The sequence below is a fragment of the Coprococcus sp. AF99-45 genome (assembly GCF_027663865.1).
Lineage (GTDB): Bacteria > Bacillota > Clostridia > Lachnospirales > Lachnospiraceae > Allocoprococcus > Allocoprococcus comes.
The window spans coordinates 173,014-258,596 of sequence record NZ_JAQDGZ010000003.1 but is presented as its reverse complement, the minus strand read 5'-3'; the positions used below and the strand labels follow the sequence as shown (position 1 = coordinate 258,596).

Annotated in this window: 85 protein-coding genes (1 of these 85 running past the window's edge); all 85 read right to left on the bottom strand. The window is 42.9% G+C overall.

Annotated elements, in window-relative coordinates:
• Nucleotides 1–21 precede the first annotated feature (21 nt).
• Nucleotides 22–708 (bottom strand): IS3 family transposase, encoded by a 687-nt coding sequence (locus PGR14_RS04275; RefSeq protein ID WP_256171432.1) that lies wholly within the window; start codon nucleotides 706–708, stop codon nucleotides 22–24.
• A complete protein-coding gene (locus tag PGR14_RS04270) occupies nucleotides 705–1,178 on the bottom strand; it encodes a helix-turn-helix domain-containing protein (RefSeq protein WP_173690133.1) in 474 nt (157 codons plus the stop codon). Before PGR14_RS04270 ends, PGR14_RS04275 begins: the two co-directional genes overlap by 4 nt.
• 67 nt (nucleotides 1,179–1,245) lie before the next feature.
• Nucleotides 1,246–1,788, bottom strand: coding sequence for a prepilin peptidase (locus PGR14_RS04265; RefSeq protein ID WP_243014535.1), 543 nt, complete (start codon nucleotides 1,786–1,788; stop codon nucleotides 1,246–1,248).
• 378 nt (nucleotides 1,789–2,166) lie between these two features.
• Nucleotides 2,167–3,360: a nitrogenase component 1 gene (locus tag PGR14_RS04260; RefSeq protein ID WP_270223025.1), complete on the bottom strand. Its 1,194-nt coding sequence runs from the start codon at nucleotides 3,358–3,360 to the stop codon at nucleotides 2,167–2,169.
• Nucleotides 3,357–4,697, bottom strand: coding sequence for a nitrogenase component 1 (locus PGR14_RS04255; RefSeq protein WP_270223024.1), 1,341 nt, complete (start codon nucleotides 4,695–4,697; stop codon nucleotides 3,357–3,359). The genes PGR14_RS04260 and PGR14_RS04255 overlap by 4 nt, the downstream gene beginning before the upstream one ends.
• Nucleotides 4,691–5,458, bottom strand: a complete 768-nt coding sequence (locus PGR14_RS04250; protein ID WP_008372336.1) for a nucleotide-binding protein — start codon at nucleotides 5,456–5,458, stop codon at nucleotides 4,691–4,693. The genes PGR14_RS04255 and PGR14_RS04250 overlap by 7 nt, the downstream gene beginning before the upstream one ends.
• Entirely contained in the window at nucleotides 5,455–5,727 is a 273-nt protein-coding gene (locus PGR14_RS04245) for a TM1266 family iron-only hydrogenase system putative regulator (RefSeq protein WP_008372338.1), read from the bottom strand. The genes PGR14_RS04250 and PGR14_RS04245 overlap by 4 nt, the downstream gene beginning before the upstream one ends.
• Nucleotides 5,728–5,778: 51 nt before the next feature.
• Nucleotides 5,779–6,798, bottom strand: coding sequence for a hydrogenase expression/formation protein HypE (gene hypE, locus PGR14_RS04240; RefSeq protein WP_270223023.1), 1,020 nt, complete (start codon nucleotides 6,796–6,798; stop codon nucleotides 5,779–5,781).
• 100 nt (nucleotides 6,799–6,898) lie between these two features.
• Nucleotides 6,899–7,951, bottom strand: coding sequence for a hydrogenase formation protein HypD (gene hypD / locus PGR14_RS04235; RefSeq protein WP_008372347.1), 1,053 nt, complete (start codon nucleotides 7,949–7,951; stop codon nucleotides 6,899–6,901).
• Nucleotides 7,951–8,160 carry a HypC/HybG/HupF family hydrogenase formation chaperone gene (locus tag PGR14_RS04230; RefSeq protein ID WP_022220582.1) on the bottom strand — a complete coding sequence of 70 codons (210 nt, stop codon included), beginning with the start codon at nucleotides 8,158–8,160 and terminating at the stop codon, nucleotides 7,951–7,953. The genes hypD and PGR14_RS04230 overlap by 1 nt, the downstream gene beginning before the upstream one ends.
• 403 nt (nucleotides 8,161–8,563) lie before the next feature.
• Nucleotides 8,564–10,894 (bottom strand): carbamoyltransferase HypF, encoded by a 2,331-nt coding sequence (hypF, locus tag PGR14_RS04225; RefSeq protein WP_270223022.1) that lies wholly within the window; start codon nucleotides 10,892–10,894, stop codon nucleotides 8,564–8,566.
• Nucleotides 10,895–11,935 (bottom strand): nitrogenase component 1, encoded by a 1,041-nt coding sequence (locus tag PGR14_RS04220; protein ID WP_022220580.1) that lies wholly within the window; start codon nucleotides 11,933–11,935, stop codon nucleotides 10,895–10,897.
• A gap of 1 nt (nucleotide 11,936) precedes the next feature.
• Complete coding sequence (locus PGR14_RS04215) at nucleotides 11,937–13,217, bottom strand: nitrogenase component 1 (protein ID WP_270223020.1); 1,281 nt, start codon at nucleotides 13,215–13,217, stop codon at nucleotides 11,937–11,939.
• Nucleotides 13,218–13,222: 5 nt separating this feature from the next.
• Entirely contained in the window at nucleotides 13,223–13,978 is a 756-nt protein-coding gene (locus PGR14_RS04210; RefSeq protein ID WP_022220578.1) for a nucleotide-binding protein, read from the bottom strand.
• 1,167 nt (nucleotides 13,979–15,145) lie between these two features.
• Nucleotides 15,146–15,649 (bottom strand): transcription elongation factor GreA, encoded by a 504-nt coding sequence (greA, locus tag PGR14_RS04205; protein WP_008372359.1) that lies wholly within the window; start codon nucleotides 15,647–15,649, stop codon nucleotides 15,146–15,148.
• Between the two features lie 118 nt (nucleotides 15,650–15,767).
• Complete coding sequence (gene rseP / locus PGR14_RS04200; protein WP_055248262.1) at nucleotides 15,768–16,796, bottom strand: RIP metalloprotease RseP; 1,029 nt, start codon at nucleotides 16,794–16,796, stop codon at nucleotides 15,768–15,770.
• Nucleotides 16,797–16,799: 3 nt separating this feature from the next.
• Nucleotides 16,800–17,945: a 1-deoxy-D-xylulose-5-phosphate reductoisomerase gene (gene dxr, locus PGR14_RS04195; RefSeq protein ID WP_022220576.1), complete on the bottom strand. Its 1,146-nt coding sequence runs from the start codon at nucleotides 17,943–17,945 to the stop codon at nucleotides 16,800–16,802.
• An 18-nt stretch (nucleotides 17,946–17,963) separates the two neighbouring features.
• On the bottom strand, nucleotides 17,964–18,761 hold the full coding sequence (locus PGR14_RS04190; RefSeq protein ID WP_270223019.1) for a phosphatidate cytidylyltransferase: 798 nt from the start codon (nucleotides 18,759–18,761) through the stop codon (nucleotides 17,964–17,966).
• Nucleotides 18,754–19,473, bottom strand: coding sequence for an isoprenyl transferase (locus PGR14_RS04185; RefSeq protein WP_022220575.1), 720 nt, complete (start codon nucleotides 19,471–19,473; stop codon nucleotides 18,754–18,756). Before PGR14_RS04185 ends, PGR14_RS04190 begins: the two co-directional genes overlap by 8 nt.
• A 90-nt stretch (nucleotides 19,474–19,563) precedes the next feature.
• Nucleotides 19,564–20,115, bottom strand: a complete 552-nt coding sequence (gene frr / locus PGR14_RS04180) for a ribosome recycling factor (RefSeq protein ID WP_270223018.1) — start codon at nucleotides 20,113–20,115, stop codon at nucleotides 19,564–19,566.
• Nucleotides 20,116–20,142: 27 nt separating this feature from the next.
• Nucleotides 20,143–20,838 carry a UMP kinase gene (gene pyrH, locus PGR14_RS04175; protein ID WP_022220574.1) on the bottom strand — a complete coding sequence of 232 codons (696 nt, stop codon included), beginning with the start codon at nucleotides 20,836–20,838 and terminating at the stop codon, nucleotides 20,143–20,145.
• A 419-nt stretch (nucleotides 20,839–21,257) separates the two neighbouring features.
• The gene (locus tag PGR14_RS04170; protein ID WP_270223017.1) at nucleotides 21,258–22,178 is read right to left on the bottom strand and encodes a DMT family transporter; all 921 of its coding nucleotides are present in this window, start codon (nucleotides 22,176–22,178) and stop codon (nucleotides 21,258–21,260) included.
• An 11-nt stretch (nucleotides 22,179–22,189) separates the two neighbouring features.
• Nucleotides 22,190–22,918 carry an amino acid kinase family protein gene (locus PGR14_RS04165; RefSeq protein WP_008372369.1) on the bottom strand — a complete coding sequence of 243 codons (729 nt, stop codon included), beginning with the start codon at nucleotides 22,916–22,918 and terminating at the stop codon, nucleotides 22,190–22,192.
• 2 nt (nucleotides 22,919–22,920) lie between these two features.
• Nucleotides 22,921–23,052 carry a hypothetical protein gene (locus PGR14_RS04160; protein WP_256170983.1) on the bottom strand — a complete coding sequence of 44 codons (132 nt, stop codon included), beginning with the start codon at nucleotides 23,050–23,052 and terminating at the stop codon, nucleotides 22,921–22,923.
• 42 nt (nucleotides 23,053–23,094) lie between these two features.
• Nucleotides 23,095–23,616 carry a CarD family transcriptional regulator gene (locus tag PGR14_RS04155; RefSeq protein WP_008372373.1) on the bottom strand — a complete coding sequence of 174 codons (522 nt, stop codon included), beginning with the start codon at nucleotides 23,614–23,616 and terminating at the stop codon, nucleotides 23,095–23,097.
• 183 nt (nucleotides 23,617–23,799) lie between these two features.
• Nucleotides 23,800–25,392, bottom strand: a complete 1,593-nt coding sequence (locus tag PGR14_RS04150) for an AAA family ATPase (protein WP_055260489.1) — start codon at nucleotides 25,390–25,392, stop codon at nucleotides 23,800–23,802.
• A 114-nt stretch (nucleotides 25,393–25,506) separates the two neighbouring features.
• Nucleotides 25,507–26,442 carry a tRNA dihydrouridine synthase gene (locus tag PGR14_RS04145; RefSeq protein WP_270223016.1) on the bottom strand — a complete coding sequence of 312 codons (936 nt, stop codon included), beginning with the start codon at nucleotides 26,440–26,442 and terminating at the stop codon, nucleotides 25,507–25,509.
• Nucleotides 26,439–27,113, bottom strand: a complete 675-nt coding sequence (gene tsaA / locus PGR14_RS04140) for a tRNA (N6-threonylcarbamoyladenosine(37)-N6)-methyltransferase TrmO (protein WP_270223015.1) — start codon at nucleotides 27,111–27,113, stop codon at nucleotides 26,439–26,441. Before tsaA ends, PGR14_RS04145 begins: the two co-directional genes overlap by 4 nt.
• Complete coding sequence (locus PGR14_RS04135) at nucleotides 27,104–27,778, bottom strand: YoaK family protein (RefSeq protein ID WP_330663430.1); 675 nt, start codon at nucleotides 27,776–27,778, stop codon at nucleotides 27,104–27,106. The genes tsaA and PGR14_RS04135 overlap by 10 nt, the downstream gene beginning before the upstream one ends.
• A gap of 1 nt (nucleotide 27,779) precedes the next feature.
• Nucleotides 27,780–29,210, bottom strand: coding sequence for a DUF512 domain-containing protein (locus PGR14_RS04130; RefSeq protein ID WP_055296706.1), 1,431 nt, complete (start codon nucleotides 29,208–29,210; stop codon nucleotides 27,780–27,782).
• A 666-nt stretch (nucleotides 29,211–29,876) separates the two neighbouring features.
• Nucleotides 29,877–30,914, bottom strand: a complete 1,038-nt coding sequence (gene hydE, locus PGR14_RS04125; RefSeq protein ID WP_227120238.1) for a [FeFe] hydrogenase H-cluster radical SAM maturase HydE — start codon at nucleotides 30,912–30,914, stop codon at nucleotides 29,877–29,879.
• An 82-nt stretch (nucleotides 30,915–30,996) separates the two neighbouring features.
• Nucleotides 30,997–31,416 carry a hypothetical protein gene (locus tag PGR14_RS04120; protein ID WP_173690146.1) on the bottom strand — a complete coding sequence of 140 codons (420 nt, stop codon included), beginning with the start codon at nucleotides 31,414–31,416 and terminating at the stop codon, nucleotides 30,997–30,999.
• Nucleotides 31,413–32,930 (bottom strand): Y-family DNA polymerase, encoded by a 1,518-nt coding sequence (locus PGR14_RS04115; RefSeq protein ID WP_270223013.1) that lies wholly within the window; start codon nucleotides 32,928–32,930, stop codon nucleotides 31,413–31,415. The genes PGR14_RS04120 and PGR14_RS04115 overlap by 4 nt, the downstream gene beginning before the upstream one ends.
• A gap of 96 nt (nucleotides 32,931–33,026) precedes the next feature.
• Nucleotides 33,027–33,947, bottom strand: coding sequence for a glycoside hydrolase family 25 protein (locus tag PGR14_RS04110; protein WP_270223012.1), 921 nt, complete (start codon nucleotides 33,945–33,947; stop codon nucleotides 33,027–33,029).
• Nucleotides 33,948–33,976: 29 nt separating this feature from the next.
• Nucleotides 33,977–34,639, bottom strand: a complete 663-nt coding sequence (locus tag PGR14_RS04105) for a hypothetical protein (RefSeq protein WP_270223011.1) — start codon at nucleotides 34,637–34,639, stop codon at nucleotides 33,977–33,979.
• A 401-nt stretch (nucleotides 34,640–35,040) separates the two neighbouring features.
• The gene (locus PGR14_RS16225; protein WP_227120242.1) at nucleotides 35,041–35,373 is read right to left on the bottom strand and encodes a DUF234 domain-containing protein; all 333 of its coding nucleotides are present in this window, start codon (nucleotides 35,371–35,373) and stop codon (nucleotides 35,041–35,043) included.
• 51 nt (nucleotides 35,374–35,424) lie between these two features.
• A complete protein-coding gene (locus tag PGR14_RS04095; protein WP_270223010.1) occupies nucleotides 35,425–36,213 on the bottom strand; it encodes a hypothetical protein in 789 nt (262 codons plus the stop codon).
• Between the two features lie 2 nt (nucleotides 36,214–36,215).
• Entirely contained in the window at nucleotides 36,216–36,599 is a 384-nt protein-coding gene (gene gloA2, locus PGR14_RS04090; RefSeq protein WP_117497672.1) for an SMU1112c/YaeR family gloxylase I-like metalloprotein, read from the bottom strand.
• A gap of 141 nt (nucleotides 36,600–36,740) precedes the next feature.
• Nucleotides 36,741–37,070, bottom strand: coding sequence for a hypothetical protein (locus PGR14_RS04085; RefSeq protein ID WP_270223009.1), 330 nt, complete (start codon nucleotides 37,068–37,070; stop codon nucleotides 36,741–36,743).
• 32 nt (nucleotides 37,071–37,102) lie between these two features.
• Nucleotides 37,103–37,564: a retropepsin-like aspartic protease gene (locus PGR14_RS04080; protein WP_270223008.1), complete on the bottom strand. Its 462-nt coding sequence runs from the start codon at nucleotides 37,562–37,564 to the stop codon at nucleotides 37,103–37,105.
• A 9-nt stretch (nucleotides 37,565–37,573) separates the two neighbouring features.
• Nucleotides 37,574–37,831 carry a hypothetical protein gene (locus PGR14_RS04075; protein ID WP_270223007.1) on the bottom strand — a complete coding sequence of 86 codons (258 nt, stop codon included), beginning with the start codon at nucleotides 37,829–37,831 and terminating at the stop codon, nucleotides 37,574–37,576.
• Between the two features lie 213 nt (nucleotides 37,832–38,044).
• A complete protein-coding gene (locus PGR14_RS04070; protein ID WP_215633679.1) occupies nucleotides 38,045–38,656 on the bottom strand; it encodes a VanZ family protein in 612 nt (203 codons plus the stop codon).
• 6 nt (nucleotides 38,657–38,662) lie between these two features.
• Nucleotides 38,663–39,565 (bottom strand): sugar phosphate nucleotidyltransferase, encoded by a 903-nt coding sequence (locus PGR14_RS04065; RefSeq protein WP_270223006.1) that lies wholly within the window; start codon nucleotides 39,563–39,565, stop codon nucleotides 38,663–38,665.
• A 10-nt stretch (nucleotides 39,566–39,575) separates the two neighbouring features.
• Nucleotides 39,576–39,779: a 4Fe-4S binding protein gene (locus PGR14_RS04060; protein ID WP_195434435.1), complete on the bottom strand. Its 204-nt coding sequence runs from the start codon at nucleotides 39,777–39,779 to the stop codon at nucleotides 39,576–39,578.
• Nucleotides 39,751–40,743, bottom strand: a complete 993-nt coding sequence (locus PGR14_RS04055) for a Coenzyme F420 hydrogenase/dehydrogenase, beta subunit C-terminal domain (protein WP_270223005.1) — start codon at nucleotides 40,741–40,743, stop codon at nucleotides 39,751–39,753. The genes PGR14_RS04060 and PGR14_RS04055 overlap by 29 nt, the downstream gene beginning before the upstream one ends.
• 39 nt (nucleotides 40,744–40,782) lie before the next feature.
• Nucleotides 40,783–41,751, bottom strand: coding sequence for a Coenzyme F420 hydrogenase/dehydrogenase, beta subunit C-terminal domain (locus PGR14_RS04050; RefSeq protein WP_270223004.1), 969 nt, complete (start codon nucleotides 41,749–41,751; stop codon nucleotides 40,783–40,785).
• 218 nt (nucleotides 41,752–41,969) lie between these two features.
• Nucleotides 41,970–43,376: a lipopolysaccharide biosynthesis protein gene (locus tag PGR14_RS04045; protein WP_270223003.1), complete on the bottom strand. Its 1,407-nt coding sequence runs from the start codon at nucleotides 43,374–43,376 to the stop codon at nucleotides 41,970–41,972.
• A gap of 353 nt (nucleotides 43,377–43,729) precedes the next feature.
• Nucleotides 43,730–44,770 carry a polysaccharide pyruvyl transferase family protein gene (locus PGR14_RS04040; protein ID WP_270223002.1) on the bottom strand — a complete coding sequence of 347 codons (1,041 nt, stop codon included), beginning with the start codon at nucleotides 44,768–44,770 and terminating at the stop codon, nucleotides 43,730–43,732.
• Between the two features lie 3 nt (nucleotides 44,771–44,773).
• The gene (locus tag PGR14_RS04035; RefSeq protein ID WP_270223001.1) at nucleotides 44,774–46,030 is read right to left on the bottom strand and encodes an O-antigen ligase family protein; all 1,257 of its coding nucleotides are present in this window, start codon (nucleotides 46,028–46,030) and stop codon (nucleotides 44,774–44,776) included.
• Nucleotides 46,031–46,104: 74 nt separating this feature from the next.
• Nucleotides 46,105–47,058, bottom strand: coding sequence for a glycosyltransferase family 2 protein (locus tag PGR14_RS04030; RefSeq protein ID WP_270223000.1), 954 nt, complete (start codon nucleotides 47,056–47,058; stop codon nucleotides 46,105–46,107).
• An 86-nt stretch (nucleotides 47,059–47,144) separates the two neighbouring features.
• The gene (locus PGR14_RS04025; protein WP_270222999.1) at nucleotides 47,145–48,356 is read right to left on the bottom strand and encodes a Coenzyme F420 hydrogenase/dehydrogenase, beta subunit C-terminal domain; all 1,212 of its coding nucleotides are present in this window, start codon (nucleotides 48,354–48,356) and stop codon (nucleotides 47,145–47,147) included.
• A 15-nt stretch (nucleotides 48,357–48,371) separates the two neighbouring features.
• Complete coding sequence (locus PGR14_RS04020; protein WP_270222998.1) at nucleotides 48,372–49,508, bottom strand: glycosyltransferase; 1,137 nt, start codon at nucleotides 49,506–49,508, stop codon at nucleotides 48,372–48,374.
• A gap of 63 nt (nucleotides 49,509–49,571) precedes the next feature.
• Nucleotides 49,572–50,741 (bottom strand): polysaccharide pyruvyl transferase family protein, encoded by a 1,170-nt coding sequence (locus tag PGR14_RS04015; protein WP_270222997.1) that lies wholly within the window; start codon nucleotides 50,739–50,741, stop codon nucleotides 49,572–49,574.
• A 27-nt stretch (nucleotides 50,742–50,768) separates the two neighbouring features.
• Nucleotides 50,769–51,416 (bottom strand): glycosyltransferase family 4 protein, encoded by a 648-nt coding sequence (locus PGR14_RS04010; RefSeq protein ID WP_270222996.1) that lies wholly within the window; start codon nucleotides 51,414–51,416, stop codon nucleotides 50,769–50,771.
• On the bottom strand, nucleotides 51,417–52,082 hold the full coding sequence (locus PGR14_RS04005; RefSeq protein WP_270222994.1) for a hypothetical protein: 666 nt from the start codon (nucleotides 52,080–52,082) through the stop codon (nucleotides 51,417–51,419). It abuts the gene before it with no gap.
• Nucleotides 52,082–53,263: a radical SAM protein gene (locus PGR14_RS16220; protein WP_270222993.1), complete on the bottom strand. Its 1,182-nt coding sequence runs from the start codon at nucleotides 53,261–53,263 to the stop codon at nucleotides 52,082–52,084. Before PGR14_RS16220 ends, PGR14_RS04005 begins: the two co-directional genes overlap by 1 nt.
• Nucleotides 53,256–54,272: an acyltransferase family protein gene (locus PGR14_RS03995; RefSeq protein WP_270222992.1), complete on the bottom strand. Its 1,017-nt coding sequence runs from the start codon at nucleotides 54,270–54,272 to the stop codon at nucleotides 53,256–53,258. The genes PGR14_RS16220 and PGR14_RS03995 overlap by 8 nt, the downstream gene beginning before the upstream one ends.
• A gap of 88 nt (nucleotides 54,273–54,360) precedes the next feature.
• Nucleotides 54,361–55,254: a glycosyltransferase gene (locus PGR14_RS03990; protein ID WP_270223028.1), complete on the bottom strand. Its 894-nt coding sequence runs from the start codon at nucleotides 55,252–55,254 to the stop codon at nucleotides 54,361–54,363.
• A 71-nt stretch (nucleotides 55,255–55,325) separates the two neighbouring features.
• Complete coding sequence (locus tag PGR14_RS16370; protein ID WP_442872479.1) at nucleotides 55,326–55,469, bottom strand: glycosyltransferase family 2 protein; 144 nt, start codon at nucleotides 55,467–55,469, stop codon at nucleotides 55,326–55,328.
• Nucleotides 55,470–55,582: 113 nt separating this feature from the next.
• Complete coding sequence (locus PGR14_RS03985; protein WP_270222991.1) at nucleotides 55,583–56,782, bottom strand: glycosyltransferase; 1,200 nt, start codon at nucleotides 56,780–56,782, stop codon at nucleotides 55,583–55,585.
• Nucleotides 56,779–57,909 (bottom strand): glycosyltransferase family 4 protein, encoded by a 1,131-nt coding sequence (locus PGR14_RS03980; protein WP_270222990.1) that lies wholly within the window; start codon nucleotides 57,907–57,909, stop codon nucleotides 56,779–56,781. Before PGR14_RS03980 ends, PGR14_RS03985 begins: the two co-directional genes overlap by 4 nt.
• Nucleotides 57,910–58,051: 142 nt before the next feature.
• On the bottom strand, nucleotides 58,052–59,473 hold the full coding sequence (locus PGR14_RS03975) for a sugar transferase (RefSeq protein ID WP_055296749.1): 1,422 nt from the start codon (nucleotides 59,471–59,473) through the stop codon (nucleotides 58,052–58,054).
• Between the two features lie 282 nt (nucleotides 59,474–59,755).
• Nucleotides 59,756–60,412: a (d)CMP kinase gene (gene cmk, locus PGR14_RS03970; protein WP_055247106.1), complete on the bottom strand. Its 657-nt coding sequence runs from the start codon at nucleotides 60,410–60,412 to the stop codon at nucleotides 59,756–59,758.
• Between the two features lie 79 nt (nucleotides 60,413–60,491).
• Nucleotides 60,492–61,724, bottom strand: a complete 1,233-nt coding sequence (locus tag PGR14_RS03965; RefSeq protein WP_195255093.1) for an NAD(P)/FAD-dependent oxidoreductase — start codon at nucleotides 61,722–61,724, stop codon at nucleotides 60,492–60,494.
• Complete coding sequence (locus tag PGR14_RS03960) at nucleotides 61,721–62,620, bottom strand: MurR/RpiR family transcriptional regulator (protein WP_022219915.1); 900 nt, start codon at nucleotides 62,618–62,620, stop codon at nucleotides 61,721–61,723. Before PGR14_RS03960 ends, PGR14_RS03965 begins: the two co-directional genes overlap by 4 nt.
• A 183-nt stretch (nucleotides 62,621–62,803) precedes the next feature.
• On the bottom strand, nucleotides 62,804–64,213 hold the full coding sequence (locus tag PGR14_RS03955; protein WP_173686279.1) for an oxaloacetate decarboxylase subunit alpha: 1,410 nt from the start codon (nucleotides 64,211–64,213) through the stop codon (nucleotides 62,804–62,806).
• A 182-nt stretch (nucleotides 64,214–64,395) separates the two neighbouring features.
• The gene (locus PGR14_RS03950; protein WP_008369207.1) at nucleotides 64,396–65,547 is read right to left on the bottom strand and encodes a sodium ion-translocating decarboxylase subunit beta; all 1,152 of its coding nucleotides are present in this window, start codon (nucleotides 65,545–65,547) and stop codon (nucleotides 64,396–64,398) included.
• Between the two features lie 36 nt (nucleotides 65,548–65,583).
• Complete coding sequence (locus PGR14_RS03945; protein ID WP_008369209.1) at nucleotides 65,584–65,949, bottom strand: biotin/lipoyl-containing protein; 366 nt, start codon at nucleotides 65,947–65,949, stop codon at nucleotides 65,584–65,586.
• Between the two features lie 27 nt (nucleotides 65,950–65,976).
• Entirely contained in the window at nucleotides 65,977–66,756 is a 780-nt protein-coding gene (locus PGR14_RS03940; protein WP_270222989.1) for an OadG family transporter subunit, read from the bottom strand.
• Nucleotides 66,757–66,770: 14 nt separating this feature from the next.
• Complete coding sequence (locus PGR14_RS03935) at nucleotides 66,771–68,207, bottom strand: acyl-CoA carboxylase subunit beta (RefSeq protein WP_270222988.1); 1,437 nt, start codon at nucleotides 68,205–68,207, stop codon at nucleotides 66,771–66,773.
• A gap of 177 nt (nucleotides 68,208–68,384) precedes the next feature.
• Nucleotides 68,385–69,623: an amidohydrolase family protein gene (locus PGR14_RS03930; RefSeq protein WP_270222987.1), complete on the bottom strand. Its 1,239-nt coding sequence runs from the start codon at nucleotides 69,621–69,623 to the stop codon at nucleotides 68,385–68,387.
• Between the two features lie 576 nt (nucleotides 69,624–70,199).
• Complete coding sequence (locus PGR14_RS03925) at nucleotides 70,200–71,279, bottom strand: M24 family metallopeptidase (protein WP_055247096.1); 1,080 nt, start codon at nucleotides 71,277–71,279, stop codon at nucleotides 70,200–70,202.
• An 11-nt stretch (nucleotides 71,280–71,290) separates the two neighbouring features.
• Nucleotides 71,291–72,394 carry a hypothetical protein gene (locus tag PGR14_RS03920; protein ID WP_173686276.1) on the bottom strand — a complete coding sequence of 368 codons (1,104 nt, stop codon included), beginning with the start codon at nucleotides 72,392–72,394 and terminating at the stop codon, nucleotides 71,291–71,293.
• 43 nt (nucleotides 72,395–72,437) lie between these two features.
• On the bottom strand, nucleotides 72,438–73,925 hold the full coding sequence (locus PGR14_RS03915) for a peptide MFS transporter (RefSeq protein WP_270222985.1): 1,488 nt from the start codon (nucleotides 73,923–73,925) through the stop codon (nucleotides 72,438–72,440).
• A 280-nt stretch (nucleotides 73,926–74,205) separates the two neighbouring features.
• On the bottom strand, nucleotides 74,206–76,194 hold the full coding sequence (locus PGR14_RS03910) for a 2-isopropylmalate synthase (RefSeq protein ID WP_008369222.1): 1,989 nt from the start codon (nucleotides 76,192–76,194) through the stop codon (nucleotides 74,206–74,208).
• A 239-nt stretch (nucleotides 76,195–76,433) separates the two neighbouring features.
• Nucleotides 76,434–77,834: a D-alanyl-D-alanine carboxypeptidase family protein gene (locus PGR14_RS03905; protein ID WP_270222984.1), complete on the bottom strand. Its 1,401-nt coding sequence runs from the start codon at nucleotides 77,832–77,834 to the stop codon at nucleotides 76,434–76,436.
• 76 nt (nucleotides 77,835–77,910) lie between these two features.
• Nucleotides 77,911–78,480 (bottom strand): SMC-Scp complex subunit ScpB, encoded by a 570-nt coding sequence (scpB, locus tag PGR14_RS03900; protein ID WP_055155895.1) that lies wholly within the window; start codon nucleotides 78,478–78,480, stop codon nucleotides 77,911–77,913.
• A gap of 6 nt (nucleotides 78,481–78,486) precedes the next feature.
• On the bottom strand, nucleotides 78,487–79,254 hold the full coding sequence (locus PGR14_RS03895) for a segregation and condensation protein A (RefSeq protein WP_173692037.1): 768 nt from the start codon (nucleotides 79,252–79,254) through the stop codon (nucleotides 78,487–78,489).
• 32 nt (nucleotides 79,255–79,286) lie between these two features.
• Nucleotides 79,287–80,180, bottom strand: coding sequence for a metallophosphoesterase (locus tag PGR14_RS03890; RefSeq protein ID WP_055247092.1), 894 nt, complete (start codon nucleotides 80,178–80,180; stop codon nucleotides 79,287–79,289).
• A 15-nt stretch (nucleotides 80,181–80,195) separates the two neighbouring features.
• Nucleotides 80,196–81,452, bottom strand: a complete 1,257-nt coding sequence (locus PGR14_RS03885; RefSeq protein ID WP_173699081.1) for a D-alanyl-D-alanine carboxypeptidase family protein — start codon at nucleotides 81,450–81,452, stop codon at nucleotides 80,196–80,198.
• 71 nt (nucleotides 81,453–81,523) lie between these two features.
• Nucleotides 81,524–81,808 (bottom strand): hypothetical protein, encoded by a 285-nt coding sequence (locus tag PGR14_RS03880; RefSeq protein WP_022219906.1) that lies wholly within the window; start codon nucleotides 81,806–81,808, stop codon nucleotides 81,524–81,526.
• A gap of 98 nt (nucleotides 81,809–81,906) precedes the next feature.
• Nucleotides 81,907–83,148, bottom strand: coding sequence for an aspartate aminotransferase family protein (locus tag PGR14_RS03875; RefSeq protein WP_173699044.1), 1,242 nt, complete (start codon nucleotides 83,146–83,148; stop codon nucleotides 81,907–81,909).
• Between the two features lie 220 nt (nucleotides 83,149–83,368).
• Nucleotides 83,369–83,983 (bottom strand): putative ABC transporter permease, encoded by a 615-nt coding sequence (locus PGR14_RS03870; RefSeq protein WP_055247085.1) that lies wholly within the window; start codon nucleotides 83,981–83,983, stop codon nucleotides 83,369–83,371.
• A 64-nt stretch (nucleotides 83,984–84,047) separates the two neighbouring features.
• Nucleotides 84,048–84,224 carry a 30S ribosomal protein S21 gene (gene rpsU / locus PGR14_RS03865; protein WP_004054229.1) on the bottom strand — a complete coding sequence of 59 codons (177 nt, stop codon included), beginning with the start codon at nucleotides 84,222–84,224 and terminating at the stop codon, nucleotides 84,048–84,050.
• Between the two features lie 158 nt (nucleotides 84,225–84,382).
• On the bottom strand, nucleotides 84,383–85,583 hold the 3' portion of the coding sequence (gene alaS, locus PGR14_RS03860; RefSeq protein WP_270222983.1) for an alanine--tRNA ligase. The gene runs 1,439 nt beyond the window's last position; only the last 1,201 of its 2,640 coding nucleotides appear in the window; its start codon lies off the right edge, out of view — the gene reads right to left on this strand; it ends in the stop codon at nucleotides 84,383–84,385.

The window sequence follows — 85,583 nt, the reverse complement described above, 5'->3', positions numbered from 1 at the left end:
GACTTATTTCACAGCCCCATTTTATGCTGCTTTTGTAGATTGCTCATGATATTTCATTGGTCCATTGTCAATACAGTGGGCAACTCTAGACATACTCTGCTTCATATGATGTTTTTTTAACCTAGTATAAAACTGTGCGCTTGTATATTGAAAGCCTCGATTAGAATGAACTAATGGGTGTGCATCTGCCTCCTGACGAACAGCCTCATCAAACGTGTCCATAACTAATGGATTATCATTATGATCGCTGATTTTAAAGGAAACAATCCTTCTATCATATAAATCTAAAATAGCACTCAGATAAACTTTATGAACTTCTATTCCGTTGTAGTATTTAAATTCAGAAACATCTGTAAGCCACTTTTCATTCGGTTTTTCGGCGTGAAATTCACGGTGTAAATAGTTTTTTGCTATGTGATCAGGATTTCTGTCTCCTCTGGTACAACTCTTAGGTTTCCATTTAATATTTGATTTTATATCGTATTTCCTACAAATACGAAGTACTCGTTTATCATTCACATGAATTCCTTTATGTCCATCTAATTCATCACGAATCCTTCGATATCCCATATCTGGATGCTGGTTATGAATCCTTTGGATTTCAGTGGATAGTCTTTCGTTTCGAAGTTCATTATTACTTTTCGGATATTTTACCCAGCGGTAATACGCAGAACGTGTAACATTAAGATATTTACAAAGTCTATCTATGGGATAATGCTTAGATATTTGAGTGCCATTGCACCATAATTCTTATCATTTGCAAGACAATCTGTTACTATTTTTAATCTCTCATCAAGTGTAGTGTTCTTTGCTTTTTTCATGTAAGCACCTCCAGTGAATGTTTTTAATATTCCACCAGAATTATACACCTTAATCCAATCGGAAAGCTGTCTGTGTGAACGAATTCCGTATTTTGTGCAAATATCCTGAAGAGATCCTTCTCCGTTAAGATAATCATTTATAGCAGATATTTTTAAATCTTTTGAATAAGATCTGTTTTTCGGTTGATTGAGTAATCCAGTTGGTCCATCATACTGATAAATAGAAATCCAATTTCGAATACTATGATGATCAACTCCCAATTCTTTTCCTGCTTTCCGTATGCCAATTTCTCCTGCAAGGTAGCGTTCGACTATTTTTACTTTTTCTACTGGTTCTATCTTACTCTTTCTGAACATGAAAATACCCCCATATAGGACTTTTATATTTCATTGTCCTATATGAGGGTAGCATATCATTTTCTGCCTATACCGCCCCAAACTGCAGATACCACACTGCCATCTTATCTCCCAGAAAAATTGCAGTTGCAAGTCCAAACGCAAGAAATGGTCCAAACGCAAACTGATCTGTTTTATTCAGCCTCTTTCGTACCAGCATCAGTGTCACATAAGCACCTCCTGTTATAATCCCAATACACATTGCACATATCATTGACGCGCCACCAATAAGCAATCCGCTTACCGACATCAGCTTGATATCTCCGCCTCCAAAAGCCCCTGGAATTGCAAGTGCCAGCACCAGCATCGGCACTGATATGATTCCCATACCGGTCAGTCTTGTAACAATTCCCATCTCCGGATAAAGCATAAAGTCCAAAACCGCAAGTATCAAGATCATAATATGAAATCGATCATAAATCATCTGTATATGCCAGTCAACCAAGGCAATCACAAACAGTATTCCCAAATATATAAAAAAAACTGCGCCTCTTAGTGAAATCACACCCATTTTCCCGCAACCATATACAATCGCACAACCGGTCATGGATACTCCACCTGTTAATTCCACTAAGAAATATCTTGCAATCCTCTTGCTCTTTGCACATATTGCGCTTTTCCCGTATGTTAATTTATCGATGACAATATGTAAGAAGCTGAAGATGCCAGCTCCGAAAAAGAACCTTATTATCCATAATATGATTTCTAAAACCACAAACATCCTCTCATAATTAAATGATTTGTTATAAATTATATCAGTTCTTTTGCAAAAAAGATACTGTTTTTAATGCTTTATTTAATTTTTCTGTCACAAAATTGATCATGACAATATTTTGAAACCTGCCGGAGACCTTTTAATAACAGGAAATGCAATTTCCTGTTATAGAAAAAACGGAAACAAAAAATGGATCAATCTCTTTTGTGAGAATTTGATCCATTTTTACCGCATCTAAATCAGTTGTCCCAGCACCAGAAGCCTTTTCAGATAAATTCTTCCGGAAAATGCAATATGCGGCAGTTCATAAAACATACAATGCTTCGGACAGATTGGCTGATACAATGGATCCGCTACAATGATTTCTGCATCTCTCAATGCTTCTTCCATCTCTTCTTCCCCACAGATCCATCTGTCCTGTCTGCAAAGCAGACCTTCTGTTTTTTCCAGCGGGCAGAGAACTTCCACCGGACAGCCATATTTCTGTTCGATCCCTGCTGCCAGAGATTCCATGGTCACCGGTTCTCCGATCAGAGTCACTTTCTTTTGTCTGCCTGCCGCTTCAGGCTTCTTTATTTCTTCTCCCGATGCCGGATTTCTGTTTCCCTTCTGCTCCATGATTTCTTCAATTTCACCCTGCATCCGATTCTTCAGATATGGCATCTGCTCTTTTTCTTCCAGTGCTTTCGCAATCCGCTCTGTATAAGAACCAATCGGCGTTCCAACCACATACGGGGTTCCGAACTTTTCTTCCAGCACTTTCGCCGCACGAAGCCCGACCGAAGATACCACCAGATTCACCTCTGCTTCTCCTGCCTGCAAAAATGCATCCAGTTCATCTCCCATTGCCCAGGTAGACAGCACCTTCCATCCACAGGCTTTCAGGTTCTCTTTCAGCACCTTTACATGAGATACCGGTCCAAAGTCCAGTGGTGTCACACCAAGCAGATTGACGGTGCGTGCCTGAATCCGTCCTGTCTTTTCCCCGGTAAATCTTTTCGCGATCTCCTCTAATGCAATTCCTGCCCCATACACATAATCATGCATTCCGTTCGTCGGTACTGCAAATGCAGGAATCCCGGTTTCTTCTTCCAGTACCTGTGCCAGTGCCGGAAAATCGGTTCCATTCATATACGGAATTGGGGATCCTGCAAGGGCAATAAATTTCGGATGCAGCTCCCTTGCTGCCTCTTTGATATCATCCAGAAATTTTTCATCATTTCCCATAATCGCATCAATTTCTGTCAGACCGGAAATATAGATCAGACTGTCCTGATCGTACCAGCGGATCTCATCGTGAGTGTTGTAGGTCGAATTGCATCCGGACGGGTCGTGCATGACTGTCATGCCGCCAAGCTCATAAAGTGCAGAACACACACCGGATACATCCGCTGTATAAATTGGTATGATTCGATAAGATTGTCTCATATACAGCTTTCACACCCCCATCCTTTTCGCACAACCAGATCTTCCGTGTCTTTTTCTTCGGTAAATGCTTCGACCATAAACTCTGCCGTCCTACGGATCCCGTCAAATCCGTAAAGACCGCCGCCCTGTACCATGTTGACAAAATACGGACTTCCTGTAAACCACGCCGCCTTCTGTCCGATCGCCAGTATTTTTTCATCCGATGTTCTCGGAAGCACACGCATTTTCACCTGGATCGTTGCAAACAACTGCAGATCCGGTGCATGCTCCTTCAGCCACTCAAATTCTACTTTTTCTTCCGGACTGATGGAATCCAGATAGATCCGTATTACCCGGAAGCCATGAGTAAGCAGAAGCTTTGCAAGTCCCAGTGGACGTGGATGGTACAGATAATCAATGGCAACCGCAGTGTCTCCGATCACCTCATGCGCCTTTTCCAGTGCCTTTTCACAGGCAGCAATTTCCTCTTCTACTGAAATCGTTTCCTCGAGCTTTCCATAGCCCATTGCCTGGCAGAAATTTTCCAGCTGTGCTGTGATCTCTTCATAATCAAAGCTGCCCGGCAGATACAGGTATGGCCGTTTCAGACGCTCTGAAAGCGCTTCCGCACCATACTTAGATGGTGGGTAAGAAGATATAAAAAGTTTCCCTTCGGAAAGTGCCAGATAGTCTTCCCAGCTTTTACATCCCGGCAGTTCCCGGAAGATTCCCTGATGTGCCCGGACGATTCGTTTCAGATCTGCATTTTTTTCCAGTACGAAATCACTGCCGAGAAAACTCACGGCTTTTTCATCTGCTTTTCGCTTTGGAAGTGGTTCATAAATCGCTTTTCTCAGCTTCTGATCCGGTGTCGGTCCATGCTTCTGCATGATCGGATCCATATAACAGCGGATAAATGTAATCTTTGGGAACCTCTCTTCCAGTTCCTGATACACCCGTTCCAGATCGCATCCCAAAAAATGATGCAGACAGACGGTAAATAAAAGAACTGCTTTCGGTTTTTCTTCCAACTTATTCAGCACATCCGTCACGCCTTCGATGGTGATGTCCTCCAGATTTCCATTTAACAGATTCTCTTCTTTTACGATCACAAAGGAAAACCGGTCAGCCGCATTCATTTCCGCCGCTGTCAGCACCACACCTCGCATGCAGTTATCTGCACAGACATAGATCTGTCTTGCCTCCGGCATCAGCATTCCGGTATGTACGATGTTCCAGTTGCCGTGAACCGGCGAGTTAAATTCAAGCCCCGGTGCAAATGGAACCGGAAATGTGGCATCCTTAATGGCTACTGCCGCGCCTTTTTCATCCACCGGATGTCCTACCCGTTTTAACATGGTCTCTCCTCTCCGCACACTGCAAGGATCTGATCTGCCAGCTTCCGGTATTCCTCTGCCATCTGAGAATCCGGTGCGTATTCCAGCAGAACCTTGCCGGCTTCTTCTGCTTCCATCACAAGTTCGCTCCGATCAAGCTGTCCAATGATCTGCGTGTGAAAATCCCCTGCAAGCTCCCGCACCTTTTCTTCCTCTCTCGGAACCTCTCTTTTATTTAAAATAATACCGCCAAGGGAAGCATATCCCCGGTTCCTGAAATTCTCTACTGCCATTGCAATATTGGCCCCGGCATGGATCGCCATATTTTCACCGGATGTGATGATGAATACCTGATCCGCATAGCCTTTTCGCATTGGCATGGAAAAGCCACCACAGACTACATCACCAAGTACATCATATAACACGATATCCGGCTGGTAGGTCTCATAAGCACCGGTTTCTTCCAGCTTCTCAAGGGCGGTGATAATCCCGCGTCCTGCACATCCAAGTCCCGGTGTCGGTCCACCTGCTTCTACACAGACCACACCTGCATAGCCAACCGTAACCATATCTTCCAGTTTTAGATTCTGTTTCTTCTGTTGGAACATTTCCAGTACGGTTGGAATCTCCTTTCCGTGTCGGAGCTGGATGGTCGAATCCGCCTTCGGATCACAGCCGATCTGCATGACCTTGTATCCTTTTTCGGCAAGTGCCACCGCAAGATTGGATACAGTTGTGGATTTTCCGATCCCGCCTTTTCCGTACACTGCTATCTTTTTCATTCCGCTTTTTCCTCCGCTTTCGTAATGACGTTCGAGTACGCCGTTTTTGTGGATACCCCATTCAGACGCCCGATCTTCCCTGACAAAGCACTGATCATATCTTGCGGTGCATCAATGGCGATGCTGATGATATTAATTCCCTTCTCCCGGTACGGAATTCCCATTCTTCCAATGATATACTCTCCTGCTTCATGCAGGTAATGGTTCAGTTCCTCAATCGCGGCAGGATTCTCCACAATAATTGAAATGACTGCTACTCTGGTGTCCATGAAAAGTCTCCTTTCTTTTTGAAATGTCACCGATTCCGCATTTCAGATTGTTTAGCAGATACGTGGCAGCAATTCTCCGCCCGGCTGTGGAAGAAGTGCCTGCGTTCCGATTTCTGTAGTCAAGACTACTTTCCCCGGCTGCTCTGCAGTTACTTCTCCGATAATTGCCGCATTCTGTGAATATGGACATTTGTGCAGTACTTCTACAATCTTTTCTGCCTCTGCTTTTGGTGCCATAATGACCATTCTTCCTTCGCATGCAAGGTAAAGTGGCTCCAGTCCAAGCATTCCGCAGACTCCCTTCACTTCCGGTGCAACCGGAACTTTTTCAGCATTCAGACGGATTCCAACATTACTTTGTCCCGCAATCTCATAAAGTACTGTTCCAACTCCACCTCTTGTCGCATCACGGATGACATGCAGATCATGTGTTGCATTTATCACTTCTTCCACAGTATGCCATAGTGGTGCACAGTCACTGGTCACATCCGCTTCGATTCCGAAGTCTTCTCTTGCAAGAAGGATCGTACAACCATGACGTCCCACATCTCCGGTCACAATGATCGCGTCTCCCGGCTGTGCCAGTTCTCCTCCGACTTTTACGCCGTTCTCGATCTGTCCCATTCCGGTTGTTGTGATAAATACACCGTCTACCTGTCCCTTTCCTGCTACCTTGGTATCTCCGGATACAATACGGACACCGGCTTCTTTTGCCGTTTTCTCCATTGCTGCTGCGATCTCTTCCAGTTTTTCCATCGGAAATCCTTCTTCAATTACAAATGCACAAGTCAGATAAAGTGGTTTTGCTCCCATACATGCAAGGTCATTAACTGTTCCGCAGATGGAAAGCTTTCCGATATTTCCTCCTGGGAAGAATGCCGGAGATACAATAAATCCATCCGTAGATACTGCCATCTTTCCGACTGGTGGTGTAAGAACTGCCGCATCATCCGCAGTCAGATCCGGATTGGCAAAATGTGCTGCAAATACTTTATCGATCAGCTCTGAAGTCTGCTTTCCGCCGGCTCCGTGTGCCATAGTTACTGTCTGGTTGTCCATTTTATTTTCCATTTTTAACTTCCTTCTCTCCTAATCGTTTCCGTATATATGATACCGGATTGTTCCGGTGTTCCATTCCTTTGTTTCCCTGATACCGGATTGTTCCGCACTTTTATCCCCTGGTATCATACATATAGTAAGCCGAGCATGCGCCTTCGCCGGATACCATGCAGGCTCCTACCGGGTGCTGCGGTGTACATACCTTGCCAAACACCTTGCAGTCGGACGGTTTGCATTTTCCCTGCAGTACATCTCCGCAGCGGCATGCCGGATTTGCTTTTCCTTCGATCTTTGGCATATTGTATTTCTTTCTGGCATCGTATGCTTCCCATTCTTCTCTCAGCTGCATACCGGATCCCGGAATGATTCCAAGACCTCTCCACTCGCTGTCGCATCCTTCCATCAGTTCATTCACCAGCCTCTGTGCCTCACGGCTTCCTTCTCTGGTGACAACTCTCGGATAGCAGTTTACGAAGAACGGCTTTCCTTCCTGGAAGCGTACCAGTGCGACCGCAAGTGCTGTGAGCAGTTCTTTTGCCGTAAATCCTGCTACCACACCGCTGACTCCTTCTTTTACCAGTTCCTCACAAAGTTCGGTCCCCGTGATTGCATTAACGTGTCCCGGATATAAAAATACATCCGCACTGCCTTTGAGTGCCTCGTAAGCTCCCGGCATCGTCTTATTGGCAACCAGAAGAGAATAATTGGAAATTTCATCTTCCTTTGCCTGTTTAACCGAAAGGCATCCTGCAGGTGTCGTTGTCTCAAACCCAACGGATAAAAATGTCACCTGTTCTTCCGGATGATCTTTCGCATATTTTTCCGCATCTGCCGGTGAATAAACGATATGGATCTTTGCTCCTTTTTCTCTTGCTCCGGCAAGGCTCATCTGACTTCCCGGTACGCGGACCAGATCACCAAATGTACAGATCGTCACCTGCTTCTCCAACGCCAGATAAATTGCTTCATCAATGAAGCTGACCGGTGTTACGCAGACCGGGCATCCCGGTCCTGAGATCAGTTCTACCTGCTTTGGCAAAAGTTTTCGGATCCCCAGACGGAAAATTTCATGGGTATGGGTTCCGCATACTTCCATGATCCGCACTGCCGGTCCGTCATAATTTTCTATGATCTCTCTGGCTGTTCGTTTCTTTTGTTCTTCCATTACAGCAGTTCCTCCATAAGCTGATCGGTCTCGCTTTCATCTTCATCGGTGATCTTTGCGATCGCAACTCCGGCGTGGACCATGACGTAATCACCTGGTTCCAGATTCTCCAGGAGCTTGGATGAAACCTCTCTTTTTGCACCGCCTGCGTCAACGACGGCGGTTCCGTTACTGATTTTTACAACTTTTGCTGATAATCCAACACACATGTGGGTAATTCCTCCTTTTTTTTGGAAGGGACGCAGGGAGAGAAAACAATTGGGACCGGCTGCGGTTTCGGAGTCCGGTGTTCTCTAGGAAGGCTTCGTGTTGCTAAGAGCATTTACAGAAATCCATAACTCGCTTCGCTCAAACAGATGGATTTCTGTAAATAACGCAACACTGCAGTTTCCAAGAGAACGCTCGGGCTCCTGCAAATGCAGCCGGTCCCAATTGTTTTCTCTCCCTGCTGGCGCTTCCTAAAATTTAACGTGTTGACAAAGGGGGAATTGACAAGGCAGTGCCTTGTTGTCAATTCCTGATTTGTTTGTTCCTGGTGGTCCTTTTCCTCTTTTATTGTAATTTGTAATAGTTTTTAGATTAACTCTGTTTAAAATATTTTTATGTCTGGTTTTATTTTATCTCATGCTTCTGTAAATATGCCATTGCGTAGGCTGCCTGACCAAGTGACAATCCTCCGTCATTTGGTGGAATGAGGTGATGGTGCAGGGTGATGAGACCTTGCTTAATCAGACCTTCTTCTACCAGCCGTAGTAGTAAGCGGTTCTGGAAAACTCCACCGCTTAGGGCAGCTTTCCGGATTCCGGTCTGATGACTTGCTGTGAGGGCTGCGGATATGATCTGTCTTGCAAGTTCCTGGTGGAACTCGTATGCAAGTTTTCCGGCATCTTCCCCGGCGAGACGTTTTTTTGCGAGGTTTTTGACTAATTCGCCGGTATTTAGAATCAGGCGGTCTTCTGCCGTTTCTGTAAATGGCTTAAGCATGAGGGGTTCGTATGGATGCTGCATTGTTTTTTCGTAAGCTTCTGCTGCGAACTCTAATGCCGTAGATGCTTCTCCCTCGAAAGTGGATTTTTTCCGGATTCCGAGGATAGCACTGACTCCATCAAAGAGACGGCCGGCACTGGTAGATCGAACAGCATTCAAGTGTCGTCCGGTCATTGTCACCAGTACTTTTGCCTCCGGTTCGGTGCAAAGCTCCAGTTTCTTCATCCATTCGACCGTTTTTTCTTTATCCTGCAATTCTTCATAGAGAAGAGAACCGGCAATTCGCCAGCCTTCTTTTGCAGAAAGATCTCCACCTACCTGCCAGAATGACTTAATGCTGCCAAGTCTTTCAAATCCATTGTAATCACAACGAAGAATTTCTCCACCCCAGATGGTCCCATCCGTTCCATATCCGGTTCCGTCAAAGGAAACGCCGATCACCGGATCTTCGCAGTCATTTTCTGCCATACAGGACAGAATATGTGCAAAATGGTGCTGTATCTTCAGAACCGGAAGTCCAAGTTCTTCCGCAACAACTGTCGCATTGTATTTCGGATGCAGATCGCATGCCACAACCTTTGGTTCTACCTCCAGAAGTGTTTCCATTCTGCCGATCGTTTCTTTTAAAGCTTCCACGGTGCGCAGATCTTCCAGATCTCCCACATAAGGGGACGGGTAAAATCTGCCGTCCACACCGATACAGAATGTATTTTTCAGTTCTCCTCCAGTGGCAAGTACCTGCCCTTTCCACGACATCTGAACCATGGTCGGAAGTGGCGCATAGCCTCTGGATCTGCGGATCATATATGGCTCATTTTTATAAGAATCCATCACTGAATCATCGGCACGGATCCGGATTTTCCGGTTGTGGGAAAGCATACAGTCGCACAGACGGGAAAGCTCCTGAATCGCTTCTTTGTCCTCCCTGCAGATCGGTGCACCGGATGTATTTCCACTGGTCATAACCAAAAAAGACGGCATCCGGATTCCATCATCATAGGTAAAGAGCAGAAGCTGTACCGGTGCATACGGCAACATTACTCCAACCTTTGGATTACCAGGTGCAATACTTTCGCAAAGTGTTTCTTCACCATCTTCTTTTTTGTCCAGAAGCAGGATTGGTTTTTGATGTCCGGTCAGAATTTTTTCCTGTTCTTCACTGATCAGGCATTCTCTTTTCACAGATTCCAGATCTTTTGCCATAACTGCAAATGGTTTCGCCGGACGTTTTTTCAGTTCTCTGAGGCGCTTCACCGCCTCTTCATTAGTCGCATCGCAGCACAGGTGGAAACCTCCAATCCCCTTAATCGCCACAATTCCGCCTTCTGCAATGGTCCGTCTGGTGTAAATGATTGCATCTCTTCCGCGTTCTTCTCTGCCGATCAGGTAGACCTCCGGACCACACTCGTTACAACAGACTGGCTGTGCATCGTATCTCCGGGTTGCCGGATCATGATATTCTTTTGCGCAATCCGGACACATCGGAAATTCTTTCATGCTGGTGCGCTCCCGGTCATACGGAAGGGCATCCAGGATCGTAAGTCTTGGTCCACAGCAGGTACAGTTGATAAATGGATGCAGATATCTACGGTTCTTCGGATCAAACATTTCTTCCTTGCATTCATCACAAATTGCAATATCCGGTGAGACAAAAATCTCACCTTTCGTCTTTTCACTTTCAATGATTGCAAACTCCGTAAAGTCTTCTGCTTCTTCTACCGGCTCAATATTCATTTTCAAAATTGCTGCCCGCTTCGGCGGCTTATTCTCAATATCCGAGATAAATCCATCCACTGCCTCTTCCGGTCCCTGCGCAAAGATTTCCACATACGGACCTTTATTGGACACGCTGCCCCGGATCTGATGCGTAGCCGCATGCCTGCTCACAGTCGGACGAAATCCTACGCCTTGCACGATCCCATAGACGCGGATCTGTTTTGTCACTTCATTTTTCATTTATTCACACAGTCTCCCTGACACTGCAAAATGTCTTGTATTTACGAAGATTCCCTGAAAATCCGGAACCATTTTTTCCATACATGCATCTGCGAAAATGATATCAAATCCACCATTTTTCACAAGATCGATATAATCATCTTCCTCACGCAACGACACATCCTGCGGACAGGCAAGCTCTTTTTTCCTCATAAACCAGGTTGCTGTCTGCACCTCTGCCGAATTCTCTCTTTTAAGAATTTCCTGCCGGATTGCTTCCGCCATCACCTGCTGGTGTACCACAAGGATCTTCTTTCCCTGATAGTCCAGATTCGGAACCAACTCACCTGCTGCCGGATAACCGATCTCATACGGCGTACCAAAGGTCTTTTCCAAATATTTGGCTGCTTCCAGTGCTGCCGCAGATACAACAATATTTTTGCCAACTTCCGATGCCCTTTCTACTGCCTCAAGCCCATCGCCCATTCCATAGCAAATGGCTTCTTTTCCTTCTTTTTTCAATTCCTCTCTTACTTTATCTGCTGCTTTCAGATCGCTTACATCCTGTGGCGTCATTCCAAGGATACCGACTTTTTCTTTGCATACCTCATATTTTTCCTTTGCAAATGCAGTAAATAATGCAAGATACGCTTTTTCTTCCCCTTTATCGTAAAGCTCCATTCCGTCTGTATCAATGGCAAGAATCGGAAGGTCGGTCTTTTTTTCACACATTCTTTTCAGTGCCTGGTAATCCGTTCCGATCACAGCCGGAACCGGAGTGCCGACAATCGCCGCAAAATTCGCATCAATCTTATCAGCTGCATCGACCAGCTTTGCGACCAGACGGTCATCTCTTCCAAGGATTGCATCCATATCACGAAGCCCTGCACTGAATACTGCACTTTTCCGTTCAAACCATCTCGGCTCATCAAAACCGCAGACATTTCCTGTGCATCCTCCCGCGTCGCAGATGACGATGATTCCGCCAAGTTCATATAACACAGACACTGCACCCGACTGATCCGGTGCAAATGGTGTCAGATATTTTCTAAGTCCTCTCATGCTACACCTCCAAAAGGGTTTCAAACAACCGTGTCACACCTGCATAACCATAAGGCTGTCTGTCCTGATTCCAGATCACATTCGGCTGATCCGGATGATAGTATCCCGCATCTTTTCCAATGGTCATATTCACGCCGCTCTTTTCCGGATCGTAGTACAGCATGGTCGGTTCCATATTGGAAAATACCTTCGTCTCCGGGCTGAGCTGGGATAACTGGTTCAGGTAAATAAAGTTCTCTGCTGTCAGTGTTCCATAGATTTCCGGCACCTTAAATCCATATTTGATCATCGCAAGTGCCATTTCAAATGGATCTCCGTTCATGCATTCCCCGATCGCAAAGCTTGCATCCGGCCGTTTCTCTTTGAATTTCGCCACGGTTTCTTCCGCTTTTTCACGATAAACTTCATCAGAAAATGTCACCCCAAGCACTTTCCCAAATGCCTGATACTGGTTGGCGATCTTGTCTGTCTGGTAGAGTCTCCTGAGTTCAATAAACGGAATCTGCAGACGGTTATGAAAATCCTCTGCCGCAAATCTGGCTTCCGGGTGAAGTACCAGATTAAAATTTGCCTCAGACATGGTCTGATATTCCTCATAGTCCTTGCATCTGGAGATTTCATGGATGGTCTTAACTCCTGCGCTGTGCAAAAGATCATACAGCTCACACTCATCGATCAGCGGCGAGAAAAATCCAAGCAGGTTCACCACATTTCCTTTTTTCTTCTTTGGCTCCAGAAGGGAGTATAAAGACTGACGTACATGCACCATCGGCGGCTTTCTTCCTTCTCTTGTCAGCGCGTACATGTAGCATGGTCGAACCGGAAGTCCGGCTCTTTCTTCCGCTTTTCTGCACACACGCTCCATGTCCGTCCCAAGAAGAGCATCTACACAGGTAATACAGATCATCACAACGGACGGTCTCTTTTCACAGCAATTGCAGATTTCTTCTACTGCCTTCGGAATCTTTTTCAAATGACGTCCCGTTACGATATCGGTCTCGTCCATCATCAGATAGAAAAAACGGTTATCATATTCCCTCATAGAACTGATAAGCGAAGTATTTCGTCCACAGCAGCCCGGTGCCACGATCAGCATGATCGAATCCGGCACAGCAAGTCCCGCTCTTTTTACTCCGAATCCTTCTGCTCCCGGTGAGTTAAATGCAAGCGTTGCCGGTGAGCTGTAAATCAGGTGTGTATTCGACCGGAGCTGTGCCGGAATCGCATCTCTTCCCAGTTTATTTAATTCTTTTACGGTACAATAATATGCTTCTTTTGCCATACCTTCTATTCCTCACTCTTCAGTAATAACTCTGCCAGATCAAAAAATCTCTTACTGATCGCGGAATCTTTGTCCCCTTCGATCACCGTCATTCCCTGATCCTCATAGCGGATGATCTCATCACTTCTCGGGATTTCCCCGACGATCGGGATCCCGCTTTTTTCGGAAAATGCCTGTACTTTTTCCGTCTCATTTTCCACATTCCTGTGGTTCAGTACAATACCGAAAACTCTGGCATAGCTTCTGTCCTCAAAATTCCTCACCGCACTTGAAATATTATTTGCTGCATAAAGTGCCATCTTTTCTCCGGAAGTTACGATCAGAACCTTTTCGGCGTACCCTTCCCGGATCGGTGCTGCAAAGCCACCGCATACCACGTCACCAAGAACGTCATAAAGTACAACATCCGGCTTATATGTTTCAAATAACTGCAAATCTTCTAACAGCTGGAATGTGGCAATAATCCCGCGCCCCGCGCATCCAAGTCCCGGTGTCGGTCCACCTGTTTCAATGCAGAGCACACCACCATAGCCTTCTTTTGCAATATCTGAAAGCTCCTCCGGTTCTTCATCCTCTTCTCTCATATAATTCATCACCGGTCTGAGCGGCTCGCCGCCAAGCAGATTGATCGTAGAATCTGCCTTCGGATCACATCCAATCTGGATTACTTTCTTTCCCATCGCCGCAAATGCTGCCGCCAGGTTGGACGTAATCGTAGACTTTCCAATACCGCCCTTTCCATAAATTGCAACCTTTAACATAATCCTTTTTCCTTTCTATAACCAAGCAGGCAATTTATCGTATACACAAAAAACCCGCCTCCCAAAACGGTAGACGAGTCCCACTATACATCTTCGTATATCACCAACTGTTTCCCGCTCGGATCTACCTTGCCGTCAAAGTCTCTTGTATAAAATTATCTCCATTCAGCATTCAGATAGGAATCTTCCACTCCGTCTGCATCATTATTTTTAATTATATCTCCACGCCTATAGGTCAGTCAATTCTAACTATGTTTTATCATGGTATTTTTCTATATTTTTTCAGAACTTTTCTATGAATAACTGGTCAAATTCCCCATAAAATCTTGTAACAAACTTTATTGCAGCGTATACTACACCTATAAAACAAAATTTTGAGGAGCCCATATGATAAAAAAATTTTCACTACACTGTATAGAAAAAGTTTTATTCTTCATTGGCATTTTTCTGCTTACCAGTGAAATCATAAAACAATTACTCCTGACCTTCGTCATGAATAATGGGCACTACAACCTGTGGTACTTCCCATTCCAGCTCTGCAGCCTCCCGATGTATCTGCTGGTTCTCTACCCATTTTTTCACACAGAACCTGCCAGAAATACCATCCTCGGCTTCCTTTCCACCTATAATCTTCTCGGTGGAATTGCCGTTTTTTTCGATACCAGTGGAATGCATTATCCGCTTCTGATCCTGACAGTTCACTCCTATCTCTGGCATATTTTACTAATTGTCACAGGAAGCCTGTCCGGTATATTTCTGGTACAGAAATTATCGTCAGAAAATTGTATCTCATACACCAAACGCAATAAAAGACAGCCGACTCGCACATCTTCACGCCGTCTGCTGCCTTCTTTTCCCCGTATCACTTTGCTTTATATTCTGTTTGCTCTCATCGCAGAATATCTGAACCATATTCTGGATCCCTTTGGTGAAATTAATCTTTTCTACATTAATCCAGATTACCGGATGGAACAGATTTTCTTTGTGAAAATTGGTAAACTCTATGGAAATAATTCTGCAATTCTGGTCTATATCCTTGCGACTATATCAGGGGCTGGGATTTTGTATGGAGCCTGGAATCTCATGATCCGTTTTTATTCTTCTCATTGACATTGCTTTTGGGAAATTTCTGCTCCCTTGCTCACATACTCTGCTCCCACCTTCAAACTAAAACGCCCGGATCTTATCCTCCTCATCATCCGTCGTATCTTCAATCTTCCGTATCACAAGCTCATACGAATAATCATCGCTAACCTTCACCTTCACAGTCTCTCCTGCTTTATGCCCGAAGATTGCCTTTCCGATCGGAGATTCGGTACTGATATAATTATGAATTGAATTCCCACGAATCGAAGTAACCAGCTTATAGGTTTCTTCCTCGTCATCCTCCGGAAAATATACGGTCACACGGTTATTGATTCCGGCAACACCTTCTTCGGAAGTATCGGATACAATCTCCGCATTTTTCAGCATTCTTTCCAGATACCGGATCCGGCTTTCATTCTGGTTCTTATATTTTTTTGCTGCATGGTATTCAAAGTTCTCACTTAAATCTCCCTGCGCACGCGCTTCCTTGACCGCTTCAATGGCTTCCTTACGGATCACATGCTTGCGATGCTGGATTTCCTCTTCAATTTTCTTTACATCACTTTCTGTAAGCTGCTCACGCATCTTTCCACCCTTCTTTCTGTAAAATAATTTCCATCAAAATATGCATCCACTGATGCACCTAACACAAAGCACCTCAATTGCAGCCAATCGAAGTGCTTCGTAAAATTTTCCAATATCCCTAAAAGAAGATTCTCCGGATATCATTATACATCACAAATACCATCAGGCAAAGAAGAAGTGCCATTCCTGCCAGATGTACATACCCTTCTTTTTCCGGAGGCACCCGCTTTCCGCGGATCACTTCCACGATCAGAAATACCAGACGGCCTCCATCCAGTGCCGGAAGCGGAAGTAAATTCATCACTCCAAGGTTCGCTGAAAGCAGGATCGTCATCTGCAGAAGATTCAGGAAAATCAACAGTGCTCCACCAGATTTGCTTTCCTTATACGTGGTATCCACCGCGCTCACAACGCCCACCGGTCCAGATAACTGATCCACTCCGATCCGTCCTGTCACAAGCTGTTTCAAACTATCAATCGTCAGATTGATCCAGTATTTAACATTATATGCACTGTATGCGGCAGTCTCAAATACATTGGTTTTAACATAATTGCTGCTCGTAATTCCAATCAGATAATATCCACTGTCATTCTTCTCCGGGGTAACGGAAACCGTATTTTTTTCGCCATTTCTTTTGTATACAATCTTCATCGTCTGTCCCTGATGAAACTGATTGTAAGTAGAAATATCCTTGAAAATATGGATGTTCTTATCATTGATCTTTACAATCTCATCCCCTGCCTGAAGCCCTGCCTCAGCTGCAGGCGTTCCTGCATTTACCGTTCCTATGACCGGTTTGTCTACACCGACAAAGCAGATAATAATGAATGCACCAATAAAGGCAAGAATAAAGTTAAATACCGGACCTGCGGCAATGACCGAGATCCTGCGCCACGGCGATTTGCTGTTGAAGCTTCCCTCTGACAGATCCTCTTTCTCATCTTCCCCCATCACACACGCACCGCCGATCGGCAGTATTTTCAGACAGTAGTCTGTATTTCCGATCTTTTTGTGTGCCAGTGTCGGCCCCATTCCGATCCAGAATTCATACACATTGATTCCATTAATCCTCGCCAGAAGAAAATGTCCCAGTTCATGGAAAAATACGATGAATCCAAAAAGTAAAATCGCCAGTACGATTCCCATTTGCTACCTCCTGCTTCTGATTCTGTCATACGTTTCCTGCTCTGTGTCCAGAATCTGTTCCACAGTCGGATTCGCAATTGTCTTATGTGCTTTCATGCAGTCTTCGATAATCTCTGTAATTTCCAGATATTTAATCTCCCGGTTCAGGAACTGGCTGACTGCAAGTTCATTTGCTGCGTTAAATACCGTTGGAAGTGTTCCACCGCATCGCCCTGCCTCGTAAGCAAGTGCAAGCCCGTAGAAGGTATCCATATCCGGCTTTTCAAAATCAAGGTGTCCGATACTCCAGAAATCCACACGTTCTCCCGGAAGAAATCTTCTTTCCGGATAATAAAGTGCATACTGGATCGGCAGCTTCATATCCGGAGTACCAAGCTGTGCGATCACGGCTCCGTCCACATACTCTACCATAGAATGGATCACACTCTGCGGCTGTACAACCACCTGCACATCATCAATATCCACATTAAAAAGCCATCTGGCTTCCATCACTTCCAGTCCTTTATTGACCATGGTCGAAGAATCGATCGTAATCTTACGTCCCATCGCCCAGTTCGGATGCTTTAAAGCATCTTCCACACGGATATTCAGAAGATCCTCCTGCTTCTTTCCACGGAACGGGCCACCGGATGCCGTAAGCAAGATCTTCTTCAATTCATTCTTTCCATGGCTTCCCTGCAGAGACTGGAAAATGGCACTGTGTTCACTGTCCACCGGAAGGATCTTCACACCACATTCCTTTGCAAGCGGCATAATGATATGCCCTGCCGTAACCAGTGTCTCTTTATTTGCAAGGGCAATATCCTTTCCGGCTTTGATCGCTGCAATTGTCGGACGGATACCGATCATACCCACGATCGCCGTCACAAGGATCTCACTTTCCTCCATCGTGGCAATCTCCAGAAGTCCATCCATTCCGGAAACAACCTTTACATCCAGATCCCGGATCCGGCTTTTCAGTTCCTTTGCCTTCTCTTCTGTCCACATTGCCACAAGTTTTGGCTGGAATTCCCGGATCTGTTTTTCCAGAAGATCCACATTTGTCCCTGCCGCAAGCCCTGTCACTTCGATATCTTTGTTCTCACGGATCACCTCAAGTGTCTGGGTTCCGATCGAACCTGTTGAACCTAATATTGCTATTTTTTTCATTTGAAACCTCCTGTCAGATTACATCAGTGCAACTGCCAGATAATAAATCACCGGAGCTGTGAAGATCACGCTGTCGAAACGGTCCAGGATTCCACCGTGTCCCGGAATCAGTTTTCCGTAATCCTTGATCTCATGATTTCTCTTGATCGCAGATGCTGCAAGATCCCCGATCATGGAAATGATTCCACCAACAAAACAGATCAGCGCATATTCGCCGACTCCTGCCGAAGCACCACCCCATTTATTGATTGCAAGAGCGTAAAGCGCGCCGAGAAGTGCTGCGCCTGCAAGTCCACCGATTCCGCCCTCTATGGATTTCTTCGGGCTGAGCTTCGGTGCCATCTTATGCTTTCCGATCAGTACACCCACACAGTACGCACAGGTATCACATCCCCAGGAACATAAAAATACAAGTCCCACGAGGAAAAGTCCGTCTTTCAACAGACGTGTCTGATAAATATAGGATAACATAATCGCCACATAAAATACGCCAAAGTACGCAGTCATTACCTGTTCAGACACATATTTCGGAAAGGCAAATACATAAACTGCCATTACAAAGATCAGCAAAATGATTGCAAACATCATCAGATCTTCTTTTTTCTGTGCACGGATCAGAAAATAATATACAACTACACCTATATAGCCTACGATTCCGAGTGGTGCTTTCTCAATCTTTACAACCTTGTAAAGCTCGGAAACTCCGATCAGACTGATGATCAGAAGTGTTGCAAACAATACATCCCCACCAAGGAAGATCGTTGCAAATGCAATGATAACCAGTACAATTCCGCTGAGTAATCTTGTCTTAAACATTTTCTTCGTCCTCCTTGATTCCGCCGTATCTTCTGTCTCTGCTATTATATTGCTCAATTGCTTTTTCTAATTCTTCTTTTGAAAAATCCGGCCACGGAACATCTGTAAAATAAAATTCTGTATAAGCAAGCTGCCATAACAAATAATTGGAAAGTCTGAGTTCTCCGCTGGTACGGATCAGAAGATCCGGATCCGGAATCCCATGTGTATCCAGATATCCTTCAAACAGTTCTTCTGTAATCTCTTCCGGTGCAAATCTGCCATCTGCACAGTCTTTTGTCATTTTTCGCATGGCACGGATCATCTCATCTCTGCTTCCATAATTGATCGCAATCTGGAAATTCAGTCCGTCATTATTTTTTGATGCCTCTTCCAGTTCCTTAATTCTGGTACGGATATCTTCATCCAGACCTGTCTTATCTCCAATCACACGGACACGCATCCGGTTCTTTTCCGCCGTCTTCAGACAGGTTTTCATATAGTTGCGAAGAAGCTTCATCAGTGCATCCACTTCACTCTTCGGTCGACTCCAGTTCTCTGTGGAAAACGCATAGACCGTCAGATATTTGACACCCATCTTATAAGCAGCCTCACAGATCTTTTCCACATTCTTGCTGCCTTGCACATGCCCGTAGTTTCTCGGCATTCCCTTTGCTTTCGCCCATCGTCCGTTACCGTCAAGGATAATGGCTATATGCTGCGGTACATTCATCTTTTAACCCTCTCTTGATTGATACTAAATTTGCTGATATAAAAAAGGAAAAGAGGCGCCAAACATCTCGCCGCCCCTTATCTTTCCTTCTTATACTGTCATAACTTCTTTTGACTTTGCATCGACTGCTGCATCAACTTCCTTGATGTATTTGTCAGTCAGCTTCTGGATCTGATCTTCAAGATCCTGAATTTCATCCTCTGAAACGTCTGTGCCTTTCAGCTTCTTGAATGCATCATTTCCATCACGGCGGATGTTACGGACTGCAACCTTGGATGCTTCTCCTTTTTTCTTAACATCTTTCACCAGTTCTTTTCTTCGTTCCTCTGTCAGTTCCGGGAATACCAGACGGATAACAGTACCATCGTTTGTTGGATTGATTCCGATATCAGACATCAGGATTGCTTTCTCAATATCTTTGATGATCTTCTTTTCCCATGGCTGAATCTGGATCATACGTGCTTCCGGAACAGAAATGTTCGCTACCTGCTGGATCGGTGTCGGTGTTCCATAATATTCTACCGTTAATTTGTTCAGAATATTCGGGTTTGCACGTCCTGCACGGATAGAAGCAAGCTCTGTATCCAGTGCATGGATGGTTTTCTTCATCTTTTCATCGTATATTTTTAATTTTTCGTTCATATGTTATCCTCCCTTAATGGGTGCTGCTTATACAGTCACCTTTGTTCCGTTAAAATTACCGCTCATTGTCTCTACGATACTGTTCTCTTCGTTCAGTCCGAATACCAGCATCGGCATCTTATTCTCAAGGCACATGATCGATGCGGTCAGATCTACTGCCATAAGCTTCTTATCGATGATTTCCTGAATAGAAATCTCATCATACTTCTTCGCTTCCGGATTCACCTTCGGATCGCTGTCATAGATTCCGTCAATTGCTTTTGCAAGAAGCATTGCATCTGCTTCAATCTCAATTGCACGGAGAACAGCTCCTGTATCTGTTGAAAAATACGGATGTCCTGTGCCACCTGCGAAAAAGATTACTTTTCCTTCGTTCAGTGCTTCCACTGCTGCATCTTTTGAAAACAGGGAAGTGAATGCTCCACAGACAAATGGAGTGAAAACCTCTGTCTTCATGCCTACATGTCTGAAAATATCGGATACATAGATGCAGTTCATCACCGTTGCAAGCATTCCAATCTGGTCAGCTTTGGTACGGTCGATCGTCTCACTGGTTCTTCCTCTCCAGAAATTACCGCCTCCGGTTACGATTGCAACCTGGATTCCCTGATCTACGATCTGCTTTACCTGCTTTGCAACGCCAATGCATGTTGCCTCATCAAAACCTGTCTTTTTGTCTCCTGCAAGTGCTTCTCCGCTTAATTTTAAAAGAACTCTTTTCATCTGTCTTTGCTCCTGTCTCTTGGTTTTTAAGATACTTTCGCATACCTGGGTTTAGTATAGCATACCTGAGTTTAAAATGGAAGTTCTAAGTTTATTACATTGAGGGTGGGTAGCGCAAAAATTTTATGGATTGAGGGATTGACGCAGAATGTACAAATGATTTTATTTCAATTCCAAGTGTTGTGCAATGGAGAGAAGACTCAAAAATCATTGGAGCCATTGCTGAAAATGAGTTTCGCTTTCAGAGGCTTCTCGGAATGGTTTGCACAACGGAAGTGAAATAAAATCATTTGTACATTCTGCTGGTTTTCCCTGATTTGAATGTTTTGGCGTGTGCTCAATGTAATGAACGGAAAGCGGTAGCTTTGGCTCACTGATCGGTTTTGCTTTGACACTACAATTTCTACAATTGATTAGAGCTAAGCTTCTTTATTTTCCGGCTTTCCTGGCAACTGGGCGAGGATGATGGCGCTGAACATCAGAATGCATCCTGCTATTTCTCGGATACTTAGTTTCTGACCTAATATCACCCAGCCTCCGAGGACAGAGAATACGGACTCCAGACTGAGGATCAGGGATGCCACGGTTGGATCGGCATCTTTTTGTGCCACGATCTGGAGGGTATAGGCTACACCACTTGAGAGAACTCCGGCATAAAGTACCGGTACTGCTGCTGCGAAAATATCTGACAGCCGTGGTGTTTCAAATAAAAACATTGGAATTGCCGACAAAACTCCGGTTATAAAGAACTGGGTGCAGGCGATCCGCACACTGTCTGCTTTTGGTGAAAAATAATCGATCACCAGAATGTGGATGGTAAATACAACTGCACATAGCAATACCAGAATGTCTCCTTTTGCAAGTACCAGCTTATCGGTAATACACAGCAAATACAAGCCTGCGACAGAAATTGCCACGCTTATCCAGATTCTCACTCCGGCTTTCTTTTTCAGAAAAATTCCAAAGATCGGCACAAGCACGATATAAAGTGCTGTAATAAATCCGGCTTTTCCTACCGTTGTGTACTGTATTCCGATCTGCTGCAGGTTACTTGCCACACAAAGTGCCAGTCCACAACAGATTCCACCCAGGATGACATTCTTTTTTTCTTCTTTCCTATCTGCTTTTTTCTGTCTTTCTACTCCGTCATTTTTCGCACGCCATTTGTCCAGAAAACAGATACATGGAATCAGAAAAATCCCACCGATCAAAGAGCGTACACAGGTAAATGTAAAGGGCCCGATATAATCCATCCCCACGCTCTGTGCTACAAAAGCTGTTCCCCAGATAAATGCGGTCAAAAAGAGCATCAGTGTATTCTTTCCTGTCATTCTCTTCATCGAACCGTCTCCTATTTGCCAAGTTCGTGAAGATATAATTTTGCTTCTGTTTCAATGAAGATCGTTCCGGCTCCGTTTACACTGAAGAATTCGATCAGAAGAACGTGACGGATTCTTCCGTCCAGAATATGTACACGGTTGACACCATTTTTTGATGCCTGAAGACCATAGCCGATGATCTCGTCAAATTCTTTCGGGAAATTACGTTCTTTGCGCAGTTTTTCTACTTCCGGGACGGTAATCTTATAATAAATATCTTTTCTCTCTTCGTCTTTGTAGATTCCAGGATATTTTGACAGATAAACCAGCTTGTCCGCCTGCATCTTCTCTGCAATCTCAAGTGCAGTCTCTCTTGGATCAATATATTCGCTTTCGTTGTCGATATCATTTGGCACGATGACCGGAATATAATCATTGTCCAGCATCAGACCAATCGTCTCTGTATCCACGCCGCAGATACCGATTGCCTTGACTCCACAGAGTTCAAGGAGCTTGGCAATCCGCTTATTTTCACGGAATTTGTCCAGTCCCATACGGGTAGCATGTACCACGATCGGACGCATACCAACGCTCTTTAAAAGAACGATATCCTGCATCAGTCTCTGCTCTTCCACTCCGCTGAGCCACTCGGCACATCCGTACTCGATAACTACTGTCTTCTGATTAAAGTCTCTGATATATGGTAATGCATCTATCAGGATTGAAGCTTTATGCTCCACAAGTTCTAATTCTTTATCCATGATTACACCTCATTTTTTGTTTTATCTAAAACAGTATAGCATAGAATGATCTCTATTTGAAGAACCCATTTTTCACAAAAAACAGGAAGTGGCAAATGTTCTGTAAAATCACCCTTTTTCGCTGCTACCACCATTTTTTTCACATCCATTATACCCGGAAGAACCGGTTCCTTGCATCAGCAAAGCACCGGTTCCTCTGTCTCATTTATTTGATTCATGATATAGTCTTCCATTCCGCTCTCCGGAATTCCAAGTGCTATGGAAAGCTCCGAATACAGGTTGCCTTCTGCCATCCTCAGATAACGCTCGTCAGTCGCCGTGATCTTCTTTCCCTGCTTCAGGCGGGACATCTTCCGCTGATAAAGGGTCTTGATGATCCGCACCCATTCTGCACATTTGCAGCTTTTCATGCATTCCTTGTACTTTTCCTCTCTCTGCTTCTCGCTTCCGATCCAGAGTCCTTCGATCTGTGGAATCTCACGGATCAATTCTTCTGCTTCTTCTTTGGAAATGACTCTTCGCATGACAATTTTTTCATTGTCTACCGGTGTAAATACTTTTCCACGCTTTTCACGTACCGGTCTCAGAATATAATACAGTTTGTCCTTCGGCACTCCATCCATTTTCAGCGTCGTAATTTCAGTCACTTCACAAATTCCTGTCCGGCCATAAACAATCAAATCTCCTACTTCGTACATTTTCTTCCTTCTTTCTTAAACTTGCCGAATCTCTACTTCTTTATTTTATCAGAAAATTAGTTTAAATTCTAATGTTTTTCAGATTTTTGTGAATCTTAGTCAAAGCTAACGCCTGGATTTTTATGCATATTTACCAAAAAAATAAGCTGATGCAAATTTCACGACATCAACTTATTTATCATTTTATTTTTCCATAACCTCTATCGCGCATTCATGCTTCTTCGTTTTCCTATTATAATTAATACCAACCAATAAAAGCTTTCCTTGATATTCTTTTAAGGCACTTCCATAATTCTTTTCTTTGATTTGCTCCAAAGCACCAACTGTACTCTTGTCCCATTTCAATTCAATTACTACTGCCGGCTTATCCAAATGCTCTTTTCTCGGAATCATACAAATGTCCGCATATCCTTTTCCCGCTGGCATCTCTCGTACTATCGTATAATATTCACGTGCAAAGTAAAATGCGAGATTAATCGTACAACTAAGTGAATTTTCATCATTATATTGAAGAATAGAAATTTCTTCGTGCGCCTTTTCAATTCCAGCTGCAACGGCATCTTCATCCATTGCCCACAATTCTTCCAACAATTTACGGGAAGCTTCCAGTGACTCCATCACGCCATACCAGTTCATCGTACTGATTGCGTTGACATATTCCTGTGCTACCTCTTTATTCGGAATTCTCACAGTTCTATCTATAACGCTATAAGTCAAATAACCCAGATGCACCAGTAATGTCAATACATCATCTTTTGTTGCAAATGTAGTCATATCATTGCTGAATGTTCCAATATTGATTGAAACAGACTCACTCGCAAGCATTCGAACCACAGAATCTTTTAATCCATCCATATCCATCTGGATATAAATTTTTAATGCTTCATATGTTTCCGTCTGATTCCAATAAGTTCCAAATTTGTGACGCAACATAGCTTCTACAACAGACTTCGGGCTGTACATAGAATAGCACTCATCTTTTTCTTTCCGATGAACAACCAACTGATACCCGTCATACCAGATCTTAGCTTCCTCAAAACTCATTTCATACTTTTCACAAAGTTCAAGCACTTCCTGTTCTGTAAACCCAAAATATTCTGCAAAATCACCTGGATCAGTCATAGAATATTCAGTAAACATATTCAAGGCAGAATGTGAACCATATTTTTTAATTGGAAGAATACCAGTCATATAAGCCATCGCAACATAATCTTTATCTTTCAGCCATACGCGTAAAAAATCCAAATACTTTTTTTGTGCTTCTTTATCTTGCTTGTATTCCCGAAACAGGCAATCCCACTCATCAATCAGAATTACAAAAGGACATCTGGTATAGGAAAACACATCTTTCATCACCTGAATCAGATTCTTTTCATCTCGAAAACGTACCTCTGGATATGTTTCCGCAAAATCTGAAATCAGATAATTTTTAAGCATTCCGAGCATGTCTTCCATCGTTCCTGCCATACTCAAAAATTCCTGCATATTAATTTTGATCACATCATATTGATTCAAATTTTCTTTGTATGAGACGTCTTTACTAATTACAAGATTCTGAAATAATTCTTCTGTATTTTCACTTCGGGCATAATATGCTGCGAGCATATTTGCCGCCATGGATTTACCAAATCTTCTTGGTCGGCTCACGCAGATATACTTCTGTTCTGTACAAAGAACTTCGTTTGTTTTTGCAATCAATTTGCTTTTATCTACATATATTTTAGAGCGAAGACTTCCTTTAAACGAAAAATTTCCCGGATTCAGATAACTGCCCATGCAAATTCCTCCCATCAAAGTTTTATAGAATATATTATACTTGATTCTCTTAATAATCACAAGCAATTCGCGCATCGAACACAAGAGTCAACATTCAATCCCGCAAATTATACATTAGTCATACTCACACTCTTTCAATAAACATTCAACCGCCATCCGGTATTCCCGGATGGTCTGGCTTTTGCGGATTTGCGTCAGATATTCTTCGCTGTTTTTAAAGTTTTTGCCAAGATACCACCAGAGTTCTTTCATTTTGACTACTGCGTTTTTTTCTTCTGGAGATTTTTCGATATAGGCATCAAGAAGATGATCGCAGAATGTAGCAATCTTCTTGGTGTCAAATGTAGATTTCCCTTTTATAACTGCCGGAAGAAATGGGTTCATCAGAATTCCTCTTCCGAGCATGATGCATTCTGCTTCGGGAAATTTTTGATGGAAGATTTGGTAATTTTCCGCACAAAAAATGTCTCCATTATAGACTAGAGGATTTTTGCTGTTCCGACAGGCGTAGGCAAAAGTGATCCAGTCGGGTTTGTTTTTGTAGTAATCCTGCTGGACTCTTGGGTGAAGGATCAGTTCTTCCAGAGGATATTGGTTATAGATATCCAGAAGCTCTTCGAACTCTTCCTGATCATATTTACCGCTTCTTGTTTTGATAGAGATTTTCATATCGAGTTGATCGAAAACTTCGGCAAGGAAATGATTCAGTTCATCGGGATAAAACAAAAAACCGGATCCCCTTTTCCGGTTGACGACTGTTTTGGAGGGGCAGCCGAGATTCAGATTGACTTCTTCATATCCGAATTCTTTCAACTGCCGGGCCAGGCGGATGAAATCCTCGGCGCGGTTGGTCAGGATCTGCGGAACGGTATACATGCCCTCATTATTTTCCGGAAGGATCTCATTCCATTCCTGTCTGCTGAATTTGCCTTTCGGGTTTGGATTTAAAAATGGTGTAAAATATTTATCCATTGGTTCAAAAAAGGTGTGATACGCCCTGCGGTATACCTCACCTGTAATGCCCTCCATTGGCGCCAGATAGATTTTCATGACCTTTCTACCTCCGTCACATAAAGTGTTTCTTTGTCTACTCGGAAATGAATTTCCATTCCCGCGTAAGACATGCCGTAAATCCGGACTGGATCCTTTTGATAAGAAGGTCTCGGATCCTGCTCCAGGATCTGAATCAGTGTTGCTCTTTTTTCAGCCGGAATCTGTTCCAAATACATTTCCGGGAAATTCACATCCAATTTATAATCTTTCTTTTCTTCCGCGAAACCGCCTTTTGCCTCCGGGTGGCTATCCACGTATGGAAGGTAGGGCTTGATATCGTAGATCGGCGTCATATCCAGAAGATCCGCACCTTCCACGATCAGCACCGGACCTTCTTTTTCCCGGAATTCCACCCCAATAAGCTTTACGGAAGAAAGTCCGATCGGATTCGGGCGAAATGGAGAACGGGTGGCAAAAACTCCCACCCGTCTGTTACCACCAAGCCGCGGTGGACGTACTGTCGGGCTCCAGGTATCCCGGATAGATTCCGAAAATTCCCAGATCAGCCACAGATAATCATACGCCTCGATTTCCCGCAGTGCATCCGCATTCTGATATTCCGGCAGAAAATGGATTTCTGCCCGGGTATCCGCAAGATTACTCTGTCGCGGAATCCCGAATTTCTCCACAAAATCAGATCTTATATACGCGATCTGCTTTATTTGCATCGTTCTTTTTCTCCATCAACAAACATCATCACAAAAGCAACTGCCAGAATTGCAGAAGCGATCAGAAGTGCCTTTTCAGCAAACATTTCCACACAGGCATTTCCGATAACTGCACCGATCACAAAGAAGAAGATGATTCCATAGTACAAAAGTCCTTTCTTGATATACTCTTTATCCTTCGTGTTCGCATAACTGCACATATGCTGGGTCGCACTTCGTAAGTTTCCGATGCACATGGTGGTTGCAATTCCGTTTCCATGGATTTTGCGGAAGCTTTCCACCTGAATCCCACACGCAAGGGACGTGAGTGCATTCGCCACCAGATTAAAATCCTGTGGAATAAAGCTGACACTCAGTAGGATCACTGCCTCACAGAATACCGAAATCTGTCTCCAGTGCAGAAGTGTCAGATCTTTCGTCCGTATTTTCACCAGATCCGCAAGGGCGATTCCAATGGCAAATGCCAGCACCGGAACCAGATAGTGGAGTGCCATATGCCAGTTTCTCTCTGAAATATTGATTCCAAGAAGCAGAATATTTCCGGTTTGTGCATTGGCAAATACTTTTCCTCTGCACATATAGGAATAGGCATCCATAAATCCACCGGCAATCGCAAGGATCACACCAAGTTTAATTGATTCTGACATCTGTTTTGAAAATTTCAAGTTACTCATCCTCCCTATCGTATGCTTTGATGTATACAAAATTCTCATTGTTTCGTTCTGTATGATAATCCAAATTCAGTGCCGCGTCAAGAAAATCCTTACCACCGGACTCCACTGCCTTCACCGTCATGCCAAGTGCCGCTTCCACGTCCTGCACCGTCAGATCATCCAGAAAGACCTCTTCTCCGCTTCGCAGCATATTGATCGGAATCTGCAGAGTATCTCCCAGATCCTCTCCTGCTTCTTTTCTCTCTTTTAACTGTGCCACCAGATCCTGTCCGGTAATCAGACCGGATACGGTGATCGTCTCACCAAAGAAATCATTACGGATGCAGGCAACCGTGATCTTTACTTTTGGAAATGCTTCCGTGATCCTGTCTGCAAATTCCTGAATTGTCGGATACGCAAGCTTTGCAGTCGCAATGGTAAATGTCCGTGCGATCCCTTCTTTTAACTTTGGATATTCTTCACTTTCCTGAAGTTCTTCAAAGGCATGGTAAAATTCATCCCGTAGAAGCCGCATCATGCCAACACCATTTTCCAGCTGGATATATCCGTCATAACGTCCTTCCTCTGGGAAATCCCGCTCTGCAAGGATATACCACTCGTCACTTGCATGGATAAAATGAAGTCCAAACTCGTCATACGCCTTCTTCTGATAGCTCTCGATCAGATCAATGACCTCTTCCGCTTCTTCTTTATCAAAAAGCTCCAGTGGATAAAGTCCCTCCCTGTATTTGGAAAGTCCTGCCGGAACCACTGACACACTCCGCATAAACGGCAGATACTTCATCAGATCTTCGATAGAACGCTTCAGCTCATCCTTATCATTAACTCCCTTGCACAGTACGATCTGCCCATTCATCTCCACATGTCCGGCATACAGATCATCCAGGAATTTCAGCTTTTCTCCGGCGAAACGATTGTGGAGCATCTTGCAGCGCAGCTCCGGGTTCGTTGTCTGCACAGAAATATTGATCGGCGCAAGCTGCATCTCGATAATACGGTCCACATCTTTCTGCTTCATATTCGTCAAGGTAATATAATTGCCCTGCAGGAAAGACAGACGGGAATCATCATCTTTAAAATACAAGGTCTCACGCATTCCCGGCGGCATCTGGTCGATAAAACAGAAAATACACTTGTTGCTGCAGGAACGGTAGTCGCTCATCAGACCATTTTCAAATTCTACGCCAAGGTCATCATCATACTCTTTCTCGATCTCCAGAAGCCATTCTTCCCCGTCCGGCTTGCGGATCAGCACTTCTACATACTCATCCTTGATCATGTAACGATAATCAAAAACGTCCTCTATTTTCTGGTTGTTTATTCGTAGAAGGACATCTCCCGGCTCGATCTCCATCGCCTCGGCAATTGAATCCGGGTAAACCTCACGGATCAGATGTCCCTGATACTCATTTTTCTTACTCAAATTATATTCCTCCCAAAATTCGGAATCGGAAACAAGACCTTTTCCAGGCTAGCTTCCTCTTTCATGTAATCCTCATATTTTTATCATAAACGACTTTTTCTGCAATGATTACATACTTTTTCATCATACCATAAAACTGTAAATTTCGGTAGGGATAAAATTCAGAAGCCTGAAACAGAAGCCTGAAACAAAAATTCACCCATAAATTCAAACGATACCTTTCATTCTCCAACCAAACACCGGGGAACGAAACCTTTTACGGTTCCATTCCCCGGTGTCCGGTTTGTATATATGGTTATCTATATACAATTTCCATATGCTTCAAAATAAAATATTCTATTTCTGATACCGCATGTTACAAGAAAGGCTTGCGGTCTTTCATTAGAAACGGCTAAATCAAGTTCCTCCTGTTCTTACGCGTATAAGTATTGTCGACTTCTATATAGTAGCATATCTGCGGTGTACTTTCCTAGTGGTAAAAAGGGAGATTCTTTTGCTACTGAAAATACCGGTTTGACAGCTTGCGAAATCCACCGAAATGTATCGAAAAATGTTTTCTTTCTCCGAATTCCTTTTAATTTTTCAAAATAAATTTTCTTCTTTGTAATATCTGTTTAAAATCAGAAACATGATTTTAGTGATTTTTTACAGAAAATCCGTTCGATTCTACACTGCATCCCCACGCTCTGTCACCAGCTCATATCCAACACTTGCTACTCGTCTCCCCATACATCCGCGACATTCTGCTGCCTCTTCACCGGTACAGATCTTGTTGTCATAAAGCTCATACTGCTTCCGGTTCTTCACCGGAGAAAGGTTCGGCATCACGACATTGGCTCCTGCCTGCAGCCCTTTCTCTCTTCCAAGCGGATCCATCGTCCCAAGTGCTGTCGTTGCCGGAAGAAGTACCTTCGGCAGCAGGATTCGGATCACAGCGAGCAGAAACAGTGTCATCTCCACACTTCCTGCCGGTTCTTTTGAAAACTGCGTATCGTGGTGTGGGATAAACGGTCCGATCCCCACCATCTCCGGCTGCAATTCCTTCAGAAATACCAGATCCTCTGCAAGATCCTCTGTCGTCTGATAAGGTGAACCAACCATCATGCCAGCCCCCACCTGATAACCAAGCTTCTTCAGATCATACAGACAATTCTTACGAACGGTAAGGCTCATCTTTTCCGGATGTAGCTTCCGGTAATGCTCCTCATTCGCCGTTTCATGGCGAAGCAGATACCGGTCTGCTCCAGCTTCCCGAAATCTCTTGTAACTCTCATAAGACTTCTCTCCGATAGACAAAGTCAGTGCACATTCCGGATATGCCTCCTTGATTTTTTTAATAATCGCCACCATCCGGTCATCCGTATAATAAGCATCTTCTCCGCCCTGTAGCACAAATGTCCGGAATCCAAGCTCATACCCATTTTCACAGCATGCCATGATCTCATCCTCTGTCAGACGGTAGCGCTTTGCATTCGTATTACTCTTACGGATTCCGCAGTAATAGCAGTCATTCTTACAATAATTGGTATATTCGATCAGCCCTCTGGTAAATACCTTTTTCCCGTAATAAATCTCCCGAATACGGACTGCTTCCTCTTTCAGTCTCCGGACTGCCTCCGGATCTTCTGCACATTTTATCAATTCGACAAAATCTGATTTTGTAAAATCCGGATTCTCGATAAATCTTTCGTAAACTGGTTTCATTTTCTATATTCTCCCTGCCTGGTTTTCTGTATCTTTTCTGAATTTATGGGCATTTGTCCATGAAATTATAAAATTTATTCTATCACACTTCGTCAGCCGCGGCAATCACTCCATCAATGTCTACGATTTCGTCAAGCGGAATCCGGTCTCCACTCTGCAGTACGATTTCATTCAGATAGGTGTCAATCCTCCGGATACATCCGGACTTTTTCTGGTAGGAGCCACCTTCCTTTTTCTGATCCGGTACAAAATATTCAAAATCTACTTCCCGTGGTTCCTGCCTCTGGCATACTTCCCGTAAATACAGATCCAGTATCTGTCTGCAATCCTCACTGAGTCTGCGTTTCCGCTCGGTCAGTCTTTCGGTCTCCCTGATTGCATCTTTATGTCCGGTCAGCGCTGCAAACGGGGCAAACTGCGCCGCTCTGTCCTGCCTTGACATCTGCGGATGTCTGACCGATACATGATGCGGTAAATGAATGATATCCTCGTATCCTGTCATGCCTTATGCCCTCCGATCTGCTCATTCCGCGCTTTGGTAGTGGCTCCTTCCTGAAAATTAAGTCCCTTCAGAATTGCATTCTTCCCATACTTCTTCTTAATCGAAAGCACTGCCTCCTGCATCTTCTTCTCCCGTTCAACCTTCTCATCCTGCTGCTTCTTTTCATTACCTCCGGTAAAATCAGTAAACAGATTCAGTTGCCGGAATTCTGTCTTATCTGCCGCTTTCTTTTCATCCAATACGTGATTCGCCGCCATCGAAATCCGCCGCACCATTAAATGAGGATTCACAATCCGGTCATACAGTTCCATCACTGCATCGGTTATCATTCTCGCAGAAGCTGTATACTCTCGTAGATTCGCTGTTCCATGTGCATGCTTTGGAATCTTTCTTCCATACCGGTCCACTGTCACCTCCCCTGTATAACCTTTTCCACTTCTCAGATTCTCGATATCATATCCGACAGTCAACACGATCTGATCCGTAACCAGATGCTTTTCTACAAGATCAAGTGTCAAAAGGTCCAGCATCTCTTTAACCACAATTTTCGCCTTTTGGGCATCATACGGGCAATGTAGTACTTGTCCTGCACCAACACTGTTATGCTCCGGCTGATACGCTTTTACATCTGCAATCGTACACGGTTCCCACCCCCAGGCATGATCGATCAGAAGTTCTGCATTCACACCGAACATTTTATACAAAAGCTCTTCGTTATAAAATTCATTCTCTTTTCCAACCGAGCATCTGGCAATATCTCCCATGGTATACAATCCACATTGTTCCAGCTTTTTCGCATAGCCTCTTCCCACACGCCAAAAATCCGTAAGCGGTCTGTGATTCCACAAAGATCTGCGATAACTCATCTCATCCAGACTTGCAAACCGGAAACCATTCTCATCCGGTTCGCTATGCTTTGCCATGATATCCATCGCAATCTTTGCCAGATACAGATTCGTACCAATTCCAGCTGTCGCCGTAATCCCGGTCTGCTCATAGATTTCCCGCATTATCTTTCCTGCAAGTTCTTCCGGTGTCAGCCGGTAAGTATGCAGATAATCGGTAACATCCATAAAAACCTCATCGATTGAATAGACATGTATGTCTTCCGGTGCAACATACTTCAGGTAAATGTCGTAAATCCGGATGCTGTACTTCATATAGAGTGCCATCCTCGGAACCGCCGTGATATAATCCAGTGCAAAGCTTCGGTCTGCCTTTAATTCCTCGGTGTCACAGGATTGCCCGGTAAATTCATGTCCTCCATTTTTCCGCTTTCGCTCGTCGTTAATCTCCTTCACCTTCCGGACAACCTCAAAAAGTCTTGCCCTTCCCGGAATCCCATATGCTTTCAGCGCAGGAGAAACAGCAAGACAGATCGTCTTCGTTGTCCTCTCCGGATCGGCTACAACCAGATTCGTCGTAAGCGGATCCAAATTCCGTTCCTTGCACTCCACCGAAGCATAGAAAGATTTCAGATCAATTGCTACATAACTGCGTGTCTGCTCCGGCATTCGCTGCACCTCCTAACACTTTTTTGGAGAACATATGTTCTTTTCCCGATTATACTATATTTTTTCGCCGACCACAAGATTACAACTATAAATTTTTTATTTTTTAAGCAGTTGGATATTCAGATCCACATTTCCTTCAATCCCCGGCACGCTTCCTGTACTGGAATACTGCCACATAGTGAACCTATACGGCGTCTGCGGAAGTTCTTCATAATCTGCATACCAGACCGGATAATCCAACAGCTTTTCCAGATCCAGTTCATACGCTTCCCACAGCATATTGCTGTAAATCATGGCATCATATCCCGCTTCTTCTATTTCTTTACAAAATACCTTCGCATTTTGGGTAAATTGTTCTCCCGTTACATCATCCGTCCGTGCTTCGTCTTCCAGAATATGCTCTGGATCGTACACAACCGGCATCTGAAGCTCCTGCCCTTTCAAATGTTCCAGAACAAAATCAGCCTCTTCCTTTGCCTCTTCTTCATTTACCGCCTGCGAGAAAAAATAAACGCCCACATCTATTCCAGCTTTTCGGGCATTTTCCATATTCTGTTCAAACTTCTCGTCTGCATTTAACGTACCTTCTTCACCATAGCCACGATATCCGATCCGCAAAATTGCGAACTCATAGCCTGCTGCTTTCACCTGCTCCCAGTCAATATCTCCCTGAAAAACAGATACATCTACGCCCAGCCTTGAAGTATATTTCTTATCCTCATAGCTGATCTTATTTTCATTTTTTACAAAAAGTGCTTTATCATACGGATTCTTCGCAACTGCTTCATTGATTTCTACCGTATAATGCTCTCCGTGTGCATCTACAAAATCAAGCGTATTTTTCTCATCTGTACTTTCCGCATTTTTTGCATCCGCAGAAGTTTCTGCTGTTTTCTTTCCAGAACATCCTGCAAGCAAAGCTACTAACATTCCGAAAATAATCCATTTTCCTCTTCTCATCTGATCTCCATTTTCTTCACTGTATTTTCCGGCACTTTTATCACACCAAACCGCCACAAAAGGCTTTTTCTTTTTTCTTATACTCCTTATAGTTGTTCTTCAAACTTTTCACAACGCATAATCTCCTTCACCGCATCCGTCAGTGCATAAAACAAATACGCATCTTTCACTCTTGCTTCCGGATGCGAAAATGAGATGACAACAGATTTGCCATCTCTGAAATACCAGATTCCCCTTGAAGTCATTTTCCAGTCAATCTCTCTGTCCTTATAACATGCATCCATAAAAGCATACTCCGTGCCACAGCAAATAATAAAGTCTGCTTTATACAAATCAATCTGCTCCTTGATAATGTCATGATGATCAACTGCTGCCCTGTAAATTTCACCATTATTTGAAGTATGTCCACCAGAAGTTTTCTTCAAATTGACCGCTGCTATTTTCTTCAACTCCCTCAAGCGTCTCTGTTCATTGTCCATCTCCATCTCAGACCACGGAAATTCTTTTTCCCAGGACAGAATTCCTTCCGTCCAGCGTGCAATATTATCCCATGTCTGTGGTCTTCCACCCTCATAAACAAAATCCCGCAGGTCCCAGCTTTTTCCGCCATTTACTTCTTTTAAGATATATACGATCTTATATCTGGCATTTAAAAATACCTGCTCGCAGATCACTCCATCGGCTACAATGTCGGGATCTTTTTCTCTTAATTTTTGAAATAAAAACTCTTCTCGTTCTTTAATCGACATAGCTGTTTATTATTCTCCATAATCTTTAATTATACTGTAATTTATAATCCAAATTACTGTTTTGATAGTTCCAAGATAACTGTGTTTCCTATATTGTAAGGCTTTCTGATGTGTTTGTCACTCTTTTGTTTCTATCAGGTTACTAATGTAAAAGTTCGTTTACCTTTGCTTGAACAGCAGAATAATTTGGCTGCTGTACTTGGGAAGTACACACCTGTCGTGATGAGCAGTTTTCTTATTTTGATTGGATTTAAGTCCAGAGAATGCCCTGGATTCTGGATGCTATTTGCGTAACCACCTCCTCGCAGGCATAAGAAAAGCCCATCTGCACCGAGCAGACAGACTAAAAATGGATATAAAAATACCCTGCCAGCTTTCATCAGCAGGGTTGATTAGAATTTTTACTTGTAAAGGTCTTCCAACGTTATCAGCCGAACTTCACCTCGCTCTTGTGCCTGAAGAAGTCCATCTGTGAATCCGCCTTTCGAGAAGATATAGTAGTGATAGTTGTTGCCCTTTCCAAAAACTGAGGCATAATCCCGAATCAAATCGAGTTCATCCACACCGATTTTCTCATTCCGGTATTTGCATGAACCGATGATATAGTCTTTGCCCTCAACAGGAGTTCCGACAATATCAATCTGTATCTGCTTTTTCTTCTTCGGGTCTGTCCCCCACCACTGGCCGATTTCACTCAGCTCAATAGGAAGGCTGCCATCCTTCCAAACTAAGATTCACATCCTCAGTTACGGCACATATTACCGCACACTTCTGTACATAGTAACCTATTTTTTGCGGTTTTTCGGATGACCCATCTTCTCCTTCACTTCGTCCGGCACATCGATTAGCCCGAACCGATAGAACATCCCGTAGATGTAGGTCACGCCTCGAATATCGCCCAGAGCTTTGGGTCTCTCTACTACTTCACCTTTAATATTCTTCAGCGCCAGCAGCACTGAACTCCATGCCAGGCTTTTACTGTTCTCCCGGCGGTCGATCCACAGCTCTTTCGTGTACTCGCCGTTCCTGCCTTTTTTAATTTGGTAAGAGAATGGCAAGCCGGAGTAGGTCTTAAATTTTACTCCAGTATAGGCCAGAACCACACCCCAGAAGTTTTCTTCTGTTGGCTCATCCCTCCACCGCTTCATTGCTCTATATCTCCGCTGCCGCTCTGCTCCGACACTGATCTTCCCTTTTTCTGCTGTGCTTGTGAAGTACACACCTTTCCGATATGGCAGGTACGAGGTGACGGAGGCTTTGGAAAATTTCAGAGTGTTTGCAGTTGAGAGTATGGAGGTTTTGTAGTCTTGTGTTTCACGGTATTCTTGAAAGGTAGCTTGCACCTTCTCCGCCACTTCAGATTCATACACACCGGCCGTGATGAGCAGCTTTCTTACTTTGATTGGATTTAATCCCAGTTCTTCGCCGATGGCCTGCAAGGACATCTCAGAATCATAAAGTGCCACAGCACTTTCCATCTGCTCTTTCAGATTTTTCCCGGCATCGTACTCTGGCTTCAGCTTCTTTCGGCCTCCACCGGGCTTCCGAGATTTATACGCTCTTTTCTTTCCCATGCTTATTCGTGTAGCTCCAGCGGCAGACCATCCGGATCATGGAAGAAAGTCATCTTCTTTCCGGTATAATCGTCAACACGAATCGGCTCACATTCAATGCCTACCTCCGTCAGTTCATTCACTGTCTGCTCCACGCTCTCAACGCAGAACGCAAGGTGACGTAACCCACAGGCCTCCGGTCGGTTCACACGCTTTGGCGGGTTTTCCTCAGCGAAAATCTCCAGCTCTGTGTGCTCATTGACACGAAGATCCAGCTTCCAGTCCTTACGCTCTGGACGGTAGTTCTCTCTGATAACAGAGAATCCCAGCTTGTTCACATAGAAATCCTTAGCTGCTTCATAGTCAGATACAATGATTGCAATATGATGTATTTTTGATAAATTCATTTTCTCACGCTCCATTTCTTTAAATTTTGTCCTTCTTTTATTTTCGTTATAAACTATACGGAAGCCTTCAAAAAATACCATGTGAACTCCTGGAGTTCAGTTTGTCCACACGGCATTTATTTTTGTTATTGGTTTTCTTGTTTATTTCAGCTTTTCCAGAATCTCGTCCGCGCTCATACTGCTGGCTAATAATCTCTTAACCACTCTCTCGGCTTCAGCCTTCTTTGCTTCTTCAGCTGCTTTAGCATCTGCCTTTGCCTTCTTCGCTTCCAGCGTTGCCACTTCTTTTTCAGCTTTCTTCAAAGCAGTCTTCTTTTCTTTCAGTGTGTTCTTCTGCTCTTCAATTGCCTTCTGGATGGAAGCGATCTCAGCAGTCAGAGAGGCAATAGCTTCCTGCTTCTCTGCGATTTGAAATGCGTAGTCGGTATGGGTAGTTTTGGGACGGTTTTTGCTGCCTTTCGTTCTGGGCATAGGTGATAACCTCTTTCTTTTTTAAACGAATACTAACTATTCGACTCTTGGACATAATCAATTTCTGCAACTGACGGTATTCTAAAGCTGAATGTCGTAGCACTATTAGTATTTGTTATTGAAAAATCTCCATGTCGAATAATATCCATTCCTATTAACACATCAATATCCGTGCCCAAATCTGCGCCCGTAACAAGAACATCATTAACCGTCACATGATTTGGTAATGTTAAATTAACAAAATATGTATTGACTGCAACTACACCATTAGCAGTGCTTATCGTTCCCTTTCCAACAGGAATAAGTCCTAATTCGTCAGCGACTCTCTTATCAATAGATGATTTGGAAGCCCCTGTATCCCATAAGCCACGCCATTTTTTACTTGCATCAATATTTTTGCTCTTATCTCTTATATTAGAATTAATTAATGTATCTGTCTTAAGCATATCTAATATGCCATTTGACTTCAAAGTGAATGCCAAAAATGTATCCATATAATTTGTTTATCCTTTTATCATCAATCTCATGATGCTTGTTCTATATGCAGTTTCATCACCAGTACATTCCTGAATGATATATTCCCCTGGTTCATATTTGTCAGAAAGATTGCCTATAGCTTCAGACACAGAATTATATGCTCCTAGCACTTTTTCATCCCTTATGGCTAAAAACTTATGACCGTAACGCTTAAATAACTCCTGATAGTTTTTCATAAAGAAATCAAAATCTCTGGTTCTATCTTCTTCTCTGTACTCAACCATAATGATACCTCCTTCCGATATGTTCCATAATTATAATACCACACTACCGTTTCAATTACCATAGTATTAACTTATAGTCTCAAAATACACCTTGTATTTCACATCTTCGCCGATCATAAGATCGTTGCCTGCTGCTCACCACAAAGAGGTGTGTGATTCATTCGAGCAGCACAGGGAGCTTCCGCTCCCTGTATATCACAATTTCATTCAGTTTTACAGACGCTTTCTTACCTTCATGATTCCACAGTAACATACGCCGCCTAGTACTCCGCCGACTGTGTTATAGAAGATGTCTGATAGCTGGAATGTACCCAAGCGAAGCAATAATTGTAGCATCTCAATGCTTATCGAAAAGATAAATGCTATCTTCCCGCTATACCACAGTATCTTCTTCCAGCCTTTCTCCATCTTTTCTTCGAATGTCCACATCACTACTACTGAAAACGGCACCATCATAATTACGTTCTCGATGCACTCGGTTGTCAGCTTCTGTTCGCCATTCACTGTCTCCCAGATACCCCAGCCACCCATGACATCGGATAAAGGATTCATCCACAAATTGCGGTTTAACAGGGTTCGGAATAGAATAAGTGATGTCACGAACGCCAATAGAAACAGCTTCCGAAAGAATACACTCTCTTTGAATTTCTGATACCATGTCACTATGGCACTCTTCCATCCTTTACCTGCTGCGGAAGGTTCATACGCATACAGGTAGAAAAACATGGCAAGGAAGGAAAGCAGGAGTGAAAATCCAAATGGCTCATAGAGAGCAGTCAGGATGTTTGTGATGATCTTTCCGAGTAAATCAATCGTTTCTTTCATCGCTGTTTACAGATCACTGAACAGGTCAGCCTTGTACACGCCGTTCTCCAGCATCTCCTTGAAACTGCCCTTTACTGCTACGACATCTTCATGGTAGGTCATACCATACCATGTATCATTGGTTTTCAGAACCTTCACTGACATCTTTCCCTGCTCCAGCAGTTCGCCGATGAAGATAGGGATCAGATACTCTGCTTTCAGAGGATTGCCCGGGACTTCTTTCTCAAAGAACTCTTTGAAGCCTTCTTCCAGTACATCCAGAAAATCAGGAGTTAATCCCCACATATTCATGGATACCAGAGAATTTACATCGACAGCCACACCATCTGCCTCTGCTCCATTTGCAGTCTTTACAATGTTCTTGGTCTCCACAACTTCAGTCAAGTTGTTATCCTCATCCATCTTGCAGATACCACGGGTTACGCCACCGTTATCAGACAGCGTGTTCTTCAGAACGAAACCAGCCATGCAGGACTTGCCGCCATTCACAAGATACTCATGAACAGCCTTGAATCCTTCCTTGCCATAGTAATCATCTGCATTGATTACAATAAAAGGAGTCTTGATGACCTTCTTCGCTGCAAGGACGGCCTGACCGGTTCCCCACGGTTTTGTCCGGCCTTCTGGCAGAGTTCCCGGGATATCGTTGATATCCTGGAAAGCGTAGTCTACAGTTACATTGTGAGAGGAGCAAATGGAGGCAATGCGATCACCGATGACCTCTTTAAACTCCTTCTCGATATCCTTGCGGATGATAAATACCACATGATTGAAACCAGCTTCAATCGCATCATGGATTGAGTAATCCATAATGATATGTCCAGCATCATCCACTGGCTCCAACTGCTTGATTCCTGTTCCAAAACGGCTACCGATACCGGCAGCCATGATAAGTAATGTTGTTTTCATAACTCTCTCCTTACTGTGCTCGTGCTGCTTTTATCGGACATACTTTAATACATTGGTAGCACCGCACGCATTTACTTTCATCAATTTGTGGATATTCAAAGCCTTCTTCGTCCTCGACCATAGAAATAGCCTCTTTCGGACAGATGGCATAACAAGCCGTACATCCACAGCATTCTTCTTTTCTTTTATATAATATTGGAATCTCTCTTTCCACCTTTTACCACCAACTTTTTGATTTTTCTCTTAATCTTTCTCAAAAGCAACTTAGCATCATTTTTTAGTCCGATGCCACCGTATTTCTTGGCAACATACTCAAACGATTTATTTTCAAAGTCACTCCAGAACTGCTCTCTATTATCTGGTTTTGGAAATGGAGCTTTAAGAGGCGGCTGCATACTGTCCTCTAGCTTTGTCTGCTTCCAAATCAGTCTCTTTTTTACTTTTTCAAATATATTTTCTCCAGCCTCATTATTTACTAGCACCAATGAAACGCCCTTGTTATCATCAAACTCTGGTGCGGCTTTCTCGATCCCCCAGTAATCTGCAATTGTAATATCTCCTGGATGTATTACAGACTTATAGGAACATTCATAGCAACTCGGCCGCAGCACGGTATGCCCATAGAAAAGTTCCTTGAATACCCGACTACTCGTAGACTTTCCATTTTCAAAACAAAGCGTTTCTACATGATCATGCCATCCAAAGTCTTTCTTATTTCGGAAGTCCACACTTGCAACTTTTGAATGCATTTTCTGCTCTTGCCAACGCAGATATGCCTCCCATATTTTTTTGCTTGGTACTCCGTGACAGACAATATCCACGCTGAACAAGTTATCATACTCTTTTCCAATGTATTTTTTCAATCCTGCTACCTGACAGGAAGTTCCAGAAAAAAGTACACTTTTCTTAGCATCGAGATCTGTTTTGACACTTTTAAATGTATCACCTAGTTTACTCTGGATATATTTTGAGCCTCGCATTCGATTACGATCTTCCTCATTATCAGTGCGAATATGTACGGCATCAAATTCATCCGTCAAAACACACCCATAGACCACACCACTGTTGGATAAAACCTGATCCGAAAGAGCTGTAAAAATACCACCTGATCTGGAAGCTGCTCTTGTCGTTTCATCCTTATGTTTTACTGCATATACTTTAGGCTGCTTCCAGTTCATTATGCCGTCCTCCTTTCAGAGTAATCAACATAATCGAGGTTACTTAGTTCGTACCCCCCCCCTCAAAATTTTGAGGAGTTTATTCTTTACTTTTGTTTTCATTGGAACTGTTCCATATTTCTTTATCACGAAATCAATTCCTTTCTTTTGGTAATCGTTCCAGAATACATCTCTTTGTTCAGACTTTTGGGTCGGCGCTTCAAGATTCGCCTGCCAACATTGTGCTGTATTGCTTAATCTATAATCCAAATTATCTCGAACCTTTTCAAAAAGTTCTTCACCCCGGTCAGTATGAATCAAGAACAGAGAATTACCATTAGGGTCATAAAAATCTGGAATAGTCTCTTCAATATGCCAGAAATCCCCAATGGTCATATCTGTTTTTCGTTCTGTCGTAGCATAAGGGCATTCATAACAAGACGGCCGTAACGCACACTGATTATAAAACACCCTAACATAATCTTTAAGAGGTCTCTCTGACCCGTTGACTTTCACGTAAGCTGTAGGCGATTTCCAGCCATCGCGCTTGTCTTTGAAGGTAAGATAAGTTATCTTTCCATCCTTCTTCTGTATTGATTCTGCATATTCTCTCCACAGTTTTGGACTTGGAGAGCCATGGCAGATAATGTCTACGATATGCACCCGATCACGGATTCCTTTAATTTCACTGAACTTCCGAAATCCATCTGATTGACATCCCATGCCAACAAAGAGCAATTCTTTCTTTGGATTATCCATTAACCAACGATACGCTTCCTGGTAAATATCGCCGGGCTTGCTCTGCATATATTTTGAGCCTTTTGCTCTTTCACGCTGCTTCTCATCCAGAATCATCTGGAATTCCACAGTATGATTCTCATAATTATAGACTGCAGCCACCACAGCATCTCCGCTTTTCAAAAAAGCATCCGAAAGTGCAGTAAATGCGCCACCAGAAGAACTGCTCATCAAGGCAGATTTGTCTTTTAACCTTCCTGCATATACTATTGTATCTATCAAATCCACCATAGGCTGTTCCTCCTGCGTATTATTTGTTTTTAATTACAGTTTTGACCTTGTGTAAACCAACAAGAAATATAATCGTTGCACAAAAAGCACATTTGTCGCAATATATCTATAAATCGATTAACCTCCGAGCTTATCTACTACTCTCTAAAAAGCAGTAATAAGAATCGAATGAAAAATATAAAATCATGTGAAATACTTTCTTAAATCACAGCCAAAACCTATTTCCCAAAGCGACTTTTTACTAATTTCATGCCAGATTTCAACATATCAACATTCGTCAGCACTGCATAGATTGCTGTGATACAAAGTGCGATGAACTGAATCATCTTATTTTCACAATAGTATGTTCCTATCAGCATAGTACCAATTAGAATGCTTCCAATAATAATTGGCTTCCGAATTCGCATATGCACAGTCTTATTAACATCAATATAGCGAATGATAAACATTGAAAAGAATGCAACCAGTGTAGATATTGATGCTGCAAAAATCTTAATTTTATTTATTAAAATCAAATTCACTGTAATATTGATTATAGCTGCAGAAATAGAAGTATAAGCAATCTTTTTTGCATTTTTCTGAGCTACATATATGCAACTATATAATCCGACGAGCACTCTAAAAAGCATTGCATACATCAAAATCAAGATTTGGTCATATCCAGCAACATACTTCTCATTAATCAAAATCGGGAATACAAACGGCATACACGCAACAATGCCAAAGCATGCAGCTGCAAACAGTTTAAAAAGAGACGTCATTGTTTCCGTTAGGAATTCGTCGCGATCCTCATCGTCAAAATGTAATGATACTGTCTCAGTCCAGGACAAATTCAAGATATTATAAAAGTTGATAAACACATTAGGAAACTTGTTTGCTATAGAATAAACGCCATTAGCAGCAGTTCCTAAAAAATGTGCAATTATAGTTCTATCCGACGCATTTACAACCCACCAAGCCAGATTATTGGGAATTAAAGGAATAGAATAAGCACCAACCCGTTTGAATACCGTCGGCCGAATACTCTTAACAGAAAAATACTCCCACGCTTTGGATGTAAACACCAAATACAACAACGTCAAAAACTGAGCTATCAGAGTAGACAAGAACAATCCTTGCAGCCCCATTTTCAAAATAGCTAACGCAATGACATTTAAAACTGTTGTTGCTGAAGCGGATATAAACGATGCAATTGTATATTTAATGCTATATCCCAATCCTCTAACAAATTGAAGAAACAATGCCGTGTAGACATGCAGCACCACATACAGCAACAAAAAATACGCATTTTGAATTTTCAAAAAAGGTTCTATACAAACAAAAAGAATAATGTAAATAATACTTTGTATCGTACTAGATAGTAACAGCGTAGAAAAGAGTTTTCCTTGTTCTTCTTTGTTTCCACGATAATCGAGCATAAATCGGAACAGTCCCTGATCCAACTGCCAGTTTACGAGTGGAAGTAATAATGTTGAATATGTGACCAATAAATCAAACGTGCCATACTCTTCCGTTGACAGAATTGCCGTATATAAAGGAAGAAGGAAAAAACTAATACATTGCGTGCATAGTTTTCCCACTGTAAGTATAGCCGTATTTTTTGCTAATTCTGTTTTACGACTCATTAATATTATTCCTCATATAATTAATTATTTTTTGACTGTGTAGGATTTTTCAGTTCTCAATATCTCAATGAATGAGCCAGAGCTATAGGCACTTCACTGTGTCAGATACTAAAATGACAACAGAAGGCTACTCGAAATAAACCTTCATTGATGTTCGTTTAACCAGTCCTAGCGTGTCTCCATCTCTCTATTGAAATATCTCTTCCATATCCATCAAGAATATCATTGTCTCCAGAAATCCTAACTACCTTTTCCTATAACTATAGTAGTTATCAAGCAGGTGTCCTCCCCCCATGGATACTATTCCTATCGACTCATTCCTTGGATTGTTGATTACTGACTCGCTTTCCGTTTCAGACTACACATGATTTAAGAGCATCTATATATATCTTTTGTGATTCCTTCCTTTTTTTTTCGATTATAGTCTCGAATAATTCATAGCTATGTTGTTTGGTAATCAGACTCTCAAATTCATCATATGTAGCTGTCAATGACAACATTGCCTCTTCTTTATGTGTCCACTCAAGTAAATCTTTCAATTTTTTTGAGCAACTATAGATAGCGCAATTCTTATGATTCAACAATGTGAAAATCGTCCCATGGAATGTCGTTGTATAAACACACTCAGAAAACTGAATATATGAACTAAACTCCAACGGGTGACAGTTAATATTCAAATCACACCAGGACTGATACAAACATATCGATACAAGTTTTAAATTATTCTTTCTTGCATATCTTTTTAAATATGCCTGATGTTCTTTAGGAACACTATATGAATAAACAATCATATATCTATCTTTAATCTTACGTTCGTGCGGAAAATCCAATTCATTAATAGGCAGTAACATCGTAGGATCACAAACAATTTCTACTTGCTTTGCAACAAGTTTTCCAACAATATTCTTAGTGTTTTCATCTCTAACACCCGCATACGTCATTTTTTCCAAGCACTCCCTAACCCATGGAAAATCATTATAATCCTTGAGTGCTGCCTGTCCTGCACTAGGTGCATATGCTATACAGCTTTTTTGCTCCACACCACCATAAAAAATCGGATTTTGAAATTGTGAAACCTTTATGTTCCAAATTTCATCACTACCTACTACTGTACAATCTAAATCACCAGTATTTTTCTGAATATCAAATTCCTTTAATGCCTGAGTCATGCGCTTATAACGTACACATAAAAAGGGATATCGTTGAATACATCTAATCAATTCCTTTATGGTCTTGGGTTTAGAAAAATATTCCTTTTTTCGCTGCTTTTCATTTCTCCACTGTATAAAACACACATTATAGTTATTCTTTTCTAAAAAACATTTATTAGCATATGCTTGCAAATAAGCACCGCAGTTCGCCGAATCATACGGAGTTACTATTCCTATTTTCATAATTTACTCTAATTCACTCCCATCATCATTATTAGCATAATTAACACTTATTGCGCATGCAATAAAATACGGCACAAACATTTCACGATCATACAAAGGATTTCCTGTGAAGCCATATAATATAAAAAATATTTGCATTGCCAACGAAAAATTCATCAAGCAATAATCTATGTTCGTATAATCTTCTGGATTTACACGCATCTTTGAATACATCGACCATGTCCTTACTAGATGAAACAGAAACCATCCACAATAGATTATAAATCCTATTATACCGGTTTCAACAAGTAACTGAATATATATGTTATGAATATTCCAAAACCAGCCGCCTTGGTTAACATACTGTCCCCAACCTATGCCAACAAGACTATGTTTGCCGAACATAGAAAACGCCTTTAACCATACATCAACTCTACCTACTGACATGTCCCCAGTCTCTGCAGTATCAATAAAGCGAAAAACAACAGTTGCAAGTGCCGGCACGCAATAACTTGCTACAGCAAATACGGTTAATGCCCCCAATAAAACACCTATGCCTTTTACGAGTCGACTTTTTTTAGCATTTGAATTGTATGCAAAATAACAGAGGTACAAAGCAGTAAGTCCAAAAACAGTATGTGCTCTTTTTCCCGATAAAAGCAATGCAGCAACTGATATCAAAAACAATAAATAGTCAGAACGTCTTTTTTCAGTCAATGCATAGCTTCCAAATATCATCGTCCCAACTGCAAGAAGCATTCCATTTGTTGAATAGTGCTTTGTTAATCCTGGGATCCCCGCATTATGATACTGATTAAGAATTGTACTCGCAGCATCCGGGAACAAATTACATACAAAATTTATCGCTGAACTATCTAAAAACATATAAATGGTAAATGCAATATAAATAAAGTAAAGATATCGCCAAGAGCTTACCATTTTTATCATCCAACACCGATTATTGAAACCTCCCAATGCTGAAAATAATATACAGCAGACAAAAAGCAATAAAACCTGGGTATACGTTAGACTATAGAATTTAATATTGGGATTATTTCGTACATAAAAGAATATCATTAATGGTATCCACAATAATCCAATATTTTTTTTAATACCTTTAGTGCCAAATATAAAAACAACTTGTCCCGCCAAAATAACTGCAGCACTGAACTGAACTACGCTTGGCAAAAGCGAACCAAGAGACGCTAGCGTAGCAAAAGTCAAAATTGGTATACATTGGAGTAAAAGTCGTAGTTCATGTTTCTTAACTTTTAATTGCATCTATATCCCTCCATCTAGCAAATAGATTTTTCATACAAAATACATTCTCTCTGCAGCACGTTTTTCCAAGATAATCATTTTGAAACACACCTCATAAATTTATACAAAAGAATGCAATATTTTATAGATAAAACACCAAACACTTGTTTTTTGTCCATATATGAAAGCACTGATTTAAAACTAGTAGATTTAATTTTATCAATAACTAGCTGATACTCCTTTTTGTATTGATTTCTGAAAGGATACATCCTACGTAGAACAGTGTAGTATGCAATCAATAATTGATATCTTGCAAAGACTTCCAAATTATTACGGCCTTTAAGTTCTTCATATATTCTATCCGCAAAGTACAGTGAATCGAACCATCTTTCAGAGAAGGATTGATTAGTCACCGAATTTTCCCTGCAATAATAATAATACAATTTTTCAGCACAATAGACTATTTTTTTACTTTTCAGCAGAGATCTAAATACAAAATATTTATCTTCATTTATCTTCTTACCTTCTTCAAAATGAACATCCTCGATCGTAGAAGCTTTAAACAACTTATTCCATGCGCCCGACTCAATTTTTTGGCCCAACAACAGCCATTCTATCGCCTGATCAACAGCAATTTCCTCATAATTGCAATGATACTGTTTCTTCTCCTCTTGCTTTTTTTCAAAAATCTTATCAACTCCACACACAGATATATCTGAATCAGTTTTCCTTGCTTGAGTATATAAAATCTCAAGCATTCTGCAATCAAGTTCATCGTCAGCATCTATAAAAATAATATAGTCACCTGTTGCATTTTGCTTTCCTACATTACGAGCTTTTGATACGCCTTGATTATCTTGATTTATTATGATAATGCGCTTATCAATCTCTTGTAATCTATAGCATTCAGCAAGAGATTGATCATTAGATCCGTCATTTACGACAATAACTTCTATATCTTTCAATGTTTGTTGCAAAACTGAATTTAAAGTATCAACTATATAATTTCCTGCGTTATAGACAGGGATAATAACACTAATATGTGGCATTGGTGTCCTCCCATAGAATCATTCTATTCAAAAATCTTACACTCTCCATCTTCAAATATGTGTGTGAATAAATCGAAGCAATCCGATTACTTATTCTCAACAACCTCAACTTTTTTTCCTTTTTTTAAATGGCGTGCAACAGTTATTAGACCTGTTTTGAATAGAAATCTTTTAGATTTTTCAATTATTTTATCCTTTAATGTAATTGGATCAATTTTATTCAAGGCCTTATCAATTGGATAATGTTCAGCCAGCTGGTAAAATTCAACCCGTCTAGGATGTGGTTTTGCACTATTGCAAACCATAACGCCATTTTCCGTCACAAGCCTATTTACATCTTCTTTTTGAATTTCAATATGTGATTTTATAACTTCTAAAATCTGTCGACCTTTTTCAGTATGTACAAATATGGATGAATACCCTCTATTATCATCTTTTTTGCCGGTTATTTTTGAATATTCATAACAATCAAAGACTGTAATATCGCTTGGTCTTTCAATTCCTTTAAAAGCACATGCTGAACAAGATGGTCTCGATGAAATTTCTCTTACAAATGCCTTCATATATGGATCGACTCTACCAGACCCATAATAGGTTTTCCCATTTGCAAAATCTATTTTCATCGTGCTTGTGTGATAGCCATATGTTTTGTGTTTAAAACGAGCCCCAACTATTTTCGAGCTATATTTGTTTTCCATATACTTCACATAGTTATCCCACAAGCCAGGGGATGGTACACCTCGGCAAACAAAATCCACACATAAAAGGTTGTCTGGTTTTTTCCTTAAAAAACTAAGCAGCCCTGCCACTTGACAGGGTGTCCCAGAAAACAAAATAGTCGTGCCTTCTTTTAATTCTTTTTTAATATCTTGAAAAACATTCCTAAGATCACTTTGAACAAATTTGGAGCCTCGCATATCCTGCAACTGTTGCTTAGTAGCAGCCCTTTTGCATACTACTCTCATGTCTTTGTCGTATCCAGTTCCGTAAACTACACCATTCTGCTCAAGAATATAATCTGCCAAAGCCGTGAATGCACCACCAGATGTACTCTCATAGAGAATTTTAGTATCCTTAATTCTAATAATGTATCCTTCTGTTTTTTCAGATATTGCCGTTTTTTTATTAAGAATCGGGCATGCTCTTTCGCATGCTCCACATTCAACACAACGTCTCATATCAATTTTAGGATACAGAAAACCTTCTTCGTCAGGAACCATCGCAATTGCGCTTTTAGGACAAGAATTTGTACAGGCAGTGCAGCCACAACAATCCAATTTGCTTTTTATTTGAATCATATATCCTTCCATCCTTTATAGTTTTTCAGCAACATTCAAATACAGTTGTGCAAGTGTATCTGCTGTCTGCTGAATATCATAACCTGCCTGTTCCAATATTTTTCTTTCACTTTTCCTTTGCACATTCATATACTTCAAAACATGTTCCGCCCACACATCTGGTTTTTCTTGAAGAGAAAGGAATTCTGTATTTGAAGTTAATCCTACTTCTTTTGTTATTGCATCGGAGAAAACACATGGCAATCCGCTCGCCTGTGCCTCAACCCCCGTGACCGGAAGACCTTCATGTAAAGATGGCATTACAAATACATCCATTGCCTGCCACATTTTATTCATTTCATTTGAAGCCCCATAAAAAATTACAGCGTCTTCAATTCCTAATGTCCTAGCCTTATTTTTCATCGCTTCTTGTAATTCACCAACGCCAAACAAAAGTAACACAGTATTTGGATTTTTTCGATGTACTGCTTGAAAGATATCCAGCAAAAAGCTGTGATTTTTTTGATCAGAAAACCTTCCAGCGTGTCCTACAACATACTTACCTTCCAGATTCAGCTTTTTTCGTATTTCTCGACGAGCAGCTTCATCATAATCATATTTCTCCAAATCAATTCCATTCGGAAGTACTGAATACCTACCAGATTCAATAATCGACCTCGGAAATAGAAATTTTGCAGCTAGTTCTGAACAGCCATAAAAGTTATTGCAAAAGAGTGGAATTAATGGCTTTAAGATTTTGCTCATAAATCGAATTCCATTACCTGCTGCTCCAAAGCCAGCATTGTGACTATGTATTGTAATATATTGAACCCCACCCAATTTTGCGCCAATAATATTTGTCATATCTGCTGCACAATCCGCATTATAATGTAGGATTTTAATATGATTTCTCTTGCAGACTTTCCGAATTTCATTAATTCTCCAAATTCTTCTAAAAGGTCTAAATTTCACATTATCCGCTGAAGCAACATACTTTTTACTTCCCAATGAAAGGACTTTGTCTTCCATAGGTTCGTGCCTATCATGAAACACAAGATAGTCAAAATTAATTTTAGATTTATCCAGGTGTTCCTGGATATGAATCATCATATTAGTTACACCTCCAACACCAAGCGGAGATGTCACCAATACTCTAACTACTTCATTATTCATATAATATTTATCCTTTCGCGGCGACAATCTCATGCATTATTTCATATTCTTATTTCGGCACGATTACACACGCTTTCTAATTTCTTTCAATACAGTATTTAAATATTGATCTGTTACCATCTTAAGGTTTTTATATTTTTCCCCTACAGCTTTATAATCAATATCGTCTTTTACAACGTCAAATAAGTCCATTCCATTTTTATAACGCCGACTTTCTAGACCAAAATTCACACACAGGGTATCAATACGAGAATTTTTTGAAAAGCTGGAATTTTCAGCATATCTGTTAAATACCACAAACTGCTTTTCATTAAGAATAGAAAATGCTGTTCCATGGAAGGAATCCGTGCAGACATACTCTGCATTTCGCAGTAGATTCAGAAATCTCTCTGGACTCACGTCATATGGAGCAAAATCTCCAAAGTTTTCATCTTCTTCTACATACTGATCCATGTGTCTCAATGCAACGACTTTTAGACCCTTGTCGTGAGCTAAGCTCTTTACTGCATTGCGATATTCCTGTGTGGTGCCAAGGAAGTATGCAAAAATATATGGCTCATTGATTTCTCTCTTATTAGGAATTCTCTCCAGCCATTCATTTTTATTCAATAAGAAAACAGGATCTAAAATCGTAGGAACATCTCGACCAGTCAATTCCTTGACAATCTCACTTCCTCGATTCTCACGCATACTAATGTATTCGATGCGGTTCAAATACTGTATCGTTCTTTTCTTTTGATACCACGGAATTTCCTTTACTCCAAAACTAGAAGCAATTGAAATTTTTAGCGTGTCATCCGGAACAAACATCAAATTGTAATAATTCGTCGGCAATCCTGCCGGACTCCAAAGCTGATCACTTCCTGTTATAACCGCCGAGTATTTCTTCCCACCCTTGCGTAATGCTGCATAACCGACATACTCATCGGAGAAATCCTTAAACGCCCATTTTTTAAACCCAGCAAATGCTTTCATACGAATTTGATTGTTTTTTGCGTACTCAGGATGTTTTTTTAGACTAAGTTTTCTCTGAATTCCCTCATACCTGCTATTAAACCAAACTGCATTAAAAAGACGCGGCACATCTTTCAGTGCTTCTGTCACAGTCTTCTTTCTAGTATATCGAATCAACTCATACTCTATATTCTGATTTTCCAAATAACTAACAGTTGCATATGCTTGCAATATGCCTCCGTAATTTTCATGCATATATTTTATGCATACTCCAACCATTTCAACCTCTCCTCTATGCTGCACATCTTACTTTTTCAGCACTTCCTCATATATTGCCTGATACTTCTTATTTTTTTCCTGCCAAGTATACTTTTCTGCTTTCTTTCGTGCGTTTTTTCCACGTCTTGTTACTTCATCAGGATTAGCAATACATTCAAGAATAGCCTTTTTCAAATTCTCAATGTATTCTTCCTTCGAATTTCCTTCATAAAGCCAACCGGTATTTTCATCAAAAAGAGTTGCTCCACCAAACTTGTTAATCGTAATAACTGGAATACCCTTTGACATTGCCTCCAATAAGACCGTGCCTGTTGTCTCTCGAATGCTTGGCATAATAAATACATCCGCACATGCATATTCCTTTTCCATTTCCATATAGGGAATGGACCCCATGCAATACACATGCTCAGACAAGTTCAAGTCATCCTTACAGCGTTTACGCAGATGCTCAAGCTCTGGGCCATCGCCTACAACCCTAACCTGATATCTAGTTTCCTGCGGAATTCTCATCAATGCATCAAAAAGGAAATCTAAGCCCTTTCGATATATCATTCTTCCAGCCATCAGAAAAACGCATTCTTTATTTAAGCTTTTTTCTCTGCTAGTATCCTTAATATCGTCTATATCTACCGCTACCTTAGTTACTGGTTCATCACTTACATTGTAGTTCTTCATTCACTTTTCCTTTTCTGTCCAGTTCACTAATTCGTCCGGTCTCAATCCATTGTCAAAGACTAATTCATACGGACAGTTCAGTTCTCTGCCCCCCACGAGGAATTTTTGAGTCTCTTTATTTGCAAACATAATATAATCGCAGCGATTTAGTTTCCCCGTGATTCTCAGCTTAAAACGATACCAGCGATTTATTCCTGAACGGACGACTTCAATAATTTCATGTCCCTTTGCGTAATTTTTTAACCCATTAGGCAAAGACTCTCCTCCACCAAGTGGCCCACAGACAAATTTTATATTTGCTATCTTTCCATAGTCTCCAATTGCACGGAACTCAATTGGCGTAATCTGATGTATAATGTCAATTTTTTGATCCGCACAGATTTTCTTTGCAAGAGGAAGCACCCGTCTATTCCACACATTAAGTCTTCCAGAATACATAAATCCCTTGAAGATTTTCTTGTAAAAATTCGGGATGTCAACATAATAAAACTTTATATTTTCAAGTGGGTGACTCTGCAAATATTTTTCGACTGGCTCACGTTGCTCTTCTTTTGTGATCACATAGACTTTATTTGTTTTTGAACTTTCATAAGGAACGCACCAACCAATTTTATCTTCACTTCCAGCAAAAGGGTTACATGAATAAGCTATATACAGGATATTCATCACTTCGTCTCCATCTGCTGTGCAATATCAGCATCCACGATTTCCTCGCCAGTCTTATGCTTCAGCTGTTCCTTGGATGCTTCACTCAGACCGTTGTTGATCACACAGTTCATATCGCAGGTGCTGCACTTATCCAGATCCTCTTTGGTAACCTTACCATTACGGTAGTCACGGCAAATCTTCAGTTCGTACATGCTGTACGGATGCTTAGTGAACAGAGCCTTAAACTTGTGAACCAAAACCCAAGTAGCGGGCTTCCAGATGTACTTGTGCATAGCAGGACTTACACTACCGATCATCCAGCAGTCCCGATCACAGCAGCGAACCTTTGCACGAACCTTCTCGGCCTCCGGGCTGTTCCACAGCTCATCCCAGGTCTGATTGTTCAGGTTGCCCATGACTTCCTTATCCTTGGTACCATTGCAAGGCATAACATCGCCATACGGGTCAATGAAGAAGGTATCAAAGCTCATGTCGCAAGGCAGCAGACGCTTCTGGCCGTAGATGTAGTTGATCAGACCGTGGTTAAAGTAAGCACGGAACCACTTCTTCGGGCTGTTGCTACGAAGCAGTTCGTTAACCAGATTCTCGAAGTTCTTAGCAACCATCGGACGGTCGTGGATGATGTTCTTGGCCTCAACGAAGTAGAAGCTGTTATGCAGAGATGCTGTTGCAAACTCCATGCCCATCTCATCGGAAATCTTGTACAGAGGAACCAGATCAGGAGCATTTTTATCCTGAACAGTCATGCCGAAGCCAACGTCCTTCATGCCCATTTCACGCAACTTCTTCAGCGTGCCGTAACCACGCTGATAGCCGTTCTGCAGACCACGGATCTCGTTGTTGGTCTGCTCCAGACCCTCGATAGAGATACGAATACCGATCTGCGGGAACTCCTTGCACAGGTCAACGATACGGTCAGTGAAGAAACCGTTCGTGGAAATAACGATACGGTCAGACTTCTTGTACAGCTCACGTACGATATCCTTCAGGTCGGTGCGGATGAACGGCTCTCCGCCGGTGATATTTGTGAAGTACATCTTCGGCAGCTTCTTGATGGTTTCGATGCTGATTTCCTCTTCCGGCTTGGAAGGTGCTTTATAACGATTACACATAGAGCAACGAGCGTTGCAGCGATAAGTGACGATGACCGTACCATTTAACTTCTTTTCTTCAGACATGATTAACTCTCCTAACTCTCTCTTTTAAGAATGTTTCGATTTTATTTAAGAACCACTTGGCACATACCGAGAACACAACCGACCCACAGATGACTGCAACAGCTGTGAAGATATATGCCAGCAGACCATTTCCAAATAGATGAACAAGGTGCAGCTTCTCAAGCACACGATAAATTACCATGTGGCACAGATAAATTTCGAAGCTGATACCGCCGAGGAACTTGGCAACCGGATTGACCAGTACTCCCCCTGTTCTACAGCCGAGGGTATAGATCAGCGCTGCTACACAGAAAAACAACATCATGAGCGTATAGCCACCTACGGCAAAATAGGAAACCGTGGCAATCAGCAGAATCGCTCCGGCGATAACCTTGTACTTTGATGCGAACTCGACCAGTTCCTTCCGATAAAGAAATACCAAACCACCTGCAATAAAGTAAATCGCATCATAGACAATATTGCCTCTTCCTGCGCTGAAATAGGAAGAACACAGCCAGTTAAACATCAGTGCCACAACTGCTACGCCCCACGCTCTCTTCTTATTTCCAATCAGGAAGCAGAAAAACGGGAACAGCATGTAGAACACAAAAATAACCGCCAGTGTCCAACTCACACCAATGACCGTAATATTCGCATTTGGCAGAAGTCCCTGACATAAAGTCAAGTTTGCGAAAACTTCAAACAAGGATTCCTTGCTCGGTGAAATCACAAAGTCCAATGCACAAAGCAGTGCAAAGTACGGCCAGATTTTGATGTACCGTTTCTTGTAAAAATCTTCTACGCTGATCTTCTGGTCAATAATTTTCTGGTAATAGCCGCAGCACATTCCAAAACCACTGACCATCATAAAAAGGAAAACGAGGTTTGTGAAAGATGGTATTAGCCGTTCAAACACAAATCCTCCTATACCATATTCTCCATTTGCGAGGACATGCATCAACGCAATGCCAATAATGGCATACGCCTTCAATCCATCTATTCCCTCATATCGATCCGCTTTTGTATCCACAAATTCTCTCCTCACATACCAGTCTTACTGATACACCTTTATCATTTTTTCCTAATGTTCGTCTCAATTGATGACATAAATATATAATTTATAGTTGAAATTGAACTCCAAAAAGTTTACCAAGATTCACCGCATATATCATCAAGGCTTGTAAGTTGCATTTCAACGCTAAAAGCGGAATATCTACTTTTTTTCGCCCTGTAAACGGTAAAATTTTTATAGACTCTTTAACGAGCAGATTGCTGATATACTTTTTCGTCTCTCTTCTTGCAGAAAAAGGCATCTTAATTATCAGTTCAAAGCAGGACATAACATTTGATCCTGCATAGTCTTTAACAGAAAAATTAAAGCCTCTTTCATTCAGATCATTCACAATGTTACTACGCGCCTCGAGCAATGCCATTTTATTTCCCACTAGTTCTGCATCTCGTTTTTTCATAAAAGCACCGGATGGACGAATCGTATAGCAATAAAATCCCTTATTCAGTGTTCTAATTTTTTGTGCTCGTGAAAAGCACATTGCATTGAACATACTATCTTCATTCAATCGAATTGAAGGATTAAAACGGATTTGATTTTTGTTCAGAAAATCTCTACGATACACATTTCGCCAAACAGCTCCCCATTCAAGTCTTTTCGATATCGCCTCTTTTGACTTCACCCATTCCAAGATGTCCTCAACTGAATATCCAAGATATTTTGGAAGAACAGTTCTTACTGTTTCTTCGACTGAATTAGAAATGTAATTCTTTTGCGGAAAAACTTCTCCTTCCTTCACTACATTTCCATCTTTATCTTCTACAATTTGATGGAATCCCAAAATGGCAACATCTACGCTTGTCGATGTCATAAACGCCTTTATCGTGGAAAAATAATTTTCCTTCACAGTATCATCTGGATCAATAAATACAATGTAATCGCTTGTTGCATTTTCAATCCCTGTATTTCTTGCTGCTGAAACACCACAATTACATGTGTGAATTATTTTAATCCATGCATCCTTGTACTCAAATTCTATATTGTGATCACAATTGTTCTTATTAAAATATTGGCTTAGCCCCCCCCGATATCATCAGAAGAGCCATCGTTCACCAATACAATTTCAATATCACTACAATCATTTTTAAAGATACTATCTAAGCATTTCGGCAAATATTTCATCACATTGTAGCATGGCAAAACAAAACTCAAGCTCATTTTTCACCTCGGAAATATTTCTCATTTTGAAAACCAAGCGCACTATAATGCAATGCTTTAATGTGAGGAAACCTCACACCTACATCACACAACAAATGGTTCCATTAATTTTTTTATCTATAAACCTTCATAATTTTCTCGTAATACTCATCGATGGTATCGAAACTGATGTCCTTGCAGTTCTTGCTATACTGTTCACACAGCTTCTTATCACCCCAGAGCTTCTCGATTTTCTTCTTCAGATCTTCGGCATTTCCGCTTTCAAACAGCTCACCGGTCTTGCCAACCCGAATCAGCTCCGGGATACCACCTATCTCAGCTCCCAGCACCGGCGTGCCGTACATCTGGGATTCCATCACGGAGAACGGGCAGTTCTCATACCACTCAGAAGGATAAATGGAGAACCGTGCCTCACGAATCAGCTTCTCCAGTGCCTCGCCTTTCTGGAAGCCAACGTTCTTGATGTTCTTAATACCATTTACTGTCTCTTCCAGCGGGCCAGTACCGGCGAAGATGAACTGCACATCCGGGAGTTCCTTACAGACCTTGATGAGGGTACCGATACCCTTCTCCTCTGAGAAGCGGCCGAAGTAGAGGACGTAGTCTTTCTTCGGTGTTTCTTTCCACTCCACCTTGTCGATGAAGTTGTGCATTGCCACGGTCTTCGTTGCAAACAGCGGGTTGCTGTCCATCTTGCTCTTCATGAACTCAGAGCAGCAGATCATAGTGTCAATGTACTTATAGGTGCCCTTCCACTTCCAGAACTCAGCCTCTATCATGCCGATGGCAGATTTCGCCGTGGAACCGTGGATGCACTTTCCTTTCATGCAGTTCACAAAATGGCCGCCGAGGCACTTCTCACAGTTCTGGTGGGTGTTCGGATTGTTCAGCATGTGGTTCGGGCAGACCAACTGGTAGTCATGTGCCGTGAAGATGATCTTACAATCCCTTCCGGTCTCCTTACGCCACTTCACGATTTCCAGAATGATGGAAGGTGTCAGCTGGTAGTTAAAATTGTTCAGGTGACAGACATCCGGCTTGAAGTCGTCTAGTACTTTTCTCAGTTGTACTCTTGCTTCCTTACTGTAGATAGTTTTGATCGGGTAAGTCAGCTTGCTCAGTTTGCTGCCGCCGTGGAAGTCCATATCAGATGTATAAGCATTGACACGGTTGCCCACACAGCGGCCTTCGTGTTCCATACCAAAGTACTGAACCTCGTGTCCGTGCTGCTCCAGTGCCTCACCCAGCTTAAATATGTACGTCTCCGATCCGCCATTCGGATATAAAAATTTATTTATTATTAATACTCTCATCGGCTCTTCTCCTCATACAATGCAAGTGTTTTATCCACTACTTCATCCCAGTTGTATTTTGCACAGATAAAGTCGGCTGCCTGTTCTTTTAACTTTCCTACCTTCCGAATATCATCACATGCGTCCTGCAGTTTTTCTGTCAGGTCCTTGATATTGGATTTTCGGAATATGATTGCTTTATCTTCTACCACCTCGGTACATTCCGGTATATCAGATACCAGACAAGCATTTCCATAACTCATGGCTTCCAGAAGACTTAATGGCATTCCTTCCAGATCAGACGGCAGCGTATAGATGTAAGCGTTACTGTATAATTCATCCAGCATCGCTCCCTGCACAAATCCGGTAAAGAGAATCCGATCGTCACCCTTCGCCAGTTCTTTCAATTCCTTCATAAAGGAATCTGTATCACTGGAACCGCCTGCGATGACCAGCTTTTTATCTGTTTTGACATCCTTGAACGCTTCAACCAAATACCGGATACCTTTTTCCGGTACCAGTCGACCAAGAAATAATATGTAGGAATCTTTCGTCAGTCCAAATTTTTCTGTTATTAAACCAGCTTCTCGGGTTTCTGGTCTGTTCACTCCATTCGGAACGAAATGTGTCTCCCTGCCATAGGTATCTCTGAAATAATCCTGAACACCTTTACTCAAAACGATGATTTCATCTGCATATTTTACAGCATTCTTTTCACCCTGACGGATGAATTTAGAGCCAAATCCTGACTTCCATTTTTCCCGTTGCCAGTCTATACCATGAATGGTAACCACAACCCTCTTTCCAAACATCTTTGGAATCCATGAAAAAAAAGCTGGACCTTCTGCATGGATATGTACCACATCATATTTTCCAAAAGCACTGTACAGAGCCGCAAAGAAAGAAGAACTCACCGCTGCAAGACCTTTTCCTTCAATAGTTGGAACAAATTTCTGTCGGATTCCATCATATTCAATTTTATTGTCATACTCTGCACCACTCACGTGATGACCAGATCTGTTGTAACAGGTAACCCGACATCCATCTCGTGCCATTCTGGTGCACAGTTCTTTTACAACAATCTCTATCCCGCCCTCACGGGACAGTCTTTTTTGTCCGAACATGGACACTGCAAATTTATCTTTCATAATGTTCTCCAACCAATATTGTCCCCTCTGCTCCTTTATATCTATGTACTTTTGTTGAGTAGACATTTCTGCACTCTACATACTTAAAAGAAGTAGCCTTTTCAGCATTTCGTATGCTTTTTATTGACCTTTTACAACAATCCTACTTCGATCCAACCTTCCCCAGCACAACAGCCACGGTCTTAAACAGAATCATAATATCCAACCCCGGACTCCACTTTTTAATATACTCGGTATCCAGTCTTACAACTTCTTCAAAGTCTGTGATATTACTTCTTCCGCTGACTTGCCACATACCGGTAAGTCCCGGCTTGAATGCCAGTCTGGAGCGGTGATGCATCTCGTATTTCTCCCACTCGTCCACTGTTGGCGGTCTGGTTCCCACAAGGCTCATGTCACCTATGAGTACATTCCAGAATTGTGGAAATTCATCCAGAGAGTAATCACGGATAAAATTACCGATTCCCTTGATGATACGTGGATCATTATCCATCTTGAACATCATACCATCTTTGATATCGTTCTGCGCCATCAGCTCTTTCTTCCGCTCTTCTGCATCCATATACATGCTTCGGAATTTGTAAATGTTGAATTTTTTGCCATTTTTTCCGATTCGCACCTGTTTGAAGAAAATCGGTCCCGGTGACTTAATATAAATGATTGGTGCTACAAAGATAAAAATGATACCTGTCAGTAGCATTCCAACCAGTCCTCCGCAGATATCCATCGTCCTTTTGAAGATCAGCTGACCGGCGCTTACCATATTGATGCTGGTCGAAAGCACTGTATATCCTTCCAGCTTTTCCACAATCTGATTGGAAGAATCATCCGCAACTCTTGCCAGCTTGATATGTATGGTAATTCCCATGATACCGAAATTTTTGATCATTTTATCCGGAAGCGCAAGCTCTGTCGGAATGCTGAAAAGTGCTTCATCCACCCAGTTCAACTGTGCAAAATCTTCAATCGCACTCTCTCCACAAAATACCGGGAATCCATGATAATTTGGAATTTCATTTTCTTTTGCATCAATAATTCCAATTCCCATTACATGAAACTCACTGTAGGGATTGCTGGTAAATGCCTCCACAATTTCTCTATAATTCTTTTTTCCACCGATCAGAAGGATCGCTCTTTTCCCTGATGCAGGGCCTCTGTGCTTGGAAAGCCATTTTTTCAACAAAATCCTTCCTATATATAATACGCAGATCGATATGATTGGGAATGCAAATATAACAACTCGTGAGTAATTGCTCGACTCTTTCATTGCAAACAAATAAGCAATCACACACACGGTCACGATGATTGCGTGCTTTGCGACTGCCTTAGTCTCCAACCAGTACCCTCTTCTTAAGATGCCCTTGTAACTTCCCATCATCAGTCCCACAACCAGATCGATCGCCGCTATCGCAAAAAACACATTCCGGTAAAGCGGTGCTTCTCTGTAATATGCAGTCCCATGATATAACCAGTGAGCAAGTAAATAAGATAATTCCAACAATATTAAATCTAACAAAATAAAATCCCAGTGTTTTAACCAACTGGAAGTTTTCTTTCTGTACATAAGTGAACCCAACCCTCTTAAACATTACTTTCGTAATTTTTCTTCTCTAACATTTATAACATATTTCGTATAAAAGGTAAAGCAATCTCCATGTACAATTCTCTTTTTCGACATTTTATCGACTTTCCGCACAAAAAAGTCATTAGTTTTATGTACTTTTTTCTAAAAACTAATGACTTTTTAATTATTTATCAATTATTGTATTTTCAATTATAGATTTTTACTCTTTCCATACAACAATCACCTTTTTTTGCTGCTGCAATCTGATTTCTGACAGATTTTCTACTTTGTCAATGCAATAATTGCCTTCACCACATCGTCAATTCCCATCTCAGAGCTGTCGATCAGCGTTGCATCTTCAGCCTGCTTAAGCGGTGCGATCTCTCTTGTCATATCGCGCTCGTCTCTTTCCTGGATATCCTGCCTGATCTGTTCAAAATCACAGGCTTCTCCTTTTCCTTCCAGTTCTTTGAACCGGCGCATTGCGCGGCATTCTACACTTGCAGTCAGATACACTTTAACGTCCGCATTCGGAAGTACATTGGTTCCGATATCTCTTCCGTCCATAACGACATCTTTTTCTTTTGCAAGATTCCTCTGCAGATCCAGAAGCTTTGCACGGACTGCCGGTACTGCCGAGCTCACGGATGCCATATTTCCAACCGCTTCCTCACGAAGCTGTGAAGTGATGTTTTCTCCATTCAAATAGACCTGCTGCACACCATTTTCATAACCAAGCTCTACCTTTGCATCCTCGCATGCTGCCTCGATCTTCTCTACTTCTCCCGGTACGATCCCTTTTTTCAGAAAATGTACGGCAAGTCCGCGGTACATTGCCCCGGTATCTACATAGATGAATCCCAGTTCCTTTGCAACCAGTTTTGCGATCGTGCTCTTTCCGGCACCTGCCGGTCCGTCAATTGCGATATTATATCCCATTTTATATCCTCCCTGTTTCACTCACATTTTCCTGTTTACGCCATCTCTGGATTGCTGTGCGATATCTATAATCCAAAAACTACCAGATATTACTTCCTGCCGCATATGCAGTCGACCATGCGATCTGCAGATTGAATCCGCCGGTCAGTGCATCCAAATCCAGCACTTCCCCTGCAAAATACAGTCCCTGTACCAGCTTTGACTCCATCGTAGACGGATTGACTTCTTTGACTTTTACGCCGCCCCGTGTAATAATTGCCTCTTTGAAATCTCGAAGCCCGGTCAATGTCACAGTAAAATGCTTGATCAGATGGACGAAATTCATCCGCTCTTCTTTTGTGATCACATTGACCTTCTTCTCCGGATCAATGCCGCTTAAGTGGATCATGACCGGAAGTAATTTTGCCGGAAACAGTCCGGTAACTGCATTTTTAAACTGTTTATTATGGTTTGCATCAAATTCCCGCAGCACTCTCGCATCCAGCTGCTCTTCGGAAAGTGCCGGCTTCAGGTCGATGACCAGCTTTAACTCATGCTTTTTCTGCAGGATTTTACCTACATAGGCACTCGCACTGATGATCAGTGGTCCGCTTACTCCAAAGTGGGTGAATAACATTTCTCCGAAATCACTGTACAGCTCTTTCTTTCCGTCATAGACCGTTGCCTGGACATTCCGGAGGGAAAGCCCCATCAGTGCCGGAATGTACTCTTCTCTGACATTCATCGGAACCAGGGAAGGTGCAGGTTCGGTGATCTTGTGTCCCATCGCTTCTGCAAAGCGATAGCCATCTCCGGTGGAACCTGTTGTCTGATAGCTGACACCACCGGTTGCGATAATGCAGACATCCCCTTCTTCTTTGCTTCCATCTGCCATGACAAGATAGGAAAATCTTCCATCCTCTGCCACAACCTTTTCTACATTGGAATAAAGATGGATGTGTACTCCATTTCGCTTCATTTCCAGCTCCAGTGTGCGGATAACATCCGAAGAATGATCCGACTGCGGAAATACACGGTTGCCACGCTCTGTCTTCAGACGCAATCCTGCATTTTCAAAGAAATCCATCACATCCTGGTTGGTAAATCCGTAAAAACTGCTGTACATGAATTTCTCATTGGATACCATATTCTGGAAAAGTTCATCCACGTCACAGGCATTGGTGACATTGCATCTGCCTTTTCCCGTGATGAAAAGCTTCTTTCCAAGTTTTTCATTTTTCTCAAATACGTGGACTTCATTGCCATTTTTCGCCGCAAAGATCGATGCGAACATACCGGCAGCTCCGCCCCCTACGATCAGTACTTTACTCATTTGATCCTTACCTCATCTTCTACAGGCTCCAGCTCATCTCTGGAATAAACCTGATATTCGTCCCAGATGTCCTCCAGTGTCTCCAGCGTCTCGATGACATCATCCTGCTTCTTCATACAAAGTGCAACCACCAGTGCATTGATCACACTGAGCGGTGCAACCAGGGAATCTACGATAGATGCCATATCACTCTTGGCGATCAGATTGCAGGAGGAATAGAGATTCATCGGTGAATTCACACTGTCGGTCAAGGTTATTACCTTTGCTTTCCGGTTGCTGGCAAATTCCAGTGCTTTTAAAGTACGCATGGAATATCGCGGAAAACTAATCCCGATGATCACATCTTCTTCCCCGATCCGGATCAGCTGCTCAAAAATCTCGCTGGAACTGTTGGTATCGACCTCTACCACATCTTCACAGATCAGATTCAGATAGAAAGTCAGGAATTTTGCCAGCGGTGCACAGCTTCGGATTCCGATCACATAAACCTTTTTTGCCGCAAGGATCGTATCCACCGCCAGCTCAAATGCATGATTGTCCACAGATTCCAATGTCTGCTTGATCTTCTCGATATCAGACTGCAGAACCGTCGCCAGGATCTCGCTCCGGTCGATCCGTCCGTAGGTCACTTCCATACGCTGGATAGAATTCAACTTGGTACGCACCAGTTCTCCCAGTGCTTTCTGGAATTCGGGATAGCCTTTATATCCAAGCTGTGTTGCGAAACGGACAACCGTTGATTCGCTGACACCGACTGCCTCTCCCATCTTTGCAGCCGTCAGGAAGGCTGCTTTATCATAATTTTCTTTGATGTAATCCGCAAGCCGCTTCTGTCCCTTGCTGAACTTCGGATATTTCTCATCAATTCTAATCAGTAACTCATTTTTTGTGCTCACAATTTGCCTCCAAATAAGAAACGTGCCTTTTTATAAAATCATTTACTTCTATTATAAATAAGGTCACAACCCTTTTTATTATAAGCAAAAGAGCCATAAAATTCAACTCGAATTTTATGGCTCCTGAAGTTACGTTTTGCTCACAAAATACTGTCTGTAACAGCTTTCGTCAGTTCGTCGCTATTATACCGGATAACTTCCGTCTTTTGCAATTGTAGCATCTACTTTCTTCTCCTGTGCCTCGCGGTATTTGAAGAAGTCTGTAGCTACCTGCGGGAAGAGTGCGTAGCTGAGTACGTCTTCATCCTGCTCTTTGTACTGTTCCATCTCTTTTTCAAGAGTTCCGAGTTCATCCGGAATCAGATCTGCCGGACGGCATGTGATAACTTCCGGATTGTCTCCGAGTACTTTCTGAACAACATCCGGGTTGAACGGTTTAACAGTTGCACCGTATTTTCCGCTCAGGATGTCTTTCGTCTCTTTTGTTGCCATCTTGTAGCGTTCGCCCATCAGGACATTGAATACTGCCTGTGTACCAACGATCTGTGATGACGGAGTAACCAGCGGTGGTTCACCAAGGTCTTTACGAACTCTCGGTACTTCTTCAAGTACGTCGTAGAACTTGTCTTCTGCTCCCTGCTCTTTGAGCTGGGAAGTAAGGTTGGAAAGCATTCCACCCGGTACCTGGTACAGAAGAGTCTTGATGTTAACACCAAGGTTCTTCGGATTGAGAAGTCCGCTGTCAAGTGCTTCGTCACGGATCGGACGGAAGTAATCAGCGATCTCAGCCAGAAGATTCTGGTCAAATCCTGTATCATAAGGTGTTCCCTTGAATGTCTCAACCATAACTTCTGTTGCCGGCTGAGAAGTTCCAAGTGCGAACGGTGAAATAGCGGTATCGATCACGTCTACACCGGCTTCAACTGCTTTTAAGTATGTCATTGAAGCAACACCTGATGTGTAATGTGTATGCAGCTGGATCGGGATATCAACAGCTTCTTTTAATGCTCCGACAAGTTCTGTTGCCTTGTACGGAAGAAGAAGTCCTGCCATATCTTTGATACAGATAGAGTTTGCACCCATATCTTCGATTCTCTTTGCGATGTCTACCCAGTAATCCAAGGTGTAAGCATCTCCAAGTGTGTAAGAAAGCGCGATCTGTGCTTCTGCTTTCTCAGCGTTAGCTGCTTTTACTGCTGTCTGAAGGTTTCTAAGGTCATTCAGACAGTCAAAAATACGAATGATATCGATTCCGTTTGCAACAGATTTTTTAACGAAGTATTCTACTACATCATCTGCGTATGGACGGTATCCAAGAATGTTCTGTCCACGGAAGAGCATCTGAAGTTTGGTGTTCTTGAATCCGTCACGGAATTTACGAAGTCTTGACCATGGATCTTCATGCAGGAAACGAAGGGATGCATCAAATGTAGCTCCGCCCCAGCACTCTACGGAATGATATCCGACTTTGTCCATTTTATCTACGATCGGAAGCATCTGTTCTGTGGTAAGTCTTGTTGCGATCAGGGACTGATGCGCATCACGCAGAACTGTTTCCGTAATCTTAATCGGTTTCTTTTCAATTGCTGCCATTATATCTTCCTCCAATTATTATAAGGTTTATTAAGCTCCAGGATTGTTATCTCACTGTCAGATACGCGCTGCTCGCAGCGCTAAGGAAACCTGACGGTTTCCTTCTGTGCCTGATGGCACAGTCTGACATTTCAACAGCAACCGCGATTTGCCCTTGCAAGCAAGCAAATCGCTTCCTGTTGCTACATTACTCCGAAAATAGCCATAAATGTTCCGGCTGCTACGGCTGTTCCGATAACTCCGGCTACGTTCGGTCCCATTGCATGCATCAGAAGGAAGTTGGTCGGATCTGCTTCCGCTCCTACTTTCTGAGATACACGGGCTGCCATAGGTACGGCAGATACTCCGGCTGAACCAATCAGCGGATTTACCTTGCCATGTGTGGCTACGCACATCAGTTTTCCAAACAGGACACCTGCTGCGGTACCGAATGCGAATGCGATCAGACCAAGTAGTACGATCTTAAGTGTGCTGACATTTAAGAATGCCTCTGCACTTGTAGTAGCACCTACAGATGTACCAAGCAGGATAACTACGATGTACATCATTGCGTTGGATGCGGTCTCTGTCAGCTGTCTTACAACACCGGATTCTTTGAACAGGTTACCAAGCATCAGCATACCTACCAGAGGAGCTGTTGTCGGAAGAATCATACATACAACGATGGTTACGATGATCGGGAACAGGATTTTCTCAAGCTGTGTAACCGGACGAAGCTGTCCCATTTTGATCTTTCTTTCCTTCTCTGTTGTGAGAAGCTTCATGATCGGCGGCTGGATGATCGGAACCAGTGACATGTACGAGTACGCCGCCACGGCGATCGGTCCCATCAGAGCCGTCTGCTGGAGCTTACCTGCAAGGAAGATGGATGTCGGTCCGTCTGCTCCACCGATGATGGAGATAGCAGCTGCTGCCTTATCAGAGAAACCAAGAGCCATCGCACCAAGATAAGCTGCGAAAATACCAAACTGTGCTGCCGCACCGAGGAGGAAGCTCGCCGGGTTGGCAATGAGCGGTCCGAAGTCTGTCATCGCACCGACACCCATGAAAATAAGTGACGGGAGAATAGACCACTCATCCAGCTGGAAGAAGTAATACAAAAGTCCGCCCGTTCCGTTAGCCGAATCTTCTGCATGAAGCATGATATCCGGGTAAATATTTACCAGGAGCATACCAAATGCAATCGGTACAAGCAGAAGCGGTTCAAACCCATGCTTGATTGCAAGATAAAGGAAAAAACATGCAACTGCGATCATAATGTAGTTACCCCAAGTCAGGTTGAGGAACGCAGTCTGCTGCACGAGGTTTCCCAGTGTGTTAGTGATATATTCCATGTTATAACCTCCTGTTTTTCAAAAGGATGTTGCTCCTTAGTTCAATGTAGCCAGTGTCTGTCCTGCTTCTACTGCATCACCTACTGCTACATCGATACTTGCAACTGTTCCGTCTTCCGGAGCTACAACAGGAATTTCCATCTTCATTGCTTCTACGATAAGAACTGCATCACCGCGGGATACTTTCTGTCCTACGCTTGCTTCGATCTTAAATACTTTTCCGGCTGCACCTGCTTCTACCTTGATGCTTCCAGCTCCGGCTGCTGCTTTTGGAGCTGCCTTCGGTGCTGCTTTCGGAGCTGCCTTTGGTGCTGCTACTGGTGCTGCAGCTGCTCCGTTTCCGTTTTCTTCTACTGTAACATCATATACGTTGCCGTTAACTGTGATTGTATAGTTTTTCATCTTTAAATCCTCCTGATTCTATTCGCACTATGCATTCCATTTGTTTGATTTTCTTCTCTTGATAGAACGTACTACAAATCCGTCTGTAGTAGTTCCTTCTGCTGCTGCGATCGCTGCTGCGATAACTGCAACAAGTTCGGTATCATCCATTTCTTCTGCTTCTTCTACAGTTGCTGCCACTGCCGGAGCCGGTGCTGCCTTCGGAGCTTCTTCTTTTTTCTTCTTGGATGTACCGTTAAGTAATGCAGGAACGTATTTGATCAGGGAAATGATAAAGCTCATGAAAATAAGCATTACGAATACAGTTCCCATACCAAGTAATGTGTTAAGTCCCGCTTTTTCAAGGATTTCGCTCATGCCGTAATGAGCATTGACTGTAAATGATTCCAGAGTCATATTCTCATCGAATACGAATTCCAGGTCTGCACTTCTGTCAGAAAATGTTGCCGGTGCAGTTACCGTAACACCTGTAGAAGATGCCTCGAATTCATAATCTTTATGGCTTTCATAATCGCCGCATTCTTCCAGGGATGCTTTCCATCCTTCCAGTGCAGTTGCGAAAGTGTCTGCTTCCATCTGCACACCGGTCTGGCTTTCAAACTGTGCCATCAGATATCCCTGATTCCAGTCTGACATCTCTGTGATCTGGTCGCTTGTGATGGATCCGCTCTCAATGATATCAAAAACAGCATCACAAGACTGGATCAGTGTATCTTTGTCATAGCTGACGGTCTTGGCATTCCCGCAGCCTGCAAGGCCGAGCACAAGTACCAGAACTGCGACTACTAAACTAATCTTTTTCTTCACTTTGCTTCACCTCGCTAAATTGTTCCGTGTTTTTTGGATGGTCTTTCTTCCCTTTTTGTAAATAACATCTCAAATGCACCGATCACATATTTTCTGGTATCTGCCGGTTCGATGATGGTATCTACATATCCTCTTCCAGCTGCGGAAAGCGGGCTTGACTGAAGTGCTTTGTATTCTTCTGTCTTTGCTTTTAATGTATCTGCATCTGCATCTGTGTACATGATCTTCGCAGCCATGTCTGCTGCCATCATTCCGATCTCAGCTTCCGGCCATGCGTATACCATGTCTGCTCCGATTGCTTTGCTGTTCATTGTCACATATGCGCTTCCGAATGCTTTACCTGTGATCACATTGACTTTTGGTACAGTTGCATCTGCAAATGCATAAGTGAGAGCTGCCATCTCTCTTGCAAGGTTCTTTTCTGAGCATGCAGTTGCCTTGAGTCCCTTTACATTTGTAAGTGTGAGTACCGGAATTCCGAATGCATCACAGAATTTAACGAAAGCTGCTGCTTTCTTGCATCCCATTGCTGAGAGTGTGCCGTCGAATTCTTCTGCTGTGTTGCCTTTTTCATCGTATACTTTTGAGCGGTTGGCAACAGCACCTACTGTCATTCCGTTCAGGCGGATGAATCCTGTTACCATATCTTTTGCATAAGCTTTCTTTGTCTCAATGAATACACCATTGTCAGAGATCATAGAAAGAGCAAGTGCTGCATCTTCTGCTGCATTCTCAAGATCTGCACATACTCTGTTCAGATCATCTGTGCATTCATCATATGCATCGTTGTCTTCGTTGTTAGCCGGAAGAATTGCTACGAGTGAGCGGATCTCGCCAAGAATTTCTTCTTCGCTTCCTACGCCGTCAACGATTCCGGATTCTTCACTCTGGAATTTTGCGCTTGCTGTATCGCATTTGTCCGCGGTGTTGCCCGGAATGGTGTTCGGAGAGTTTACGAATAATTTTCCGTTCTCTGCCATGAATGTAAAATCAGAAAGTGCTGCTGCCGCTGCCAGTCCACCACCGCAATTGCCGAATACTGCTGTGATCTGTGGAATTACGCCAGAAGCCATAGCCTGTTTGTAATAGAAGCTTCCGAATGCGTTCAGTGCGTCAGTTGCTTCCTGAAGACGAAGTCCTGCGCAGTCAATCAGACCGATCACCGGTGCGCCCATCTTCATTGCCATATCATAAATGTTCGCAATCTTCTTTGCGTGCATCTCACCGATGGTTCCGTTCAGTACAGATGCGTCCTGGCTGTATACATATACCAGGTTTCCATCGATTACACCGTAACCTGTGATGACGCCATCTGTCGGAGCTTTTTTCTCCTGCATGTTGAAATCTGTTGCTCTTGCAGTTACCTGTCCACCGATTTCAACAAAGCTTCCCTCATCGAGCAAATTGGCAATTCTTAAGCTCGCCGGGTTTGATGATGTTGTGTTGCTCATAAATCTAGCCCTCCATTTTTATAAATTTAATAATTAAATCAAATTTTCTGCCGTGTATATTATACTTGCTTTCTATGCAATACGCAACTGTTTTTGATAAGTTTTCTCTTATTTTGTTAAATTTTCGACAAGTAATTTTCACGTGCAAAAAAGCCTCTGCAACGCAGAAGCCTTTTCTTACATAAACATATTCCCTGTTCCGACATAACGGATGCCGTCTTCAAAGACTCTTTTTCCGCCAAGTGTAACAAATTTTACATCTTTTAATCTGGTGATATCCCTGCTTAAGTCACCGCCAACTACCAGAAGATCTGCATCCAGTCCTTCGGCAACAAGTCCGCGTTCTTTTTCCACACCCAGAACCTTTGCCGGATTGGAAGTTGCCACCTGTACTGCCTGCACCGGTGTAATTCCGTATTCCACCATATATTGCAGTTCTCTCGGAAGCGGTAAGAGCGGAGAACGATACATCACCATATCGGTGCCGGCAAGAACCGTCACACCCGTATCATAAAATTCTTTAAAATGATCCCGGTACGCTTTGTATGCCGGTTCAAAGAATTCATAATTTGCCATCTCTTTTTGCATGACCGGATCACTGACCGGTGCATCGCCATTCTTCTCGATATTTTCCTTGCACAGTTCATAGAGATAAGTATATGCCATGATAGTCGGTGTCCAGGCAATACCTTTTTCTGCCATCTGCTTTGCATGATCCAGCGTCATAAAGGTTCCATGTTCGATCGTGTCAAATCCGGCATCAATACACATCTGGATCCCCGGATTGGTTCCGGCATGCACGCCACACTTGATTCCTCTTCTGTGGCATTCATCCACCGCCGCATCCAGTTCTTCCTGGGTAAGCTCCGGATACGATTCGCGGTTGGTGGTCAGGATCTTCACCCATTCCGCACCGTCGCGAACCTGCTTACGGATTTCTTTACGGATTGCCCACGGACCGTCCGCTTCCTCGACTTCATCCCAGGCATGTCCGCCCGTCATGCAGATTCCGGTATCCGTATGCACGATTCTCGGGATCACGATAAATTCCTTCTTTTCTGCCAGTTTCAGATTCTTGCATACACCATGTGCAGAAGACATATCCCGCACCGTGGTGATCCCTCTTTCAAATGCAGCCTGCGCATGCTGCAACGCATATAACATGATCAGCTGTGCCCCATAATTAAAGCTGTCCGGCTGGGAATAGCCGTATGCAAGATGCGCATGCATATCCATAAGTCCCGGAAGAAGTGTCGCATCACCATATTCCTTAACTTCCTCCTGCGGAAATTCTTTCAGCAGCTCTTCTTTTGATGCGATTTTTCCGATCTTGCCGTCCTCTCCAATATAGACTGCCTTATCCGTAAGAACGGTCTTTCCATCTCCTGTAATCAGATATTTCGTACTGATAATCATCCCTTGGTCCCTCTTTTATTCCTTTATTTTTCAAATACACGCAGCCCTTTCATGCTGCCCCTCTCTCGTCGCATTCATTCTTTAATATTTTAAAGTGCAACCATTTTGAAGTGTATTATACTTGTTTTTTTAAACCGACGCAACCGTTTTCCATAGAATCTGTTAAATATTTTGCATTTTTTAATCCGTTTTACGTCCAAAACTTTATACGGATACACTTGCACTTTTCATTTTACTCACAACATCGTTTAACAATCAATATTAAAATTTTTGCGATTCCCAGGTCTGCGTCCAAAGATTACAGCGACAGATTTAAAAAAATATAGGGGTGAAGGCACTTATTGTGCAATGGAGATGAGACTCAAAAATTGTGGAAGCCTCTGCTGACACAATTTTCGCTTTCAGAGGCTCATCGGAATGGTTTGCACAATGGACTTCACCCCTATATTTTTTTAATCTGCCTCACTACCTCCCTTTCGCAGGCCGTCCCCACAAAAAAGGAAACCCTTATCCGGCAAACCACCAGATAAGGATTTCCTCAATTCTTTATACTTTTTTAGGATGACAACATTTGTATTACAATGTGATCAGAGCATCTGTAATATTTGTAATTCTGCGGTATCCATCTTCTGTGATCAGGAAATCATCTTCCTGACGGACGCCGCCGATTCCCGGAATGTAAATTCCAGGTTCGATCGTATGAACCATTCCCGGCTGAAGGGTCACTTTACTGCCGGTACAGATATACGGCTGTTCATGAATATCCAGTCCGAAGTTGTGTCCCGGACCATGTGGAATATGATAGCCTGCATCTTCTACTACCTTCACGATGATATCTCTGAGCTCGCCCATAACCATTCCCGGTTTCAGGCTGTTCTGACCAGCATCCTTTGCTTTTCTGACTACGTCAAACATCTTGTAAAGCTCCGGATTTTTGGCTTTCCCTACTGCAACAGTACGGGTAATATCCGAGCAGTATCCGTGATAATAAGTTCCGAAATCAATCGTCACAAAATCACCAAGCTGGATTTTTCTATCGGATGCTGTCGCATGACAGTTTGCTCCGTTATCCGGACCAGATGCTACGATCGTCTCGAAGCAGAATCCGGAGCCGCCACGGCTTCTGAACTGATATTCCAGTTCATTTGCAATATCGATCTCTGTAACGCCCGGTTTGATCACATCAAGCAGTGCATAGAAAGATCTCTCTGAAATCCGGCATGCCTGTTCGATCGTCTCGATTTCTTCCGGTGTCTTGATCGCACGTAAAGGCTCTACATAAGACCCTTCGGAAACGAATTTGGTATCAGGCGCCTGACTTACCAGATCCTGATAATCATCAAACGTAAGATCTGCTCCACAGATTGCGCACTGTTTTACCCCTGCTTCTGCCGCCAATTTACCGGTCTGGCTGAAGTAATTCAGTCCTTCACCGTAGACAACAACTTCAAATCCTTCTGTTTCCTGTGCGGCCTGGAATTCAAACCGTCCGTCGGTTACAAAATAGTTTTTCTTTTCTGTCAGAAGCAGGACTGCAACTCCATATTCTCCGGTAAAGCCGGTCAGATACTTGATGTCGCTGCCTTTGCTGATCACAATTCCGTCATGACCATTTTTCTTTACAGCATCTACAATTTTCTGTATGCGTGTATTCATTGTTCCATCTCCTACTGAATGAAATCCCAGTTGAATTTCATATTTTTATCATATGATTTGTATGGTTTTCCATCAATATCATAGATGTTTACATTATAATGCCAAGGTTCCGGAAGTGTCTTCTCCGGATAAATGTGCTTCATCAGCTCATATCCTTCCGGATCATAGACCTTCAGTTCCTCTCTTGTGTTGACCGGTCCGCGGATACCATCCCATCGTCCGTCAACACCTTCCTGCATGACATTGAACCAGACAGTACTTAAGGTTGCAAAATACTCTTCGTAATTGCTGATCGCATAAGTGTCCGGCCACAAACCATTGTCGCTGGCATGCTGATATGCTTTCCGGATCATGTCTGCAAGCGTCTGGTCTTTCAGACCATTCATTCCAACCAGATGGATCGCATGTCCGAATTCATGCACAAGGATCATCTCATTTGGATAACTGGTTGCATATCTTCCGGTTCTGAGACGGATTACATTTGCCTCTGAAATAGAGGATGCCGGATTCGTCATCTCACCGCCGTAACCTGCCACGTGGCGGGTTGCAAGCAGATATCCCATTCTGTGCTCCGGGACATCATAAGCATTCTCAAGCAGTCCGAACACAGATACCTCTGCACCTCTGCGGACAAGCTCTTCTGCTACTTCCGGGATCTTTTCAAGCATCATATCAATAATTGCAAGTGCTTTATCCACTACAGCCGGTGTTGTTTTTTCTCCGGCTTTTACTACAATGCCGGAGGTCCCTTTTTTGCGGACTACATAATATGGCTGATACACGGTCTGGTAGACCTTTTCATTGTCTACCGGTCTGTCTTTTACATCAGTCAGCTTTCCGACAACCTGTACGGTAACCTCTCCTGCACATTCCGGATCAACCGGATGAACCAGGGAAAGTGTGGTACGCATGGATTCTTTCTGGTATACCGTACCATAATCCCATGTCATATCACTGGTCCAGTGTACCAGTTCCTGTACTTCCCCTTTGTATTTTACCAGATAATCGTTTTCATTATCAGCACGGCGCATCTGTTCGCCCCAATAAATCTCAATTCTTCTGTCATCGATCAGAATGACTTTTTCGACCGGTGCATAATTACAATTCTCTGACATTTATTTTTCATCCTCCTGAAACATAAACTTATTTCCTAATCTTTTATGCTTCTGCGTTCTTGTCCAGTCCCATTCCGACTGCAAGCTTTTTACTGAAGATTGCTACAACCGCACCGACTGCACATACACCTACACCGATTGCTACGAAGAACGGAATTTCGCTTCCTTCTTTGTAGAAGTTTGTAAGCAGCGTGTTAAGAGCAGCTCCTGTAGACTGTGACATTGACCAGATTGTCATCATCTGTGTCATGAATGCCTTCGGTGCTGCAACAGCCGTGATTGAGTAACCGATCGGGCAGGTAAATCCTTCACCAAGCATCAGGATTGCATAGAATAATACGATCCACCATGCACTGACTTTTGCATCTCCAGGATAGATTACATAGAGGAGTGCAATGATTAAAGCTCCAAATCCCCAGAAGATTGTTCCGATACCCATCTTTGTGGTTCCATATGGCTGTTTCTTTCCGAGTTTTGTCCATACTGCTGTCAGGATACTTCCGATGATAACTGCAAATACTGCTGGGATTGTCTGCATAGATGCTGCAGGCACTTCCATTCCGAACAGTACACGGTTAACCTTTTCTTCATAGAAGATTGCAAGGATTGAAATTGTCTGTGTCCAGATCAGCAGGGTAACTGCGTTACAGATGAACGGCGGAACCAGGCAGAGGATTTTCTTCTTCTCATGTGGCTCTGTCTTTTTACTTTTGTAAATAACTACCAGGTATACGATCGGGATAATGATCGATACAGTACTGATTACATTTGAGAATACAGAAATACTTAATGTTCCTGTTGCAAAAAGCGTTGCAAGAACAACTGCGCAGATAACAAGTACAATGATCATCTTTGTGATGAAAGAACGTTTCTTATCATCCGGAAGCGGATCATCCGGTTCAATACCGATATTACCGAAGAACGGTTTGTATGTAACTGCATATACAACGATACCCAGGAATGCAAGGACTGCACATGCCGCGAATGCTACATGGTATCCGAGTGCTGCTGCGATTGCACCGGAAAGTACCGGAGCTGCTGCACCAATGTTGGAAATTACGTAAGAAATCGTGTAAGCGCTGTCACGTCTTCCATCGGATTCATCATAGAATTTTCCAAGAAGAGCATCCAGACATCTGCCACCGAACATCGGTCCGATTGCCAGACATCCCATAGCGATTCCATAGCCAGGAACGCCAAGTGGTAATGCAAGGCATACATATCCAATAAATGAAAGTGATCTTGCTATAAATAAAGACTTCCGGCATCCTAAGATACGGTCGCAGACAAAACTTCCGACAATACCTGTCAATACGACAACCGTTGAATATAAAGAGATCAGCTGTGCTGCATTTGCCTTGCTGAATCCAAGTCCTTCCGGTGCATTTGCGTATAAGTAGTAAATCAGTACCGCACTCATCGCATAGTTTGCAAAAGAGTTACAAAGCTGCATAAAGCTCAGGGTTCCCACACCCTTTGGCTGTCCTAAAAAGGCGGTTTGTTTTCTTAACGCCTCATCATGTTCGTTCATTATTTTTCCCTCCAAAATAACCTTTTGTATTCATTCAACAAAAAACAATCGTTAATTTTTCCCCATCCTCAGATGTCTTCACTCCTCCTTGTTTCATAATTTTTAACTTTTGTTTTTTATTTTGAACATACAAGTATCTTACTTTTTTTGTTAACTTTGTCAATATTTTCGTCTGTAAATATGAAATTTTGTTCACATTCATAAACATTGACAAAAAAGAACGCAAAAAACGTCTTTTTCCCGTTTTTTGCGCCCTTTTTTCATCATTTTTATGTATTATTTATTTCTGGTTGCGGAACTGTACCGGTGTGATATTGTACGCCTTCTTGAAAAGTCTGTTGAAATGCTCTACATTCTGATATCCAACGGTCAGTGCAATATTTTCAACGGTCATGCTGCTGCTCTTTAACAGGGCACGTGCCTTTTTCATTCTGACTTTTTTGACAATATCCCCGAAAGTCATTCCGGATTTTTCTTTGATATATTTAGAAAGATACGGTTTGGACAGGAAGAATTTTTCTGCCAGATCATCTAAAGATACATCCAGATAATTTGCCTGGATATAGTTCATGATCTCTACCATTCTTTCATCTTTACATTCATTCACATTCTTCAGTTCATCGATCTTATTGACAGCAACTGTCAATGCCTCAATAGAAGCTTTGATGATATCGGCATCAATTCCGACTCCCCAGTAGGTCTTTCCATTGCAGATGACACCTACATAAGCACATGCCTTGGAAGAAGAACCTCGTGTCAGGGAATGTTCCTCGTAGAAGCTCAGTTCATAGCTGATACCAAAGTACTGTTTGATCGCATTGCTGACTGCGTCGAGACGTCCGTTACCGCCTGCTGTTACCACACGTTTTCCATTTGCATGGGAAATGGTTGCATCTGCTATAATACCATCTTCCTGTTTGAAGTGGCATTCATCGATAGAGAAGATTCCTTTGTAATTTACATAATGATCTTCAAAAATGTGGTATACCCAGTCCGGAGTCAGCTCCTTATGTGCTTTATCGGATACATCTTTTACCATGTAGCCGACTTCTTCACGCATTTCTTTCGGAACGCTGATGCCAAAGTTCTGTTTCAGAATGTAGCTTACACCGCCTTTTCCTGACTGGCTGTTGATACGGATAACATCTTTATCGTAAGTTCTTCCGATGTCCTTCGGATCGATCGGCAGATACGGTACGGTCCAGTGATCTCTTTCTTCCGCTTCACGCCATGCCATACCTTTTGCGATGGCATCCTGATGGGAACCGGAGAATGCGGTAAATACCAGATCTCCTGCATATGGCTGTCTTTCATAGACATGCATTCTGGTCAGGCGTTCGTAGATTTCACGGATCTTTGGAATGTCAGTGAAATCCAGTCCCGGATCTACACCCTGCGAGAACATATTGAGTGCCAGTGTCACGATATCCACGTTACCGGTACGTTCTCCATTTCCAAATAAGGTTCCTTCGATACGGTCTGCACCTGCAAGAATACCCATTTCAGCAGTTGCCACGCCGCATCCACGGTCGTTGTGTGGGTGAAGGCTGAGTACCACGCCATCACGGTATTTCAGATTCTTATCTACATATTCTACCTGTCCTGCAAATACATGCGGCATTGCGTTTTCTACGGTTGTCGGAATGTTGATGATTACTTTTTTGTCTTTTGTCGGCTGCCATACATCCAGTACTGCATTGCAGACATCCACTGCATAGTCCACCTCTGTTCCTGAAAAGCTTTCCGGACTGTACTCGAAAGTAAAGTTTCCTTCTGTCTGATCAGCAAGCTGTTTCAACAGCTTTGCTCCGTCGATGGCGATTTGTTTTACCTGTTCTTTGTCTTTTTTGAAAACCTGTTCTCTCTGTGCAACAGAGGTTGAGTTGTACACGTGGATCACAGCATGTGGTGCTCCCTGTACAGCTTCGAAGGTACGTTTGATGATGTGCTCTCTTGCCTGTGTCAGTACCTGGACAGTCACGTCATCCGGGATCATGTCTTTTTCGATCAGGGTACGCATGAACTGGTACTCTGTCTCAGATGCTGCCGGGAATCCGACTTCGATCTCTTTGAATCCCACATCGACCAATAACTGGAAGAATTCCAGCTTTTCATCCAGACTCATCGGCTCAATCAGTGCCTGGTTTCCATCACGCAGGTCAACGCTGCACCAGATCGGCGGTGCGTCTACATAATCTTTTTTCACCCAATCATATTCAAATTTCGGAGGCATAAAATATTGTCTCTCGTATTTTTTACAATTTTCCATTTTGTTTCTCTCCTTTTATTTAATTGGAAAGGGCGGCATCTGCTTTTTCTTCTGTTCATATGAAAAAACAAGAAATTTTTCATAAAAATCACACAATTTGCCTAATTCCTGACTTTTCACAAATATCCGTCAACTTTCTTGTCTTATTTTGTTGTCTAGCTAATGCTAACATATCTTATCGCGAAAGTCCATTGATGAATTTAAGCAATTTTCTTGATCTATTTTATTCTTCTCGTGTTTTAAAAATTAAATTGATAAAACATTTCACACATTTTCATGGCTATCCAGGTAAATGTTCTCCGTCTGACTGTTTCTTTTACAACAGCCTGGCATCTCCCCCATTTCTCCCCGTTTAAGAGATACGTGATCTGTCCGACCGGTGTTCCGCTTTTCACCGGCGCATCCAGTTTTTCCGGTACTTCTGTCTTTTCTTCTGCCACATCATCATCTCCGACCAGAATCTTACCCGGACTTTCTTTTCCTTTGATTTCCACTTCCACTGCTGCTTTTCCAAACAAACCATTTTGGGAAACACCGTTTTCCACGGGTATTTTCGAAAGCTCCGGTATTTTCCACACCTCATCATAACGATAATGTGCCATTCCGTACTCCATCAGTTTTCTGGTATCTGTCCATTTATAATTCTTGTTGTTTGGCCAGCCACAGGCAAGCAGTGCCACTACAAATGTACGATCCTCACTCTGCAAAGCCCCTACATAGCAATATCCGGCATCCCCGGTAAACCCTGTTTTCCCGGAAATCGCACCATCCATCATCTGAAGAAATGCATTGTGGTTGCTGCAGCTAAAATTTCCCTTTCCCTCAGCATCAGAAAAACTGTATACCGGCATTTGCGTGATCGCAAGAAATTCTGCAGCTTTGGGAGAACGCAGGACACAGTAGCTCATGATTTTTGCCAGATCTGCAGCTGAAATGCTGTGCACACCGCCCACATCCTCTCCATCCAATCCGTTTGGCGTAACAAAATGTGCCTCAGTGCATCCGATCTCTTCTGCCTTTTCATTCATCCACCCGGCAAATTGCGGAACGGATCCTGCAAGGTGTTCCGCGATCGCCACTGCAGAATCATTATGGGATTCCAGCATCAGGGAATATAGAAGATCCCCCAGATAAAACGCTTCCCCTTCGTGCATTCCCAGATGAACCTTCGGCTGTGCGACCGCATTTGCAGAGGCTGTCACCAGGTCCTTCGGATTTCCCTTTTCCAGCGCAAGAATGCAGGTCATGATCTTCGTTGTACTTGCCATCGGGCGCATTACATGCTCTTCTTTTCCGAGCAGGACCCTGCCGCTGTCCGCATCCACCAACGCAGCGGAACGGGCATAGAGCCGGGTAAGAAGCTGCTCCCTTTCCTGCTCACGGGTTTCTTTTTCCTGTGCAGTCTGCGCATCCGAGACCGGTTCCTTTTGCTGCGTAGTCTCCATTATCTGTGTCCGTTCATTTTCTTCCGCAGGCACTTTCCCGGATAAGACCTTACCCGGACTTTCTCCTGTGGATTCTCTCCATAGCATCTTTCCTTGAAAAATCTGCAAACTAAAAAAGAATACCATGCACGCTGCCAGAATCCCTCTTCTGGTCCGTGCCGGTATTCCATTCCTCTTCTTTTCTTTCTTTTTCATGTGCCCCAGTCTCCCTCCTGCTCTTTTCTGTTCCATTTTATGAACAGGGACGGGCGTTTATACTATGGATTCCATTTTAAATATTCAGCCGGATCTGTGCCTCATCTTCCGCTTCTTCTTTGAATGTCTCCAGCTTCTCCGGTTCAATGCCCGGGAGATCATCTAAAGACTGCACACTGAATCTGCGCAGAAATTCTTCGGTTGTTCCAAAAAGCAGCGGACGTCCCGGTGCATCAAGGCGCCCAAGCTCGCAGACCAGATTGTACTCGATCAGCTTGTTTACCGCATGATCCGATTTGACTCCGCGAATCTTCTCAATCTCCAGCTTGGTGATCGGCTGACGGTAAGCAATGATTGAAAGCGTCTCCAGCATGACATCTGTCAGGACATACTTTTTCGGCTGCTTTGCGATCCGGATCAGATACTCATACATCTCCGGTTTGCTACAGAGCTGATATGCATGATCCAGTTCGATGATCCGGATGCCACGCTCCTCTTTCTGATACTTGTCCATCATATTATGGATAAGTTTCTCCGTCGTCGGCACATCCTGCTCGATCGCGGATGCGATCTTACTCACCTCGACCGAATCTCCCATAGTGAACAGGATTGCCTCTATGATACTCTCCAACTGTTTTGTTCTCATTTTCTTCTATACTCCTTGCCACAGTCCCTCGTCCGATGTAATGATGATATCATCAAACGTATGTTCCTGATATACCTGTATCTCTCCTGTCTTCATCAGCTCCAGCACCGCCAGGAAGGTGACAATGATCTGTACCTTGGATGCCTGCTTTTTCAGGAGATCCCGGAAACTGAATCTGTGATGTACCTTTGCATACTCATAAACATATTCCAGTTTCTCCGGAAGCGTAACCTCTTCTTTCTCGATCTTGCCGAACTTACTTCGGATCGGATCCGTCTTATCTGCCTGTCTTTTCAGGATATCCTGAAAAATATCATTCAGCTTCGTCAGGGTCAGCCCGTCAAGAAGCGTATCCAGATCTACCGGTTCTTCGTATTCCTTTACTTCATCCGGAATGGTCGCTCCCTTATAGAACAGCTTTTCTCCGTCCACCTGGCGGTCACGCAGTTCATAAGACATGTATTTGTACATCTTGTACTGCAAAAGCTGCTCTACCAGTTCCTGACGCGGATCTTCTTCCTCGCCCTCTTCATTGACTTCCTTTGGAAGAAGCATCTTGCATTTGATGTCCAGAAGTGTCGCCGCCATGACCAGAAATTCACTCATGACATTCAGGTCTGCTCTGTCCATCGCCTGGATATATTCCATATACTGGTTGGTGATCTCTACGATCGGAATATCGTAGATGTCTATTTTATTTTTATCGATCAAATGTAAGAGCAGATCCAGAGGTCCCTCAAAAACCTGCAGCTTTACCGGTATTCCTTTTCCCATAGATATCCTTTCCAGTCAAATTGTCGATAACCTTATTTATTATACAGGAAAGCCGGGATGATATCAAGTACGACTAACTCTGCCGGATTCCAGAAGCGGAAATTGATCGTGTGGGTTCCGAGCCCTTTGCTGACCACAATATATTTCCCGTCTTTTTCATAACAGTCCCCGCTGTAGCGTGGAAACAGACGGAACTGCGGACTGATCACACCGCCAAGCAGTGGAAGTCTGGCAATCCCGCCATGTAAATGTCCGGACAGCACCAGGTCTGCTCCCCACTTCCAGTAGGTTTCTGCGTAAAGCGGATGATGTGCCATTAAAATGCAGTATGCGTCCGTCTCTGCACTGCCAATCCGTTCTTCCATCTCGCCAGTCGTAAGCGGACACACCTTCCATCCTTTTTTATAGCATCCAAATGGAAGCTCCATCCCATATAAGCGCAGCTTCATCCCGTTTACCGGGATCTCTTCTGATCCATTCACCAGGACATGAATCCCTGCCTTTTTCAGTTCATTCTCATAATATCCATATTCTTTGCCGTAAATCTCCGGCTGCTCATGCATTCTCTGCTCATGATTGCCATTACAGCACCAGACCGGTGCGATCTGTGGAAGTTTTTTCATCAAATCCGCTGCCGGTGTCCAGTCTCTTCCGGCTTTCCCGACCAGCATATCGCCGCCTGCCAGGATCAGATCCGGCTTTGCTTCCCTGATCGCCAAAAGCAGCTCCTCATTCTCTTTTCCATAGACATGATTATGCAGATCACTTAAGAAAGCAATCCGTACTTTTCCGGCATCTCCCTTTATTTTACTGGTTCTGATCCGGTATCTTGTAATCTTGAAGCAGTGCAGCTCCCGCCATACTTCTGCAAGAACTGCTGCTGCAAAAATCACCAGTATCAATACGATAATCCCTGTTGCCTTCATCTCTTCCCTCTTTCGTTATACCATCATTTCTTCCAGAATTTTAAGGAATGCGCCCCCAAATGTCAACTCCCCGACACCTTCTGTCGCATAAACCGGAACGCTTCCGATGGTTTTCTCATTCAGCCGGTAAATGACTTCTCCAATCTGGTCGCCTTTCTTTATCGGGGCAGTCTGTTTCTGTATCTGTACCTCTTTTTCCACGGCAGACAGATCTGATCCACTGGTATCCACATACCGGAAGCCCTCCAGCGTCTCTCCCTTTGCCTTCTCCTGCATTCCATGTTTCACTTCGGCATACACAATTTTTTCCAGTGCCTTTTCATCCTGGTAAATACTGCATTTCCCAAAGCCATAGTTTAACATGGCAATGGCATCCTTTATCCGTGTCTTAGAATCCGGCTCTGCCATCACAACCGCAATCATATTGACCCCGTCTTTTCTTGCCGTTGCAGACAGGCAGAACTTCGCACCGCTTGTGGATCCGGTCTTCAGTCCGGTTGCGTATTCATACTGCCGGATCAGTTTGTTGGTATTACTCAGTCCGAATTCACTGCTGCCCTTTGCCGTAGTGTGGGTAATATTTTCCATCCAGATCGTTGAGTAGTCCTCGATCTGTGGATACTTCGTGATCAGTTCCCGTGACATCAGTGCAATATCTCTCGCTGTCGTCAGATGCCCTTCCGTGTCCAGTCCATTACAGTTGACAAAATGGGTATTCGTCATTCCAAGTCCTGCCGATCTCTGATTCATCTTTTCCACAAAAGCCGGTTCACTCCCGGCAATCTTTTCTGCCATCGCCACGCAGGCATCATTGGCACTTGCCACAGCAATGCACTTGATCATTGTATCCACAGTCTGCTTCTCACCAGCTTCCAGAAATACCTGAGATCCGCCCATCGATGCAGCATACTCAGAAGTTGTGACTTCGGTATCCGGCGTGATCGTTCCGTCTGCCAGTGCATCAAAGATCAGAAGCAGCGTCATAACCTTTGTCACACTCGCCGGGGGCTTTTTCTCATCCGCATTTTTTTCTAAGAGAACCTGACCTCCGGAAGCTTCCATAATAACTGCGGACTCAGCAGATAGTTCCAGATCGGTCAGATTGCCCGAATTGTCTCTGTTCGTCTGCTCCGGATCCTCCTGCCGGATCACATCCTGCATAGCTTTCGGTCTTTCTCCCGGCTCGAAAACATCTGCCGCCCGGACCGGGATCCCATATACGGTCTGCACGCACAGAACCATGCCAAGCAGACCTGCCAGAAATTTGCGCATCATAAGACTCCTTTTTTCCATCCATCGATATTATATAAATAAGCCTTCTGACAGGAAAATAGAACCTTTCTTTACACTTCCCGGTTCATTTTTTCGCCTTCCTCATTGAACCAGTCCATTGCCTGACAGATTCCTTCTTCTGCAAATGGGAATTCTCTCTTTGTGATCTTTTCCTGCGGAATCTTATCATAAATAAACGGTCCTTCCCAGATACTTCCGACAAGAATCGTTTCTGAATTTTCCTCATCGGTCTTTTTTTCTTCTTTCGCCAGGCGATAGTTCATTTTTCCCATACTTCCGTTAAATTTCGCTTTTTTATAAAAATTCAGCGGAAAAAGCTGCATTCTTTCTAACATATTTTTCACCTCAAAAACCGGCACAGAAACTGGGGGATTTCTGTGCCGGTACTCTATTTTTTATACAATTATATCAATAAGTCGGAGGAATGTCTATACTATGCAGTCTTCTGATCTACCTCATATTTTGCAGCAGCTTCGTTGATTGCATCTCTCATGATCTCGATTGCCTGATCTACGTGTTCTTTTGCAAGGATCAGTGGCGGGATCATACGGTTTACGCTGTCGCCGATCGCTGTGATCAGAAGTCTTCTTCTGAAGCATGCCCATTTTACTTCAAGAGCGATCGGAATATCGTATTCGCATCCTACCAGAAGTCCTTTTCCTCTTGCTTCTTTTACATGTGGAAGCTCTGCAAGTTTTTCTTTCATGTATTCACCCATTACTTTTGCATTTCCACTTAAATCTTTGTCGAGGATTTCAGAAATAGAAGCAAGAGATGCGGCACATGCAAGTGGATGTCCACCGTATGTAGAGCCATGTGTTCCTGATGTAAATACTGCAGCTACTTTTTCGCTTGCGCAGCATGCACCGATCGGCATTCCGCCTCCCATAGCTTTTGCCATCGTTACACAGTCAGGTTTTACACCATATCCCATGAATGCCATTGGAGATCCTGTACGTCCCCATCCGGTCTGTACTTCATCGAGAAGGAGAAGCATACCTCTTTCATCACAGAGTTTACGAAGTCCTTCGATAAATTCCTGTGTTGCCGGATGTACACCACCTTCGCCCTGTACCGGCTCGATCATGATCGCGATCGTGTTATCTGTTACTTTTGACTTGAAATCTTCAAGGTTGTTATATTCTGCGTAGGAGAATCCCGGAAGCATCGGTTTGAATCCAAGCTGGCATGCGTTATCCGGCTGTCCTGTTGCGGAAAGTGCTCCGTATGTTCTTCCGTGGAAACCATTGATTGCTGTTACGATATGGTAATGTTCCGGGCCATATTTTTCAACGCCGTATTTTCTTGCCATCTTGATCATACATTCGTTGGCTTCTGTTCCTGAGTTCTGGAAGAAAATCTTATCCATTCCGATTGTGTCACAGATCTTCTTTGCGAGAAGTGCCTGTGGAATTGTGTATGGGTAATTGAATGTATGCATGATGTCATCAAGCTGGTCTTTTACTGCTGCGACAACCTTCGGATTTCTGTTACCTGGTGTATTTACGGCAACTCCACCATAAAAGTCGAGGTAAGCTACCCCTTTTTCATCGTAGAGATACATACCTTCTGCACGTTCTGCGATAAAATCATATCTTGCATAGGTTTCTACCATATATTTTTTTACAATGTCCTTTAATTCTTCTGCTGTGAGTCCTGTGTCTTTGAGTTTCATAAGAATCTCCTCGCTTTCCTTCTTTTGATCATATACTACTTCATGCTATTCGTTCCGGACTTCGAATAAAAATGTGTAAAAGAATGTGCCTTTTGTTTAGCAGGAAATCCATTCGGAATTTACCGCTAAACAAAAAGACGCCATGTACTAACTGTACATGACGTCCTTGTCGTTTACAAGACACAGTATAGACCACAGTCTATAGTTTTGTCAACAACAATTATGTCAAAAATTTATCTTTCATTTTGTCTTTTGCTTGTTCAATCTGCTGTATTTGTTCCTCATCCATGCTTTCCTGAAGATTTTCTTTCTTCTGGCGATAAATTGTCGCGGAAAAATCCATAATGTATCCAATCAGGATCAGATTGCCAATTACACGCCCTGCACGAACCGGTATCATGGCAACAAACGCTGCAACTATGTTCTGCAGGAACATAAAAAGGAACAACGTATAGAATCCCCATGCGATCGAACTCTCCAGACAGATGATTCCCCTGTAGTTAAATGGCTTCTCATGGTAATCCCACCAGATCTCACCGAAAATGCGCTTCATCACAAGTGCCGTCAGAAATTCCAACGTCGTTGCAAGAAACGATCCCAGGAAAAACAGCAGTATACTATTGTCGCTATACGGACGTAATACAAAAAACACCGTAAGAGCACCAAACCCGTAGATCGGGCAAAACGGACCTTTTGCAAATCCCCTGTTCGTAATCTTATGATTACAAAATGACATATAGATGGATTCCACCAGCCATCCCATCATGCTGTAAGTCAGAAACCACATCACAACCTCATATCCATCTATTCCAAATATTATCCTATTCCACCACATAAAATTTTCCTGTAAAAATGGAGGGTTTATGAATCATAAACCCTCCATTATTGTTCTGCACATATTAGTTATATTTACGTTTTCTAGCAGCTTCAGATTTCTTTTTACGTCTAACGCTTGGTTTTTCGTAATGTTCTCTTTTGCGAATCTCCTGCTGAATTCCTGCTTTGGCACAGTTTCTTTTGAATCTGCGTAAAGCACTATCTAACGTTTCGTTTTCTTTAACGATTACATTTGACATAGTCTCACACCTAACCTCCCCTCCAGCCTGGTATTGTGCATCATACGACTGTTCGGGTATATTTATTGCACTACATTAGATTATATCATATTTTTCATCTCAGTCAAGAATTTTTTGAAAAATAGGAAAAATATGCATAAATCTGTCATTTTCCGGCATTATTTTATCTGTTCTGCCAGTACCTCTTTGACTTTTGCAAGGGCATCCGGGATTCCAGCCGGGTTCTTTCCGCCAGCCTGTGCCATGTTCGGACGTCCACCGCCGCCACCACCTACACAGGAAGCGATTGCCTTGATCAGGTTGCCTGCGTGAGCACCCTTCTTCATTGCTTCATCTGTTGCTGTAGCCATCAGGCTTACCTTGCCGTTCGCGCTGGATGCGATCACGACCACGCCTTCTCCGATCTTCTCCTTGAGCTGGTCTCCAAGGTCACGCAGTCCGTTCATGTCCATATCTTCTACGCTAACAGCAATCACTTTTACGCCGGCTACTTCTTCTACCTGATCCATCACATCACCCATGGCATCTTTTGCGAGCTTGCTCTTCAGGCTTTCTACTTCACTGTGAAGTTCTTTGTTCTCAGCCTGAAGGTGTGCAATCTTCTCAGACACAGTATCCGGAGTTGCTTTCAGGAGCTTGGCTGCTTCATGAAGCAACTGTTCCAGTTCTCCATAATAATCCATCAGTCCTTTGGATGTAAGTGCTTCGATACGGCGTACCCCTGCTGCCACACCACTTTCAGACAGGATCTTGAATGCTCCGATCTCGCTTGTATTGGCAACATGTGTACCACCACAGAACTCAATAGAGTAATCTCCCATATTTACAACACGGACGATGTCGCCGTACTTCTCACCGAACAGAGCCTGTGCTCCGGTCTTTCTTGCTTCTTCGATCGGCATGTTCTTAATGACAACCGGCAGAGATCTGGAAATGCTTTCATTTACCATATCTTCTACTTTCTGCAGTTCTTCCGGTGTCATTGCCGAGAAATGAGAGAAGTCGAAACGAAGTCTCTTGTCGTCTACATAAGATCCGGACTGTTCTACATGTGTACCAAGTACGGTACGGAGTGCTTTCTGAAGCAGATGGGTCGCACTGTGGTTTCTTGCACAAAGCACACGTCTCTGCGAATCAACGGTCAGAGTAACCTGATCTCCAACCTTCATCATACCCTTTGCCATATAACCGATATGACCGATCTTGCCACCAAGCATCTTCTTCACATCTTCCACAACAAATTCACCGTCACCGCATTTGATCACACCGTGGTCGGCTTCCTGTCCACCGCTTGTTGCGTAGAACGGAGTCTCATCTACAAAGATGGTTCCTCTCTCACCGTCAGAAAGAGCGTCTACG

Bases quoted from the DNA above. Each gene is read 5' to 3' on its own strand.
- PGR14_RS04210 (WP_022220578.1), bottom strand. From the start codon at position 13,978: ATGTTAAAGGTTGCAATTTATGGAAAGGGCGGTATTGGAAAGTCTACG.
- rpsU (WP_004054229.1), bottom strand. From the start codon at position 84,224: ATGTCAAATGTAATCGTTAAAGAAAACGAAACGTTAGATAGTGCTTTA.
- PGR14_RS03975 (WP_055296749.1), bottom strand. From the start codon at position 59,473: ATGTACAGAAAGAAAACTTCCAGTTGGTTAAAACACTGGGATTTTATT.
- pyrH (WP_022220574.1), bottom strand. From the start codon at position 20,838: ATGAAAAGAGTTCTTTTAAAATTAAGCGGAGAAGCACTTGCAGGAGAC.
- gloA2 (WP_117497672.1), bottom strand. From the start codon at position 36,599: ATGAATTTATCAAAAATACATCATATTGCAATCATTGTATCTGACTAT.
- PGR14_RS04155 (WP_008372373.1), bottom strand. From the start codon at position 23,616: ATGTACGAAGTAGGAGATTTGATTGTTTATGGCCGGACAGGAATTTGT.
- scpB (WP_055155895.1), bottom strand. From the start codon at position 78,480: ATGAGAACAAAACAGTTGGAGAGTATCATAGAGGCAATCCTGTTCACT.
- PGR14_RS04260 (WP_270223025.1), bottom strand. From the start codon at position 3,360: ATGAGACAATCTTATCGAATCATACCAATTTATACAGCGGATGTATCC.
- PGR14_RS04075 (WP_270223007.1), bottom strand. From the start codon at position 37,831: ATGGTTGAGTACAGAGAAGAAGATAGAACCAGAGATTTTGATTTCTTT.
- PGR14_RS04070 (WP_215633679.1), bottom strand. From the start codon at position 38,656: ATGAAAGAAACGATTGATTTACTCGGAAAGATCATCACAAACATCCTG.
- PGR14_RS04040 (WP_270223002.1), bottom strand. From the start codon at position 44,770: ATGAAAATAGGAATAGTAACTCCGTATGATTCGGCGAACTGCGGTGCT.
- PGR14_RS04085 (WP_270223009.1), bottom strand. From the start codon at position 37,070: ATGCCCAGAACGAAAGGCAGCAAAAACCGTCCCAAAACTACCCATACC.
- PGR14_RS04005 (WP_270222994.1), bottom strand. From the start codon at position 52,082: ATGAATATCCTGTATATAGCTTATTCATGTAACCCTTTTGCTGGAAGT.
- PGR14_RS04245 (WP_008372338.1), bottom strand. From the start codon at position 5,727: ATGGACACCAGAGTAGCAGTCATTTCAATTATTGTGGAGAATCCTGCC.
- hypF (WP_270223022.1), bottom strand. From the start codon at position 10,894: ATGAAAAATGAAGTGACAAAACAGATCCGCGTCTATGGGATCGTGCAA.
- PGR14_RS04055 (WP_270223005.1), bottom strand. From the start codon at position 40,743: ATGAACTGGAAGCAGCCTAAAGTATATGCAGTAAAACATAAGGATGAA.
- PGR14_RS04065 (WP_270223006.1), bottom strand. From the start codon at position 39,565: ATGAAAACAACATTACTTATCATGGCTGCCGGTATCGGTAGCCGTTTT.
- PGR14_RS04220 (WP_022220580.1), bottom strand. From the start codon at position 11,935: ATGAGAGGACTTAGAAAATATCTGACACCATTTGCACCGGATCAGTCG.
- PGR14_RS04030 (WP_270223000.1), bottom strand. From the start codon at position 47,058: ATGCCACATATTAGTGTTATTATCCCTGTCTATAACGCAGGAAATTAT.
- rseP (WP_055248262.1), bottom strand. From the start codon at position 16,796: ATGGGAATCGTACTGGCGATTTTACTTTTTGGATTCATCGTATTTTTC.
- hypD (WP_008372347.1), bottom strand. From the start codon at position 7,951: ATGGAAGAACAAAAGAAACGAACAGCCAGAGAGATCATAGAAAATTAT.
- PGR14_RS04020 (WP_270222998.1), bottom strand. From the start codon at position 49,508: ATGAATAATGAAGTAGTTAGAGTATTGGTGACATCTCCGCTTGGTGTT.
- PGR14_RS03905 (WP_270222984.1), bottom strand. From the start codon at position 77,834: ATGAAAAAGAAAGAAAAGAAGAGGAATGGAATACCGGCACGGACCAGA.
- PGR14_RS16220 (WP_270222993.1), bottom strand. From the start codon at position 53,263: ATGTCTGAAGAAAAGAAGTTAAATGGTACGGTCATCGTCACTTATCGC.
- frr (WP_270223018.1), bottom strand. From the start codon at position 20,115: ATGAACGAAAAATTAAAAATATACGATGAAAAGATGAAGAAAACCATC.
- tsaA (WP_270223015.1), bottom strand. From the start codon at position 27,113: ATGCAAATAAAGCAGATCGCGTATATAAGATCTGATTTTGTGGAGAAA.
- PGR14_RS04095 (WP_270223010.1), bottom strand. From the start codon at position 36,213: ATGGGAAAGAAAAGAGCGTATAAATCTCGGAAGCCCGGTGGAGGCCGA.
- hypE (WP_270223023.1), bottom strand. From the start codon at position 6,798: ATGGAAAATAAAATGGACAACCAGACAGTAACTATGGCACACGGAGCC.
- PGR14_RS03870 (WP_055247085.1), bottom strand. From the start codon at position 83,983: ATGTGGTGGAATAGGATAATATTTGGAATAGATGGATATGAGGTTGTG.
- cmk (WP_055247106.1), bottom strand. From the start codon at position 60,412: ATGGGATATAATATCGCAATTGACGGACCGGCAGGTGCCGGAAAGAGC.
- PGR14_RS04115 (WP_270223013.1), bottom strand. From the start codon at position 32,930: ATGCCGGAGCAGACACGCAGTTATGTAGCAATTGATCTGAAATCTTTC.
- PGR14_RS03945 (WP_008369209.1), bottom strand. From the start codon at position 65,949: ATGAAAAACTATACAATCACAGTTAACGGCAACGTATATGATGTTACA.
- PGR14_RS04270 (WP_173690133.1), bottom strand. From the start codon at position 1,178: ATGTTCAGAAAGAGTAAGATAGAACCAGTAGAAAAAGTAAAAATAGTC.
- PGR14_RS04165 (WP_008372369.1), bottom strand. From the start codon at position 22,918: ATGGATAAAGAATTAGAACTTGTGGAGCATAAAGCTTCAATCCTGATA.
- PGR14_RS04120 (WP_173690146.1), bottom strand. From the start codon at position 31,416: ATGACAGGATACGAGGATATCATTCATTTACCGCATCATGTATCGGTC.
- PGR14_RS04150 (WP_055260489.1), bottom strand. From the start codon at position 25,392: ATGGGCAGTTATCTGAATCCGGGAAATTTTTCGTTTAAAGGAAGTCTT.
- PGR14_RS16370 (WP_442872479.1), bottom strand. From the start codon at position 55,469: ATGAGCTTGAGTTTTGTTTTGCCATGCTACAATGTGATGAAATATTTG.
- PGR14_RS04170 (WP_270223017.1), bottom strand. From the start codon at position 22,178: ATGAAGAGAATGACAGGAAAGAATACACTGATGCTCTTTTTGACCGCA.
- PGR14_RS03910 (WP_008369222.1), bottom strand. From the start codon at position 76,194: ATGGAAAATTGTAAAAAATACGAGAGACAATATTTTATGCCTCCGAAA.
- PGR14_RS04255 (WP_270223024.1), bottom strand. From the start codon at position 4,697: ATGTTAAAACGGGTAGGACATCCGGTGGATGAAAAAGGCGCGGCAGTA.
- PGR14_RS04185 (WP_022220575.1), bottom strand. From the start codon at position 19,473: ATGAATGTACCGCAGCATATAGCCATTATCCTTGACGGTAACGGACGA.
- PGR14_RS04215 (WP_270223020.1), bottom strand. From the start codon at position 13,217: ATGGCAAAAGAAGCATATTATTGTACCGTAAAAGAATTAAATAAACTG.
- PGR14_RS03925 (WP_055247096.1), bottom strand. From the start codon at position 71,279: ATGAATACACGCATACAGAAAATTGTAGATGCTGTAAAGAAAAATGGT.
- PGR14_RS03890 (WP_055247092.1), bottom strand. From the start codon at position 80,180: ATGAAGGCAACAGGGATTATCGTATTGATACTGGTGATTTTTGCAGCA.
- PGR14_RS04035 (WP_270223001.1), bottom strand. From the start codon at position 46,030: ATGCAATTAAAAGTTAAGAAACATGAACTACGACTTTTACTCCAATGT.
- hydE (WP_227120238.1), bottom strand. From the start codon at position 30,914: ATGAAACCAGTTTACGAAAGATTTATCGAGAATCCGGATTTTACAAAA.
- PGR14_RS04190 (WP_270223019.1), bottom strand. From the start codon at position 18,761: ATGTTTAAGACAAGATTACTCAGCGGAATTGTACTGGTTATCATTGCA.
- PGR14_RS04105 (WP_270223011.1), bottom strand. From the start codon at position 34,639: ATGTCGATTAAAGAACGAGAAGAGTTTTTATTTCAAAAATTAAGAGAA.
- PGR14_RS03875 (WP_173699044.1), bottom strand. From the start codon at position 83,148: ATGAAACTCAAAGACACAGGACTCACAGCAGAAGAATTAAAGGACATT.
- PGR14_RS04160 (WP_256170983.1), bottom strand. From the start codon at position 23,052: ATGGTGGTAGCAGCGAAAAAGGGTGATTTTACAGAACATTTGCCACTT.
- PGR14_RS04045 (WP_270223003.1), bottom strand. From the start codon at position 43,376: ATGAGTCGTAAAACAGAATTAGCAAAAAATACGGCTATACTTACAGTG.
- PGR14_RS03895 (WP_173692037.1), bottom strand. From the start codon at position 79,254: ATGGGAAAAGGAATACCGGTAAAGCTGCAGGTTTTTGAGGGACCTCTG.
- PGR14_RS04015 (WP_270222997.1), bottom strand. From the start codon at position 50,741: ATGGTTGGAGTATGCATAAAATATATGCATGAAAATTACGGAGGCATA.
- greA (WP_008372359.1), bottom strand. From the start codon at position 15,649: ATGCGTGAGCAGCTTACAGAAAGTGATGTAAAGAAAATTGAAGAGGAA.
- PGR14_RS03935 (WP_270222988.1), bottom strand. From the start codon at position 68,207: ATGAGCAACACAACATCATCAAACCCGGCGAGCTTAAGAATTGCCAAT.
- PGR14_RS03955 (WP_173686279.1), bottom strand. From the start codon at position 64,213: ATGGCAGCAATTGAAAAGAAACCGATTAAGATTACGGAAACAGTTCTG.
- PGR14_RS03930 (WP_270222987.1), bottom strand. From the start codon at position 69,623: ATGATTATCAGTACGAAATATCTGATTACAGGAGATGGAAAGACCGTT.
- PGR14_RS03965 (WP_195255093.1), bottom strand. From the start codon at position 61,724: ATGAGTAAAGTACTGATCGTAGGGGGCGGAGCTGCCGGTATGTTCGCA.
- PGR14_RS03885 (WP_173699081.1), bottom strand. From the start codon at position 81,452: ATGCGCAAATTTCTGGCAGGTCTGCTTGGCATGGTTCTGTGCGTGCAG.
- PGR14_RS03985 (WP_270222991.1), bottom strand. From the start codon at position 56,782: ATGAGAGTATTAATAATAAATAAATTTTTATATCCGAATGGCGGATCG.
- PGR14_RS03920 (WP_173686276.1), bottom strand. From the start codon at position 72,394: ATGTCAGAGAATTGTAATTATGCACCGGTCGAAAAAGTCATTCTGATC.
- PGR14_RS03880 (WP_022219906.1), bottom strand. From the start codon at position 81,808: ATGTTAGAAAGAATGCAGCTTTTTCCGCTGAATTTTTATAAAAAAGCG.
- PGR14_RS04230 (WP_022220582.1), bottom strand. From the start codon at position 8,160: ATGTGTGTTGGATTATCAGCAAAAGTTGTAAAAATCAGTAACGGAACC.
- PGR14_RS03915 (WP_270222985.1), bottom strand. From the start codon at position 73,925: ATGAACGAACATGATGAGGCGTTAAGAAAACAAACCGCCTTTTTAGGA.
- PGR14_RS04145 (WP_270223016.1), bottom strand. From the start codon at position 26,442: ATGAAAATCTATCTGGCGCCAATGGAGGGCATTACAGGTGAGGTATAC.
- PGR14_RS04050 (WP_270223004.1), bottom strand. From the start codon at position 41,751: ATGGTGGATTTGATAGATACAATAGTATATGCAGGAAGGTTAAAAGAC.
- dxr (WP_022220576.1), bottom strand. From the start codon at position 17,945: ATGAAAAAAATAGCAATATTAGGTTCAACAGGTTCGATCGGAACCCAG.
- PGR14_RS03980 (WP_270222990.1), bottom strand. From the start codon at position 57,909: ATGAAAGATAAATTTGCAGTGTCCATGTTCGGACAAAAAAGACTGTCC.
- PGR14_RS04025 (WP_270222999.1), bottom strand. From the start codon at position 48,356: ATGATTCAAATAAAAAGCAAATTGGATTGTTGTGGCTGCACTGCCTGT.
- PGR14_RS03950 (WP_008369207.1), bottom strand. From the start codon at position 65,547: ATGGAATATATCACTAACACACTGGGAAACCTCGTGCAGCAGACTGCG.
- PGR14_RS04250 (WP_008372336.1), bottom strand. From the start codon at position 5,458: ATGAAAAAGATAGCAGTGTACGGAAAAGGCGGGATCGGAAAATCCACA.
- PGR14_RS04080 (WP_270223008.1), bottom strand. From the start codon at position 37,564: ATGGATACATTTTTGGCATTCACTTTGAAGTCAAATGGCATATTAGAT.
- PGR14_RS04010 (WP_270222996.1), bottom strand. From the start codon at position 51,416: ATGAAGAACTACAATGTAAGTGATGAACCAGTAACTAAGGTAGCGGTA.